This is a genomic window from Frateuria sp. sgz306004 (genome assembly GCF_057750885.1).
Genome location: NZ_JBYLFE010000007.1, coordinates 57,672 through 172,362, shown reverse-complemented (window position 1 = coordinate 172,362; position 114,691 = coordinate 57,672). Strand labels below are relative to the sequence as shown.

97 protein-coding genes, 2 pseudogenes and 1 riboswitch (2 of these 100 only partly in view) are annotated in these 114,691 nt (G+C 65.0%); of the genes and pseudogenes, 46 read left to right on the top strand and 53 right to left on the bottom strand.

Annotated features, from left to right (window positions below):
* Positions 1–1,763: the 3' portion of a diguanylate cyclase domain-containing protein gene (locus AC3G2C_RS15960; RefSeq protein WP_488385618.1), read on the top strand. It extends 439 nt beyond the left edge of the window; the window shows 1,763 of its 2,202 coding nt (coding positions 440–2,202); the start codon falls outside the window, past its left edge; it ends in the stop codon at positions 1,761–1,763.
* On the opposite strand, the gene AC3G2C_RS15955 is transcribed toward AC3G2C_RS15960, so the two are convergent.
* Positions 1,764–3,092 (bottom strand): MFS transporter, encoded by a 1,329-nt coding sequence (locus tag AC3G2C_RS15955; protein WP_488385617.1) that lies wholly within the window; start codon positions 3,090–3,092, stop codon positions 1,764–1,766.
* 153 nt (positions 3,093–3,245) lie between these two features.
* Here AC3G2C_RS15955 and cyoA point away from each other — a divergent pair, with 153 nt between their 5' ends.
* The 5 genes from cyoA (at position 3,246) to AC3G2C_RS15930 (ending at position 8,240) form a co-directional block, all read left to right on the top strand.
* On the top strand, positions 3,246–4,220 hold the full coding sequence (cyoA, locus tag AC3G2C_RS15950; protein ID WP_488385616.1) for a ubiquinol oxidase subunit II: 975 nt from the start codon (positions 3,246–3,248) through the stop codon (positions 4,218–4,220).
* 54 nt (positions 4,221–4,274) lie between these two features.
* On the top strand, positions 4,275–6,248 hold the full coding sequence (gene cyoB / locus AC3G2C_RS15945) for a cytochrome o ubiquinol oxidase subunit I (RefSeq protein WP_488385743.1): 1,974 nt from the start codon (positions 4,275–4,277) through the stop codon (positions 6,246–6,248).
* On the top strand, positions 6,241–6,879 hold the full coding sequence (cyoC, locus tag AC3G2C_RS15940) for a cytochrome o ubiquinol oxidase subunit III (protein WP_488385615.1): 639 nt from the start codon (positions 6,241–6,243) through the stop codon (positions 6,877–6,879). The genes cyoB and cyoC overlap by 8 nt, the downstream gene beginning before the upstream one ends.
* Positions 6,876–7,262 (top strand): cytochrome o ubiquinol oxidase subunit IV, encoded by a 387-nt coding sequence (gene cyoD, locus AC3G2C_RS15935; protein WP_488385614.1) that lies wholly within the window; start codon positions 6,876–6,878, stop codon positions 7,260–7,262. The genes cyoC and cyoD overlap by 4 nt, the downstream gene beginning before the upstream one ends.
* A gap of 210 nt (positions 7,263–7,472) precedes the next feature.
* Positions 7,473–8,240 carry an SURF1 family protein gene (locus AC3G2C_RS15930; RefSeq protein ID WP_488385613.1) on the top strand — a complete coding sequence of 256 codons (768 nt, stop codon included), beginning with the start codon at positions 7,473–7,475 and terminating at the stop codon, positions 8,238–8,240.
* A 17-nt stretch (positions 8,241–8,257) separates the two neighbouring features.
* Here the strand turns inward: AC3G2C_RS15930 and AC3G2C_RS15925 are convergent, their stop codons facing one another.
* The 6 genes from AC3G2C_RS15925 to zwf all read right to left on the bottom strand — a co-directional run bounded on the left by AC3G2C_RS15925 (position 8,258) and on the right by zwf (position 17,056).
* Positions 8,258–8,794: a DUF2501 domain-containing protein gene (locus tag AC3G2C_RS15925; RefSeq protein WP_488385612.1), complete on the bottom strand. Its 537-nt coding sequence runs from the start codon at positions 8,792–8,794 to the stop codon at positions 8,258–8,260.
* A 94-nt stretch (positions 8,795–8,888) separates the two neighbouring features.
* Complete coding sequence (locus AC3G2C_RS15920; RefSeq protein ID WP_488385611.1) at positions 8,889–11,849, bottom strand: TonB-dependent receptor; 2,961 nt, start codon at positions 11,847–11,849, stop codon at positions 8,889–8,891.
* 319 nt (positions 11,850–12,168) lie between these two features.
* Complete coding sequence (eda, locus tag AC3G2C_RS15915) at positions 12,169–12,813, bottom strand: bifunctional 4-hydroxy-2-oxoglutarate aldolase/2-dehydro-3-deoxy-phosphogluconate aldolase (protein ID WP_488385610.1); 645 nt, start codon at positions 12,811–12,813, stop codon at positions 12,169–12,171.
* Between the two features lie 40 nt (positions 12,814–12,853).
* Positions 12,854–14,671 (bottom strand): phosphogluconate dehydratase, encoded by a 1,818-nt coding sequence (gene edd, locus AC3G2C_RS15910; protein ID WP_488385609.1) that lies wholly within the window; start codon positions 14,669–14,671, stop codon positions 12,854–12,856.
* Between the two features lie 70 nt (positions 14,672–14,741).
* A complete protein-coding gene (pgl, locus tag AC3G2C_RS15905; RefSeq protein ID WP_488385608.1) occupies positions 14,742–15,455 on the bottom strand; it encodes a 6-phosphogluconolactonase in 714 nt (237 codons plus the stop codon).
* Between the two features lie 134 nt (positions 15,456–15,589).
* Positions 15,590–17,056 (bottom strand): glucose-6-phosphate dehydrogenase, encoded by a 1,467-nt coding sequence (gene zwf / locus AC3G2C_RS15900; RefSeq protein WP_488385607.1) that lies wholly within the window; start codon positions 17,054–17,056, stop codon positions 15,590–15,592.
* A 219-nt stretch (positions 17,057–17,275) separates the two neighbouring features.
* Between zwf and AC3G2C_RS15895 the strand changes: the two genes are divergently transcribed.
* A complete protein-coding gene (locus tag AC3G2C_RS15895; RefSeq protein WP_488385606.1) occupies positions 17,276–18,028 on the top strand; it encodes a GntR family transcriptional regulator in 753 nt (250 codons plus the stop codon).
* 57 nt (positions 18,029–18,085) lie between these two features.
* On the opposite strand, the gene AC3G2C_RS15890 is transcribed toward AC3G2C_RS15895, so the two are convergent.
* Positions 18,086–19,240 carry an alpha/beta fold hydrolase gene (locus AC3G2C_RS15890; RefSeq protein ID WP_488385605.1) on the bottom strand — a complete coding sequence of 385 codons (1,155 nt, stop codon included), beginning with the start codon at positions 19,238–19,240 and terminating at the stop codon, positions 18,086–18,088.
* Positions 19,241–19,556: 316 nt separating this feature from the next.
* On the opposite strand from AC3G2C_RS15890, the gene AC3G2C_RS15885 reads away from it, so the two are divergent.
* A complete protein-coding gene (locus AC3G2C_RS15885) occupies positions 19,557–20,690 on the top strand; it encodes a hypothetical protein (RefSeq protein WP_488385604.1) in 1,134 nt (377 codons plus the stop codon).
* A 162-nt stretch (positions 20,691–20,852) separates the two neighbouring features.
* On the opposite strand, the gene AC3G2C_RS15880 is transcribed toward AC3G2C_RS15885, so the two are convergent.
* On the bottom strand, positions 20,853–21,098 hold the full coding sequence (locus tag AC3G2C_RS15880; RefSeq protein WP_488385603.1) for a hypothetical protein: 246 nt from the start codon (positions 21,096–21,098) through the stop codon (positions 20,853–20,855).
* A 157-nt stretch (positions 21,099–21,255) separates the two neighbouring features.
* Positions 21,256–21,486, top strand: a riboswitch (cobalamin riboswitch).
* A 121-nt stretch (positions 21,487–21,607) separates the two neighbouring features.
* Between AC3G2C_RS15880 and btuB the strand changes: the two genes are divergently transcribed.
* The 4 genes from btuB (at position 21,608) to AC3G2C_RS15860 (ending at position 31,411) form a co-directional block, all read left to right on the top strand.
* Positions 21,608–23,506: a TonB-dependent vitamin B12 receptor gene (btuB, locus tag AC3G2C_RS15875; protein ID WP_488385602.1), complete on the top strand. Its 1,899-nt coding sequence runs from the start codon at positions 21,608–21,610 to the stop codon at positions 23,504–23,506.
* Between the two features lie 223 nt (positions 23,507–23,729).
* Positions 23,730–26,885: an efflux RND transporter permease subunit gene (locus AC3G2C_RS15870; protein ID WP_488385601.1), complete on the top strand. Its 3,156-nt coding sequence runs from the start codon at positions 23,730–23,732 to the stop codon at positions 26,883–26,885.
* A gap of 386 nt (positions 26,886–27,271) precedes the next feature.
* A complete protein-coding gene (locus tag AC3G2C_RS15865; RefSeq protein ID WP_488385742.1) occupies positions 27,272–28,015 on the top strand; it encodes an alpha/beta fold hydrolase in 744 nt (247 codons plus the stop codon).
* A gap of 240 nt (positions 28,016–28,255) precedes the next feature.
* Positions 28,256–31,411 carry an efflux RND transporter permease subunit gene (locus AC3G2C_RS15860; protein WP_488385600.1) on the top strand — a complete coding sequence of 1,052 codons (3,156 nt, stop codon included), beginning with the start codon at positions 28,256–28,258 and terminating at the stop codon, positions 31,409–31,411.
* A 267-nt stretch (positions 31,412–31,678) separates the two neighbouring features.
* Here the strand turns inward: AC3G2C_RS15860 and AC3G2C_RS15855 are convergent, their stop codons facing one another.
* From AC3G2C_RS15855 to AC3G2C_RS15845, 3 genes are all read right to left on the bottom strand, one after another.
* Entirely contained in the window at positions 31,679–32,212 is a 534-nt protein-coding gene (locus AC3G2C_RS15855) for a hypothetical protein (protein ID WP_488385599.1), read from the bottom strand.
* A gap of 4 nt (positions 32,213–32,216) precedes the next feature.
* A complete protein-coding gene (locus AC3G2C_RS15850; RefSeq protein ID WP_488385598.1) occupies positions 32,217–34,256 on the bottom strand; it encodes an alkaline phosphatase family protein in 2,040 nt (679 codons plus the stop codon).
* Between the two features lie 344 nt (positions 34,257–34,600).
* Positions 34,601–35,506 (bottom strand): AraC family transcriptional regulator, encoded by a 906-nt coding sequence (locus AC3G2C_RS15845; protein WP_488385748.1) that lies wholly within the window; start codon positions 35,504–35,506, stop codon positions 34,601–34,603.
* On the opposite strand from AC3G2C_RS15845, the gene AC3G2C_RS15840 reads away from it, so the two are divergent.
* Positions 35,390–37,006: a cytochrome P450 gene (locus AC3G2C_RS15840; RefSeq protein WP_488385597.1), complete on the top strand. Its 1,617-nt coding sequence runs from the start codon at positions 35,390–35,392 to the stop codon at positions 37,004–37,006. The two genes, AC3G2C_RS15845 and AC3G2C_RS15840, sit on opposite strands and share 117 nt — an antisense overlap.
* A gap of 60 nt (positions 37,007–37,066) precedes the next feature.
* Here AC3G2C_RS15840 and AC3G2C_RS15835 read toward each other — a convergent pair whose 3' ends face one another.
* The 3 genes from AC3G2C_RS15835 to AC3G2C_RS15825 all read right to left on the bottom strand — a co-directional run bounded on the left by AC3G2C_RS15835 (position 37,067) and on the right by AC3G2C_RS15825 (position 40,902).
* On the bottom strand, positions 37,067–38,704 hold the full coding sequence (locus tag AC3G2C_RS15835; RefSeq protein ID WP_488385596.1) for a multicopper oxidase family protein: 1,638 nt from the start codon (positions 38,702–38,704) through the stop codon (positions 37,067–37,069).
* Between the two features lie 104 nt (positions 38,705–38,808).
* A complete protein-coding gene (locus AC3G2C_RS15830; protein WP_488385595.1) occupies positions 38,809–40,272 on the bottom strand; it encodes an MATE family efflux transporter in 1,464 nt (487 codons plus the stop codon).
* Between the two features lie 33 nt (positions 40,273–40,305).
* The gene (locus AC3G2C_RS15825) at positions 40,306–40,902 is read right to left on the bottom strand and encodes a DUF2239 family protein (RefSeq protein WP_488385594.1); all 597 of its coding nucleotides are present in this window, start codon (positions 40,900–40,902) and stop codon (positions 40,306–40,308) included.
* A gap of 112 nt (positions 40,903–41,014) precedes the next feature.
* Between AC3G2C_RS15825 and AC3G2C_RS15820 the strand changes: the two genes are divergently transcribed.
* Positions 41,015–41,935: a bestrophin family protein gene (locus AC3G2C_RS15820; RefSeq protein WP_488385593.1), complete on the top strand. Its 921-nt coding sequence runs from the start codon at positions 41,015–41,017 to the stop codon at positions 41,933–41,935.
* Positions 41,936–42,196: 261 nt separating this feature from the next.
* The gene (locus AC3G2C_RS15815; RefSeq protein ID WP_488385592.1) at positions 42,197–42,712 is read left to right on the top strand and encodes a lipid A 3-O-deacylase; all 516 of its coding nucleotides are present in this window, start codon (positions 42,197–42,199) and stop codon (positions 42,710–42,712) included.
* 92 nt (positions 42,713–42,804) lie between these two features.
* Here the strand turns inward: AC3G2C_RS15815 and AC3G2C_RS15810 are convergent, their stop codons facing one another.
* The 5 genes from AC3G2C_RS15810 to AC3G2C_RS15790 all read right to left on the bottom strand — a co-directional run bounded on the left by AC3G2C_RS15810 (position 42,805) and on the right by AC3G2C_RS15790 (position 47,885).
* On the bottom strand, positions 42,805–44,325 hold the full coding sequence (locus AC3G2C_RS15810; protein WP_488385591.1) for a DHA2 family efflux MFS transporter permease subunit: 1,521 nt from the start codon (positions 44,323–44,325) through the stop codon (positions 42,805–42,807).
* 57 nt (positions 44,326–44,382) lie between these two features.
* The gene (locus AC3G2C_RS15805; protein WP_488385590.1) at positions 44,383–45,582 is read right to left on the bottom strand and encodes an EmrA/EmrK family multidrug efflux transporter periplasmic adaptor subunit; all 1,200 of its coding nucleotides are present in this window, start codon (positions 45,580–45,582) and stop codon (positions 44,383–44,385) included.
* A 12-nt stretch (positions 45,583–45,594) separates the two neighbouring features.
* Positions 45,595–47,064, bottom strand: a complete 1,470-nt coding sequence (locus AC3G2C_RS15800; protein WP_488385589.1) for an efflux transporter outer membrane subunit — start codon at positions 47,062–47,064, stop codon at positions 45,595–45,597.
* 29 nt (positions 47,065–47,093) lie between these two features.
* Complete coding sequence (locus AC3G2C_RS15795) at positions 47,094–47,465, bottom strand: MarR family winged helix-turn-helix transcriptional regulator (RefSeq protein WP_488385741.1); 372 nt, start codon at positions 47,463–47,465, stop codon at positions 47,094–47,096.
* A 174-nt stretch (positions 47,466–47,639) separates the two neighbouring features.
* Entirely contained in the window at positions 47,640–47,885 is a 246-nt protein-coding gene (locus AC3G2C_RS15790; protein ID WP_488385588.1) for a hypothetical protein, read from the bottom strand.
* A 211-nt stretch (positions 47,886–48,096) separates the two neighbouring features.
* On the opposite strand from AC3G2C_RS15790, the gene AC3G2C_RS15785 reads away from it, so the two are divergent.
* Positions 48,097–48,921 carry an AraC family transcriptional regulator gene (locus AC3G2C_RS15785; RefSeq protein ID WP_488385587.1) on the top strand — a complete coding sequence of 275 codons (825 nt, stop codon included), beginning with the start codon at positions 48,097–48,099 and terminating at the stop codon, positions 48,919–48,921.
* 63 nt (positions 48,922–48,984) lie between these two features.
* Here the strand turns inward: AC3G2C_RS15785 and AC3G2C_RS15780 are convergent, their stop codons facing one another.
* Complete coding sequence (locus tag AC3G2C_RS15780) at positions 48,985–51,420, bottom strand: S9 family peptidase (protein WP_488385586.1); 2,436 nt, start codon at positions 51,418–51,420, stop codon at positions 48,985–48,987.
* Positions 51,421–51,636: 216 nt separating this feature from the next.
* Here AC3G2C_RS15780 and AC3G2C_RS15775 point away from each other — a divergent pair, with 216 nt between their 5' ends.
* The 4 genes from AC3G2C_RS15775 to hemC all read left to right on the top strand — a co-directional run bounded on the left by AC3G2C_RS15775 (position 51,637) and on the right by hemC (position 55,110).
* Positions 51,637–52,302 carry an alpha/beta hydrolase gene (locus AC3G2C_RS15775; protein ID WP_488385585.1) on the top strand — a complete coding sequence of 222 codons (666 nt, stop codon included), beginning with the start codon at positions 51,637–51,639 and terminating at the stop codon, positions 52,300–52,302.
* 31 nt (positions 52,303–52,333) lie between these two features.
* Entirely contained in the window at positions 52,334–53,401 is a 1,068-nt protein-coding gene (locus tag AC3G2C_RS15770) for a sensor histidine kinase (RefSeq protein WP_488385584.1), read from the top strand.
* Positions 53,382–54,086 (top strand): LytR/AlgR family response regulator transcription factor, encoded by a 705-nt coding sequence (locus AC3G2C_RS15765; protein WP_488385583.1) that lies wholly within the window; start codon positions 53,382–53,384, stop codon positions 54,084–54,086. The genes AC3G2C_RS15770 and AC3G2C_RS15765 overlap by 20 nt, the downstream gene beginning before the upstream one ends.
* A 106-nt stretch (positions 54,087–54,192) precedes the next feature.
* Positions 54,193–55,110, top strand: coding sequence for a hydroxymethylbilane synthase (gene hemC, locus AC3G2C_RS15760; RefSeq protein WP_488385582.1), 918 nt, complete (start codon positions 54,193–54,195; stop codon positions 55,108–55,110).
* A gap of 69 nt (positions 55,111–55,179) precedes the next feature.
* Here hemC and AC3G2C_RS15755 read toward each other — a convergent pair whose 3' ends face one another.
* Complete coding sequence (locus AC3G2C_RS15755) at positions 55,180–56,001, bottom strand: DUF481 domain-containing protein (RefSeq protein ID WP_488385581.1); 822 nt, start codon at positions 55,999–56,001, stop codon at positions 55,180–55,182.
* Positions 56,002–56,115: 114 nt separating this feature from the next.
* On the bottom strand, positions 56,116–57,012 hold the full coding sequence (locus AC3G2C_RS15750) for a hypothetical protein (protein ID WP_488385580.1): 897 nt from the start codon (positions 57,010–57,012) through the stop codon (positions 56,116–56,118).
* A gap of 143 nt (positions 57,013–57,155) precedes the next feature.
* Between AC3G2C_RS15750 and AC3G2C_RS15745 the strand changes: the two genes are divergently transcribed.
* Together AC3G2C_RS15745 and AC3G2C_RS15740 are read left to right on the top strand one after the other, a co-directional pair.
* Positions 57,156–58,139, top strand: a complete 984-nt coding sequence (locus AC3G2C_RS15745; protein WP_488385579.1) for a helix-turn-helix transcriptional regulator — start codon at positions 57,156–57,158, stop codon at positions 58,137–58,139.
* 76 nt (positions 58,140–58,215) lie between these two features.
* A complete protein-coding gene (locus AC3G2C_RS15740) occupies positions 58,216–59,160 on the top strand; it encodes a patatin-like phospholipase family protein (RefSeq protein WP_488385578.1) in 945 nt (314 codons plus the stop codon).
* A gap of 16 nt (positions 59,161–59,176) precedes the next feature.
* Here the strand turns inward: AC3G2C_RS15740 and AC3G2C_RS15735 are convergent, their stop codons facing one another.
* The 10 genes from AC3G2C_RS15735 to AC3G2C_RS15690 form a co-directional block, all read right to left on the bottom strand.
* Positions 59,177–59,545 (bottom strand): DUF488 domain-containing protein, encoded by a 369-nt coding sequence (locus tag AC3G2C_RS15735; protein WP_488385577.1) that lies wholly within the window; start codon positions 59,543–59,545, stop codon positions 59,177–59,179.
* A gap of 88 nt (positions 59,546–59,633) precedes the next feature.
* Entirely contained in the window at positions 59,634–60,350 is a 717-nt protein-coding gene (locus AC3G2C_RS15730; RefSeq protein ID WP_488385576.1) for a glycosyltransferase, read from the bottom strand.
* Between the two features lie 187 nt (positions 60,351–60,537).
* The gene (locus tag AC3G2C_RS15725; protein WP_488385575.1) at positions 60,538–61,413 is read right to left on the bottom strand and encodes a ParB/RepB/Spo0J family partition protein; all 876 of its coding nucleotides are present in this window, start codon (positions 61,411–61,413) and stop codon (positions 60,538–60,540) included.
* A gap of 2 nt (positions 61,414–61,415) precedes the next feature.
* Entirely contained in the window at positions 61,416–62,297 is an 882-nt protein-coding gene (locus AC3G2C_RS15720; RefSeq protein WP_488385574.1) for a ParA family protein, read from the bottom strand.
* Between the two features lie 53 nt (positions 62,298–62,350).
* On the bottom strand, positions 62,351–62,986 hold the full coding sequence (rsmG, locus tag AC3G2C_RS15715) for a 16S rRNA (guanine(527)-N(7))-methyltransferase RsmG (protein WP_488385573.1): 636 nt from the start codon (positions 62,984–62,986) through the stop codon (positions 62,351–62,353).
* A 155-nt stretch (positions 62,987–63,141) separates the two neighbouring features.
* Complete coding sequence (locus tag AC3G2C_RS15710) at positions 63,142–63,600, bottom strand: SPFH domain-containing protein (RefSeq protein WP_488385572.1); 459 nt, start codon at positions 63,598–63,600, stop codon at positions 63,142–63,144.
* A 328-nt stretch (positions 63,601–63,928) separates the two neighbouring features.
* Positions 63,929–64,762 (bottom strand): pirin family protein, encoded by an 834-nt coding sequence (locus AC3G2C_RS15705; RefSeq protein ID WP_488385571.1) that lies wholly within the window; start codon positions 64,760–64,762, stop codon positions 63,929–63,931.
* Between the two features lie 118 nt (positions 64,763–64,880).
* The gene (locus tag AC3G2C_RS15700) at positions 64,881–65,555 is read right to left on the bottom strand and encodes a YecA/YgfB family protein (protein WP_488385570.1); all 675 of its coding nucleotides are present in this window, start codon (positions 65,553–65,555) and stop codon (positions 64,881–64,883) included.
* Positions 65,556–65,621: 66 nt separating this feature from the next.
* Positions 65,622–66,401 (bottom strand): exodeoxyribonuclease III, encoded by a 780-nt coding sequence (gene xth / locus AC3G2C_RS15695; RefSeq protein ID WP_488385569.1) that lies wholly within the window; start codon positions 66,399–66,401, stop codon positions 65,622–65,624.
* Between the two features lie 45 nt (positions 66,402–66,446).
* Positions 66,447–68,489, bottom strand: a complete 2,043-nt coding sequence (locus tag AC3G2C_RS15690; RefSeq protein WP_488385568.1) for a M3 family metallopeptidase — start codon at positions 68,487–68,489, stop codon at positions 66,447–66,449.
* A 127-nt stretch (positions 68,490–68,616) separates the two neighbouring features.
* Between AC3G2C_RS15690 and AC3G2C_RS15685 the strand changes: the two genes are divergently transcribed.
* Genes AC3G2C_RS15685 through AC3G2C_RS15675 form a run of 3 tightly spaced genes read left to right on the top strand, consistent with a single transcriptional unit; the run spans position 68,617 to position 71,156 of the window.
* Positions 68,617–70,347, top strand: a complete 1,731-nt coding sequence (locus AC3G2C_RS15685; RefSeq protein WP_488385567.1) for a patatin-like phospholipase family protein — start codon at positions 68,617–68,619, stop codon at positions 70,345–70,347.
* A gap of 9 nt (positions 70,348–70,356) precedes the next feature.
* Positions 70,357–70,893: a gamma carbonic anhydrase family protein gene (locus tag AC3G2C_RS15680; RefSeq protein WP_488385566.1), complete on the top strand. Its 537-nt coding sequence runs from the start codon at positions 70,357–70,359 to the stop codon at positions 70,891–70,893.
* Positions 70,890–71,156 carry a phosphotyrosine protein phosphatase gene (locus AC3G2C_RS15675; RefSeq protein WP_488385565.1) on the top strand — a complete coding sequence of 89 codons (267 nt, stop codon included), beginning with the start codon at positions 70,890–70,892 and terminating at the stop codon, positions 71,154–71,156. Before AC3G2C_RS15680 ends, AC3G2C_RS15675 begins: the two co-directional genes overlap by 4 nt.
* Positions 71,157–71,228: 72 nt before the next feature.
* Here the strand turns inward: AC3G2C_RS15675 and AC3G2C_RS15670 are convergent, their stop codons facing one another.
* The 5 genes from AC3G2C_RS15670 to aroE all read right to left on the bottom strand — a co-directional run bounded on the left by AC3G2C_RS15670 (position 71,229) and on the right by aroE (position 76,102).
* Positions 71,229–71,720: a hypothetical protein gene (locus AC3G2C_RS15670; protein ID WP_488385564.1), complete on the bottom strand. Its 492-nt coding sequence runs from the start codon at positions 71,718–71,720 to the stop codon at positions 71,229–71,231.
* A gap of 209 nt (positions 71,721–71,929) precedes the next feature.
* Positions 71,930–72,946 (bottom strand): energy transducer TonB, encoded by a 1,017-nt coding sequence (locus tag AC3G2C_RS15665; RefSeq protein WP_488385563.1) that lies wholly within the window; start codon positions 72,944–72,946, stop codon positions 71,930–71,932.
* 157 nt (positions 72,947–73,103) lie between these two features.
* A complete protein-coding gene (locus tag AC3G2C_RS15660) occupies positions 73,104–74,873 on the bottom strand; it encodes a peptide-N4-asparagine amidase (protein WP_488385562.1) in 1,770 nt (589 codons plus the stop codon).
* Between the two features lie 122 nt (positions 74,874–74,995).
* Positions 74,996–75,259 (bottom strand): YkgJ family cysteine cluster protein, encoded by a 264-nt coding sequence (locus AC3G2C_RS15655; RefSeq protein ID WP_488385561.1) that lies wholly within the window; start codon positions 75,257–75,259, stop codon positions 74,996–74,998.
* 12 nt (positions 75,260–75,271) lie between these two features.
* The gene (aroE, locus tag AC3G2C_RS15650; RefSeq protein ID WP_488385560.1) at positions 75,272–76,102 is read right to left on the bottom strand and encodes a shikimate dehydrogenase; all 831 of its coding nucleotides are present in this window, start codon (positions 76,100–76,102) and stop codon (positions 75,272–75,274) included.
* A 180-nt stretch (positions 76,103–76,282) separates the two neighbouring features.
* Between aroE and AC3G2C_RS15645 the strand changes: the two genes are divergently transcribed.
* Positions 76,283–76,534 carry a hypothetical protein gene (locus AC3G2C_RS15645; protein ID WP_488385559.1) on the top strand — a complete coding sequence of 84 codons (252 nt, stop codon included), beginning with the start codon at positions 76,283–76,285 and terminating at the stop codon, positions 76,532–76,534.
* A gap of 236 nt (positions 76,535–76,770) precedes the next feature.
* On the opposite strand, the gene AC3G2C_RS15640 is transcribed toward AC3G2C_RS15645, so the two are convergent.
* Entirely contained in the window at positions 76,771–78,255 is a 1,485-nt protein-coding gene (locus AC3G2C_RS15640; protein ID WP_488385558.1) for a RimK family ATP-grasp domain-containing protein, read from the bottom strand.
* Between the two features lie 209 nt (positions 78,256–78,464).
* Between AC3G2C_RS15640 and AC3G2C_RS15635 the strand changes: the two genes are divergently transcribed.
* Complete coding sequence (locus tag AC3G2C_RS15635) at positions 78,465–78,938, top strand: GNAT family N-acetyltransferase (RefSeq protein ID WP_488385557.1); 474 nt, start codon at positions 78,465–78,467, stop codon at positions 78,936–78,938.
* Positions 78,939–79,076: 138 nt separating this feature from the next.
* Here the strand turns inward: AC3G2C_RS15635 and AC3G2C_RS15630 are convergent, their stop codons facing one another.
* Complete coding sequence (locus tag AC3G2C_RS15630; protein WP_488385556.1) at positions 79,077–79,760, bottom strand: hypothetical protein; 684 nt, start codon at positions 79,758–79,760, stop codon at positions 79,077–79,079.
* A 154-nt stretch (positions 79,761–79,914) separates the two neighbouring features.
* Here AC3G2C_RS15630 and lptM point away from each other — a divergent pair, with 154 nt between their 5' ends.
* From lptM to xerC, 4 genes are all read left to right on the top strand, one after another.
* On the top strand, positions 79,915–80,304 hold the full coding sequence (gene lptM / locus AC3G2C_RS15625) for an LPS translocon maturation chaperone LptM (protein WP_488385555.1): 390 nt from the start codon (positions 79,915–79,917) through the stop codon (positions 80,302–80,304).
* Entirely contained in the window at positions 80,304–81,152 is an 849-nt protein-coding gene (gene dapF / locus AC3G2C_RS15620) for a diaminopimelate epimerase (RefSeq protein ID WP_488385554.1), read from the top strand. Before lptM ends, dapF begins: the two co-directional genes overlap by 1 nt.
* A 72-nt stretch (positions 81,153–81,224) precedes the next feature.
* Positions 81,225–81,908 carry a DUF484 family protein gene (locus AC3G2C_RS15615; protein WP_488385553.1) on the top strand — a complete coding sequence of 228 codons (684 nt, stop codon included), beginning with the start codon at positions 81,225–81,227 and terminating at the stop codon, positions 81,906–81,908.
* Between the two features lie 14 nt (positions 81,909–81,922).
* Positions 81,923–82,813, top strand: a complete 891-nt coding sequence (gene xerC, locus AC3G2C_RS15610; RefSeq protein WP_488385552.1) for a tyrosine recombinase XerC — start codon at positions 81,923–81,925, stop codon at positions 82,811–82,813.
* A 184-nt stretch (positions 82,814–82,997) separates the two neighbouring features.
* On the opposite strand, the gene AC3G2C_RS15605 is transcribed toward xerC, so the two are convergent.
* The gene (locus AC3G2C_RS15605) at positions 82,998–83,411 is read right to left on the bottom strand and encodes a hypothetical protein (RefSeq protein WP_488385551.1); all 414 of its coding nucleotides are present in this window, start codon (positions 83,409–83,411) and stop codon (positions 82,998–83,000) included.
* Positions 83,412–83,638: 227 nt separating this feature from the next.
* Here AC3G2C_RS15605 and hslV point away from each other — a divergent pair, with 227 nt between their 5' ends.
* The 3 genes from hslV (at position 83,639) to AC3G2C_RS15590 (ending at position 86,242) form a co-directional block, all read left to right on the top strand.
* A complete protein-coding gene (gene hslV / locus AC3G2C_RS15600) occupies positions 83,639–84,172 on the top strand; it encodes an ATP-dependent protease subunit HslV (protein WP_488385550.1) in 534 nt (177 codons plus the stop codon).
* A gap of 78 nt (positions 84,173–84,250) precedes the next feature.
* Positions 84,251–85,591, top strand: a complete 1,341-nt coding sequence (gene hslU, locus AC3G2C_RS15595; protein WP_488385549.1) for an ATP-dependent protease ATPase subunit HslU — start codon at positions 84,251–84,253, stop codon at positions 85,589–85,591.
* A gap of 36 nt (positions 85,592–85,627) precedes the next feature.
* Positions 85,628–86,242, top strand: a complete 615-nt coding sequence (locus tag AC3G2C_RS15590; protein ID WP_488385548.1) for a hypothetical protein — start codon at positions 85,628–85,630, stop codon at positions 86,240–86,242.
* A gap of 63 nt (positions 86,243–86,305) precedes the next feature.
* On the opposite strand, the gene AC3G2C_RS15585 is transcribed toward AC3G2C_RS15590, so the two are convergent.
* Positions 86,306–88,588, bottom strand: a complete 2,283-nt coding sequence (locus AC3G2C_RS15585; protein WP_488385547.1) for a S9 family peptidase — start codon at positions 88,586–88,588, stop codon at positions 86,306–86,308.
* A gap of 155 nt (positions 88,589–88,743) precedes the next feature.
* Positions 88,744–89,442, bottom strand: a complete 699-nt coding sequence (locus tag AC3G2C_RS15580; protein WP_488385546.1) for a glutathione S-transferase N-terminal domain-containing protein — start codon at positions 89,440–89,442, stop codon at positions 88,744–88,746.
* Between the two features lie 125 nt (positions 89,443–89,567).
* Here AC3G2C_RS15580 and AC3G2C_RS15575 point away from each other — a divergent pair, with 125 nt between their 5' ends.
* Both AC3G2C_RS15575 and rbsK read left to right on the top strand, forming a co-directional pair.
* Positions 89,568–90,008, top strand: coding sequence for a hypothetical protein (locus tag AC3G2C_RS15575; protein ID WP_488385545.1), 441 nt, complete (start codon positions 89,568–89,570; stop codon positions 90,006–90,008).
* Positions 90,009–90,106: 98 nt separating this feature from the next.
* A complete protein-coding gene (gene rbsK / locus AC3G2C_RS15570; protein ID WP_488385544.1) occupies positions 90,107–91,000 on the top strand; it encodes a ribokinase in 894 nt (297 codons plus the stop codon).
* A gap of 6 nt (positions 91,001–91,006) precedes the next feature.
* On the opposite strand, the pseudogene AC3G2C_RS15565 reads toward rbsK, so the two are convergent.
* The 6 genes and pseudogenes from AC3G2C_RS15565 to rpmH all read right to left on the bottom strand — a co-directional run.
* Positions 91,007–92,476, bottom strand: a pseudogene (locus AC3G2C_RS15565) (DNA translocase FtsK); the annotation flags it as partial.
* Between the two features lie 735 nt (positions 92,477–93,211).
* Positions 93,212–93,544 (bottom strand): annotated as a pseudogene (locus AC3G2C_RS15560) (DNA translocase FtsK 4TM domain-containing protein); the annotation flags it as partial.
* A gap of 200 nt (positions 93,545–93,744) precedes the next feature.
* Positions 93,745–95,085 (bottom strand): tRNA uridine-5-carboxymethylaminomethyl(34) synthesis GTPase MnmE, encoded by a 1,341-nt coding sequence (gene mnmE, locus AC3G2C_RS15555; protein ID WP_488385543.1) that lies wholly within the window; start codon positions 95,083–95,085, stop codon positions 93,745–93,747.
* Positions 95,086–95,212: 127 nt separating this feature from the next.
* Positions 95,213–96,913, bottom strand: coding sequence for a membrane protein insertase YidC (gene yidC, locus AC3G2C_RS15550; RefSeq protein WP_488385542.1), 1,701 nt, complete (start codon positions 96,911–96,913; stop codon positions 95,213–95,215).
* Positions 96,914–96,971: 58 nt separating this feature from the next.
* Positions 96,972–97,370, bottom strand: coding sequence for a ribonuclease P protein component (rnpA, locus tag AC3G2C_RS15545; protein ID WP_488385541.1), 399 nt, complete (start codon positions 97,368–97,370; stop codon positions 96,972–96,974).
* A 14-nt stretch (positions 97,371–97,384) separates the two neighbouring features.
* A complete protein-coding gene (gene rpmH / locus AC3G2C_RS15540) occupies positions 97,385–97,522 on the bottom strand; it encodes a 50S ribosomal protein L34 (protein WP_019464789.1) in 138 nt (45 codons plus the stop codon).
* Positions 97,523–97,735: 213 nt separating this feature from the next.
* Here rpmH and dnaA point away from each other — a divergent pair, with 213 nt between their 5' ends.
* From dnaA to AC3G2C_RS15495, 9 genes are all read left to right on the top strand, one after another.
* Positions 97,736–99,085 carry a chromosomal replication initiator protein DnaA gene (gene dnaA, locus AC3G2C_RS15535; RefSeq protein ID WP_488385540.1) on the top strand — a complete coding sequence of 450 codons (1,350 nt, stop codon included), beginning with the start codon at positions 97,736–97,738 and terminating at the stop codon, positions 99,083–99,085.
* Positions 99,086–99,331: 246 nt separating this feature from the next.
* Positions 99,332–100,432 (top strand): DNA polymerase III subunit beta, encoded by a 1,101-nt coding sequence (gene dnaN / locus AC3G2C_RS15530; RefSeq protein ID WP_488385539.1) that lies wholly within the window; start codon positions 99,332–99,334, stop codon positions 100,430–100,432.
* A 96-nt stretch (positions 100,433–100,528) separates the two neighbouring features.
* Entirely contained in the window at positions 100,529–101,608 is a 1,080-nt protein-coding gene (gene recF / locus AC3G2C_RS15525; protein WP_488385538.1) for a DNA replication/repair protein RecF, read from the top strand.
* 75 nt (positions 101,609–101,683) lie between these two features.
* Positions 101,684–104,098, top strand: a complete 2,415-nt coding sequence (gene gyrB, locus AC3G2C_RS15520) for a DNA topoisomerase (ATP-hydrolyzing) subunit B (RefSeq protein WP_488385537.1) — start codon at positions 101,684–101,686, stop codon at positions 104,096–104,098.
* Positions 104,099–104,413: 315 nt separating this feature from the next.
* Complete coding sequence (locus AC3G2C_RS15515; RefSeq protein WP_488385536.1) at positions 104,414–105,709, top strand: tetratricopeptide repeat protein; 1,296 nt, start codon at positions 104,414–104,416, stop codon at positions 105,707–105,709.
* Positions 105,710–105,911: 202 nt separating this feature from the next.
* Positions 105,912–106,571, top strand: coding sequence for an energy transducer TonB (locus AC3G2C_RS15510; RefSeq protein ID WP_488385535.1), 660 nt, complete (start codon positions 105,912–105,914; stop codon positions 106,569–106,571).
* Positions 106,572–106,620: 49 nt separating this feature from the next.
* The gene (locus AC3G2C_RS15505) at positions 106,621–107,367 is read left to right on the top strand and encodes a MotA/TolQ/ExbB proton channel family protein (protein ID WP_488385534.1); all 747 of its coding nucleotides are present in this window, start codon (positions 106,621–106,623) and stop codon (positions 107,365–107,367) included.
* Positions 107,368–107,378: 11 nt separating this feature from the next.
* Complete coding sequence (locus tag AC3G2C_RS15500) at positions 107,379–107,792, top strand: ExbD/TolR family protein (protein ID WP_488385533.1); 414 nt, start codon at positions 107,379–107,381, stop codon at positions 107,790–107,792.
* Between the two features lie 5 nt (positions 107,793–107,797).
* On the top strand, positions 107,798–108,214 hold the full coding sequence (locus tag AC3G2C_RS15495) for an ExbD/TolR family protein (protein ID WP_046972823.1): 417 nt from the start codon (positions 107,798–107,800) through the stop codon (positions 108,212–108,214).
* 188 nt (positions 108,215–108,402) lie between these two features.
* On the opposite strand, the gene AC3G2C_RS15490 is transcribed toward AC3G2C_RS15495, so the two are convergent.
* Both AC3G2C_RS15490 and AC3G2C_RS15485 read right to left on the bottom strand, forming a co-directional pair.
* Positions 108,403–109,146 (bottom strand): pyridoxine 5'-phosphate synthase, encoded by a 744-nt coding sequence (locus AC3G2C_RS15490; protein ID WP_488385532.1) that lies wholly within the window; start codon positions 109,144–109,146, stop codon positions 108,403–108,405.
* 73 nt (positions 109,147–109,219) lie between these two features.
* Positions 109,220–109,864 carry a 4'-phosphopantetheinyl transferase family protein gene (locus AC3G2C_RS15485; RefSeq protein ID WP_488385531.1) on the bottom strand — a complete coding sequence of 215 codons (645 nt, stop codon included), beginning with the start codon at positions 109,862–109,864 and terminating at the stop codon, positions 109,220–109,222.
* Between the two features lie 116 nt (positions 109,865–109,980).
* On the opposite strand from AC3G2C_RS15485, the gene AC3G2C_RS15480 reads away from it, so the two are divergent.
* The gene (locus tag AC3G2C_RS15480) at positions 109,981–113,448 is read left to right on the top strand and encodes a hybrid sensor histidine kinase/response regulator (protein ID WP_488385530.1); all 3,468 of its coding nucleotides are present in this window, start codon (positions 109,981–109,983) and stop codon (positions 113,446–113,448) included.
* A gap of 9 nt (positions 113,449–113,457) precedes the next feature.
* On the opposite strand, the gene AC3G2C_RS15475 is transcribed toward AC3G2C_RS15480, so the two are convergent.
* Positions 113,458–114,129, bottom strand: a complete 672-nt coding sequence (locus AC3G2C_RS15475) for a response regulator transcription factor (protein WP_488385529.1) — start codon at positions 114,127–114,129, stop codon at positions 113,458–113,460.
* 88 nt (positions 114,130–114,217) lie between these two features.
* Positions 114,218–114,691, bottom strand: the final stretch of a protein-coding gene (gene acs, locus AC3G2C_RS15470) for an acetate--CoA ligase (protein ID WP_488385528.1). Its footprint extends 1,467 nt past the window's final position; only the last 474 of its 1,941 coding nucleotides appear in the window; its start codon lies off the right edge, out of view; it ends in the stop codon at positions 114,218–114,220.

The window sequence follows — 114,691 nt, the reverse complement described above, 5'->3', positions numbered from 1 at the left end:
CCTTGCTCGGCGCAGCGGTGGACAACGCTGCAAACGGCCTGCCGTACTGGGGCGCGGTGGACACCTGGTTCCGCGGTCACCTGCTGGGCATGGTGGTGGTGGCGACGCTCACCCTGGTAGTGCTGCGGCAACGGCATCGCATGCTGGGTGACCCTGGTCGCCGCCTCCGCCTGTTGGTGGATGTGACCCTGCTCGCGCTGGTGACCGCCTGGGTATTTACTCAGTCGAACTATCCCCTGACATTCCTGGTCTTGCCGCCGTTGCTCTATGTGGTCTACCAGCACCGGTTTCCCGGACTGGTGATCGGCATCGGCCTAGTCACAACGCTGACCAACCTGGCGACCGCACGCGGCTGGGGACCTTTCAACCTGTTGGTAGGGCACGACACGCGCACCTGGGCCCTGATGGCCCAATTGTTTCTCGGCGCGCTGTGCCTCGTGGCGCTGCCGGTGGCGCTGGCCATGGCCGATCGCCGCCTGCTGCTGCAGCAACTGGAGGAGAGCGAAAACCGCTACCGCCTGCTGGCCGACTACGCCACCGACCTCATCATGCGCGTGGCCCGCGACGGTACGCGTCGCTACGTATCGCCCTCGGTAAAAGACATGCTGGGCTGGGACGTGTCCGAATACATCGCACAGGGCCGCGAGCTGATCCACCCGGACGACCGCGAACGCGTGACGCAAGCTGCCGAAGCCCTGTGGCAAAACGGAAAGCCCGCGCTCACCCAGTACCGGGTGCGACGCAGGGACGGCGAGTATGTATGGATAGAAGCCCTAGCGCGCGTGGCGCCCAGCCCTGACCACCCCGGCGAGTCGGAACTGATCTACACAGGCCGTGACATCACCGAGGCCATGCTCGCCGAGCAGGCGCTCGCCGAGAGCGAGCAGCGCCTGCGCACCATCACTGACAACGTGCCTGCGGTGATTGCGCAGGTGGACGCGCAGCAGCGTTACACCTTCATCAATGCCTACGCGAGCAACGTGGTGGGCGTGGATGCCGGTGCCATCCTTGGCCGCACGATCGAGGAGGTGCGCGGCCCCACGTTGTTCCCGCTGCTCCAACCACACGTAGAACGCGCTCTGGCGGGCGAAGCCGACACCTTCGAATACCAGACCGATACCAACGGCCGGCGACGCTATTTCCAGGCCACTTACCTGCCGGTGACTGGCGTGCGCGGTGAGCACGAAGGTTTCTACACACTCACCACGGACATCACCGAGATCAAGCAAGCCGAGCAACAGCTTGCCTTCTTGGCACACCACGACACACTTACCGGCATCGCCAACCGCCTATCGTTCCACGAAGGCATCAACGAGGCCGTGCGCCACGCCGGCGCCACGCACACCACGTTGCTAGCCATGATGATCGACGTGGATCACTTCAAGCAGATCAACGATACCTATGGCCACGCCTCCGGCGACACCGCATTGCGCGAAGTAGCCGCGCGACTCAAGGCCAGCGTGCGCAAGACCGACTTGCTGGCGCGACTGGGCGGTGACGAATTCGTCATTCTCTGCCACGACATTGAAGATGCCGATACCGCCGAAGCACTGGCCGACAAAATCGTCGACGCCATGCGCGTGCCCGTCATGCTCGGCACCGTCCCCTTACGGGTCACCCTGAGCATGGGCCTGGCGCTATGCCGCGACGTGTCCGACGCCGACACACTGCTGCAGCGTGCCGACGAAGCGCTCTACCAGGCCAAGGAAAACGGACGTGACGGCTACCGCCTGGTTACCCAGGGCATCGACGGCACGCGGTGACTACTCTCGCTCCGCCAGGGCGCGATTGACGCGCAAGGCCAGCAACGTGCACGCCACGCCGGACAACAGGTACACGCTGACCGCCACCAGCCCGAAGCGCACCGACAGACCAAGCGCCACCAGCGGCGCAAAAGCCGCGCCAATCAGCCAGGCGAAATCGGTGGTGAGCGCCGCACCGGCGTAGCGCAGGCGGATATCGAAATTGGACGTGACGCTGCCCGCCGCCTGTCCGTAGGACAGACCCAGGCCGCCGAAGCCCAGGATGATGAAGGCGTCCTGCCCCAGCTTGCCGCCGCCCAGCAGCCACGGCGTGATCAGCGCGAAGATGGCGATCAACGCCGCCATGGTACCCAGGGTGGTGCGACGACCGAAACGATCGGCCAGCAGACCCGACACGATCATGCCCAGGATGCAGGCCACCGCGCCGATCAGTTCCGCCACCAGCACCGCGCCCACCGACTGGGTGGAACCCAGCACGATCCATGACAGCGGGAAGATCGTCACCAGATGGAACAGCGCATAGCTGGCCAGCGCCGCGAACGCACCGATGAAGATGTTGTAGCCCTGTGTGCGCAGCAACTCGACGATGCCGATGGGCTCCAGCTCGCGCTCTTCCATCGCCACCGTGTATTCCTCGGTCACCACCAGGCGCAGGCGCGCAAATAGAGCCACCACGTTGATGGCAAAGGCGACGAAGAACGGATAGCGCCAACCCCAGTCGATGAAATCTTCCTCGCTGAGGCTGGTGTGCAGGAACAGAAACAGGGCACCGGCCACCATGAAGCCGATGGGTGCGCTGAGCTGGCCTAGCATGGCGTACCAGCCGCGCCGCGCGGGTGGCGTGTTGAGCGCCAGCAAGGAGGGCAGGCCATCCCATGAGCCGCCCAGGGCAATGCCCTGCAGGATGCGGAACAACACCAGCAAGGCGATCGACCAGGTGCCGATCACGCGGTAACTAGGCAGAAAGGCCATGCCTGCCGTCGCACTGCCGAGCAGGAACAGGGCAATGGTGAGCTTGATGCCACGACTCCAGCGCCGCTGGAAGCTCATGAACAACGCGGTGCCGAACGGTCGCGCGATGAAAGCCAGTGAAAAGATCGTGAAGGCATACAGCATGCCGTCCAGCCGACTGGCGTCGGGGAACAACAGCGATGGAAACACCAGCACGCAGGAAATGCCGAAGACGAAAAAGTCGAAGTGCTCGGACGTGCGGCCGATGATCACGCCAACCGCGATCTCGCCCGGCGCGACCTTGGCGTGCGCCTGCAGGCGCCCGATGTCCTCGACCGAAGTGCCTGCCGCGCCGTGCTCAGGGAACGTGCTTGACATAGTCGTTACTCGGAAAGAGGGAGGATGACCCGGCCAGTGATCGACATCGCCACGCCTACCGCGTGATGGGAATGCTACACCTGTTCCTGTTTCGCGCCGATTGGCGTACCGTTTTCCACCAACAGAACTTCGGTCGCGCCATCGGTTATGTCCATGAAGGCTTTCCGTGCACCGCTGTTATTGGCCACCCTGCCGCTGGCCGGCTGCCAGTCCGTGTTGATGTCGCCCTCGGGTGACCTCGCCGTACAGCAGCGCAACCTGATCCTGACGTCCACGGTGTTGATGCTTCTCATCATCGTTCCAGTGATCGTGTTGACGCTGTGGTTCGCCTGGCATTTCCGCGCCTCCAACAAGAAGGCCACCTACGATCCCGACTGGGATCACTCCACCATCCTTGAACTGCTGATCTGGTCCGCGCCGCTGTTGATCATCATTGCGCTGGGCGCGATCACCTGGGTCAGCACGCACAAGCTCGATCCTTATCGACCGCTGGAGCGCCTGGACGCCCAGCGTGCGCTTCCCGCCGATGCGCGTCCACTGGTGGTGAACGTGGTGGCGCTCGACTGGAAGTGGCTCTTCATATACCCCGAGCAAGGCATTGCCACCGTGAACGAACTGGCCGCGCCGGTGGATCGCCCGATCCAGTTCAAGATCACGGCGACCACGGTGATGAACTCGTTCTTCATCCCCGCGCTGGCCGGGCAGATCTACGCCATGCCCAACATGGAAACCACGCTGCAGGCGGTGATCAACCAGCCCGGCGAATACCAGGGCTTCTCCGCCAACTACAGTGGCGAGGGCTTCTCCGGCATGCACTTCGTGTTCCATGGCGTGAGCGAAGATGGCTTTGCGCGATGGGTGGCGCAAGCCAAAGCGAACGGCAGCGACCTCAGCCGCGAGGCGTACGCCAAGCTGGCCGAGCCCAGCGAAAACGTACCCATCACCTTCTATGCCTCGGTGGCGCCGGGCCTGTACCAGGCCATCCTTACCCATTGCGTCCAGCCCGAAAGCCCCTCGTGCATGAGCCGCATGGAGATGCACGCGCCCAAGGCCGAAGGCGAGGGCGCCAGCACCCTGGGGAGCGCCGGCATGCCCGACATGCACGCCCATCCCGCTCCCTCGAACTGACTCCAGCGACTGACGGTGTCCACGATGCTTGCCCATCCCGACCTCACCAAGCTGATCTTCGGTCGCCTCACCCTGGAGTCGCTGCCACTGCACGTGCCCATCGTGCTGGGCACCTTCGCCGTGGTCGCCCTCGGCGGCCTGGTGCTGGTGGGTGCGCTCACCTACTTCAAGCTGTGGGGCTACCTGTGGCGCGAGTGGTTCACCAGCATCGACCACAAGCGCATAGGCATCATGTACATGATCCTCGGCTTTGTGATGCTGCTGCGCGGCTTCGCCGACGCGATCATGATGCGCGCGCAACAGGCGATCGCCTTCGGCGACAACATGGGCTATCTGCCGCCGGAACACTACGACCAGATATTCACCGCGCATGGCGTGATCATGATCTTCTTCGTCGCCATGCCGATGGTGACGGGGTTGATGAACTTCGTGATGCCGCTGCAGATCGGCGCGCGCGACGTGGCGTTTCCCTTTCTCAACAACTTCAGCTTCTGGATGACCGTGGCCGGCGCGCTGCTGGTGATGGCCTCGCTGTTCATCGGCGAATTCGCCCGCACCGGCTGGCTGGCGTATCCGCCGCTGTCCGATATCGCCTCCAGTCCCGATGCGGGCGTGGACTACTACATATGGGCGTTGCAGATCGCCGGCGTGGGCACCTTGTTATCAGGCATCAATCTGCTGGTGACCATCGTGAAGATGCGCGCGCCCGGCATGACCCTGATGAAGATGCCGGTGTTCACCTGGACGGCGCTGTGCACCAACGTGCTGATCGTGGCGGCCTTCCCGGTGCTCACGGCGGTGCTCGCACTGCTGGCGCTGGATCGCTACGCGGGCACCAACTTCTTCACGACGGAGCTCGGCGGCAACGCCATGATGTACGTCAACCTGATCTGGATCTGGGGACATCCGGAGGTGTACATCCTGGTGCTGCCGGTGTTCGGCATCTTCTCCGAGGTCACCGCCACTTTCAGCCGCAAGCCGCTGTTTGGTTACACCTCGATGGTGTACGCGACGGTGGTGATCACGGTGCTGTCCTACCTGGTGTGGCTGCACCACTTTTTCACCATGGGCTCGGGTGCCAGCGTCAACTCGTTCTTCGGCATCACCACCATGATCATCTCCATTCCCACCGGGGCTAAGATCTTCAACTGGCTGTTCACCATGTATCGCGGCCGCGTGGAGTTCGAAGTGCCGATGATGTGGGTGATCGCCTTTATGGTCACCTTCGTCATCGGAGGCATGACCGGTGTGCTGCTGGCCGTGCCGCCGGCGGACTTCTCGCTGCACAACAGCCTGTTCCTGATCGCGCACTTCCATAACGTGATCATCGGCGGCGTGGTGTTCGGCCTGTTCGCCGGCATCACCTACTGGTTCCCCAAGGCTTTCGGCTTCAAGCTCGATCCGTTCTGGGGCAAATGCGCGTTCTGGTTCTGGGTGGTGGGCTTCTATTTCGCCTTCATGCCGCTGTACGTGCTGGGCCTGATGGGCGTGACGCGCCGCCTCAGCCACTTCACCGACCCCTCCCTGCAGGTGTGGTTCGTGCTGGCGGCCATCGGTGCGTTCCTGATCCTGCTCGGCATCGCCAGCATGATCATCCAATTCGTAGTGAGCTTCCGCCGCCGCGAGGCGCTGCGCGACGTCACCGGCGATCCGTGGAATGGTCGCACGCTGGAATGGTCCACCTCCTCGCCGCCGCCCAAGTACAACTTCGCCTTCACCCCGCTGGTGCACGATCACGATGCCTGGTGGATGATGAAGAAGTACGGCTACCGGCGCCCGCTCGATGGCTTCATCCCCATCCACATGCCGCTCAACACCGGCGCCGGCATTATCCTGGCCGGGCTCAGTTTCATCTTTGGCTTTGCCATGATCTGGTACATGTGGCTGCTGGCGGCCGTGTCCTTTGCGGCACTTCTGATCGTGGCGATCGCACACACCTTCAACTATCACCGCGACTACTACCTGACCGCGGACGATGTGCGCCGCGTCGAGGCAACCCGAACGGAGCTGCTGGCCCGCCATGTCTGAGCTAACCACGCCCTTCCCGGCCAGCGGCGCGCCCAAGCAACCGCTGCGCTTCTACGAGACCACCGAGAGCCACGTGCCCAACGGCACGCTGCTGGGCTTCTGGGTGTACCTGATGAGCGATTGCCTCATCTTCGCCTGCCTGTTCGCCACCTACGGCGTACTGGGGCGCGAATACGCCGGCGGCCCCAGCGCAGCGGAGGTACTGGAGCTGCCGGCAGTGGCGTTGAATACGGCACTGCTGCTGTTGTCCTCCATCACCTATGGCTTTGCCGTGCTGCAGATGCAACGCAACCGGCAGAGCAGCATGATGCTGTGGCTGGGCATCACGGGTTTGCTTGGCGCGGGCTTCATCACGCTGGAGCTGCGCGAGTTCGCGCACCTCATCGCCATCGGCGCGGGGCCGCAACGCAGTGCGTTCCTTTCCTCGTTCTTCACCCTGGTGGGCACGCACGGGCTGCACGTCACCTGCGGCATCCTGTGGCTGATCGTGCTGATGGTGCAGGTGGCGAAGAAGGGGCTGATCACCGCGAACAAGCGCCGCCTGCTGTGCCTGTCGATGTTCTGGCACTTCCTCGACGTAGTGTGGGTGGGCGTCTTCAGCTTCGTCTATCTGATGGGAGTGCTGCCATGAGCGCGCATGACGACACCTCGCACGGCGGCCACCACGAACACGATCACGACGACCTGGGCATCCACGCCACGTTTGGTGGCTACATGACCGGCTTCGTGCTGTCGGTGGTGCTTACGGTGATCCCGTTCTGGCTGGTGATGAACCATGTGATCGCCAAGTCCAGCACGGCGGCGGTGGTGATCCTGGCGCTGGCGGCGGTGCAGATCGTGGTGCACATGATCTACTTCCTCCACATGAATGCGAAATCCGAGGGCGGCTGGAACATGTTGGCCCTGGTGTTTACCATCGTGCTGGTCGTCATCACGCTGAGCGGTTCCATCTGGATCATGTACCACCTCAACAACAACATGATGCCGATGCTGAACCCCGCCAACCTGCCTTAGGGATGCTCTGATTTTGATCGTCATCCCAGCGAACCCCAAAAAGGGGGCAAGAGCTGGGATCCATAGCCTGTAAATGCTTGAAGATAGAGGCACTGGATTCCTGCTCTCGCCCCCTTTTTGGGGTTCGCAGGAATGACGAGCAAAATGTCGTTTAATCAGACCATCCTTTGCGCAGGCAGCGGACCGCTACTCCCACATCGCGAGTCGTCCATGAGTTCCACCGAAGAAGCAGGTCGCCAGCCGCGCGGCCCCGTTGCCTTGAGCCTCCTTGCCCTGTTGGGCCTGGTGCTGTTTGCCGGTTTCATCGCCCTGGGCACCTGGCAGGTGTATCGCCTGGCCTGGAAGCGCGACCTGATCGCCCGCGTGGAGGCTCGCGTGCACGCGCCGCCCTCCGCGGCGCCCGGTACAGCGCAATGGCCCGAGGTGAACGCGCAGACCGCCGAGTACCGCCATGTGCGCCTGCAAGGCCATTATCTGAGCGACCGACGCACCCTGATCTGGGCCGCCACCGAGTTCGGCAGCGGCTACTGGCTGATGCTGCCCTTGCAGCTGGACGACGGCAGCATCGTGCTGGTCAATCGCGGCTTCGTGCCCACCGACTGGTGCGGCCTGAAAAACGCCTGCCCCACCGCGCCGGTGGGCGAGGTCACCGTGACCGGGCTGCTGCGCCTGAGCGAGCCGCCGGTGATGTTCCGCAGCAACAACCCGGCTCGCGACAGCTGGTACACGCGTGACGTCGGCGCCATCGCGCAGACGCGAGGGCTGGCGAACGTCGCTCCGTACTTTGTCGACGAAGATGCCGCACCCGGCACGCTCGACGCGGGTAAGCCGGCGTGGCCGCAAGGCGGGCTCACCGTGATCAACTTTCCCAACAATCACCTGAGCTACCTGATCACTTGGTACCTGCTGGCCTTGATGGTGCTGGCGGCCGGCGTGTACGTGGTGCGCGACGAGCGCCGGCTGCGCGGCCGGCGCTGAGCCGCTGGGGCAGGTCGTTACAGGAACGACTTGCCCTGCTTGAGCACGGTGTCGCACACCTTCTTGGTGAGCTTGGACTTCATGTCGCTGGAACCGCCGCCGACGCTGTTGAGATCCACGCTCTGGCCGCTGTTGCCCTGCAGGATGCCCTTGACGCCGCTGAGGTAGCCCGGGTCATTGGTGCCACCGCTACTGGCCATGCTCGCCATGCTGTCGCTGCTGGATTTCTTCTTGCTGCCGGTGAGCTGGCCCAACATATCGCTGGCGCTGGAACCCGTGCTGGCGTTGCTGGTGGAGGCACTGGAGCCGCCACCGAGCTTGCCCATCAACTGGTCCTTGATGCCCGCCGCGCCGGAATCGCCGCCGAGGTAGTTGTTCTTTACGCAGAATTCGAGCAGGCCGGCGACATTACCCATGCTGCCCGAGGTCATCGAGCCGCCGCCCGGAATCACGCTGCCCAGTTTGCCCAGATCCTGCGCGCCACCGGTGCTACAGGCGAGGCTGAGCGCGATGGCTACGCAGGTGGTCGAGATATTGCCGATGCGCTTGTTCATGTGCGTCCCTCCATGTGGTCCGCGCATTCAACACTGCGCGCCGTTAGGGCGGCGTCAGCGCCGGGGTCGCCCTCGTGGACGCCCCGGCTGATTTTTACAACTTGTAGTTGATGCCGAACATCACCGTGCGGCCCCACGTGTCGTATTCCAGCGGACGCGACACCTGCACGTTGTTGGGCAGGCCGGAGATCTGGCGCGTCTTGGCCGGCGAATTGGTGAGGTTGTTCACCTGCAACAACACCGACAGGCCGTTCCAGCGGCCCTCGCTGAACGCGTAACCGGCCTGGAAGTCGGTCTGCTTGTCAGCCAGGATGGTGGTGTAGCCGAGTTGATCGAACAGCGCCACCGCCTCGCCGGTGAACGAGGAGCGATAGCGCTCGGCAATGCGCACCGACCAGCCGTACTTCTCGTAGTAGAACGCCAGGTTCGCCACCTTGCGCGAGAGGCCAGGCAGCGTGGCCGGCGCGCCCGGAATGGACGACACCGAACTCACCGGGATATCGCTATTGGTGAGCGAGAAGTTCGCCTGCATGCCAAAGCCATCCAGCACCGGCGTGAGCAGCGCGCCTTCGAACGCACCGGACAACTCCAGGCCCTGCATCTTGCCGCCCGTGCCGTTCTCCGGCCGGGTGAACGAGCCGATGTCGCTGGTGGGCACCAGCGTCGGCGTGTTGTTGATGTAACCGGCCTTGGTAAAGTTAAAGTCCAGCACGGTCTTGTTGTAGATGTAGTTGAGCAGGTTCTTGTTGAACACCGCGACAGCTACATAGCTGGCCTTGCCGAAATACTTCTCCCACGAGATATCGGTGCCCACCGCGATGTACGGCTTGAGCTGCGGGTTGCCGCCGCTGCCCGTCCACAGCACCTGACCGGCCGCCGGACCATCGGTGACGCGCGCCACGTAGGCGCTGGAGGCGACCTTCTCGTCGTCGATACGCCCGCGCGCCATGGTCTTGGCCAGGCCAAAGCGCAGGTATTGTCCGTCGGCGATCTGCGCCACCAGGTTCAGGCTGGGCAGCACGTTGTTGTACACGGCGCCACCGGTGAGGGTGCCCACCAGCGTGTTGCCGTTGGTCTGGAACGCGGTGGACGACTGGTCGGTGTGCACGAACTGCACGCCCATGTTGCCGCGCAGCGGCACGTCGCCCAGCATGGTGTCGATGTTGAACTTGACGTAGCCGACCGGCACCTTCTCCTCGATAGAGTAGTTGCGACTCCAGTCACCCTGGCCATTTTCGGGGGTGATGTAGAACTGGTTCGCCAGCGCACTGAGCACGTTGTAGTTCACGATGCCGGGAATGCCGCCGTAGCTCAGCGAGGTAGGGCCGTAGAGAAAGCCACCGCCGATCGGCGCGCTGAAACCCGGCAAATACGGGCTATCGGGCGTGCCGCTGCCATTGCCGTTGAGCCAGGCGAAGTACACGTCGGCCTGCTTGGTTTTCTTGCGCTCCGAATAATTCATGCCCACGTCGACCGTGGAGAAGATCCAGCCCACCGGATGGCTCACCTGCAAGCGCACCGCCTTGATGGTGTCCTTCTGGCTGTCCCACTCTTCTCGGCCGTTGTAGCCGTAGTTGTCCGGGTCGGTGAACACGACATTGGCCGGGTTGGACAGATCCACCGCCGGGCGGAAATCCGGGTAGCCGTCGCCCGTGGGCGTATTGAAATCCACGCTGGTGGTGGGGCCATTGGCGAGGCCGCTGAACAAGTAGGCGTCATGCAGGCGCTTACGTGCGGTGGAATAGGAGAGATCGGCCGTGGCCTGCCAGCCGTTGCCGAAATCCAGCTGGTTGTTCCAACCGGCGGAGAACAGCTTGTCCTTTTCCTTGGTGTACTCGTTCTGCAGGATGGGTGCGATGTTGGTCATCGAACTCGAAGTGACGATGGGATAGGGAAACGCCGGCGTGAGGCCCACATTGCTATAGGTAGGCACACCGTTGGTGTTGTACGGGCTGCTCGACCACTGCACACCGTTGGTGTACTTCTTTTCGTTGAAGGTCGAGTAGTACATGTCCAGCGTGGAGTGATAGACGTCGTTCGGCGCCCACTCGATCACCGCCATCAAGCCGTTGCGCAACTGGTTCTCCGACTGCGCGCGCAACTGCATGCCTTCCTGCGAAAGCACGTTGTCGGGCAGGCCAGGCGTATGTGGGCCACCCCAGTTCTGCTCGATGCCCGCCGAGCCGTTGTCCACGCTCCACCACCAAGCCTGGTACTGCTTTTCCTGGATGGGCGAATCGAGTTGGGCGAAACCCACCGCCACGCCCAGCGTATGGTCGAAGAACTGATCGATGTAGGAGAAGCTGGCGCGATGGCCCATGTCGCCCACGTCACCGCCTGCCTTGAGGTTGCCGTTGCTGGTGGTTTCGCCACGCAAGTTGGCGGCCAGCGCGCGGCCGGGCAGATCCAGCGGCTTGATCGTGTGCAAGTCCACCGTGCCGGAAAGACCTTGGCCGATCAGGCTGGCATCGGGCGTTTTGTACACCGCCGCGCCGCTGATCAATTCGGCGGGATACTGGTCGTACTCCACGCCACGGTTCTCGCCGATGGTGGCCTGCTCGCGGCCGTTGAGCGTGGTGCCGGCAAAGTCCGGCGACAGGCCGCGAATGGAGATCTGGTTGGCGCGACCATCCACGCGCTGCGTGGCCAGGCCTGAAAGCCGCGCCAGGCTCTCGGCGATGCTCGCATCGGGCAGCTTGCCGATGTCCTCGGCCGAAATCGCCTCGATGATGTTGTCCGAGTTCTGCTTGGCCTTCACCGAGTTCTGGATGCTGCCGGCGATGCCGGTGACCACGATGGCGTCGAGATTCTTGGCGCTGTTCTCGGACTTGGTCTCGGTCTTCGCCGCCGGCTTGGCCGGCGTGGCTGCCTTGTCTTTGGTCGGCGCCTGGGCTGGCTGATCCTGGGCGGTCGTCGCGGGCGCGGACTGCGCGTGGGACGGGCTAGCAGCCATCAGGGCGAACAAGGCGGCGGTGCAGGCAACGGTCAATGGGCGCTGCTGCCAGCGCTGGACGTGCACGGTGGACACCTGCGGCAAACGGCGGCGATAACTCATGCTTCTCCCCATATTGTTTTTGGATGGCGCGCCCCCTGCGCGCCGGGCGCAGGATCATCCGTGCATAGGCCGCACATGCTTGCGCCAGCCCAAACAGGGATACGTTCCTGCGTAGGCGCGGCAGCATGATCGAGAGAAATTACCGCGTCATCGTGCAACGCAGCATCCTGCGGACGCTCCGCGCAGCCGCGACGCACCGGGGGAACCAGAGCATGGCTGCCCAGACCGCGTACGGCCTGACTCACGTCAGTCCATTCAGCTCATTAAAGAAAACCTGACTGCGATGCGGCACATGCGCGCCGCATCGCTCGCACGACTATCAACCCTTGAGCAACGCCGCTTCGCGTGCCAACTGCTCGATACCGGCCCAGTCGCCACTACGCAGCTTGTCCGCCGGCGTCAGCCAGGAGCCACCCACGCACACGACGTTGGGCAGCGCGAGAAACTCCGGTGCGCTGGCCAGGGTGATGCCGCCGGTGGGGCAGAAGGTGATCTGCGGCAAGGGGCTGGCCCATGCGCCCAGCAACTTGTGTCCGCCGGCAGGCACCGCCGGGAAGAACTTGAGATGGCGATAGCCGCGCTCAAGCAAGGTCATGGCCTCGCCCGCCGTCGCCACGCCCGGCAACAGCGCAAGCTCGCTGTCGTCGGCCACGTCGAGCAAGCCGGGCGATACACCAGGCGACACGGCAAAGCGCGCACCGGCCTTATGCGCGGCGCGCAGGTCCTTGGCGCTGAGCACGGTGCCCACGCCAACCACGGCGCCTTCCACTTCCTCGGCGATGGCCTTGATCGCATCCAGCGCGGCGGGCGTGCGCAGTGTGACTTCGATGGCGGGAATGCCGCCTGCCACCAGGGCGCGCGCCATCGGTACCGCGGCGCGGGCGTCGTCGATGATCACCACCGGCACCACCGGCGCCAGGCGCAGGGTGGCGGCGATCTGCTGTTGCTTCTGTTCGATGCTCATGGCGTTCCGTGAAATCGTGTGAGGTGAGGGCGCGACGTGTTCAGAACACGCCAGCGCCGAGATCGGCGGCGACGGCGTTCTGGCGGAACAGCACGAACAACTCGCGACCCATGCCGAACTGGTGCGCGGACAGATCGGCCGTGGCCGGCACGCGCGCGGCAAACTCGGCAGCGTCGACCAGCACATCGAGCTTTCCGTGCTCGGCATCCAGGCGCACGATGTCGCCGTCGCGGATGCGCGCGATGGCACCGTTGGCCTGCGCTTCCGGGGTCACGTGGATCGCCGCCGGCACGCGGCCGGAGGCGCCGGACATGCGTCCGTCGGTGAGCAGCGCAATGCGATGGCCGCGATCCTGCAGCACCGACAAGGTCGGCGTGAGCTTGTGCAGCTCCGGCATACCGATGGCCTGCGGGCCCTGGAAACGCACCACCGCCACGAAGTCGCGGTTGAGTTCGCCGCGTTCGAAGGCCTTGCGCACATCGTCCTGGTCGTGGAACACGATGGCAGGCGCTTCGATCACCAGGCGGTCATCCGGCACGGAAGACACCTTGATCACCGCGCGGCCCAGGTTGCCGCTGAGCATGCGCAAGCCGCCATCGGCGCGGAACGGTTCGGACGCGGCGCGCAGCACACCGCGGTTGCCGCTTTCCTTGGATACCGGTTTCCACACCAGCTGGCCATGCGCATCCAACTCCGGCACCTGCGCGTAACCGTCCATGCCCGTGCCGAACACGGTGCGCACGTCGCCATGCAGCAGGCCCTGGCTGAGCAGCTGATCGATCAGGAAGCCCATGCCGCCCGCTTCGTGGAACTGGTTCACGTCGGCATAGCCATTGGGATACACGCGCGCCAGCAGCGGCACCACCGACGACAGCGCGTCGAAATCGTCCCAGCGCAGCTCGATGCCGGCCGCGCGCGCGATCGCCACCAGATGCAGCAGGTGATTGGTGGAGCCGCCCGTCGCATGCAGGCCAATGACGCCGTTGACGATGGCGCGCTCATCGATGATGTGGCCCACCGGCAGGTGCGCCGAACCCGGCGCGCTCAGCTCGGCCACGCGGTGCACCGCCTCGCGCGTCAGCGCGTCGCGCAGTGGCGTATCCGGCGCCACGAAGCTGGAGCCGGGCAAGTGCAGGCCCATGATCTCCATCAACATCTGGTTGGAGTTGGCGGTGCCGTAGAAGGTGCAGGTGCCCGGCGCGTGATACGAGGCCGCTTCGGCCTCCAGCAGTTCGAGCTTGGTGGCCTTGCCCTCGGCATACGCCTGGCGCACCTTGGACTTCTGCTCGTTGCTGATGCCGCTGGGCATCGGGCCGCTGGGCACGAAGATGCCCGGCAGGTGCCCAAAGCTCAGCGCGCCGATCAGCAGGCCCGGCACGATCTTGTCGCAGATGCCCAGGTACATCACGCCATCGAACATGTCGTGCGAAAGCGACACGGCCGTCGCCATCGCGATGAGGTCGCGCGAGAACAGCGACAACTCCATGCCCGCACGGCCCTGCGTGATGCCGTCGCACATGGCCGGCACGCCACCCGCCATCTGCGCGGTGATGCCGGCAGCGCGCGCCACCTCGCGGATCAGCTCCGGGTAACGCTCGTACGGCTGGTGCGCCGAGAGCATGTCGTTATAGGCGTTGATGATGGCCAGGTTGGGCGTGTGGCCTTCGCGCAGACGTTCTTTGTCGGTGGTGCCGCAAGCCGCGAAGCCGTGCGCGAGGTTGCCGCAGGAAAGGCGCTCGCGATGCATGCCGTTGCCTTGCGCCCCTTCGATGCGACGCAGGTACGCCGCGCGCGATTCGCGGCTGCGTTCGCGCAGACGCTCGGTGACTTCGGCAATGACGGGGTGAAGCACGTTCATGTTGAACTCCGGATCAGTCAGGCGGTGCGCCAGTCGGCGCACCATTCAAGCAGGGCAGGCGAGCGGCGCCTTACGGGCACCAAAACACAGCCAGCGGCACGCGCGGCTGGGTGAGCACGGCGCGCACGGGGAAATCGGCCGCCGCGCCGGTGCCGGCCTGGGCGTCGGCCAGCAGCTGGCGCTTGGCGTCGCCCTCGATATGCAGGAACAGCGCACGCGTCTCCAGCAGCGCCGACAGGGTGAAGGTGATGCGCGGCTCGCCCGCGCCGGCCGCGCGCATGGGCAGCACGCGCACCGGGTTGTTGAGGTCCAGCGCCTCGGGCAGGCGATCGCCGCCGGGGAAAAACGATGCGGTGTGGCCATCGTTGCCCATGCCCAGCACCACCGCGTCGAAGGGCAACTCCAGCGCGGCCATGCGCGCACGCACCGTGGCCAGCCCGGCCTCGGGCGTGGGCGCGTCGGTGTACAGCGGCACGAAGTGCGCCGCGGATGCCGCGTGCTGCAACAGCATGCCCTTCACCATCGCTGCGTTGGAACGCTCGTGGCTTTCCGGCACCCAGCGCTCGTCGACCAGGGTGACCTGCACCTTGGACCAATCCAGTGCTTCGCGCGACAGTCGCTCGAAGAAATGGCGCGGCGTGCTGCCGCCGGACACCGCCAGCAAGGCATGGCCTCGCGCGGCGATGCCTTCACGCAGGCTCGCGGCCACGCGTTCGGCCAAGCCGGCGGCCAGCGCCTGGTTGTCGGTAAAAGTGTGGGTGGTGACGTTCACGGTGTCGGGCATGGCAAGAAACACATCAGGCGGCGCGGTAAACACACGCGTGGCGGGGAAACGGAGAGGCCACGCACTTTAGGCAGGGTGCCGCGATGTACGGGTGAAGCTTCCGTGCATCGCGGCCAAACTGGTGGGCAGCGCGCTCAGTCGCTGTCCTCGTTCCAGGTGCGACCATCGCGTTCGATCAACGCCACGGCCGCGCTCGGCCCCCAGGTACCGGAGGTGTACGGACGCGGCGCCTCACCGCTATCCGCCCAGGCGGCCAGAATCGGATCGGCCCAGCGCCATGCAGCCTCCACTTCGTCGCGGCGCATGAACAGCGTGGGGTTGCCTCGCACCACGTCGAGGATCAGTCGCTCATACGCATCGGGCTGCTGCACGCCGAAGGCCTCGGCAAAGCTCATGTCCAGCGACACATGGCGCAGGCGCAAGCCACCCGGCCCCGGATGCTTGATGGTCACCCACAGCTTGATGTTTTCGTCCGGCTGCAAGCGCAGCACCAGGCGGTTCTGCGCGAGCGGGCCGGCGGCGGCGTCGAAGATGGAATGCGGCACCGGCTTGAACACCACCACGATCTCGGACACGCGCTCGGGCAAGCGCTTGCCGGTACGCAGGTAGAACGGCACGCCGGCCCAGCGCCAGTTGGCGATTTCCGCCTTCACCGCCACGAAGGTTTCGGTGTGCGACTTGTGATCTTTGAGTTCGTCCAGGTAACCCGGCACGCTCTGGCCTTCGGCGGCACCGGCCTTGTACTGGCCACGCACGGTGAGCTGCGCCGCGTTGCTTTCATCGATGGGCTTGAGCGAGCGCAGCACCTTGAGCTTCTCGTCGCGCACCGCGTCGGGCGTGAGCGAGGAGGGCGGCTCCATCGCCACCATGCACAGCAACTGCAGGATGTGGTTCTGCACCATGTCGCGCAGTGCGCCGGCATGGTCGTAATAAGCCACGCGCTGACCCACGCCCAGCGTTTCGGCCACGGTGATCTGCACGTGATCGATGTGTTCGGCATTCCACAGCGGCTCGAACAGCACGTTGCCGAAGCGCAACGCGAGCAGGTTCTGCACCGTTTCCTTGCCGAGGTAATGATCGATGCGATAGGTCTGCGATTCGCCGAACACGCGACCCACGTCGTCGTTGATCTGGTTGGCGCTGGCCAGGTCGCGGCCGATCGGCTTCTCCAGCACCACGCGTGCCTTGCCCTGGTTGAGGCCGTGGGCACCCAGGCGATTGCAGATGTCGACGAACAGGTCCGGCGAGGTGGAGAGATAGAACACGCGCACGTGCTCGGGCTCTTCGCCCATCAGCGCGGCGAACGCATCCCAGCCCTCGTCCTTGCGGGCGTCGAGCGCGCGATAACGCAGCAGCGCAAGGAAGGCGTCCACCTTGTCTTTGCTGCCGCCGTTTTCCAGCAGCGCCTTGCGCGCATGGGCGCGGTAGCCGTCATCGTCCAGCACCTCGCGGGCGATGCCGATGACGCGGCTGGTATCGGGAATCTGGCCATCGGCGTAGCGGTGGTACAGGGCAGGCAGCAGCTTGCGTACGGCGAGGTCGCCGGTTCCGCCGAAGATCACCAGGTCGAAGGGTTCGACCGGCTGGGGAGAAGCAGTCACTTCAGTCACCTCAAGGCGATGCGGGGGACGACACGTGGCATGCATACCACGTGCGGTGCCTGTCGATCGTACCAGTGACATACCAGACAAAACCAGTTCTCTCGATCCAACTTGGCGATCGAGTCAGGCCAAGGGTTAGCCCCCAAAATTGGTACCACCGGAAATTCCCGCCAAAACGGCGCATTGCCAGAGTGGTATGGTCATTGGTATCGTGACGGCATGGAAACCGCCCTCGTCAACGAATACCGCCGGCTCAGCCGGGACCCGGCCGCCAGCCAGCCATTGGCCTACCTGCGCCTGCGCCGGGCCATACGCAACGTGGTGGAACACCGCGACATCGAGCCGGGTCAGGCCCTGCCCAGCGAGCGCGACCTGTCGCGCCTGCTGCAGCTGTCGCGCGTGACGGTACGCAAGGCCATTGCCGGCCTGGTCGAAGAGGGTCTGCTGCACCAGCGCCACGGCGCGGGCACCTTCGTGGCCGAGCGCATCATCAAGCCGATGTCGCGCCTCACCAGCTTCACCGAGGATCTGCGCGCCCGTGGCCTGAACCCCCGCTCGGAGTTTTCCGAGCGCGTGGTGGGCGAGGTGACGCCGGAGGAGTCGATGGCGCTGAACCTGTCGCCGGGCGTGCTGGTGGCGCGCCTGCACCGCGTGCGTTATGCCAAGGAAGAGCCGCTGGCGATCGAGCGCAGCGTGGTGCCGGCCAGCATCCTGCCGGACCCCACCATCGTGCACGACTCGCTGTACCAGGTATTGGAAGCGCTAGGTGCTCGCCCGCGCCGCGCCCTGCAGCGCCTGCGCGCGGTATCGCTCGGCGCGCAGCAGGCGCGCTTGCTGCACGTGCCGGTGGGCAGCGCCGGCCTCAACATCGAACGTCGCAGTTTTCTCGATGACGGCCGCGTGGTGGAGTTCACCACCTCGTGGTATCGCGGCGACATCTACGATTTCGTCGCCGAGCTGCAGACCGACTGAACGCCAATGCCCCGGCCGTTACCGACCGGGGCATTTGATTCGCCTAGCCGTGCAGGCTCAGTGGTCGCGCACCACCTCCGCCGGGGCCACGTCGCCGGCCTTCTCGGCCAGCGGGCGCACATCGGTGAGCAGGTGTTGCAGGAAGCGACCGGGCTGCTCCTGCATGATCATGTGCGCCGAATCGGCGAAGCTCACCAGACGCTTTGAGGGCGCCTGCAGGTGACCGAACCACTCCTCGGTGAGGGTGTGCGAGGTGGTGTAGTCGTGCGCGCCGACGAACACGATCACCGGGCAGTTGAAATGCGTGGTGCGGTCGAAGTCGACGTCCAGCAGCGGCTGCATCAGGTGATTGAGCGAAAACAGGCTGCCCTTGTCGATCGCCTCCAGATCCGCGCGACTGTAATCGGGCGACAGCTCCTCGCCGTCCACGTCGAACTGGTAGTCCTTGTGGCCCCAGGCCAGGCCGCCGTAGTACATCTCCCACTTGCTGCGCATGCCCAGCCGGTCGAGGGTGAGCGGGCCCGGGCCCGGATAGGGCGCCATCGCCTCCAGCTCGCGGATCGCCGTGGCGTTGCCTTCGGCCTTGGCCTGGCGGAGCGCAAAGTTGAAGCCATCCTCTTCGTTGCGGCGACCGTTCACCACCTGGCCCACGGAGATGTACGCGTAGATCCACTCGGGATGCTTCTGCGCCAGCTCGACACCCAGAACGGTTCCCCACGAGTGGCCAAGCACGAAGATCTTCTGCTTGCTGTAGCGATCGCGCAGGTACTTGACCAGTTCGCTGGCGTCATCGGTCATGCCGGCCACGGTCATGCCGGGCGCCATGGCCTCCTCGGTGTTGGCGCGATAGGTCTTGCCGGCGCCACGTTGATCCCACTGCACGACGGTGAAGTAGTCCTCCCACGGCGTCTGGAAGATGTAGCCCTCTGGCATCATCGGCGCGGCCGGACCACCGTGCAGCACCAGCAGTATCGGGTTGCGGCGATCCTTGCCGCGCACCGAGATCCACTGGTCGATACCGTTGATGTGCACCTTGATCTTCTCGTTCACACCCTGCGTGGTGTCGATCATGCGGTTGTTGTCGAGGATGCTGGTGACACGCTCGCGCGACATCATCTTGCTCGACGCGTCGGCGGCATAGGCGGCAGGCTGGGCGGCGATGCCGGCGGCGAAGGTCAGCGCGAACAGCAGGGTGGTGCGGAAGGTGTTCAAAGCCATCTCCTTGGAATCTCGATAAGCGAAGCCATGCCGACGGAGCCCCTGCACCGTCGATGTCATGACAGATATGGCAAGCAGCGTGCCAAAGCGGAAACCCCTGTTTTTCTGGCACTTTCGCCAAGACAAGCGCCAATGACCGCAGTCCGCGGACAATCTCGCGGACGTCCGGGATTGGCTGCCGCGGACACTATGGCGTGTCCGGACACCTCGTTCATCCACCTGACCGTCAGCTATCCGAAGGCAGGGCCCTTTCACTTGCACCGCATGTCAAACCACGCACACTGAGCGACCGTCGTCTCCGGATTCAGTCGTGCCTGTGTTCACCAGCCCTCGCCTCCGTTCGTTCTTGCGATCCACGCGCGCCGTGCGTGCCGCGTTTCTCGCCAGCGGCGCCATGCTGATCGGGTACGCGCACGCACTGGAGCCAGGCACGCGCGGCAGCGTGCCGGCCAACAGCGACCAGCTCGCCATCCAGGTGAACAACGACCGCATGACGCTGGCCGTGGCGAAGGTGCCGCAGGTGTATCTGTATGGCCGCATCGACGCCGATGCGCCGCATCGGCTTGAGGCGTTGATCAAAGCCGGCAAGATTCCACCCGGTTCCGATATCTACTTGAACGCCAACGGCGGCGACATGGCCAGCGGCCTGGCACTGGGTCGACTGTTTCGCGATGGCGCGCTCGCCACGCACTTGGGCGTGCCACGCCGCACGGCACGCATGCCGGCCGGGCCACGCGCCGCGCAATGTCTGGATGCCTGCGCTTATGCCTATCTCGGTGGCCTCTATCGCTGGGCGCCCACCGGTAACGATCGCCTGGGCGTGCAGGCCGGCGTCACCGATAGTGTGTCGGCCGACGACAAGGCGGCGTATCTGAAAGACATGGGTATTCGTGCCGGCGTGTTCGCCGCACCCGCCAATACGCCGACAGGCGACGTGCATTGGTTCGATGCCGACCCGATGCTCGCCAGTGGCCTGGCCAACAACGGCCGCTTGCCGACCACCGCGAGCTATCACCCGATGATCGGCGCTACCTCGCTATCGCTGAGCCAGATAGCGCGCGATGGCGAGCATCGCATCACGCTGCTCTGCCGCCCCGATGGCATGACACTCACGGCGTACTACAGCGTGGGCGCCGAGCGCTCGCGCAAGATCGCCGCACGCGTCGCGCATTCGTACTTCGAGATCGACCAGCAACCCACGCCGCAGGGCGAACGTGACGGCGTCGCCGCGGTGAATCAATCGCTGGTGTTCAGTCACCCCGTGCCCGTAGCGCAACTCAATCAGCTGCTGGCGGCGCACTCGATGGGCGCATGGCTGGCCGATCGCGGTGGTGCCGTACGCTACGGCTTTGCGCTGGACCTGGATGCGGTGCGCAGCAACCTGCGCGACTACAGCACGAGCTGCCGACAGATCGCCCAGCAAGCGCCCAACAAGGCGGGCTAAAAGCCAATTCCATGTCTCCCCGCCGCCCACGGCGCCCTGCCGTGGCGGTCGCGTGAGGCGAACCTCGTGAAACCGCATGCGCCCACCGGCACGCGGCTTCCCTCCATGGACGAGGCACGCGCACGCGCTGGCGCAAGCCACGGGGAGACATGAAACGGGGGGTTACTTGATGAAGCGCTCGCGAGGCAGCGAGTCGACATAGCGGCGCGCCGGCGTAAACAGCCGGCGCTGGGTGATGCAGAAGCCCAAGTACAGCGAGGTGAGCGCCGCGCCGCGCCACACGCCGGCCTCCGCTCCCGCACCGATCATCAGCTTGTAGATGGACGCAGCGAACAGCAGTGCGCAGGTCAGCAACAGCACGTGTCGCCATGGCAAGTCGATGAGCGGGCGAGAGTTGGCGTTCTTCATGGCGCCATTCTGGGTCGCCACCCCATAAAGAAGCGATATGCGCGAACCCGCGCCCCATATAGATCGCGTAAAGAGTTTGCCGCCTTTGAAAACGCAAATTCCTGCATATCAGGCGCCAGCGAGAGCACAGGGCATTTGCCGCGCCATCGCCGCCTCGTTAACATTTCGCCCGTTCGGGTGTCCCGCCGCGTATCTCGGCGGGATGAAACGGGAAGCCGGTGCGCTGCCATGCAGCTAGTCCGGCGCTGCCCCCGCAACGGTAAGCGCGCGAATCCAGCCGCGGTCACGATGCCACTGTGCGTATGCATGGGAAGGCGACCACGACTGCATGCCCTCACCCGGCATGCCGCACGCAAGCCCGGAGACCGGCCCGACATGTGACGAAAGACTCGCGGTGGGCGAGGTCGAGTGTCGTGTCATGGCCGTTCGCCGGGCTACGCCCTCTCCACCGTGTTGCCATCGAAACCCCACCCAGGGTTGCGCGGATGTGCGCGCCCGAAGGAACACGCATGAAGAAGACCCCGCTGGCAGCCGCGCTGCTGTGCTGCTCGCTCGCCGCCCACGCGGCCGATACCACCCAGGCGACCTCGCTGTCGTCGGTGATCGTTACCGCCACACGCACCGCCATCACCACGGACGAGGCATTGTCTTCGGTCACCGTGATCACCCGCGCCGATATCGAACGCCTGCAGCCAGCATCGGTGCGTGACTTGCTGGTGGGCCTGCCGGGCGTATCGTTCGCGCAATCGGGCGGCCTTGGCCAGCAAAGCTCGCTGTTCCTGCGCGGCACCAACTCCACCCACACGCTGGTACTGGTCGATGGCGTGCGCATCGGCACCGTGGGCGCGGGCCTGCCGGCGTACGAGCAGATCCCGGTGGACCAGATCGAGCGCATCGAGCTCGTGCGCGGCCCTCGTTCGAGCTTGTACGGCGCCGATGCGGTGGGTGGCGTGATCCAGATCTTTACCCGCCACGGCAACCCGAATGGCAGGCTGAGCCCGTCGCTGAGCCTCAGCACCGGCAACCGCAGCTACATGGACGGACACGCTGGCCTTTCCGGTGGCGATTCGCATAGCTGGTTCAACGTGGGCCTGGGTGGTCAGTACACCAGCGGCATCCCGGCCTGCCGCCTGGGCGCGGCCGAGCAGGGCGCGGGCTGCTTCGTGGACGACCCGAACAACGATCCGTTCCGCAACTGGAACGGCATGGCCAACGGCGGCTATCGCTGGGACAACGGCACTGAACTGTCAGCCACCTGGCTGCGCAGCAAGAACGTAGTCGCTTACGCCGGCAGCCCCTACGGCGGCAATCAGGCGGTGAATCAGCAGATCGTCTCCGGCGCCAAGCTCAGTTTCACGCCGCTCGATGCCTGGAAGGTCACGCTCAACGCCGGCCAGAGCCGCGACGACTCCACCAACTACTACCAGGGCACCTACACCGACCCATACGCCGGCACCACCACGTACTACCCGTACGGCAAGGTCGGCTACGCGTACTCCCGCCGCAACCAGGCCTCCTGGCAGAACGACGTGACGCTGGCGACCAACCAATTGCTGACCGTGGGTGTGGACTACCAGCAGGAACACATCAACAGCGCCACCGGCTACCTCGCCAGCGACCGCCAGGACACCGGCGTGTACGCGCAATACATGGGCACGTTCGGCCGCAACGAAGTGCAGGCCTCGGTGCGCCACGACCACAACGACCAGTTCGGTAACCACGACACCGGCAGCGTGGCTTGGGGCTACGCGTTCGACCACGGCCTGCGCCTGTCGGCCAGCTATGGCACCGCCTTCCACGCGCCGACCTTCAACGACGTGTACTACCCCTACGGCTCGGGCAATCCCAACCTCAAGCCGGAGCGCTCGGGCAGCGGCGAGCTCGGCCTGAGCCAGACGCAGGACACCTGGAACTGGGGCGTGAACGTGTACCAGACGCGCATCACCGACCTGATCCAGCTCGACCAGAACTACGTGCCGCAGAACATCAGCAAGGCGCGCATTCGTGGCGTGGAAGGCCAGTTCGGGGTGAACCTCGATGGCTGGCAAGTGCAGAGCTACCTCACCCTGATGCAGCCCAAGAACGTGCAGGGCAGCGCCAGCGGCAACCTGCTGCCGCGCCGCCCTGAGCAGACTGCGCGCGTGGACGTGGACCGCCGCTTTGACGCCTTCGGCATCGGCGCAAGCTTCTTCGCCTCCGGCAAAGCCTACGACGACCTGGCCAACACACACCGCCTGGGCGGCTACAGCACCACCGACCTGCGCGCCAGCTACGACTTTGCGCCGCAGTGGCGCGTGGAAGCGCGTCTCGCCAACGTGTTCGATCGCAACTACGCAACGGCCTACTACTTCAACCAGCCCGGCCGCAGCTGGTTCCTCACCGTACGCTACAGCCCGGCCGCACGCTGAGACCAGCTCGAAGTACCCACCGAACGGCGCGGCTACCGCGCCGTTCGCGTCTCGACGCCACGCAGACAGGCTTGCGCCAACAAGACGAAGCGCATGCCACCGACTAACGGCACATTCGCCCGTGCGCGGTTGCAGGCATAAAGGCGAACGAGGTGACCCGTCGCGGTAGCGCCTTCGTCCGTAAGGCGCGCGGGGACGCGTCATCGCCAAGGGTTGGGAACCCGTGAACCTGTTTGCGCCATTGATCCGCCGACCGATCGGCACCTCGCTGCTGGCGCTGGGGCTGGCCCTGGCCGGCCTGTGGGCCTATTTGCTGCTGGGCGTAGCCGCGCTGCCCTCGATCGAATTCCCCGGCATGGTGGTGTACGTGGAGGTGCCCGGCGCCAACGCGCAGACCATGGCCTCCACCGTGGCCGCGCCGCTGGAGCGTCACCTGGGCCGCATCGCCGGCATCAAGGAGATGCACTCGGAGAGCAACGACGGCTCCACCTCGGTGCGCATGCTGTTCAACTTCGGCAACAACACCGACAAGCTGGCGCGCGACGTGCAGGCCGCCATCAACGCCGCGATGGTGGACCTCCCCACCAACATGCCCGCGCCACCGCGTTACTACAAGTTCAACACCGCCAACATCCCAGTGCTGTTGCTGTCGCTCACCTCGCACTCGCTGCCACCGGACAAGCTGTATGACCTGGCCGACACGCTGATCAACCCGGCCATCGCCCAGATTCCCGGCGTGGCCCAGGTGCGCGTCATCGGCGGACGCCCGCGCGCCGTGCGCGTGGAGCTCAACACCCAGGCGCTGGCCGCCAAGAGCCTCACCGCCAACGATGTGGCCAATGCGCTGCGGGCCGCCAACGTGACCTCGCCGCAGGGTGCCCTGAGCGATGGCCGCACGCAGATGACGGTGACCGCCAACGACGCGCTGCATTCACCGGACGACTTTGCCAGCCTGCTCATCGCGAGCCGCAATGGCGCACCGGTGCGCCTGTCCGACGTCGCCAAGGTCACCAGCGGCCAGCAGGACGAATACCAGGCCGCGTGGTTCAACCAGGATCGTGCCGTTGCGCTGCGCATTAGCAAGCGCCCGGAAGCCAATGCCGTGGCGACCGCCGACGCGGTACGCGCCAAGCTGCCGCAGATGCGTGCCTGGCTGCCGGCCGATATCCAGATCACCCCGATCTTCGACCTCACCCAGACCACCAAGTCGGCTCTGCACGAAGTGCAGGTGGCGCTGATGCTCAGCGTGTTGATGGTGGCACTGGTGATGCTGGTGTTCCTGCGTCGCGTCGGCCCCACGTTGATCGCCATGATCAGCGTGCCGCTGTCGCTGGCCGGTGCCTTCGTGGTGATGTGGTCGCTGGGTTATACGCTCAACACGCTGTCGCTGGTGGCGCTGGTGCTGTGCATCGGCTTCGTGGTCGACGACGCCATCGTGGTGATCGAGAACATCGTGCGCCATATGGAGCAAGGCACGCCACCGCTGGAGGCGGCGATGGTGGGCGTGAAGGAGATCGGCTTTACGGTGGTGTCCATCACGCTGTCGCTGATCGCGGTATTCGCGCCGCTGCTGTTCGGCAACAACCAGTTCACGCTGTTGCTGCGCGAGTTCTCCGTCACGCTGACCTCGGCGGTGGTGATCTCGGCGGTGATCTCGCTGACCCTCACACCCGCACTGTGCGGGCGCTTTCTACGCGTGGAGCACGACAACACCCGCCAGCCGAACCGGCTCGAACAGGCATTGGAACGCTTCGACCGCAGCCTGCACGACAAGTACGAGCGCGCGCTGGACTGGGCGCTGCACCATCGCCGGCTGATGCGCTGGCAGCCCTTGATCCTACTCAGCCTCACCGTGGCGCTGTCGATGCTGGTGGTGAACTTGTTCGGCTTCAATTTCATGCCGCAGGAAGACATCGGCATGATCCAGGGCGACGTCAAAGCCGACTCCAACATCTCTCCCACGCTGATGGCCGCGCGCGCGCAGCGAGCCGCCGCCGTCATGCTGGCAGACCCTGCGGTGCGCGATGTCACCACCTTCCTTGGCAGCGACCGCGCCGGTGGCTCGGTTGGCAACCAGGCCACCATGTTCGTGGATCTCAAGCCTCGCGGGCACGGCCCGGGCGAGCGACCCGAGCCGATCAAGGACATCATCGCGCGCCTCAACAAGGCGTATGCCAAGCTGCCGGAGCTGCGCGTCTCGATCAATTCCATCGGCTTCTTCAACGACAACAACGACAGCGACCGCGGCAGCCAGAGCTTCGAACTGGTGAGCAGCAGCACGGTGGACCTGCAACCGCTGGCACTGGAAGTGGCGCGACGCATGCGCCAACACAAGGAGTTCCGCGACGTCAGCACCGACTACGACGATGTGGACAAGCAGCAACTGCTCACCGTGGACCGCGCCACCGCCGGGCGCCTCCAGGTGAGCATGGGCCAGGTGGATTCGGCGCTGTACAACGCCTTTGGCCAACGGCAGGTGTCGATCATCTACTCCGACATCAACCAATACTGGGTGGTGCTCACCTCATCCGATGCACGCTCGTTGAACCCGAGCACGCTGCTCAACACCTATGTGCGCAGCGAAGCGGGCACCATGGTGCCGCTGTCGGCCGTCGCCAAGATCAGCCCGCAGGTGACGCCATCGTTCGTGATCCACACCAACCAGTTGGAAGCATCCAAGATCTACTACAACGTCGAGCCAAACCTGACGCAGGACAAAGCCAACGCCCTGATCGCGCAGATCGTGGCCGACGCCCGACTGCCGGCCGGCGTGCAGCTGGGCTACTCCGGCAGCGCGCAGAACCTGGAGGAAACGCGCTCGAACGCCAACGTGCTGCTGATCGGCTCGATCTTGGCGATGTATATCGTGCTGGGCATTCTCTACGAAAGCCTGGGCCACCCACTGACCATTCTCTCGACCTTGCCGGCCGCCGGCGCAGGCGCCTTCCTGGCCATGCTCGCCACGGGCACGCCGATGTCGTTGATGGCGATCATCGCCATCCTCATGCTCATCGGCATCGTGAAGAAAAACGCCATCCTGATGGTGGACTTCGCCCTGGTGGCACAGCGCGAGCGCGGGCTCTCGCCACCTGACGCCATCCGCGAGGCTGCACTGGTACGTTTCCGCCCCATCACCATGACCACCCTGGTCGCCATGGGCGCGGCGCTGCCGCTGGCCATCGGCTTTGGCGTGGGCTCGGAAATGCGCCAGCCGCTAGGCGTGGCGATCGTGGGCGGCCTGCTGGTGTCGCAGCTGCTGACCTTGTTGAGCACGCCGGCGATTTACTTGTGGAACCACGACCGCAAGCTGCGCAAGGCTGCGCGTCGTGCTAAGCGCGAGGCCAAGCGCAGTCTGAAAGCGCAGACGACGGCGGGTTGAGCCGAGCGAGAGCGAACTCGATGGCAACGCCTGAGTCGCTCGCGTTTGCGGGTCGTGCTTTGGACTACAAGAAGACATTCCAAAACCGGACCGCTGCATAGTTACGCGAACTTCCGCGCACCGGTACAGTTCTGGGCCCCGCTACGTGGCACGCCGTTCGGGAAGGTCGTAGAACCGACCGCTCTTTTCATAGCCAGAGCAAAGGAATAGACACAGTGCGTAGATGGTCGCTTGGCGCATACGTGGATTCTTTGCTAACTAAGCGCTCGGCTCGGCGCTCACCGGGGCACGACCATAACCCAACGCTGCTCACGCGCCAGATAGAGACCACAGCGGGTCCCGTTCGCCTGTACGACTCTGGCCCAGTGGAAAAGCCATGCGTGGTTATGGTTCCCGATGGCCCCAACGTCATCGAGCATTACGCGTATCTCATAGAGCGCCTGACCCCCTCATTGCGAGTGGTTTGCTTCGAGATGCCAGGCTTCGGGTTTTCGCTGCCCAAAGGTTCCTATCGTCATTCGTTGGTCGAGGGCTCACGCGTCGTCCTCGACGTGCTCGATCAGCTCAGAATTGACCAAGCAACACTCGCCTTCAGTTGCGTCAACGGTTTCTACGCCATGGAAGCCGCGCGACTCGCACCCCATCGCATTCAAGGCCTGGTGCTGTCCCAAACGCCGTCGCTGACATCCATGCACCGCTGGGTCGAGCGGATCATTCCCAGGGCGCTGCGCGTGCCAGTTCTCGGCCAGGCCATCGGCTGGCGCTTTCGCAAGCGCATCATCGCCCGTTGGTACCGCAAGGCGCTTCCCATGGGCATGGCCCCCGACGCCCTGAAGAGCACCGCACTGCATGCCATGGATCATGGCGCCTGTTTCTGCCTGGCCGGTGTGGTGCAAGGCATGACCAAAGAGGTCATGCCCGGCCTCACCGACCTGGATATACCCTGCACCGTGACCTGGGGAGCCCAGGACCGCTCGCACGCCGTCACCGACCCTCAGTCCCTGCGCCAGCACATGCCGCGGGCACGGGTGGTGGTATTCGAGGAATGCGGTCACTTTCCGGATATCGAGGCCGCAGGCCGGTTCAGTTCGCTTCTGTTGGAGCAAGCCTTGGGCCACACGTCTCGCTAGGAGACCCAGCCAAGCTCCATCTCGGTAGCCCGAAGGGCCCTGGGTCCGGCAAGTGGGCCAGAATGTAGCCCCTGCCTTTCGGCACGGACCGACTTCAGGCACATTCGCGTTCCCCGCCTTTCCAGGCATAAAGTGCGGCATGACTGCGCCTTTCGCCGGACTTGCGAGTGAACGAGCGCCCCTGTTGCGGGTCTGCCTGGGAGGCGGGCGCGCGCAGCCCTTATCGGTACGGAAACCTCAGTGAACATCTTCGCCCCTCTCATACGCCGCCCTGTGGGCACGTCGCTGTTGGCGCTGGGCCTGTTGCTCGCGGGTGTCTTTGCCTACCGCCTGCTGGGCGTGGCGGCACTGCCTTCGCTGGAGTTCCCGGGCGTGTACATCGTGGCGCAGATGCCCGGTGCCAGCGCCCAGACCATGGCTTCCACGGTGCTGGCCCCACTGGAACGGCACATCGGCCGCATTCCCGGCATTGACGACATGTACGGCAATGCCGCCGAAGGCACGGCCTCGATCCAGGTGCGCTTTACCTTCGACCGCACGGCCGACAAGGCTGCGCGCGACGTGCAGGCGGCGATCAACGCGGCCCAGGCCGACCTGCCGGTGATGCCGAGCCCGCCGCAGTACTTCAAGTTCGATACCTCGCAGATTCCCATTTTGCTGGTGTCGCTGACCTCCACCGGGTTGCCGCAGGACAAGCTCTACGACCTTACCGATACCCTGCTTAAGCCGGCCGTGGCGCAGATTCCCGGCGTGGCCCAGGTGCAGGTGTTCGGCGGCACGCCGCACGCGGTGCGTGTGGAGCTGGACATCAACGCGCTGGCCGCCAAGGGCCTCACCGCCAACGACGTCAGCAATGCGCTGATCGCCGCCAACGTAACCTCGCCGCAGGGCATCCTCACCGATGGCCGGACCCAGATGACGGTGACGGCCAACGACGGCCTGCGCGAGGCGAAGGATTTCGCCAACATTCTGGTGGCCACCCGCAACGGCGCGCCGGTACGCCTGGCGGACGTCGCCAAGGTCGTCAGTGGCCAGCAGGATATCTACCAGGGTGCCTGGTTCAACGACCAGAACACGGTCGCCATGCAGATCAGCAAGCGCCCGGAGGCGAACGCGGTGGAGACGGTGGAAGAGATCCGCCGCCGCCTGCCGGAGTTCAGCGCCTGGATGCCGGCGGACGTAAAGATCACCCCGATCTTCGACCTCACCCAGACCACCAAGTCGGCGCTGCACGAAGTGCAGGTGGCGCTGCTCATCAGTATCGTGATGGTGGTGCTGGTGATGCTGGTGTTCCTGCGTCGCATGCGCCCCACCTTGATTGCCTCGCTGAGCGTGCCGCTATCGCTGGCAGGCGCCTTTGTGGTGATGCTGGCACTGGGTTACACGCTCAATACGCTGTCGCTGGTGGCGCTGGTGCTGTGCATCGGCTTTGTGGTGGACGATGCCATCGTGGTGATCGAGAACATCGTACGCCACATGGAGAAGGGCGAGGCGCCATTGCAGGCCTCGCTGATCGGTGTGCGCGAAATCGGCTTTACCGTCATTTCCATCACGTTGTCGCTGGTGGCCGTGTTCGCACCGCTGCTGTTCGGCAACAACATGCTGATCATGCTGCTGCGCGAATTCTCGGTGACGCTGGCGGCGGCAGTGGTGATCTCGGCGTTGATCTCACTTACCCTCACGCCGGCCTTGTGTGGTTATTTCCTCAAGCACGAGGAGCCCGGCGAACACACGCCTGGCCGTATCGAGCGGACGCTGGAACGGTTCGACCGCTGGCTGCATCACATCTATGAGCGCTCCCTGGACTGGGCCATGCGCCATCGCCGCGTGATGCGCTGGCAGCCGCTGGTGCTGTTGATTGCCACTTTCGCGCTGGGCGCGGCGGTGGTGGCGACCGCGGGCGGCAACTTCATGCCGGAGGAAGACATCGGCATGATCCAGGGCGATATCCGTGCGGATGTGAACATCTCGCCCACACGCATGGCCGAACAGGCACAAAAGGCCGCCGAGATCATGCGCAAGGACCCGGCGGTGCTCGATGTGCTCACCACCCTGGGCGGCAATGATGGCACCGGTGCGGTCGGCAACTCCGGCAGCATGTTCGTGGACCTCAAGCCCAAGGGCAGCGGCCCCAACGATCGCCACGAAAGCGCCAAGGTGGTGATGGAGCGGCTCTCCAAGCAATACGACCAGCTCTCGGGCGTGCGCGTGACCCTGAGTCTGGTGCAGTTCCTTGGCGGTGGCGGCAGCGGCGACAAGGGCGGCCAGTACGAGTTTCAGCTGATCAGCAGCAGCGGCGAGAACCTGCAGCCGTGGACGCTGAAGATGGTGCAGCAGATGCGCAAGATGAAGGAGCTGCGCGATGTGGGCAGCAACTTCGATCTGGTCGGCAAGCAACAGATGCTCAAGGTGGACCGCGAGGCGGCCAGCCGCCTGCAGATCACCATGGGTCAGGTAGATACCGCGCTGTTCAACTCGTTCGGCCAGCGTCAGGTGTCGGTGATCTACTCGGACATCAACCAGTACTGGGTAGTGCTTACCTCCAGCGCGGCGACGTCGCTGAGCCCCGAGTCGTTGCTCAATGTGCGCGTGCGCAGCGGCGGCGGGCAGATGATTCCGCTATCGGCCATTGCGCATATCGAGCCGAACATGAGCCCGATGCGCGTGCGTCACCATAACCAGCTCGAAGCCTCCACCATCAACTACAACCTGGCCAAGGACGTGAGCCAGGATGTGGGCGTGAAGTTGGTGGAGAACGCCGCCATCGCGGTGGGTCTGCCGGCTGGCGTGCGGGTGGAGTTCACCGGCCAGAACCAGCGCCTGCAGCAGGCCAAGAGCAACGGCATGGTGCTGCTGGTCGGCGCCATCGTGGCGATGTACATCGTGCTGGGCATTCTCTACGAAAGCCTGGGCCACCCGCTGACCATTCTCTCCACCTTGCCGGCCGCCGGCGCAGGCGCCTTCCTGGCCATGCTGGTGACGCAGACTCAGCTCACGCTGATGGCGATCATCGCCATCCTCATGCTGATCGGCATCGTCAAGAAAAATGCCATCCTGATGGTGGACTTCGCCCTGGTCGCCCAGCGCGAACGCGGACTCTCACCGCCCGACGCCATTCGCGAGGCTGCCCTGGTGCGTTTTCGCCCGATCACCATGACCACCCTGGTCGCCATGGGCGCGGCGCTGCCGCTGGCCATTGGCTTTGGCGTGGGCTCGGAGATGCGCCAGCCGCTGGGTGTGGCGATCGTGGGCGGCCTGCTGGTGTCGCAGCTGCTGACCTTGTTGAGCACGCCGGCGATTTACTTGTGGAACCACGACCGCAAGCTGCGCAAGGCCGCGCGTCGTGCCAAGCGCGAAGCGAAGCGCGCGTTGAAGGCGCAGACCGCCGCCGGTTGATGCTTGAGTGCCCTTTCCCGCACAGGGAGAGGGCACCGGCCCGTGGGCATCGCTACCAATGCGTGCCCGACTGAGACGGGCGAGCGCTAAGGATGCTCTGATTTTAATCGTCATCCCAGCGAACCCTCAAAAGGGGGCAAGCGCAGGAATGACGAGCAAAATGTCGTTTAATCAGACCTTCCCTAAGCATGCGGTGACGCTTGGTCCTCCTCCCAGCGAAAGCAGGAATGACGAGCGCGCGTCGTTTGTTCAGACCTTCCCTAAAGGTCAGTCGTTGGCGCTGGTGCAGGCCGCGTAGCGGCGGCCTTCGGCCAGGGCCACGTCGTGGCCATCCAGGCTCACGCTGGCGGTGTAGTGCTCGGGCGAGTCGAAATCTACGCGGCCTTTGCCCACCGGGTTGGGCGAGCCGCCGCAGCGCAATGACCAGGCCAGCGCCGTGCTGCTGCGGTGGGCGTCGCCGCGCTCGCACGTAGTGGGCGCGGGCAGGGTGGCGAACTCTGCCCACGGGTCGGGGCTTTCATCCACGCAGTGCCACTGCACCACGGCAGCGCCGGGTTGCCCGTGCTCGACTTTGCGCACCACGATTTTCCACAGGCCAGGCATGGCCTGAAAATCGCCCGGGTCTGCGTGGCTGGGCTCGCCGATCACCGCCGCGGCCAGCAGCACCAGCACGGCAATGATGCGCGCCACCGCTTGGTTGCGGGGTGCTTCGGCGGCTTGGCGGAAGGCGTTCACGGGGTCGGGCTCCAACGGGTCGGGCAAGAACCCCGCCTGCGAGGGCAAGCGGGGTACGACCGGCATTGGATCAGTCTTGTGTTTCAGCTGTAGCGACGTTGGCGCGACGGTCGCGGTCGAAATCGAACATGTTCATCAGGTTGCCGATGGCCGGGGCGTTCATCGGCACGTACGGGTTGCCGGGCACCGAAACCGGGTTGGGCAGGTTGTCGCGGCTGCGGCGCGAGATGGTTTCGTGCAGGCCCCAGTTGGCCTCGACGAATTTGTCGAAGGACACGTGGTCGTAGTACGTGTGCACGACGCGGCCGCCCTCGGAGTAGCGCGAGATCACCAGCATGGGGATGCGCGTGCCGTCGCCGAAGAAGTCGATGGGCTGCACGTAGCCAGAGTCGTAGTAGCCGCCGCCTTCGTCAAAGGTCACCATGATCACGGTGTCGGCCCATACCTTGGGGTTGGCTTTGGCCATGTCCACGATCTTCTTTACGTAGCCTTCGAACAGATCCAGCTTGGACGAGGCGGGGTGACCATCCAGGATGCCATCGGGCTTGGCGATGGACACCGCCGGCAGCGTGTCGTTCTGGATGTCGTTGTACAGATCGTTGAGATCCTGATTGTTGGCGCGCAGGGTTGGGTTGGTCATGACCTGCGTGGAGTACAGGAACGGATCGCAGATGTTGCAGAAGGTGCCTGCTTCACCGTTCTCCTTGCCGCCGCCCCAGCCTTCGCCGTAATACTTCCAGCTTACGTGGTGACGCGAGAGCAACAGGGCCAGGTTGTCCTGGCGGCTGGGCGGAATGGTGAACTGGTTGGCGCCGAGCGGCGCAGGTGTACCGTCGCCGAGGTAACCCGGGTTGTAGTTGTTGACCAGGTAATAAGCGCCCTTGCGGCAATCCGTGCCGTGGAACGTGCGATAAGGCAGCGACTTCAAGTAGCTCTGCACGGCGGCCACGCCGGGCTGCGAGTCGTCTGCGCAGTTCACGTAGGAGCCGCCGCCGTAACCGTCCTGCACGTACCAGTTGTTGGTGCCCGGCTGCGCATCGGGGTTCTCGATCTGGCTGGACGGCGGCATGATCGGCTCGCCGTTGGCGTCGGCGTAATAGATCAGGTCGCCGTAGCCGAGCATGATGTGGTTGGCGCCGGTGCCGCCCATCACGGACTGGTGGAAGTTGTCGCTCAGCGTATACGTGCGCGCCAGTTCTTCGAAGTAGGGCGCGTCGCCCTGCGCCATATTGAGGAACTGCATGGCGGTGGAGCCTTCGTGCGTGCTCTGTTCGTTGAAGCCGGCCGGCAGCGCCTTGCCGTTGGCGCCCGCGCCGACGCTGGTTTCCACCCATGGGAACAGATCGTTGCGGCAACCGCTGGGGTTCTTGGCGGTGGCGGCTGCCGTGTCGCAATCGAGCTGTTGCCACATCTGGAAGAAGCGATGCACGGGGCTGTTGGCGTAGTCGTCGTAGCCCAGCGAGGCATGCATATCCACCGGCGCGTTGGGCAACGTGGCCGGGAAGCGCGTATCCAACACGTCGTTGGGCAGGCCGGTGCCGCCATTGGCCAATTCACTGTATGCGGCGGCGGGCAGCGCAGGCTCCACGGCTTGCGCCTGCGCGGCGGAAGCGAACGGTGCTTGTGTGGGTGCACCACCGGTGTTCATCGCCGGCAGTTGCGTATAGGCAACCGTATGCGTGGGCGCCAGGGCAAATTTGCCTGTGTTGCTGGCTTGCCACTGGCGCGCGACCGCCACGTTCGGGCCCGGCGTGCCATCGGCGTTGACGATGCCTTCGGAGAGCAGGTTGTGCACACTCTGGCCGTGCGGCGGCGTGTAGGTGGCGTACACGTGATCGAAGGTGCGGTTCTCGCCGATGAGCAAGATCACGTGCTTGATCGGCGTGAGCGTGCGATCGCTGCGATCGCGCGCATCGGCGGGGTTGTGTAGCACGTCGATACCACCGGGAAGGCCGCTGCGCGACTGCACTCCGGCATGGGCGGAATTCTTGCGGAAGTTCGCATCGTGGTCGCCCGCGCTGTTCTGCGCGGCGACCACGCCGGCTGCGGCGACGGCCAGCGTGCCGATCAGTAAAGGCAAATAGCGCTTGCGAAGCTGCGAGATAAGCATGTGTGCAATCTCCTGCGGCGACGCCGCAGGCGCCGCCATCGCGTGATCCCCCTGGTGACGGCCCGCGATGTATCGCAACGGCATGCGGGCTGGCGGCGAGTCTGGTCCGCCCGAATGACGCGACCTTGGCAGTGATGCGACAGCACACGTGCCCCACATGACAGCGATGCGACGACGCAAGAGCCTGCGTTGAGCGAAAGAGGGCACAAGGCGCGCGGCTGCGCCGAATGGTCGCGCACGATGTGCCGCGCCACCGCTTTATGGCCGCAGGAAATACCGTGGCATGCAGCAACTTTCGATACGCACGCAATGCGCTGTTACAAACAAAGCGCTATCGCCGCCATTCAGGATGTTGCCCACAGGCGATAGATCCAGAAGGCCTCGTCGCTTTGCATGCCAGCGTAAAGTGCTTTTGGCGCATAGCCGCTAATGCGGCGTATGACGCGGCAAAGGTGTGATTGATCCGCGTAGCCGACCTCGGCGGCCACCTCGGCCCAGTTCACCGACGCTCGCGTGGCGTCCGCTTCGAGCGCACCGAAGAACGCTTGTTCGGCGCGACTGAAGCCACGCAGCTCGCGCATGGGCAAGCCTGCCCATTGTTTGATGCGTCGCTCCCACTGCCGCAGGCTACGCCCCATCGTGGAGGTGGCCGCGCGCTGTGCCAGGTAGGCCACCCAATCAGCGTGTCTTTGCGCGCCTAACGGCAGAGTGGGGCGACAGGCCTGCCAGCGCGGTTCGAGAAAGGTTTCCAACAGCGTGAGTCGATGGGTGTCGTCGTTGGCCTGCTGCAATGCCTCGCACATGGCCATCCAATCCGGTGGGAGCACGCTGGCGGCATCGACAATGCAATCGGTGAGCGCGGCCGGCTCCAGTCCAGTCAGCAGATGCAATGCATCGGGCAGGAACAACACCATCATGCCGTGGACAGGGCCCGGCGACCACGTCGACGTAGGGCGTGTCTGCGGGCCGCTCAGCACCCAGCGCCCGGGCGCGGGTATTCGCGCGCCATCGGGCCACGGTATGGCGCCGGGCCGCTCGGGCACCAACAACTCGCCGCTGCCTTCGAACCACCAGCTCAGGCTGCACAACGGCGTGGCGGGAAACCGGCTGATGCGCTGCGCGTCGTCGAGCGAATGGCCGAGCGTGGAACGCGCCACCACGCTGCGCACGCAGGCCATCAACGATGGGCGTGGGAGCCAGAGTTGACCGGACGGCAGCAAGCCACTGGGTTCCGGGTAAGGAGGGGACATCAAGGTTGCCATCCGCGAAAGTGTAGACCACCAGGCGATGTCGCTTTCGTTCAATACCTCAAGCGGTGCCCTCGACACCATCGCGCGATGGATTTCCCGACATCACCCCTCAGCGGCCTACCTTCCCGCAGACTTCACGCCAGCCCACCGGGGCCACCACATCGATGGTGGGGCCTGCCGCTGATGTGGCGCATGCGCGCCGATTACCTTGGTTTTATGAGCGGTTTGCAGCGCCAGTACGGCGACCTTACCCGCATGCAATTACTCAACATCGATGGCTGGGATTTGATGTCGCCCCGCCTAGCACGCGAAGCGTTGGTGACCCATGCCGACAAGCTGGTGCGCTGGGAGCGTGGCATCGACGTATTCCGTCAGGTGTTTGGCGACAGTGTGCTGGTGAGCGAAGGCGATACCTGGCAGCGTCAGCGCCGCGTGTTGATGCCTGCCTTTACCCCCAAGCGCGTGGCCGGCTACGCCACCTTGATGACCGAAGCAGCTAGCGCGGCGCTGGACGCGGCGGTGCCTGCCGGGAGGGTGCAAGGCGAGGTGCGCATGGACGATCTTTGGACGGGCGCGACCATGGACGTGATCCTGCGCACGCTGTTCAGCGAATCGGCGCAAGATGACGCGCACGATGCGGCCGTCGCCACGCAGGTGCTCTCCGCCTGCGCCTTCCGCGAGATGTTTTTGCCCTTTACCCCACCCGACTGGCTGCCGCTGCCGGGCAAGGCCGCCAAACGACGGGCCCTGCGTACCATGCGCGGATTGATTCGGCGCCACATCGACAAGCGCGTCGCCAAAGGCGCGCGTGAGACCGAATGCAATGACCTGTTGCACAGGCTGCTGGCCTTGCGCGACGAGACCACGGGCGAGTCGCTGTCGACGAAGGAGATCTTCGACCAGTGCATGGTGAGCTTTCAGGCCGGTCACGAAACCTCCGCCACGGCCTTGCTCTGGTGGAGCCTGTTGATGGCCACGCATCCGGATGCAATGGGGCGCGCACAGGCCGAGGTGGATCAGGTGCTGGGGTCGTCCGTGCCCGGCGCGCACGACGTGGAACGCCTGCCATGGCTGGTCGCCACGCTGAAGGAAACGTTGCGACTGTATCCACCGGTGTCGGCGCTTATGAACCGTCGCGTCATGACACCATTCACGCTCGATGGCTACACGGTGCCTCGCGGGGCCGTATTACGCATAACGCCCTGGGTGATGCACCATGACGAGCGCTGGTTCCCCGACGCGTCGCGCTTTCAACCCGAGCGCTTCCTCGACGACGCGCCGTCGCCGCCCAAGGGTGCCTGGATGCCCTTTGGCACGGGGCCGCGCGTATGTATCGGGCAGCATTTCGCCATGCTGGAAATGACCTTGCTCGCGGCCATGCTGCTGCAGCGCTACACCCTGGATAGCACGGATACGCCGCCGGACGCTTATCAACCGCGCATGCATGTCACCTTGCGGCCGCAGCGGCCGGTAACGCTGACGTTGCGGCGGCGAACATAGAAGAGCGCACGGCGTACCCGATACGGGGTGCGCACCATGCCACTTGGATCCGAAAGACATCTACGCAGGCAGCAGCTCGAACGGCCGCATCATTTCGTTGTCTTCGTGCTCCAGCAGGTGGCAATGCCAAACATAGCGACCTGGCTCACCCTCGAAGCGGGCGATGATGCGTGTGACCATGCCAGGGTCGGCGCGCACGGTGTCTTTCCAGCCCATCTCCTCTGGCGGCGGCGGTAGTGCAGGGCCGGTGTACTTGAGCGTGCGACTGGCGTTCCATGCGAACAAGTCGAACGGGCGCCGGTCCAGCACTTGAAAGCGCACCAGATGCAGATGCACCGGATGCACATCGCCGGTGAGGTTCACGAAGCTCCAGATCTCCGTGCTTCCCTGGCGCGGACGTTCGGTGATGGGTGCGGACCAATGCGCACCGCCCAGCATCATCATCATGGGGCGGCCGCCGCTATCGTCCTGCTCGCCCAGGGTAAGCACGCGCTCGCGACCGGCGCGTGCTGGCGCGATACGTTCGATGGAGCGCAGCGTTGTCGGCACGCGGGAGTCATCGGCGTGGCCGCGGTCGCGCACACGAAATTCCAGGATCGCGTCACCCTGCTGGCGCAGGCGCACCTGCTGGCCATCCAGGCCCGAGAAGTCCGCCACCACATCGGCGCGCTCGGCCGGGTAAAGGTCCACCTGCGCACGTGGCAGCGGCGCGGCCAGCAAGCCCTGGTCGCTGGCGATCTGCATCAACGGTCGACCATTGGACAAGGACAGGTGGAAGAAGCGTGCATTGGCGGCATTGATCAGGCGCAATCGATAGCGACGTGGCTCCACCTCCAGGTACGGGTACAGCATGCCATTGCACAGGATGGCGTTGCCGCTGCACTCTGACACCCACGGCGCTTGCGGATCGTCAGACACGGGGTAGTACAGCGCACCGCTTTGGGCGATCAAGCGATCGCACAACACCAGCGGCAAGTCATACGTGCCCCTTGGCAGACCCAGCGCCGCTTCCTCGGCATCGCGCACGATGTAGGTGCCGTACAACCCAGCGTAGATGTTGAGTCGTGTGATACCCATGGCGTGATCGTGGTACCACAGCGTGGCGGCGTCTTGGTCGTTCGGGTAGTGGTAGAGCGCCGAGTGTCCGGGGGCGAACCAATCCTCCGGATAGCCGTCGCTGGCCGCCGGTGCGCGCGCACCGTGCACATGCGCCACCGTGCGCACATCGGGTTTGTCGCGTTCGGCGCCATGGATGCCGTGATCGATGGGCAGGAAGTGCCGTTCCGGCAGTGCGTTCACCCATTCGACCAGAAGCGGCTCGCCACGCGCGGCCACGAGCGTGGGGCCAGGCGAACAGCCCTCGTAGCCCCACTGCGTTGTCGGGGGAAGGTCGCGATGCACACGTGAGCTGAAGGCGCGCATGCTCATGCGGTAATACGGCAAGCGCCTGCCCGGATAGGCGAGGTGTGTGCGCTCGCCCGCTGGCCGCGCCACCGGCGGTATCGGCAACGCATCGACGAACCGCGCCAGGGAAACGGGATTGATCAGAGGCACCGAGGGCGCAGCGAGCTGTGGCATGGCCATGCGCGTCGCGTCGTGCGCGTTTGCACGCAGCGCCAGCGCCGCCAGCTCGGTGACGGCCAGCGTTGCCGAAGCATCGACCAACCCACGCAGAAACCGGCGGCGCGAGGGCTTCATGCGCACACACCGGTGCACTCACGGGAAACGGCAACGACGAGTCTGCGTGTCATCCGGCCACCCTAGGCAGGCCGGATGACAGTACGGTGGCAGCGGGCCTCGATTCAGTCGGCCGAGGCGGGCACACCTTGCCCGGTGGTCGGGGCTTGCTGGCTCGCGCCGGCAGCGTCGTCCGCCACCACCTCAATCGGCTTGGACAGCATGTGCGCGCGACGCCAGCCACCCCATTTGTAGTAGCCCATGGCCATCAGCATGGAAGCCAACGAACCCAGCGGAAAACTCCACCAGATGGAATCAGCACCCAGCGTGGGCGCCAACGCCAGCGCGAAGGGTGGGCGGAACAGCCACATCGAGATGAACAGGATCACCAGCGGCGGCAGCACCGCGCCGGTGGAGCGCACCACGCCGAACAGCACGAAGGTGACGCCGAAGAACATGAACGACCACACCGCGATGCCATTGAGGTGCTGCGCCAGCGCCAATGCTTCGCCGTCGTTGGGCAGGAACAGGTTGAGCGCACTGTGGTTGAACACGTAGATCAACGCGATCAGCGCGCCACTGAGCAGGAAGTTGTACAGCACGCCTACCTTGGTGATCGTGCTGACGCGATCCCACAGACGCGCGCCCACATTCTGAGCCGCCATGGAGGACACCGCCGCGCCGATCGCCATGGCCGGCATCTGCACGTAGGTCCACAACTGCGTGGCCGCGCCATAGGCGGCGGTGGTCTTGGAGCCGTAGCCGTTGACCATGTGGATCATGATCATCGCCGAGGTAGAGATCACGATCATCTGCAGGCCCATCGGCAGACCCTTGAATACCAGCGAGCGCAGAATCTCCTTATCAGGCTTGAGGAAGCCCCATTCGCTACGCGTCAGACGCAGGAAATGCTTGCGCGCGTACAGCGTGCACAGCAAGGCAACCAGCGCCACGCTTTGCGCGATCAGCGTGGAGGTGGCCGAGCCGGCGATGCCCATTTTGGGGAACGGGCCCACGCCGAAGATCAGCAGCGGATTGAGCGCGATGTCCATCACCACCGACAAGGCCATGAACACGAAGGGTGTGCGCGAATCGCCCGCGCCGCGCAGCGTCATCATCAGGAAGTTGTAGAAGTACATCGACGGCACGGCGATGAAGATGATGCGCAGGTACGGCACGGCGAATACTTGCGCGTCCACCGGCGTACCGAGCGCGCGCAGCATCCACGGCGTGGCGTAGTAGCCGCCGATGGCGACCAGCACGGCGACCGACACGAAGAAGGTGACGCCGGTGCCGACCACGCGCTTGGCTTCCTGCATGTTGCGCGCGCCCAGGCTCTGACCGATCAGGATGGTGCAGGCCATGCTCAGGCCGAACACGGCGCCCAGCAGCAGGAAGAGGATGAGGTTGGCGTTGCTGACCGCGGTGAGCGCGGCCTCACCCAGGTAGTGGCCGATCCACATGGCGTTGACCGAGCCGTTGAGCGATTGCAGCACGGTACTGCCGAGGATCGGCAGCGCGAACATGAGCAAGGTTCGCGCGATCGGGCCTTCGGTAAGCAAGGGTTGCCTGGAGGCAATGGAAGACATCGGAGCGATTCCGCAAAAGGAGAGAAGGGTGGTTCAGCCGGCCACTTCGTGTTCGCGCCAAACCTGATCGGCCAAGCGTTGGAGGTGCGCGCGTACATCAGCGGGCCAATGCTCGATCAACATACCGAAGCGGTCACGCTCCTGACGCCAGAACGCGCGAGCGGCTTCTTCGTAACCCGGCAGGTCGCCGGCCATGGTGAGCATGAAACGATCCAGCGCCTCGCCGGCCACACGGGCGCGGTCGCGGCCCAGGCTCTGTCGGCGCGCGTCTTCCACCAGCCGACGCAGCGTAGCCGACGCGCCGCCCGGCTGCGCCGCCAGCCATTCCCAATGGCGGGGCAGCAGCGTCACTTCGCGCGGCACGACGCCCAGCTTGGGGCGACCCGGGCCGCGTGCGGGGGTTTGCTCTGCCGGCGCAGGGCCAGCCAGCCGCGACAGGACCTGCTCGGGCGTACCGCGCAAATCCAGATCCAGCGTGCGGCCGCTGTTGTCGTCGAAGATCAGCAGCGGGCCAGAGGCCCCTTCCAACAGAGCTTGGCGGGCCGCCAACGCGACGTCGGCCAGGCTGCCGGTGGCAAGCTGGCGATGGCCGTCGAAGGCGGTGCAGGTCGGACGATCCTTGCGCTGCATGGTGTGGCCCGGCTATCGGTATCGCTACATATTGCCCGGGCAAAAATGCTGCCGTCAACGCCCCTGCCCCGACGCGGTAAAGTGATTCAACCCTCAGCTTCGCCGCGCAGCCATGGTCATCCATCCACCTCATCGTCCCTTGCGGCTGATGCTGTTCACCCTGCGCGGATCGATCGTGCCGGCGATCTGGAAGCGAGTGCTGGGGATGATGCTGTTGGCGGTGTTGGTGGTGTTGCTGGAAGAGCGCTTGCCGCACACCGGCGTGGAACTGGGCGCCGGGCCGCTGACCCTGATGGGGCTGACTCTCGCGATCTTTCTGGGTTTTCGCAACAGCGCTGCTTACGACCGTTGGTGGGAGGCACGCAAGCTCTGGGGCGAGTTGTTGATCGTGCTGCGCACGCTGGCGCGACAAACCTTGACCTTGCCCGAGGGCTTGCCCCGCGACGAACAACGCCTGCGCGTGCATCGGCTTATTGCCTACGCGCATGCGCTACGCCACCAGTTGCGCGGCTCGCTGGCACAGGAAGACCTGACACGCTGGCTGCCGCCGGAGGAGGCCGCGACACTCGTGCAGGCGCGCAACCCGGCTAACGCGCTGTTGGCGCGCATCGGCGAGGGTTATGCACAGTTGCGCCGCGACGGTCGCCTGGATGCCATCCTGCTGGTAAGCATCGAAGAGCAGCTCAGCCGACTTTCCTACGTGCTGGGTGGTTGCGAGCGCATCCAGGGCACGCCCATCCCGTTCGCGTACATCCTGCTGCTGCATCGCACGGTGTACATCTACTGCCTGCTGCTGCCGTTCTGCCTGGTCGGTAGCGTGGGGTGGGTGACGCCGCTGGTGGTGGGTGTGCTGTCCTATACGTTCTTCGGACTCGATGCGCTGGGCGACCAGATCGAGAACCCGTTCGACCGCTTGCCCAACGATCTGGCGCTGGACGCCATGTGCCGCACCATCGAGATCAACCTGGGCGAATTGCTGGGCGATACCGACCTGCCCGAGCCGCTGCAGCCCGAAGACGGCGTGCTGCTGTAAAAAAACCGCGCCACCACGACAAAGCGCTGCGCACCGCCGGCGCTGTTCGCCGTTTGCCCCGTTTTCCCGGCATTTGCGCATGCGCTTTACGCCTGCCGGTCTAAGCTGATGGCGCCAGGAAGGCTTGGGAGAGGGAATGCAATCACCGCCCGCGCAACACAGTGTTGCGTGCATTCGACCTATTTCTAGTACCGGTCGGTCCAATAACTTACTAAACTATGCGGTGCATAAAACCCCTCCCTCAAGAAAAACGAGCTCCCCATGCGCTCTCTTCTTCTTCGTAGTGCCCTGGCGACTGCCCTGCTAGGCGTGTCTGCCGTTGCCGCCGCCGATACCCGCATCGAGCTGGAAGGCGGCCGCAGCTATTCCGACGGTTACTGGACCAACACCGGCTTTGTGGAAGCGGTCTTCAACCCGCACGCCATCGGCAGCACCGGCATCAGCTGGGCGCCGGATGCTTCCGTGGGTTTCATCAACGGCCGCAACGTCACCCGCTACGGCCGCGCGGTTTCCGACGACGTGTGGTTATTGGCCGGTGGTGCGCGCTTTCGCTATGGCAATGACGGCGACTGGTACCACCACCTGTTCTGGACCGCCCAGGTGGCCGCGCAGGGCGGCCGCACGCTGGCCCTGAGTAGCGGCGGCGAATTTGTCAATTCGGTGGGTTGGCAGGGCGATCACTGGAGCTTCCAGGTACGCCACATCTCCAACGCCGGCATCAAGGGTTCCAACCGCGGCGAAACCATGGCCCTGGTGGGCCTGGCCTTCAACCTCTAAGCCGGTTGCACTCACCGAAATGACAACGGCCCCGTGAGGGGCCGTTGTCGTATGGAGCGCCAGACCAGGGCGAACCCTGGCCCCTTACGCGATCAGTGATCGGCTGAAGCACCCGCCTTGGCGGTGAAGGGTGGACGCGCCAGCCACACCACCACGATAAGGCTGAAGAACACCCAGCCCAGCATGTGGAACACCTCGTTGAACGAGATCTGATAACCCTGCTGGGTGATCATTTGCTCCAGCAGCGCATTGCCGGTCTGGCCACTGATGCCGGCTGCCTGCAAGGTGCTCTGCGCCGATGTGTCGTACGGCGTGATGTGCTCGGTCAGGTGCGCGTGGTGCACGATCGCACGGTGATCCCACAGGAACGTGGTGAGCGACGCGGAGAAGCTCGCGCCCAGCGTGCGCAGGAAGGTGGCCAGTCCACCGCCCGAGGCGATCTCATGCGGTTGCAGGTCCGACAGCAGAATCGTGGTCACCGGCATGAAGAACAGCGCCACGCCCAGACCCTGGAACAACTGCACGCCGGCCACGTTCCAGAAATCCACCTGCAGGAAAAAGTGCGAGCGCAGGAAGCAGGTGGCACCCATCACCAGGAACGCGCAGGAAGCCAGCAGACGCATGTCGGTGCGCCCGGCGTATTTGCCCACGATGAAGGTGAGCATCACCGGCAGGATGCCCAGCGGCGCCGCCGCAAAACCTGCCCAGGTCGAGGTGTAGCCCATGTTTCGCTGCAGCCACTGCGGCACCAGCAGGCCGATGGCGAAGAACGCGGCATAGGCCAGCACCAGCGCGATCGTGCCCACGCGGAAGTTGTGATGGCGCAGCAGGCGCAGGTTGACGATGGGTTCGTCGTCGGTGAGTTCCCAGATCAGGAACACCGCCAGCGCCACCGCCGACACGATGCTGGTGATCACGATGAAGGACGAATTGAACCAGTCCTCGTCGTTGCCCTTGTCCAGCACGATCTGCAGCGCACCCACGCCGACGATCAGCGTGATCAGGCCGACGTAATCCACCTTGGGTCGCGAGATGGTGTCCACGCGCAGCTTCATCTGGTTGCCGACCACCATGCTAGCGAAGATGCCGATGGGCACGTTGATGAAGAAGATCCACGGCCATGAATAGTTGTCGGTGATCCAGCCGCCCAGGATCGGGCCGGCGATCGGCGCCACCACCGTCACCATCGCCAACAGTGCCAACGCCATGCCGCGTTTGGCTGGTGGATAGATCGAGATCAGCAGGCTCTGCGTGACCGGATACATCGGTCCGGCCACCGCACCCTGGATGGCGCGGAACAGGATCAGCATCGGCATGCTCTGCGCGATGCCGCACAGGAACGACGCGATGGAGAACAACAGCGTCGACCAGATGAACAGCTTCACCTCGCCCACGCGGCGCGTGAGGAAGCCGGTGAGCGGCAGCGAAATGGCCATGCTCACCGCAAAGGAGGTAATCACCCAGGTGCTCTGGTTCACGCTCACGCCGAGGTTGCCGGCAATGGTCGGCAACGACACGTTGGCGATGGTCGTGTCCAGCACCTGCATGAAGGTCGCCAGCGAGAGGCCGACCGTAGTCAGCGCCAGGTTGGGCGGACGAAATTCAGTACTCATCGCACGGATAACCCTGGAGGGAAGGGCGCCGGCCGACGAAAGGCCGGCGCCGGAGGTTTACGGCTTGTTCTGGCCTTCGCCAGCGGTGTTGGCGTGGATGATCTCGGCGATCACGCCATCGGCCTTGGCCAACTGCTGCTGGTACACATCGGTGGTGAAGGCCGGCTGGGTCGGTGCCTGCTTGGCGAGCAGCGGGCCGCTCTGGTCATGCAGGCTCACTTCCACCTTGGTCGACAGGCCGATGCGCAGCGGGTGTTCTTCCAGCTGCTTGGGATCGGTGAAGAACACGCGCACCGGCACGCGCTGCACGATCTTGATCCAGTTGCCGGTGGCGTTCTGCGCCGGCAGCAGCGAGAACGCACTGCCCGTGCCCACGCCCAGGCTCTGCACCTTGCCCTTGTAGGTCACCGAGCCGCCGTACACGTCGGCGCGGATATCCACCGGCTGGCCGATGCGCATCTGGGTGAGCTGGGTTTCCTTGAAGTTGGCATCGATCCACACCTCATGCAGCGGCACCACGGCCATCAGCGGGGTGCCCGGCGCCACGCGCTGGCCCAGCTGCACCGAGCGCTTGGCGACGTAGCCATCCACCGGGGCGATGATCGAGGTGCGCACGTCGTCAAGGTAGGCGGCGCGCAACTTGGCCGCGGCCGTCTGGACGTCCGGATGCGAGGACACCACGGTGTCATCCACCAGCACCTTGTTGGTCTGGAACTGCTGCTGCGCGGCGGTCAAGGCGCTCTGCGCGGAGGTGAGCGCATCCTGGGCGTGCGACAGCTCTTCCGCCGAGATCGCGCCCGACTTGGCCAGGTCGCGACGACGGTTGTAGTCGGCCAGGGCCTTGTCCACGGCGACCTTGCGGGCGGCCACATCGGCCTGCGCGCCATTGACGGTGCTGTACAGGCCGCGCACCTTGCGCACGGTGCTGGCGAGGTTGGCCTTGGCCTGCTGCAGCGCGACGTCGGCATCGGCCGGGTCGAGCTTCACCAGCACGTCGCCGGCGTGCACCAGGTCGCCGTCGTCGGCGCCGATGGTAATCACCGAGCCCGGCACTTGGGGGGTGATCTGCACGACGTTGCCGTTGACGTAGGCATCGTCGGTCTCTTCGTACCAGCGACCATCGAGGAAGTACCACAGGCCCCAGCCGAGGCCGGCGAGCACGAGCACCACGACCAGCGCGCGCAACAGGAAGCCGCGGCGGTTCTTCGGGGGTTGGGCAACGGCCTTGTCGGCCGCGAGCGGGGTTTGGCTAGACATGGGGATAGCCTTTTAGAGCGAATGTTCGGAAGAGGGTTGGGCGGCCACATCGGCCGCGCCGGCCTGCGGGCGGAAACCGCCGCCCAGGGCCTGAATGAGTTGCACGGACAGGTCGACCTGCTGCGTCTTGAGCATGGCCATGCGCTGCTGCGCGGTGAGCAATTGCTGGCGCACGATCAACGCTTCGAGGTAGCTGCCCACGCCGGCCTTGTAGCGCTGCTCGGCGAGCTGCCAGGCCTGGCTGGCGGCATCGAGCGCGCGCTGCTGGGCGGCGACCTGTTCCTGCGCAGATTGCACGGCGTTGTAGCCGTCGGCCACCTGGTTCACCGCCGTCACCAGCGCCTGGTTGTACTGAGCCACGGCCTGGTCGTACTGGGCGTCCTTGGCGGAGAGGTTCGCGCGCAGGCGACCGCCGTCGAAGATCGGCAGGCTCAGCGACGGGCCAAAGGTGTAGAAGCGCGCCGGCAACTGCAGCGGATTGACGCTGCCGAAGGCGGCCACGCCGGCCATGGCGCTGATGCTCACGTTAGGCAGGAACTGGGTCTTGGCGACCTTGATCTCCTTGCCCGCCGCTTCCACCTGCCAGCGCGCCGCGACCAGGTCGGGGCGATGACCGAGCAGGTCCACCGACACGTTGGCCGGCACGGTGAGCGCAGCCGGTTCCAGCAACTGCGGACGGGTGATGTCCAGGCCACGATCCGGGCCCTTGCCCAGCAGTACCGACAGCGACGAACGCGCCGCGTCGATGGCGCGGTTGGCGGCGGCCACTTCCTGATCGGCGCTGGCCACTTCGGCATCGCTCTGCTTGAGCTGGAGCTGGTTGTCCAGGCCTGCGCTCACGCGCTGCTGGGTCAACTGGCGCGCGCTGCCGGCGCGCTCGCGCTCGGCCTTGGCCACGTCCTGCTCGGCATAAGCGTAGGCGAGCTGCACATAGGCGCGCGCCACGTTGGTGGACAGCTCCACACGCGCAGCCTGTGCTTCCACTTCGGTGGCACGCTGCTGGCCCAGGGCCGCTTCCCACGCGGCACGCTTGCCGCCCCACAGGTCAAGGCCCCAGCTGAAGTTGGCACGGGCGTCCTTGAACCAAGTGAAGTGACCACCGCCCAGTTCCGGCGGCGCAGCGGTCAACGGCAGGCGCTGGCCCACCACGTTGGCGCCGACGCCCACGCTGGGGCCACGATCGGCATCGGCCGCGCCAGACTCGGCTTGCGCCTGGCGGGCGCGTGCATCGGCCACGGCGAGGCTGGGGTTGTCTTTCAGCGCTTCGGCGATGAGTGCGCTCAACTGGGCATCGCCCAGGCCGGTCCACCAGTCCTGCTCCGGCCACGCGGCCGGGGAGACCTGTACGTTGGACAGGCTGCGATCGCTCTTGAGGGAGAGGGCATCGATCAGCGAACCGGAGGGGTGCAGCCCTCCGCTGCTGACGCAACCCGCCAGCGCGAGGGTGAGGCCGGTGGCTGCCGCAAGGAGTTGCAGACGCATGGGCTTGGCTTCCAAAAGATGAAACGGATTCAGGGCATGTCGCGGAGCGCGTGCAGCACGCGTTCCAGGTAGTCGCGCAGCTGTTCGCGCTGCTCCGGGTCGAGGGCCCGTTGCGCGGCGTCGAGCACGCGGTCATTACAGGTGGTCATCTGGCGCCACAGGGCGTCGCCGGCCTGGGTGAGCTCGATGCGCAGGGCGCGGCGATCCTGCTCGTGCGGCTGGCGCCGCAGCAGGCCACGGCCTTCCAGCTGGTCGAGCTGGCGGGTCATCGCGCCGCCATCCAGCTCCACCGAACGAGCCAGCTCGCTGGCCGACATCGGGCCCAGCAGGGCCAGTCGCTTGAGAATCAGGAACTGGGTAAAGCGCAAATCGACGCCGGATGCCTGGAGTTCGGCCTCCATACGGCGCACCAGCTCGCTGCGCACCAGGCCAATCAGCACGCCAATGCTGTCCTTGTAGGGGAGATCCGCGGGGGCTTGTGGGCTCATGGAACGTGCATTCTATTGCCGAACAAATATTTGTCAAGGCAAATATGTTGCTGGTTGTTTTTGTTTCGGCAAAGTTACCCGCCCATGTCAGCCCGGCATGGCCTCCAGTTCGTCCGCCAGCCAGGTACGCAGGGCCGGGTCGCGCAGCTCGAATAGCTCGAATACGCCCAGGGCCCGCAAGGCTGGCAGCAACGCCAACAAGCGAGGCTCCATGGCACGGCGCGCCGCCTCGGGGGTAGCGGGGTCCAACATCTGGTGAGCGCAAGCCACGAAAGCCTCCAGCGGATCGGGCGGGAACGCAGCGGTGGGGCGGACAACAGTCATCATCGACATGAGGCAACTCCCTTGGGCGCCCCGGGGTTGAGGCCTGCCCTGGCAGCAAGGACGCGCCAGCAACGCCGGCCGTGACCGCACGGGACGCGGTCCGATCGTGAGGCGCCGAGCACCGCGAGCGACGGCAGCGGTGGGGGAATGGGCCGCATGATTGGGCACGCGCGTGATTTACTGTTAGCGTTATTTGGTCATTCTTTATCGAGAACCGGCCATGGGCCACGCCAGCACCACGGACGAGGAGGCGCTGTTCCACGCCCTGATCGAGCAGGTCGACGGCCCAGCCGTGATCGCCTACTGGAGCGAGGGCGAGGTCAACGGCGAGTTCGACCAAGGCACCCGCGAGTACGGCTGGCACGCACACGCACGCGGCCAGTTCTATTGCGTGGAAAGCGGGCTGGTGCACGTGCGCACGGCACGCGGTTCCTGGCTGCTGCCGCCGCACCGCGCCGGCTGGATGCCGCCGGGCATCGAGCACACGGTGAGCCTGAGCGGACGCATGAGCGGCTGGGGTGCCTTCGTGCGCCCCAGCGACTGCAGCGCCTTGCCCAGCGAGCCCTGCGTGATCGGGGTGACCGAACTGATGCGCGCGCTGGTGCGCCGCGCCAGCTCATGGACCTGGCAGCGCGAGCTCGATGCCAGCCAGGAGCGCCTCACCGCCGTGCTGCTGGAAGAGATCGGCCGCGCCCGCCACGAACCCTTGCATCTGCCGATGCCGGTGGACCGGCGCGCGCTGCGCATCGCGTTCGCCCTGCTGGAGCGTCCCGAGGACAACCGCGCGCTCGACGAATGGGCCGCCTGGGCAGGGCTTTCCACGCGCAGCCTGAGTCGCTTGTTCCGCAGCGAAACCGCGCTGAGCTTTGCCCAGTGGCGACAGCTCGCCCGCCTCTCGCGCGGACTGGAGCGACTGGCCGATGGCGAGCCGGTATCGGCTGTGGCCGATGCCCTGGGCTATGCCAGCGTGAGTGCCTTCGTCGCCATGTTCCGCCGCAGCTTCGGCCAGCCGCCAGCAAAGTATTTCGCCGCGCAAGCGGCGTGAACGCGTACGAAAAAGGCCGCCCCTTGAGGGGCGGCCTTTTCGCATGACGCCGTGTCGGCGGCGTTACGGCTTGACCGGCTTCACGTAGGTGTTGAACAACTCGTCGATGCGACGGTACTCGTCGTACCAGGAGTCCGGATGGGTGAAGCCGTGGCGCTCCATCGGGTACAGCGACATCCAGAAGTTGTTCTTGTGCAGCTCGATGAAGCGCTGGTATAGGCGCACGGTGTCGCTGGCCAGCACATTGTCGTCAATCAGGCCGTGCTGCATGAGCAGCGGGTCCTGCAGCTTATCGGCGTACTCGATCGGCGAACTGGTGGCGTAAGCCTCCGGATCGAGCTGGGGATCGTTGAGGATGTTGGAGGTGTATTCGTGGTTGTAGCTGGTCCAGTCGGTGACCGGGCGCAACGCGGATCCGGCAGCGAACTCACCCGGCGCACGCAGCAAGGACATCAGCGTCATGAAACCGCCGTAGCTGCCGCCGTAGATGCCCACGCGCTTGGGGTCCACGCCGCGGTTCTTCACCAGCCAGGCCTTGCCATCGAGCAGGTCTTCCAGTTCGGGGTGACCCATCTGGCGATAGATCGCGGTGCGCCAGTCGCGGCCGTAGCCTTCGGAGGCGCGGTAATCCATGTCCAGCACCACGTAACCCTGCTGCACGAGCAGGTTGTGGAACATCTGCTCGCGGAAATAGTTGGAGTAGCTCAGGGTGACGTTCTGCAGGTAGCCCGCACCGTGCACGAAGATCACCGCCGGGCGCGAAGCCGCCGCGCCCGCGTCGGCCGGGCCGTAGTACTTGGCCCAGACGGTGCCGGCACCATGCGAGGAGGGCACGCCCACGATCTGCGGGGCCAGCCAGGTGCGCGCGGTGTACTCGGGCTTCATGGTGTTGGTGAGCTCGCGCGGCGCGCCGCCGGCCGCATCCTGCACGGCGAGCTGCGGCAACACGTAGGGCGAGGAATGCAGCACGCCGAGCTGGCGACCATCCGGCGAGAGCACGAAATCGTTCATGCCCTGGTACTGCGTGACACGGCTGAGTTCACCGCCGGCGCTGGGCACGCGATACACGTCGTAGCTGTACGGCGCTACCTGGTTGGTACGCAGGTAGAACCACTGGCCGTCTTCGCTCAGCACGGGGTGGCTCACCTCGAACTTGCCGCTGGTGAGCGCCTTGGCCTTGCCGCCCAGGCTCTTGCTGTAGAGCTGCGAGTAGCCGGTTTCCTCGCTGAGGTACCACAGCGTGCGGCCATCATGCAGCCAACCGAAATCGTTGAAGTTCCAGTTGATCCAGGCGTTGTCGGTGAGGCGATGCTGGTTCACCAGCGCGTGCTTGTCGAAATCGACGCTGGCGATCCAGCGATCCTTGTTGTCGATGGCGCGCATCTGCACGGCCACGTTCTGGCCGTCGTCGCTCCACACGATGCCGCCGCCACCGCCATCATCGGCACCGGACACGATGCGCACGGCGCGCACGTCCGGCGCCTTCAGCGCCTTGGCTTCGTCCGCCTTGCCGGCTTTTTCCAGCGCGGCGACGGTCTTGGCGCGGATGTCCTTGAGCGGATCGTCCTTCATGCCCGGCAGCGCGTCGGTCTTGAGCGGGTAGAAGGTGGCGGCCTTCAGGTCCACCAGCACCAGCGACTGCGGCACGGGATCGTTGCGGCCCACGTAGGTGCGCGTGTCCTGCTGCTCGGCATAGCCGGAGTCGGTCACGTAATGCGTCACCTGCGGCTGCTTGCCTTCCTTGGCGCCCTTGGGCTGGGTCACCACCAGCATCCAGCGGCCATCGGGCGACAGTTCGGTATCCACGGGCTCGCCGCCTTCGCCAAGGAAAATGGGCTTAGGCGCGCGACCTGGGTCAGCGGCGGCGAGGGCGTCGTCATTGGCGCGCTGGGCATCCTTGTCGGACTTGTTCTCGCGCAGCGCCTTGAAGAGCTCTTGTTGCTGACGCCCCAATGCATCGGGCTTCTTGGCCTGCGGATCGTCCACGTAGCGCAGCACCGCCGCCGGTGCGTTCACGCCGCTGGCAATGTCGTAGACGAACCAGTTGTTGCCCTGGCGGTACTGCAGGCTGCGTGCGTCGCTGGAGAAGCGCGGGGAAGATTCCGCCTCGCTGCTGCGCGTGACCTGCACGCGGCGGCCGCTGGACAGCTCCACCAGAAACACGTCGCCGTGGCGCACGAAGGCCGCGTAGCGGTGCGCGCGGTCGTACACGGCCGGGCCATCGGCCTGGGCCACGGCGGCCGGGTCGAGCTTCACGCTCTGGCCGCTGGCCAGGTCCACCTTGTACAGGTCGCGCACCTTGCTGCCGTCGCGCTTGAGCGCGTAGTACAGCCTGCGGCCGTCCACGCTCCAGTATGGGGATTCCACCGCGGCGCCGATCCAATCCGGATTGGCCATGACGGTGTCCAAGTCCAACGACCCGCCCTGGGCGGCCGGCGAGAGTGCCGCCGCGGGCAACGTGGCGAGGGCGGCAAGGCCGGCGAACAACATTCGGCGCATGGGTGGCTCCACAGTCAAAACACCGCAGCATAGCCAAGGCGCCACGCCAGGCAAGCGCCGAAGGTATCGGTTCAAAGGAAACGCCGCGACATTTACCCTGGTCGGGCAGGGGAGCGTTTCCTTGTCGTCCCGATGGGGTGTTCGCGCGTTTGGGGATTCTTTCGGGGCGCCCATGAGGCATCCTTTCCCAAGCCCCATATCCCCTCGCGAGACCCCATGATCCTGCCGACCGTCGAAACCGAAACTGCGCCCCATCCCACCCATAGCGTGATCTGGCTGCATGGCCTGGGCGCCGACGGCAACGACTTCGCCCCGATCGTGCCCGAGTTGGTAGCGCCCGAGTGGCCGGCGCTGCGCTTTGTGTTCCCTCATGCGCCGGTGCGGCCGGTCACCGTCAATGGCGGTATGCCCATGCGCGCGTGGTACGACATCGCCGGCGTCGATCTGGTCTCTCGCCAAGACGAAAGCGGCATGCGCGCCTCGGTCGCCAGCGTGGACGCATTGATCGCTCGCGAGAACGAGCGTGGCGTGCCCGCCGAGCGCATTCTGCTGGCGGGCTTCTCGCAGGGCGGCGCCATTGCGCTGTCCGCTGGCCTGCGCCACGCCCAGCGCCTGGCGGGTATCGTCGCGCTGTCCACCTATCTGCCACTGCAAGATTCCCTGTCGAGTGAACGCAGCGCGGCCAATGCCCATGCGCCGATCTTCTGGGGCCACGGCACCGGCGACCCCATCGTGCCGCTCACCCGTGGCGTCGCCTCGCGCGACCTGCTCAAGGGGCTGGGCTATCCAGTGGATTGGCACACCTACCCGATGCCGCATTCGGTTTGCGCCGAAGAAGTAGCCGACCTGCGGCAATGGATGGGCGTGCGCCTGGTCGCCTGAGAACGCCCAGGCATGCGGCATACTTCGCCGCATGACGGATACCGCCACCGATACCGCCACGCCTCGTCGGGCCGAACCCCCGCTGCTGCCGGATTTCTGCAGCGCGCCGGTAGTGTTCGCGCTGCTGGTGGTCGGCGCCATCACGGTGACGGTGATGTGGCTGGCCCCCAACAACGCCCATGGCTGGCGCGGCTACAGCATGGGCATGCTGTTCGCCTGTTGGCTGGCGCTGGTCGTAGGCGTGGCGCTTTGCAAGCTGCGCCCGCTGTTGCAGCGCCTGCCCTGGCAATTGCCCTATGCGGGCGTGTGGCTGGTGATGGTGTTGATCGTGGCGGCGGCAAGCGCCTTGGTGCACTGGCTGGACAATGCCTTGCAGATGGAGCTGCTAGGCGACACGGCGCGCACGTTCGTGGGCTACAACAGTGCCATCGCGGCCCTGCTGGGCGCGGCCATGCTGCGCTATTTCTACCTGCAGGCGCAGTGGCAGACACGCGTGGCCGCCGTAGCCACCGCGCAAGTGGCCGCGCTGCAGGCGCGCATCCGGCCCCACTTCCTGTTCAACAGCATGAACACCGTAGCCGCGCTGGTGCGAGTCGACCCCGCCGCCGCTGAGCGAACGGTGGAAGACCTGTCCGAGCTATTTCGCGCGGCGCTGGGGGAGCACGGCTCGCGCGACGGCACCCTGGGTGAAGAACTCACGTTGGTCGATCGTTACCTCGCCATCGAGCAACTGCGCCTGGGCGAGCGTCTGCGCGTGCGGCGCGAGCTGGATAGCCTGCCGGCCGACTTTCCGCTGCCTCGCCTGCTGCTTCAACCACTGGTGGAGAACGCAGTGCGCCATGGCATACAGCCCATGCGCGAAGGCGGCGAAGTGATCTTGCGTGGTCACCACGAACGCGGTGGCATCGTCATCGAAATCGACAACCCTTGCCCGGCCGAGCCCGGCCCCGGCGGCCATGGGCATGGCCTGGACAACGTGCGCCAGCGCGTGGCCTATCGTTATGGCACGCACGCGCGCATGTCCGCCGGGCCGGTGAAGGGTCGCTTTATCGTCCGCCTGCAGCTTCCGGAACCCGAGCATGCGCGTCCTGATCGTTGACGACGAACCCTTGGCCCGCGCCCGCCTGGCAGCGTTGCTGGGCGAATGCCCGAACGTGGAAATCGCCGGCAGCGTGGGCGATGCGGAGACCGCGCTGGGCATGCTCGACGAGACACAGCCGGACGTGCTGCTGCTGGACATCAACATGCCCGGCATGAGCGGCACCGCGCTGGCCCAGCGATTGGCCGCCCGCAAGCGCCCGCAGGTGGTGTTTTGCACCGCCTACGAGAACCATGCCCTGCATGCCTTCGAGCTGGGCGCGGTGGATTACCTGCTCAAGCCAGTGCGGCTGGAACGTCTGCAAGAAGCCTTGCAGCGCGCGGAGCAGCGCCTGCTGCAAACGCCGCGCGAGTCGGTGAACTACCTGCATGGCCGCCTCGGTGGCGAGCAGGTCCGCGTGGCGCTGGACGACGTGGTGTGCCTACTGGCCGAAGAAAAGTACGTGGTGGTGCAGCACCGCGGTGGTCAGCTTCTGCTGGAAGATTCGCTGCGCCAGTTGGAGGAAACCTATCCACAGGCGCTGACCCGCCTGCATCGCAATTGCCTCGTACCAACACAGCGACTGGTGGGCTTGAAGACCCTGGCTGACGGTCGCGTATTGGCGCGCCTGAGCGGCACCGAACTCACGCCCGAGGTGAGTCGCCGCAACCTGCCGGGTCTGCGCCGATTGTTGCGCATGGGGTGAGCGCCGTGCGACGTCATGGTGGCCTCGCACCCCCTGCGCCCGCTGCCGCAATTACGCGACAATAGCGGCCCACCGTCGCGACGGCGCGGCGCTCCATGAGATATCCATGATTCCATCGACCCTGCGCATCGCCACCCGCAAGAGCGCGCTCGCCCTGTGGCAGGCCGAACACGTCGCCGCCGAACTGCGCCTGGCGCATCCCGGGCTGCTGGTGGAACTGGTGCCGATGTCCACGCGCGGCGATGAGATCCTGGACAAGCCGCTGGCCACCATCGGCGGCAAGGGCCTGTTCCTCAAGGAACTGGAAGTGGCGATGCTGGAGGGGCGCGCGGACCTGGCTGTGCACTCGCTCAAGGACGTTCCGGCGGAGTTGGAGCCGGGCTTTGCCTTGCCGGCCATCCTGCCGCGTGCCGATGCCGCCGATGCCTTCGTGAGCAACGACTTCGCCGACCTTGCCGCACTGCCGCTGGGTGCGCGCGTGGGCACCTCGTCGCTGCGCCGCCAGGCGCAACTGCGTGCGGTGCGACCGGACCTGACCCTGCTCGACCTGCGGGGCAATGTGGGTACACGCCTGTCCAAGCTCGATGCAGGCCATTACGACGCCATCCTGCTCGCTTGCGCCGGGTTGGAGCGGCTGGGCTTGGCGAGCCGCATCCGCAGCCGCCTCAGTGCACCCGACTGGCTACCGGCACCGGGTCAGGCCGCCATTGCCATTGAAGCGCGCGCCGACCAAGCGGGCGTACTCGACCTGCTTGCCGCGCTGGACGATGCACAGACGCGCCTGGCGGTGACCGCCGAGCGCGCCATGAATCAGGCACTGGGCGGCAGTTGCACGGTGCCGGTGGGCGCATGGTGCACGGTGACCGAGCGCGGGCTGCATCTACGCGGCATGGTGGGTGATGTCGACAGCGGCCGCCTGCTGTTGGCGGAGTCCGAGGCCAATGGCGATCGCGCCACCGCGCTGGGCCTGGAGGTGGCGGAGGCGTTGTTTGCACAGGGTGCGAGGACGCTGCTCGGCCACTGAGGGCGGTGACTGTCCCCTAAAAAAAGCCCCGCCAATGGCGGGGCTTTTTGCATCAGGTCTAACGCCAACTCAGAAGTTGTAGACCAGATTCGTGGTGAGCAGCGTATCGGTGTGCTTGGTGTTGACCTGCACGTCGCTGTTGTAACGCATCTGGTAGCCCAGCTTGAGCGCCATCTTGCGCGTCATGCTGACCGACAGGCCGATGTCGTTCTGGTAGTACTTGTTCTTGGAGCCCGCTTCGATCAGCAGGGTGTCTTCCAGCGCGGTGTTGTCGGTGAGGCGGTACTTGTAGTTGATCAGGCCACGACCAACCACTTCGCTCTGCGAATCCTGGCGCACGGTGGTGTTCACACCGTTCACTTCCTCGGTGAGGTCAGCCGGGCGATAGCGCTTGTAACCGGGGCCGACTTCGAAAGACAGCTCGGTGCGCTCGGTCTTCAACGCGATGTAGCCGTAACCGACCGACACGATGCCCTGCCACAGGTTGGCGCCGAAATCGTCATGCTCGTAACGCGCGGCGGTCACGATGTAGCTACGCGGATCGAGCTTGTAGCCCACCGAGGCGCCGGTGTCGTAGCGGTTGGCCGTGGTGGTGAGGCGACCGATCTCGGCACCGGTGGACTGGTCCACCACCTGCACCTCGCCCTTGGAGCGCAGGCCGTTGAGGAAGAAGTTGTTCTTCCACAGGTCGTTTTCCTGGCTCAGGCCGAGCTTGGCGTTGATGTTCTCCGAACGGGAGTTGCCGTAGGAGGAGGCGAAACCGAACTCACCCGAACCCGTCCAACCACCGTTGTCGGCCGGGTTGGAAGCAGGAGCCGGGGCATCATCGGCCTGTGCGCCAAAACTCACCAGCGCAGCGAGCAAGGCGCCCGCCATCAGGGTCTTCTTCATGGGGGATTGTTCCTTTTTCGTTAAACAACAACAGGCCGCCACCTTAACGGGGCGATTTGAACTGCCTGTGAACAGGGGCCCGCGCCCCCCGACGCGACGCGTCAGGTGGGCCGGTCAGCGATCGTCCGGAAGGGCCGCCAGGGCCCCATCATACAAACTCAGCTCGATGCCCATGCCCCAAAGGCAACTCAGGGCGGCCACGGCAGCGGCCAACAGGCGGCCATCGTCGAAACTGGCCAGCAGCAGGGCGGCGCAGGGCACGGCGTATTCCAGGGCGGCGGCCAGGTAGCGGCGAGGCTGCAGCTCCAGGCGGCTCGGCGCGCCTGGCAGCCGCAGCAGGACCGCCTGCCAGCGCAGGTTTTCCACCAACCCGCGCAATAGCGCCAACATCAGCAGCACGATGATCCAGTTAAGCGTGGTGATGCCGTCACTGTCCTGACCCGCCAGGCAAAGCCATAGCCACAGGCCGCCAGCATAAGCGGCGGTGATGACGCGGCTGAGCGGCAATTGCGTGGCGAGGCGTAGGTCCATGGCGGGTACGCGTCGGCGAGCATCCCCGAAAGCGGTGACGATAAGGGTGGTCAGACTGCACACCGCCAGCGCAGCCGCGGCTAGTCGCGTGACCCAGAATGCGTTATCGCCACGCGCCAGGCCGGCCACCGCCAGCACCGGCAGAATGGTGGACAGCGCCACCAACGCATCGCGCGTGGGGCGCGAACCCGGGCCGATGTGCCATCCATGCCAGTTCGGCATCCATCGCGCTCTCACGCAGGCACAGAGCAAACCCACGCCAATGAGCACCGCGCCAAGCGCCAGCGGCACCAGTGCCTCGCCGCGACCGGCCGGATACACACCCACCGCCATGCACAATCCCAGCAGCATCCACACACCGAAGCCGCCAGAGGACGCCACGTGCAGCAAGGTGGTCGGCAAGGCGCGTGGTGGGATAGCCGAAGCGCGATGCAGGCCTTCGTGGGCGGCCTCGGTTTGGGCGTCGTTTCGTGGCTTCATAAGGGTTCTGTCGTCTGTGCGTGAAGAGCAGATCATCAGGGCATGACTGCCGCGTGATTCCGCGCGCTTCCACCGTAGGTTGTACTTGCGGAGGCTGCCCACGGTGCGCATGCTACGCGGAGGCTGCCGTCGAAAATCATTTCATGGATCGTTACGAGCGCATTTTGACCTTGCACCGACTGCTCAAGTCGGCGCATTACCCTGTGCCCCTCCCTCGCCTGATGGACGAGCTGGAGTGCTCCCGCGCGACGCTTTATCGCGACGTGGCGTTCCTGCGCGATGCGCTGGGCGCACCGATCGAGAGCGCGGGCGGCGAGCATGCCGCATTCCGCTATGCGGCGGGCGAGGGTGAACGCTTTGAACTGCCCGGCTTGTGGCTGACCTCCGACGAGTTGGCCGCGCTGCTGGCGCTCAACGAATTGATCGGTCGCAGTGGCCCGGGCGTGCTGGCCGGTGCGCTGGCGCCGTTCAAGGCGCGCATCGAGCACCTGCTGTCCGACCAAGGCAGCGGCAAGGCGCTGCCTATCGAGCGCATCCGTGTGATCGCCTGGGGCGAACGCAAGCTCGATCAGCAGGTATTCCGCGTGGTCGCCGGCGCCGTGCTCGAGCGCAAGCAACTGCGCTTCCGCTATCGCGCGCGCACCACCAACAGTGACAGCCATCGCCGCGTGTCGCCGCAACGCCTGACCCACTACCGCGACAACTGGTACCTGGACGTGTGGGACCACGACCGCGAAGCACTGCGCAGCTTTGCGGTAGACCGCATCGCCGAACCGCAGGCGCTGGATGACGCCGCCCGCGATGTGCCGGAGAACGAGCTGAACGACGCGCTCGCCTCCAGCTATGGCATCTTCGCCGGCAAGCCCAAGGCCTGGGCCACCATCCGTTTCTCTCAGCACGCCGCGCGCTGGGTGGCGGATGAGCACTGGCATTCGCAGCAGAAGGGCGAGTGGCTGCCCGACGGGCGCTTCGAATTGCAGGTGCCGTACTCCAACTCCAAGGAACTGCTGATGGACGTGCTCAAGTACGGTCCTGATGCGGAGGTGGTGGCGCCGCTGTCGCTGCGCGAAGAGATGAAGATCCAGCTGCAACTGGCGCTCACCGGCTACCAGCAGCCGCCACGCTGACGCTCGGCGGCTTGCCAAGGGACGCCGAGGGGGCGACGCTAGAGCGCGTCCCCGTGCTCCAGGCAAGCGTTCCTCCATGAGCCCTACCGACATCGCCGAATCCTCTGCCTTGCCTGCTGAAAGCGTCGCCACACGCAAACCGACCGTGGCGCTCGCGCTAGGTTCCGGCGGTGCCAAAGGCTTGGCCCACATTGGCGCCATCGAGGAGATCGAAGCGCAAGGCTACGAGATCGTCGCCATCGCCGGCACCTCGATGGGCGCGCTGATCGGTGGCATCTATGCAGCCGGCAAGCTGGAGGTGTATCGCGATTGGGTCTCCGCACTCGCCAAGATGGACGTGCTCAAGCTCGTCGACTGGACCCTCTCCGGCGGCGGTCTGATCAAGGGTGAGCGCATCATCGACACCTTGCGCGCACTGGTGGGCGACGCCTTGATCGAAGATCTGCCGCTCGCTTACACGGCCGTCGCCACCGACATGGAGCGCGAACGCGAGGTGTGGCTCACGCGTGGCTCGTTGTTCGATGCCATTCGCGCGTCCATCGCCATACCCACGGTGTTTCGCCCCCATACACTGGCCGATCGCACCTTGGTCGACGGTGGCTTGCTGAACCCGGTGCCGGTGACGCCGTTGATCCGCGAAACGGCGGACTACCTGTTCGCAGTGAGTCTGGACGGGCCGCCCGATCCCGGCACACCCGACGAGTTGACGGCCACCGAGAGCAGCGAGCCGGATAGCTACCGCGCACGCATCGGCGACTTCATCGGCAAGCTGATGCCACACGGTGCGGACAAGCCGCGCGAGCCGGGCATGATGGAGCTACTCACTCAATCGATGGACCTGATGCAGGCCAATCTCTCTCGCCTGCGCCTGGCCGCGTACGAGCCGGATCTTTTGATCCGCATGCCGCGCAACGTCGCCATGGTCTACGAGTTCTATCGCGCCCGCGAGCTGATCGAAACGGGGCGCGAGCAGGCGCGTCGCGCGCTGGCGCAGTGGCAGCCGATGCATCGCCAGCGCTGACGGTGAAGGCCCTCGCTCACGGCGGGCCGTGGTCCTTGAGCAAGGGCTCCAGGTAGCTCTTCAAGGCAACAGCGTTGTTGTGCTCTTCATCGCGGGCGCCGTAGAGCAGGGTGACCCGATGACGGGCGGCCTGCGTAAGCAGCGGGCGCCAATGCTCGGCGGCGGCATCCAGCTCGCCCGCGTAGCGATGGCGAAAGCCCTCCCATCGCGCCGGGTCATGACCGAACCATTTGCGAAGCGCGGCCGAAGGCGCCAGTTCCTTGCTCCAGGCGTCGAGCGCGGCGTCTTCCTTCGTGAGCCCGCGCGGCCACAGACGATCCACCAGCACGCGATAGCCATCGTTCCGACTGGGCGGATCGTAAACGCGCTTGACGGCGATACTCATGGGCGGGCGGCCTCCAGCAACGGAGGATCATCAGCATACGCCCATGAAGGACCCGTCATGAAACGGCCCGCCAAGCGGGCCGCGTCATTCAGATTTCTTCGACCTGGGTAACCTTGCCACGGCGCATCAGCCACGCCACGCCACGCAGGTCGGCCAAGCCCACCCACAGGCGATCGAGCATGCCGTACTTGGACGTACCCGCCGTGCGCGGGCGATGGCCCACCGGCACGCTGGTGCTCTGGAAGCCCGCGCGCTTCACCAGCGCCGGCAGATAGCGGTGCATGTGGTCGAAGTAGGGCAAGCGCAGGAACACGTCGCGATCGAACAGCTTGAGGCCGCAGCCGGTATCGGGCGTGCTGTCCTTGAGCATGCGCGAGCGCACCGCATTGGCGATCTTGGACGAAATGCGCTTGTTGAAGCTGTCACGACGCGTGGTGCGCCAGCCGGCGAACAGGCGCACATCCGGCGCCGCGCCATCGCGCGAGGCCAGCAACTTGGGAATATCGGCCGGATCGTTCTGGCCATCGCCGTCGAGCGTGGCGATCCACGGCGAGCGCGCCGCACGCACGCCGTTCCACACCGCGGTGCTCTGCCCGCTGCGGGTGAGGTGGCGCACGATGCGCAGCTCCGGGTACTTGGCCTTTTCGGCAGCCAGTACAGCCACGCTGTCGTCGCTGGAGTCGTCGTCCACGTAGATGATCTCGAAATCGATCTTGCCGCGCAGGGCGGTGGCGATTTCGGCGAGCAGCGGCGGAATGTTGTCGCGCTCGTTGAACACCGGCACGACGACGGACAGTAGGGGCATGGGGAAGGCCTTGTCTCTAAACAGGGGGGCGCGTGGCGCCAGGGCGCCATTCTAGTGGCTGAAAGGCCTGGCGTCAGGGTCGCGCACGCTTCGCCGCGGGCGCAGGAGCGGGAGCGGGCGATCACGCGGCCCAACCATGTGGGGGCGATGGGCGGGGTCGGGTATGCCGCAACCCCGCGGCCGAGCCTCAGCGGATCTTGCCGAGGATGCCTTCCAACTCGTCATTGCTGTGGTAATGGATCACCAGCTTGCCCTTGCCGCCACGGCCCTGCGCAAGCTCCACGCGAGTGGCGAAGCGTTCGGCCAGCTCGCGCTCCAACGCGTCCACGTTGGGATCGCGGCCATGTGTGCTTTTGGCTTTGCCCTTGGGCTCGGTCTGCGCGCGGCGGGCGGCTTCCTCCAGCTCACGCACGCTCCAGCCGTGGCGGGAGGCTTCCAGAGCCAGGCCTTCGGCCAGGCTTTCGGGCAGGGTGATCAGGCAGCGCGCGTGGCCCATCTCCAGCTTGCCCTCGTCGAGCAGGCGCTTGATGGACACCGGCAACTCGGTGAGGCGCAACAGGTTGGACACGGCCGCGCGCGAGCGGCCCACGGCGTCTGCCGCCTGCTGGTGGGTAAGGTCGAAATCGTCGATCAGGCGCTTGAGCGCGTCGGCTTCTTCCAGCGGGGTGAGGTCCTGGCGCTGGATGTTCTCGATCAGCGCCATGGCCGGCACGGCCACTTCCGGCACGTCCTTCACCAGCACCGGCAGCTCGTGCAGTTGCGCGCGCTGGGCGGCGCGCCAGCGGCGCTCACCGGCGATCAACTCATAGCTGTTCTTGCCGATGGCGCGTACCACCACCGGCTGGATCAGGCCCTGGGCGCGAATGGAGGCGGCCAGTTCATCCAGCGCTTCATCGTTCCAATGGCGGCGCGGCTGGTACTTGCCGGGCTGAATCTGCTGGATGGGCAGGGTGCGCAGCTCGCCTTCCTGCTCAAGTACCGAGGGCTTGCCCGGTTCGTCGGCACCACCACCCAGCAGCGCATCGAGCCCACGTCCCAGGCCCCGTTTTTTCGCAGCGGACATGCTTACTCCTGATGGATGTCGACGGTGTCGTCGAGCGTCTCGTCGTCGGCGTCATGCAGCTCCACGCCAGCCACGTCGCTCGTGTGGTCAGCCGCGTGGTCGCCAGCGGCGGGCAGATGCTGGCCGCGCTCGCGACGAATGATTTCACCGGCCAGGCCAATGTAGGCGATCGCGCCACGCGAGCTGCGATCGTACAGGTGGATCGGCTGCCCGTGACTGGGTGCCTCGGCCAAGCGCACGTTGCGCGGAATGATGGAGCGCAGCACCTTGTCGCCAAAATGCTGGGTGAGCTGGGCCGAGACTTCGTTGCCGAGGTTGTTGCGCACGTCGTACATGGTGCGCAGCAGGCCTTCGATCTCCAGCGCGGGATTCAGGCGCTGGCGCACGGCCTTGACGGTGTCGAGCAGGCTGGAGAGGCCTTCGAGCGCGAAGTATTCGCACTGCACCGGAATGAGCAGGCCATTGGCTGCCGCCAGCGCGTTGAGCGTGAGCAGGTGCAGCGAGGGCGGGCAGTCGATCAGCACGGTGTCGTAGCGGTCGGCTACGCGCGCGAGCGCATCCTTCAGGCGACTCTCGCGGGCGATCGCATCCATCAGCTTGATCTCGGCGGCGGTGAGGTCACCGTTGCCAGGCAGCAAGTCGTAATGGGCTTCGGTCTTCACCACCGCCTGTTCGATCGGTGCCTCATCGAGCAGCACTTCGCAGCCGTTGGGCTTGGCTACGCGCTTGTCCACACCCGACGCCATGGTCGCATTGCCCTGCGGGTCCAGATCCACCAGCAACACGCGGCGCTTTGCAGCAGCCAGCGCGGCGGCGAGGTTGACGGCGGTGGTGGTCTTGCCGACGCCGCCCTTCTGGTTGGCGACAGCGATGATGCGGGCCATGGTGTCGTCGATACCGTGAACAAAGGAAAAGGGGGGCTAGATTAACAGCCTGATCATCCGCCTGTACGGCCGATCACCACCAGGTGACGTTCGCCGCCGACCTCCGGCACCGCCAGCGTATGGATGGCACGCACCTCGAAACCTGCCGGCACGCCGGCCAGTTCCTCCTCGGGATGCCTGCCCTTCATGGCGAGCCAGGTGCCCTCCTTGGTCAAAAGATGACCACCCCAGGTCAGCATGTCAGCCAGGCTGGCAAAGGCGCGGGCGGTGATGCAGTCGAACTGGCCTTCCACCTCTTCCACGCGCGACTGCACGGCGCGCACGCCTTCGAGCTTGAGCGAGCGGATGGCTTCGCGCAGGAAACGCACCTTTTTACCGTTGGAATCGACCAGCAACACCTCGCGCCCCGGCGCGGCGATGGCCAGCGGGATGCCGGGCAGGCCGGGGCCGGTGCCCAGGTCCGCCAGGCTGCGGCCCTGCACGTAGGGGAGGATGGCCAACGAATCGACCAGGTGGCGGCTCACCATCTCCAGCGGATCGCGCACGGCGGTGAGGTTGTAGGTGGCGTTCCAGCGCGCCAGCAGCGCCTGGTAATCGAGCAGGCGCTCCACCGCTTCGGCCGGCAATTGCAGGCCCAGCGAGGCGATGCCGCGTTCCAGCCGGGTTTGCAGTTCGTGGCGCGAGGTCATGGGAAACACCTTGGAAAATCGAGGGCCGCAAGTATCCGGGCGTAGCGGTCCCGACGCCAGCGCAAAGAAAAACCCGCCGTAGCGGGTTTGTGCAATGCCCCTGTGGCGGGTGCTCTTGGGGCAGCCTTCGCCAGGGCCTGACCGTGCAACATCGGTCAGGCGAATTCAAGCTCCACGCGGGTCACCATCATGCCTTGCTCGCGCAGCGCACCGTTCATGCTCTGCTTGAGACGGGTGCCCAGGTCGCGGCAATCGGCGGCATAGGCCTCCGGCTCCTGGCGCAAGGCGGCCAGCGCGCCACCACGAATGAGCTGGTCGGCCTGTTCGATCACCTTTTCGGCGCGCTCGGGCTCCAGCACCTGCCAGTAGACCGTGCCGCGCACGTCGTGGGCATTGGGCAGCAGCTCCTCGAAGCGCAGCACTTGGCCATTCAAGGGCAGGCGGTGTTCCACGCGATCGATCAGCGGGAGGGTCATGTGCAGGCCCGGCTGCAGCAACCGGCTGGGCTTGCCCCTGCGGTAGAGGCTAAACACCTGGTCGGCCGGCACACGCTTGAGGGCGGTCGCGAAAGTCGCGATCAAGGCCAGGACAACGAGTGTAATCAGGGCATTCATGGCAGTAAAAACAACTACTTAGAGTATGAATCTTCGCAAGGAGCTGTAAATTGATGATACAGCTGGTTGCACCCCTTTGGATTAATCCGAATTTAACGACGGAATGACATCTTCTTACAAGCCGGTTTTGGGGCTACATCGTTGATTCTGTGAACCCGACGGCTGGCACGGATGACGTTGCATCGATCGCGCCAACCGTGCCGCCGCCACCGGATTCCCCCTACTGCAAAAGGGTTAACGGCGGTGGCGGGCGGAGATTGAGGCAGGGTCGAAAAAAGCGCGGGCCGGGAGCGATCTGCCGCCCATGGCCCGCGCTCCGGGCCACGGCTCAGAACTTGCCGGCGCGGAAGTCCGCAATCGCCTCGTGGATCTGCTCGGGCGTGTTCATCACGAACGGTCCATAGCGGGCGACGCTTTCGTTAAGCGGATGGCCAGCCACGAGCAGCACGCGGGCGGCACCGTCGAGGCCACGGATCTCCAGCGTGCCACTGCGGGTGAGCACGGCCAGTTCGCTGCGTGCAAGGGGCTCGCCAGCCACCTCGGCCTCCTTGCCTTCGAACACGTAGGCAAATCCGGCGTGGCCTTCAGGCAGGGGCACGCTGACCGACGCGCCCGGCTGCACCGCGATATCCAGGTAGATGGGCTGGGTGATGATTTCTTCCACCGGGCCCACTGCGCCACCGAAGGCACCGGCAATCACCTTCACCTCCACGCCCTCGGCCGGATGCACCACCGGAATGCGCTCGGGACCGATGTCCTGGTAGCGCGGCGCGATCATCTTGTCCTTCGCCGGCAGGTTCACCCACAACTGGAAGCCCCACATCAGGCCGTCTTCTTGCTCGGGCATTTCCGAATGCAGGATGCCGCGGCCGGCGGTCATCCACTGCACGCTGCCCGGGGTGAGGTCGCCGCTGTTGCCGTGGTTGTCACGGTGCTTCATGTGGCCGGCGAGCATGTAGGTCACGGTTTCGAAACCGCGATGTGGATGCTCGGGGAAGCCGGCGATGTAGTCGCCCGCCTGGTCGGAGCGGAACTCGTCCAGCAACAGGAACGGGTCGAGCATGTCCAGGCCGGGCTGGCCGATGACGCGCTTGAGCTTCACACCCGCGCCATCGGAGGTGTCGATGCCGCGGATGCGGCGAACAATGCGGCGGTCAGTCATGGCAGGTCTCCAGAAAGGTGGACTGCCACGCATGATGGCGCTGCGCGCGAGTCCGCCCAAGACCCGAACGGGGAACGGATTGTTCGCTCACAGCGCCAGTGGCGCGCGGCACCTGCGCTCAGTGCACCCAGTGACCGCTGCGCTGGCGCGGTGGCGCTTGGCTGTCGTCCTCCGCGGCGGGACGCACGGCCGCTTCGATCTCGGCCTCGGTCACCGGATGCTGCTGCCAGTAGTGATTCACCGCGCCGAGCACGCCGGGTACCTGCGCCAGGCATTCGTCGTATTCCTCGTCGGTGAGCTTTTCGAACTCCGCTTCGGCGTTGAGGATGCCCTCGTCCACCGCCAGCGCCATCACCGGGCCCAGCATTTCCATCAGCTGCGGATCGTCGGCCAGGCGCTTTTCCCACAGACCGGCGCGCAGGTCGATGCCACGGCTGAAGCCTTCGCACCAACCGGCGGCTGACAGCACCGGGCCGGTTTCGGTATCGATCTCGCCGAGGATCGGCTCGTACGCGTCCACATCCAGTTCGGCGCCGATGGAGTCGTTGAGCTTGGCCAGCAGGGCGAGCACGCGATTGCCTTCGCTCTCGTCGGCGAAAGGTTCGTGCAGCACCTCGGGCAACCATTCCTCCGGCAGCACGTGCGTCGGCCCCACCGCCAGCGCAGAGAGCAGGCCATGCACGCCGTCGAGCAGCAGGTCGCCCTCGCCCACGTGTGTGCGCAGGTATTGGTCCAGTTCGTCGAGTTCGTTGTCGTCCAGCGAACTGGGCCAGTCGGTCTTGGGTGTATTCATTCGTTGCCTTGTTGCGTGGCGTTCATGCCCGCCGTTCCGCCAATGAGCACGGTGAAGGGCTCGCCTTTAGATATCCAGATTCACCGTTACCGGCGTGTGATCGGACGGGCGCTCCCAGGTGCGCGGCGTGCGGTCAATAGTGGCCTCGGTGGCCTTGGATTTGAGCGCCTCGGCGATCAGGATCAGGTCGATTCGCAAGCCCATGTTGCGCCGGAACGCACCCTGGCGATAGTCCCACCAGCTGAAGTGCTCGCCGGCCGGTTCGAACAGGCGGAAGCTGTCGTGCAGGCCCAGATCGGTGATGCGCTTGAGCGCCTCGCGCTCGGGCGGCGAGCACAGGATGTCCTCGCCCCAGGTCGCCGCGTCGTACACGTCGCGGTCGTCCGGCGCGATGTTGAAATCGCCCAGCACCACCAGGTTGGGGTGACGTGCGATCTCGCCTTCGAGGAAGTCGCGCACCTTGGCCAGCCAGTCGAGTTTGTAGGCGTATTTTTCGTCGCCTACGGCCTTGCCGTTGACCACGTAGAGATCCACCACGCGCACGCCGCCGATGGTGGCGGCCAGGATGCGCCGCTGCGGATCGTCCAGGTGGGGAATATCGGTGACCACATCGGCGAATTCGCCATGCGCATCGGCGCGCGCGAGCAGGGCCACGCCGTTGTAGGTCTTCTGGCCGGAGAACACGGCGCGATAGCCGGCCGCGGCCAGCTCATCCACCGGGAACTTGGTGTCCTCCAGCTTGGTTTCCTGCAGCGCCACCACGTCGGGCTTGGCGTCGGCGAGCCATTGGGTAAGGTGCGGCATGCGCACCTTGAGCGAATTGACGTTCCAGGAAGCGATTTTCATGCGGCCATTGTACCCGTCGCTCCCGCAGGAGCGACGGGCGATGCCTCACAGCAGGCCGTGGCTCTTGAGCAGCGCCTCCGGCTGCGGCGCACGACCGCGGAAGGCGATGAAGCTTTCCAGCGCCGGGCGACTCGCGCCCACCGCCAGCACCTCGCGACGGAAACGCTCGCCGGTGGCGCGGTCGATCACGCCGTGTTCCTCGAATTCGCCGAAGGCGTCCGCGCTGAGCAGTTCAGCCCACAGGTAGCTGTAGTAACCGGCGGCATAGCCGCCCGCGAAGATGTGCGAGAACGCGTGCGGAAAGCGCTGCCACGCCGGCGGGTGCAATACGGCCACGTCGTGGCGTACTTCTTCCAGCACGGCCATGGTGCGGGCGCCCTGGCTGGGGTCGTACTCCAGGTGCAGGCGGAAATCGAACATGGCGAATTCGAGCTGGCGCACCAGGAACAGGCCGGCGTGGAAATGCCGCGCGGCCAGCATGCGCTGGAACAAAGCCTCGGGCAGGGGTTCGCCGGTTTCGTAATGACGCGCGAATAGATCCAGCGCCTCGCGGTTCCAGCCGAAGTTCTCCATGAACTGGCTGGGCAGTTCCACCGCGTCCCATTCCACGCCATCGATGCCGCCGATGGAGGGCAGGGCGATGTCGGTGAGCAAGTGATGCAGGCCGTGGCCGAACTCGTGAAACAGCGTAAGCACGTCGTCGTGGGTGAGCAGCGCGGGGCGACCTTCGGTGGGCGGCGCGAAGTTGCAGGTGAGGAAAGCCACCGGCAGCTGCTCGTGCTCGCCGTCGCGGAAGCGGGCGCGGCACACGTCCATCCACGCGCCGCCACGCTTGCCGTTGCGCGCGTAGAGGTCGACATAGGCGCCGGCGAATACGCGACCATCGGCGTCGCGCATGTCGTAATAGCGTACGTCCGGATGCCACACGTCCACGCCGTCGCGCGCACTGAGGGTGATGCCGTACAGGCGCTGGGTGAGGCCAAACAGGCCATCGATTACCGCCGGCAACGGGAAGTAGGGTTTGAGCTGCTCTTCGTCCAGGTCGTACTGCTGCTGGCGCAGCTTCTCCGAAGCGTAGGCCACGTCCCAGGATTCGAGGTTGTCGAGCTTGAGTTCCTTGGTAGCGAAATCGCGCAGCGTGCTCAGCTCAGTGCGCGCCACCGGCTTGGCGCGCACGGCCAGGTCGTGCAGGAACTCCATCACCTTGGTGGGCGAGTCGGCCATCTTGGTCGCCAGCGATTCCTCGGCGGCGTTGGCAAAGCCCAGCAGTTGGGCGGCTTCGTGGCGCAGGGCCATGATGCGTTCAATGCGCGCGCTGTTGTCGTATTTGCCGGCCTGCGGCCCTTGGTCGGAGGCGCGCGTCTGGTAGGCCCAGTACACACGTTCGCGCAGGCCACGGTTGTCGGCATAGGTGAGCACAGCCTGCACGCTGGGCTGCTTGAGGGTGACGAGGTAGCCCTCAAGGTCCTGTTCCTTGGCGTACTGACGCAGCACAGCGAGGCTGGATTCGGGCACGCCGGCCAGGTCGCGCTCGTCGGTGATGTGCTCGTGCCAGGCATCCGTGGCGTCCAGCACGGCGTTGGAGAACTCGGTGGACAGGCGGCTCAGTTCCACGCCGATGTCGCGGTAGCGCGAACGCGCCGGCTCCTCCAGCGCTACACCGGACAAACGGAAGTCGCGCAAGGCGTGTTCCACCAGCGCACGCTCCGGGCGCGGCAAGCTGGCGAAGTCCGGTGCGTCGGCCAACGCCTGCACGGCCTGGTAGAGCGCGCGGTTCTGGCCTACTTCGATGGCGTGCTCGGTGAGCTTTTCCTCGGCCGGGCCATACACCTCGCGCAGCGCTTCGCTGTCGGCCACCGAATGCAGGTGACCCACCGGCGCCCAGGCGCGCGCCAGGCGCTGCTCCAGGCGTTCCTGCGGCAGCATCACGCTGGCGAAATCATGCGCTGCGCCAGGGGCGGTGAGCGCCTCGATACCGGCCCGGTAATCGGCCAGCAAGGTATCGATGGCGGGTGTCACCTGCTCGGGGCGGATCTGCGAGAACGCCGGCAGTGCATCGTCGGCCAGCAGCGGATTGGGGTGTTCCATGAAATCTCCTTGGGTACCTGCGCCTATCAGGTCGGCCGCCAGCGTGGCGAGCGACCCCGCCGAAATCAAGCCACGCAGCGCCGCCAACGCTCACGAACTGTCATGAGGCGCGCCGTACCATCGCGCCATGTCGACCCCTGATTTCTCCGCCCTGCTGCGTCGAAGCGACGTGTTCAGGCACCTGGGCGAGGATGTGCTCGCCGCGCTGCTCCCTCAATTGCAATGGTTTTCCCTACCTGGCGGGCGCAGCCTGTTCCATCAGGGCGACCCGGCCGATGCGCTGTACCTGGTGGTCAGCGGCAGCCTGGGCGTGTTTGCCGGGCCGGGCCGGCGCGTGCGCCTGGTGGCCGCTGGCGACAGCCTGGGCGAGATCGGCCTGATCACCGGCGAAGGCCGCCAGCATACGGCGCGCGCCCTGCGTGACACCGAACTGCTGCGGCTGGACCTGGATGCCTACGAAGACCTGGCGCGACGTTATCCACAGGCCATGCTCGGCGTGGCGCGGGTGGCGATCGCGCGGCTGCAGGAGCGCATGCGCGGCGACGAGAACCCGGGCACCGCGCGCACGTTCGCCTTGTTGCCGGTGAGCGCGGACGTACCGGCACGCTCGCTCGCCATGCAACTGGCGATGGAGCTGGAGCACGTGGGCACCTGCGCGGTGATCGACGCCGAGCACGGCGCCAATCGCGGCAGTGATTGGTTCGCCGAACGCGAGGCGCAGGCGCGCTTCGTGATCTACCTGGACTGCACCGGCGACCCGCTATGGCGCCAGCGCTGCCTGCGCCAGGCCGACGTGTTGCTGCTGCCGGCGATGGCCGCGCAAGCCGCCCGGGCCTGGCCGGAAGCCGCGCCCATGCAGCCTGAGCGCGCCGGTTACCGACCGCGCCACCTGATTTTGCTGCACCCCGGACGCCAGCCCAGCCTGGGTGCCGCGCAGCGCTGGCGCGCGCAGTTCGACGGCGACCTGCAGCACCACCACGTGGGCGGCCGTGACGACATGGCGCGCCTGGCGCGGCAGGTGAGCGGGCACGCGCGCGGCCTGGTGCTGGCCGGTGGCGGTGCGCGCGGCGTATCGCATCTGGGCGCGCTGCGCGCCCTGCTGGAGGCCGGCTACAGCTTTGACGCCGTGGGCGGCACCAGCATCGGCGCGATCATCGGCGCGGGTGTAGCGGCTGGCTGGGAGCTGGACGCCATGGTGGAATCGTTCCGCCGCGATTTCGTGGAAGGGCGCCCGCTGTCGGATTGGACGGTGCCGGTGGTGGCGCTGACGCGGGGTCGACGCGCGGCCGTGATGCTGCGACGCACCTTTGGCGCGCTGGCCATCGAGGATCTCTCGCTGCCGTTCTTTTGCATCTCCACCAGCCTCTCCGGCGAGGGCATGGTGGTGCATCGCCATGGTCCGCTGTGGCTGTGGTTGCGCGCCTCCAGCGCCATCCCGGGCGTGCTGCCGCCGGTGCTGCACCAGGGTGGCGTGTACGTGGATGGCGCGCTGGTGAACAACCTGCCCACCGATGTGATGGCCGAGGATGGCGTGATGCACCTCACCGCGCTCGATATCCGCGCGGAGATTTCCCTGCTTACCACCGCCGAAGAATTCGCCACGCCGCCGTGGTGGCGCCTGCTGCTGGGTGGGCGGGCCATCCAGCGGCCAGGGCTGATGTCCACCCTGGTGCGCGCGGCCATGGTGAACAGCGAAGGCCCCAGCGAGCATCGCCGCGAGCGTGCCGATCTATTGATCACGCCGCCGCTGGAGCACATCGGCATGCTGGACTGGAAGGACTGGCAACGCGCCATCGACACCGGCTATCGCCACACCCAGAAAGTGCTGGAAGCACAGGCACAAGGGTATCGGCGCTAAACTTGCGCGATGGAACCGATCCGCAAATACAAGGGCATCTGGCCCACCCTGCATCAGCGCGTCTACGTCGACCCCGCCGCCACGGTGATCGGGGCGGTGGAGCTGGCCGATGACGTCTCCATCTGGCCCGGCGCCGTGCTGCGTGGTGATGTGCACTACATCCGCGTGGGCGCGCGCAGCAACGTGCAGGACGGTGCGGTGATCCACGTGACGCACGACGGCCCGTATTCGCCGGGCGGCTTTCCCACCGTCATCGGCGAAGGCGTCACGGTCGGCCACGGTGCGGTGATCCATGCGTGCACCATCGAGGACTATTGCCTGATCGGCATGCACGCCACCGTGCTCGATGGCGCGGTGGTGAAGAAGCATGGCTTTGTCGGGGCGGGCAGCCTGATTCCGCCGGGCAAGGTGGTGGGCGAGGGCGAACTGTGGCTGGGCAACCCCGCCAAGCGGGTGCGCGTGCTCAGCGACAAGCAGATCGAGCAGCTGCACTACTCGGCCGATCACTACGTGCGCCTGAAAGACGAGTACCTCGCCGCACTGTGAGCACACGTCGCGTCCTGTTCCTGTGCAGCCGCCATCGGTTGCGCAGCCCCACCGCCGCCGCGGTGTTCGGCGCGTGGCCGCAGCTGGAGGTCGATTCGGCCGGCCTTGCCGCTGACGCGGAAACACCGCTCGGTGTCGAGCAGGTTGCATGGGCGCAGCTCATCGTGGTGATGGAGCCGGCGCACAAGCGTCGCCTGCAGGCCCGCTTTGGCGCGCACATGCGCGGCAAGCGGGTGCTGTGCCTGGATATTCCCGACCGCTAGGACTACATGCAGCCCGAACTGGTCGAGCTATTGCTCAAGAAGGCCGGACCACTGCTGCGCTAACCTGCCTGCTCAGAGCATTGAGCCGGTATTGGCCGAACGCTGCTGCGCCTGTATGGCGGCCGCGCGTGCTTCGTCCTTGCGAATCTGGATCTGTCGCTGCGCATCCAGCTTGCCGCCGAGCAGGGAGAGAATGTAGTTGGTGCTGTCGAACTCGCGCAGCAACGCAAGCTCGCGCTGCGCCTCGTCGAGATTGTTGTCGTTGATCGCGCGCTCCACCTCGGCGGAGGCGTTGGGGAAAGCATCGTGCAGTTGTTCCTGCGCGGTGGCGTTGCTGGGATCGAGCTGCAACACGCTGAGGTAGAACTCATAGGCATTGCTGCCGGCCGGCGCCACCAGGCGGTGTTCGTTCACCGCGGTCTTGGCCAGGTCGAGCAGGATGCTCACGCCGCTATCGTCTTTCGCAGCGCCCGCTTGGGCACCCGCGCCCGCTGCCGCACTGCTGCCGTGCGCGCCAAACGCCCACCAGCCTCCCAGCGCCGCCACCACCAAAACCGCTACCACGGACACAGCCAAAAGCGCCCGCTTGCGCGGCGCGATAGACGCTAGAGGAGACATGACACCCTGTCGAATGGACCCCGCGCGCAGGAGCGTCTGAATCCAGTCGTCCCGGCGGAACTGTCACGCTATCGACATTTCATGTCAGGGATATGACTTCAAACAGCCGTCCAAACCATGGCTCACTGAAGAGCGCGATGGTCATCACGCCCGATTCAGAGTCGGAACTCGATGCGCTGACGCACCTGCGCGGCCACCGGCTTGCCTTCCTGCGTGCTGGGCGCGAACTGCCAGCGCGATACCGCCGCCAGCGCCGCGCGATCGAACACATACTTTGGATCGGCGTCGGCCACGCTGGCGCCGCTGACGCTGCCATCCGGCTGCACGGTAAACACCACATCCACCCAGCCTTGGCGCCTCGCACGGCGGGCTTCGGCAGGGTAGGCCGGCTCCACGCGATGCGTGAGCACCGGTGACGCACCCGCCGTGGCGTCGACCGGCGCCGGGGTCGTCGCGCGCGGCTTGGCCGCCGGGCGCGGTGCTGCCTCCACCGGCGTGGATTCCACATGCAGCTTGGACAGCGGCGACTCGTTGGGTTGCGCTGCCGCCAGCTTGGCAGGTGCCTGCACGGCAGCGGGCACGGGCGCGGCGACCGCCGGCGACGCAGCCACCACCGCGCTCGGTGCCGGCGTAGCCGGCGCCTGCTCACGACGAGCGGGTGTCGGCGTGGGCGTACGCTGAGCCAGCGCCTGTGCATCCTGCTGGGCCTGCAACTTGGCGCGCAACAAGGTCAAGGTGTAGTTCTGTGGATCGGCACGGGTGAGCAACTCGATCTCACGTTGCGCCTCCTCTGCGTTGCCGGCATCGATGGCCTGCTCGGTGGCCTGCGCGGCGAACGGGAACGTTTCGCGCAAAGCATCTTGCGCCACCCGATTCTGCGGCTCGCGCTTGAGCACGGCCAGGTAGAACTCGAAGGCGTTGCTGCCGGCGGGTGCGACGAGTCGACGTGCGGCGATGGCGTCGCGCGCATGCTGCAGCAATTCGTCGGTGGCCGCACCCTCTCGCACCACCGGCCCACTGCTCACGACCACCGGCGCTAGCGGGGCATCGGCATCGGCCAGGCTGCGCAAGCGCCAGTAGAGGAACCCAGCCGCCGCCACCATCAACAACAACACAATCAGAAACGTATAGCGGGCAATGCCTTGGGTATGACGCGAAGCAACGATGGACATGGGCGACGCAACGAATGAGAGGAGGGGCCGGCGCAACCGTGCGCCCGCGGGGCGCGCCAGCTTAGTGAACAGATATGTCCGAGATGTTGCCCATGCCGTCAAACGTGATGTACATCACAGTCGACGCGGCACCGCCGCGTCGACTGCCAAACCGGGATCAGTGCCCCGGCAGCACGCTGCTGTCCGGCGACCCATCCGGATGCGCAAACCAGGACACGCGGTTCTGCTGGTCGGTGCAGCCCTTGCCCGTGCGGTAGCTGGCCAGGGCGCCGCTTTGCGTGGTGAGTTCGGTGCGGTAGCAGCTGCCGCGCGTATCGCGGAACGCAAAGTTCTGCGAACTCTGCTGTCCGCTGTGGCTGGTCAAGGCGCCGCTGGCGTCGAAGACCAGGGTATCGGCGCTATCGACATGGTTATGCACGTCGTAGCCATAGGCCGGCAGGCCGAACAGCCGCTGCTCGCCGCGTTGTGCATAACCTTGGTGGATGGTGCTGGCCGCCGTCGTGCTGCCGTCGCTACCCACCACCTGGTTGTAGTCGAGCGAGAACGGATACTCGTAGCGCTGGTGGCGCTCGATGGCCGGGAAGCCGCCGATACGCGTGCTGCTGACGCTGTCCACCCAGGTGCGCTGGGCGGTCTGCTGGCGATACGTGCTGGCGTTGATGGTGAAGGTCTGGCTGTCATCGAAGCCGACGTTCTGCGTGACCGTGCTGGTCACGCGCCCGTGCGAGGTCTGCACGTAGCCCTCGATGACGAAGCGACGATCCAGCTTGGTGGTGATCGCTCCGGTGACGTTGCCGCTGGCATCGGTCGCCAACGTGCTGCCGATCACCGGCGTGGGTGCCTGCCCCACCAGGGTGTTGCGGGTGATCTTGCCAGTGACCTGTTTGGCGTGGGCATCGCGATACACCAGCAGTGCCGCCGTGGCCGAGAACGAATTGTTCGCGCCGGCCACCTGCAAGGACACCTGATGCGGCGTGCCGTCGCTCAACTGGCCGGCGAACGGCGTGAGGTCCACGCGGTAAGGCATGAAATTCAAGGTCTGCACACCGGGCGTCGGCCGCCACAGATACGGATCGATGCCGCCCGTGTAGACCCAGGGATACACCGGCGCCACGCCGGCCGGCTGGCCGTCGATGCTGATTTCCGCCTCGCGGAAATTGCCGCCGCCGCATTCCTGCACTTGCGCGGCATAGGTATTGGGCACGCAGGTATACCAGAACTCATCGCCGCCCTGGCTCTGCGTGAACACGTCCAGGTAGACGCGCTCCACGTTGAGCGGCAGGGTGAGGGTGCGCGAAAGCGTATCGGTCGGTGTGTTGAGGCTGACCGTGCTGCCCACCGGGTCGCTGCCCAGCGGGTACACCGCATCGGGCACGTCGGCCGCGCGGGCGCGCGCCGATGCGGGGTAGAACAGCAAGCGCGCGCTGCCATGGATCACACCGGTATAGGTGCTGTTGACCAGGTTGCCGATGATGGCCTGGCCTTGCCCGGCACCTTGAAACAGGCTGCTGTAATCGGTGAGGTCGCGCTCCACGTGCCAGGCCGGCGAGACGGTGGCGGAGGGCTCCTGGGTGGTGCCGAAGTAGAGGTTCACGCCGTTGAGCCACAGCGTGGCGGTGCGATCGTATTGGCGGCCTGCCGTGACCGAGAAATCGGCCTCCAGCACCACCTTTGCCCATGGCCCACCGCAGGATGCCGGCGGCGTGTAGCTGAAGGGACGCGTGCCGAAATCATCGAAGCTGTCGTTGGTGAACAAGGTCACCACGCACGGCTGACCCGGCGGACGCGGCACGCCCGGATCGGCCACGACCACGCCGGTCGCGCCAATCACCGGATCAGCCTTCAACGGCGCGGCCACGCTACCCAACGACAGGCACAACAGTACGGCAACCGCCAAGCGTTGGCGGACGATCCCCACAGGCAACATAACGCTCACTCCCCGCAATGTGCCCCCTGCGCCGCGCACGCTAGCACGAGTGAAGAAGCTCGTGGACATTCGGCCGTATGGAATGCCGATTGCGTACGCCCAAGCGTGCGTGTTCGTCAGCCCTAACGCGTTGCCTGCTCCAGCGCCGCAAGATACGCAAGCGCACGCTCGCGCGTGACGCCGCACATACTTGCTTCCGGACGCAGGCCGCCGCACACGGCCGGCCGCTCAGGCTGGCCGAACAGCTTGCAGCGAAGGTCGTCTGTCAGTTGCACGCAAGGCACACCTGCCGGCTTGCCGTTCGGCATGCCAGGGATCGGCGAGGAGATCGACGGCGCGATGCAGCAGGCGCCGCAACCGGCGCGGCAGGACAGCGGTGTGCTCATCGCGCCATCGCGTCAGCCGTATTGCTGACGCAGCTGTGCGTACACGGGGTCGGTGTCAGGACGCTGGCCGTGCCACAGCTCGAACGCATCGGCGGCGGTTTCCACCAGCATGCCCAGGCCATCGAAGGCGTAGCGTGCGCCGGCCGTGCGGGCCCAGGCGAGGAAATCCAGGGCGGCCTTGCCGTAGGAGAGGTCGTAGCACAACGCGCGGTTGCCCACGATGGCGAACGGCAGGTCCAGCGACTTGCCCAGCACGCCGGCGGAGGTGGCGTTGACGATCAGGTCGAACGCGCCGAGGTCCGCGAGATCCTCCCAATAGCGCGTATGGGCGCGCGCGGGTTCGCCGATGGCATCGGCCAGCGCATCGGCCGCTTCGGGCGTGCGATTGACGATGGTGAGCGTTTCCACGCCCGCATCCAGCAACGACCAGGCCACGCCGTGCGCAGCGCCACCGGCGCCAAGCAGCAGGGCGGTGTGGCCGCGCAGGTCCACGCTGTGACGCTCGGTGATGTCGCGCACCATGCCCGCACCGTCGGTGTTGTGGGCAGCGAGGCGACCGCCGGGCAGGGCGGTGAGCACGTTGGCGCTGCCAGCGCGGCGCGCGGCTTCGGTGCTTTCGTCGGCCAGTGCAAAAGCAGCCGCCTTGTGCGGCAAGGTTACGTTGGCGCCACGCGCGCCCGCAGCGAAGAACTCGCGCACCGCCGCCTCGAACGCGGCCGGTGCGGCGTCAATGGTGCGGTATTCCAGCTCCAGCCCGAACTGGCGGGCGAAAGCCTGGTGAATATGCGGCGACAACGAATGGCTGATGGGGTGGCCAAACACCGCGAACTGTCCTGCACTCATGCGCACTCCTTGGTGATTTCGATGCCCGGGCGACTGGCGTCCAGGCCTATCCGACCGCCCATTTTACCCGGCCCTCGCGCGCCCTGCCGACACCCGGCAAACCGCGCCGTTGTGCCCATCGCAGGTTTTGAGACCGACGCGCGGCAGGCTGTGCCCAACGCCACTCACCGGACCTTCGCCATGCGCCGTACCGATGCCACCCATCACGAACGCCTGCTCGGCGGCGCCTTGCTGTGGCTGCTGGCCGGTGGATTGTTGTTGCTCACCACCCTGGTGCCTGCGCACACCCGCACACTGGGCTGGACGCCGGCCTTCTGGCTGGTGGGCGCGCCGCTGGTGGTGCTGCTGGTGCTGGAGCCGGCCTTGCCGCGCCAGTTGCTGGCGCTGTGCCGGCCGCGCCGTCGTCGTGCGGCGAGCATGATCTGGAACTGACGCGCGCACGCGCACGAATTCACTTGGCAGTGGATGCCGCGGCCGGAGCGCCGTGGCGTGGGGCTTCGCGACGGCCTTGGATGGCTGGGCACTTTGCGAAGGCGGCGCGAAGGAACGCGCTGGCGTGACGGCAGTCCACGGATGGCCTGCCGGAATCACCCCACCCATCGGGTTCGCCTAACGCCTTGCAGCAGACTCGCAACACGATGAGGCGCGGTTTGCCGTGCGTGTGGCCGTCAATCCACCACGCCCAGGCGCTTGCGCTCCATGCGGCGCAGAAATTCCTTCATGATGCGGCGATACAGCTCTTCGCCCAGGTACTCGTCTTCCACACCGGCGTCGATCGATGGGTTGTCGTTTACCTCGATCACCACCGGCTTGTCGCCCACGCGTTTGATGTCCACGCCGTAGAGGCTGTTGCCGACGGCCTGGGTGGCCTTGAGTGCAAGCTTGACCACATCCGACGGCGCCTTCTCGATGGGAATGGTCTCCGAATCCCCTGTCTTGGATGCGCCCTTGGCGCCGTGGTTATAGATCTGCCAATGACCGCGGGACATGAAATATTTGCACGCGTATAGCGCCTCGCCATTGAGCACGCCGATGCGCCAGTCGTACTCGGTGTAGACGAACTCCTGCGCCAGTAACAGCGCACTGTGCTGGAACAGCTCGGCGGTGGCTTGGCCCAGCGCCTGCTCGTTCTCCACCTTGACCACACCGCGTGAGAAAGACCCGTCGGGGATCTTAAGCACCAGTGGATAGCCCAGCCGCTTGGCGACCTCTTTCAAGCCCTTGGCATCGTCGCGATAGAGAATCTCGGTACGCGGCACCGCGAGCTTGTGCGACACCATCAAGTCATTGAGGAAGATCTTGTTGGTGCAGCGGAGGATGGAGGTGGGATCGTCGATCACCACCATGCCTTCGCGCTCGGCGCGATGCGCAAAGCGGTAAGTGTGGTTGTCGCTGGCGGTCGTTTCGCGAATGAACAGGCCGTCGTACTCAGCGAGCCGCTGGTAATCGTTCTTGCCGATGGGATCGACCTCGATACCCAGCTCCTTGCCGGCGGCAATGAACAGCTTCTGCGCCTTCTTGTTGGAGGGCGGCATGAGTTCGGCCGGGTCCACCAGCATCGCCACGTCGTAGCGAAATTGCTTTCGCGCCTTGGGCTTGCGCCACAGTTTCTTGCTGAAGCGGTCAAGCTCTTCGGCGAAGGCATCTTCTTGCTGATCCACCAGCGTATGCAGGCCCACCGGTTTGATCGCGCTCACCTGCCACACGCGGTCGCGCTCGAATTCGATGCGCAGCAGCGGGCAGGGAAACATTTCGAACACCTGGCGGGCCAGGTCCTGCAGGTCGGGGTAGGCGGTCTGGCCGAAGTAGACCAGGATGCCGAAGTCGGTAGTGTCGCGACCGCCGGCGGGCAGGAAGTGGGTGAGCTTGGTGCTGAGGTCTTCGATATCCAGGCCATACAGCGAGCGGCGGCGCAGGTCGTTCACCGTGCGCACCGACGGCATCACGCGGTGGCCGCGCGCCTCGGCGAGCAGCGACACGTAATAGCCCGTGCCCAGGTACTTGTAGCTGCGGCACAGGTTGATGACGTGTGTGCGCTCATCGTCCACGCCCACCGGCTCGCGCAGGTAGTCCATGGCGGTTACGACGTCGACGGACGGGTAGTAGGAGCTCCAGTCGGAGGCCTTCTCCACGACAATGACGAGACGGGTCATGACACCTCGATGGAAGCAAACCCTTTGAGTGTCGTCACGTGGGGAAACGGGGCGGCACCGCACAAGGGCCGCAGTGTGGCACAGCCAGCGCACGGCACAAGACACCGCACTGAAGCAAGATTAAATGCCCCAAAGGTCGCGATTGCTCCCCGGAGGTGACGGGACTAGAGTGCGCGCCTTGTCCGCTTGCCCGCCGGGATCCTCCGTTGATGACGCCCCTGCCCGCGACCGCCGCCGTACGCGTGCGCCGCGCCGAACTTTCCGATCTCGATGACCTGGTATCGCTGGAGGAGCGCAGCTTTGCGACGGATCGCCTGAGCCGCGCGCAATACCGCCGCCACCTGGACAGCGAAACCGCGCAAGTGCTGGTCGCCAGTGCCAATCACCGGAAGTTCCTGGGCACGGCCGTGGTGTTCTTTCGCAAAGGCTCGCAGGTGGCTCGCCTGTACTCCATCGCCACCCACGCCGAGGCACGAGGCAAGGGCGTAGGGTCAGCCTTGCTCGATGCCGCCGAGCAGGCCGCGCGACGCCGACGCTGCACATCGCTGCGGCTGGAAGTGCGCACGGACAACGACACCGCCATCCGCCTCTACGAACGCCTGGGCTATCACCGCATCGGCCACTACGCGCGCTACTACGGCGACGGTGCCGATGCTTGGCGCTACGAGAAGACCCTGGACTGAAACCACGCGAAAGCCGGTGCTTTCGTGATTGGCGCCCGCTTGCCGGTGCTTTTGCATACCTCACCACCTACGGTGAGGAAGCAGATGATGGACGCGCGGCCGAGCGAAGGGCGCGCCGGGCGCGGCCTGCGCTAAGCCTCAGAAGGGTTGGGCGATGCGTTGCGCGGTGGCGTCATCAGGGCGCGCCACGAGGGCGCCGGTGCGCATCAGGCCGACCGAGTAGTGCCCCTGATCGACCAGGGGCAGATACACGCCACTGCCGAACAACGCATCCACCGCCGGCACCCACGTCGGATATTGCTTGTGCAGGTCGAGCAGGTCGAAGTCGCCAGCTTCTTTGAAGTCCACCACGGTACGCGGGGCCTGGGCTTCCTGCGCTGCGTCGTCGTAGCGACCGGAGAGGCGATCGATCCGATACAGCGGCGGCAAACCGGCGAGCAGGGCGCCGCTCTTCCATTTCAACACTACCGCCTCCAGGCGCCAGGCATCGCCTGCCACCTGCACCTCGCGGCTGGCGCCATCGGGCCAGTGCAGAGTGAGCGCCCAGCGCTGGGGCGAGAGAATGCGCGCATTGATCTCCACCACCGGAGCCTCTTCCGACCAGAGCCGGTAACCGCGCAAGGCCAAGCCCATGCCGGCCAGCATCACGGTCAACGCAAAGGTCACCAGTACGAGCGCCGCACGGGCAGCCGCGGCCAGCGACTGTCCGCTGTGCAATCGCTCGCGCAGCGCCACCAATTGCACCAGTGTGAAGAACAGGGTGATCACTGCCAGGATCAGCAGGATCGTCGTCGGCAGGCGCAGCAGCGCGGTCCAATCCATCTTTGTGCTTTTACTTCCGTACCGCACCGGGGCGGCGACGGCCGCATGATAGCGGTTGCCCCGCCTGCTGCGTGGGGTTCCCGCATCGGCGCATCGCTCGCAGGCTGTAGGTGGCTTGCCTATACTCCACCGGTCCCTGCCGGAAACCATGTCCATGCGCCGAACCCTGCTACTGCTCCCGCTGTGCTCCGCCGCTGCCTTGCTGGCCGGTTGCGGCAACAAGGGCCCGCTGTACCTGCCCAAGCCGACGCCGGCGCCCGCCGCCGCGCCAGTAAAGCCGGCTGCGCCCGCCGCTACGGCCGCAGCGGCAACACCGGCCGCCACCGCAGCGCCCACGGTGGTGCATGGCTTCGTGACCGACGTGACGGCGTTCAATGCCTTCATCGACACGCATCCCACGCCCGAACAGTTCCGCGCCACCTACCCCGATGTGCTGCTGGTGACGCCGGGCATGCCGAGCACCCGAGAGCTGCGCAACAACAACAGCCGCTATTTCGCCGAATTGGATGCGCAAGGCCGCATCGTCGGCGGCAAGTTCATGTAATGCGCCTGCACTTCACCAAGATGCACGGCATCGGCAATGACTTTGTCATGCTCGATTGCCGCCACCAGCCGTTCGCGCTCGACGCGGCGCAGATTCGCGCCATCGCCGATCGCCACACCGGCGTGGGTTTCGACCAGCTGATCAGCATCGAGCCGCGGCGCGATCCCACCTGCGCGTTCTACTACGGCATCTGGAATGCCGATGGCACGCCGTCGGGCCAGTGCGGCAACGGCGTGCGTTGCGTGGCTGCGTGGCTGCATCGCGCCGGCGAACTGGCCCTTGGCGATACCGTGCGATTGGAAAGCCCTTCGGGTCCGGTAACGGTGCGCCTGAGCGGGCCCAACGAAGTCACCGTGGACATGGGCGTACCGCAGTTCGAACCTGCGCGTATTCCTTTCGAGGCCACGGACGACGCCGAGCAACACACCTTGATGGTGGAAGGGCAGGCGCTGGAGATCGGCGTGGTGTCCATGGGCAATCCCCATGCCGTGGTCGTGGTGACGGATCTTGCGGCGCCCGCGCTGGAGCAACTCGGGCCGGCCATCACCAGCCACCCGCGTTTTCCACAACTTGCCAACACCGGCTTTGCACAGGTGGTGAACCGCGAGCAGTTGCGCCTGCGCGTGCACGAGCGCGGCGCCGGCTGGACCCAGGCCTGCGGCACTGGGGCCTGTGCAGCCATGGCGGTGCTGCATCGGCGCGGCGTCGTCGGCGAGCGCGTGCGCGTAGCCTTGCCTGGCGGCGAACTCACCATCGACTGGGCCGGCCTCGGCCATACGCTGTGGATGACCGGACCGGCAGCCTTCGTGTTCGAGGGCGAATGGCTCGATTCATCCACGGTACGTTGAAAGCGGGCCCACGAACCTCGACACTCGGCCCTACAAGGCACCGTTCCAACCCACCGGTTTGAGGTAACGCGCATGTCCGACACCGCCTTCGCCGACACCCTGAGCGCCAGCGATGTGGCCGCGTATCTGCGCCGCCACCCCGAATTTCTTAGCGATTACCCTGACCTGGCCGCGCAGCTCACCCTGCCGCGCGAGCAGGGGCCGGTGGCATCGCTGGCGGTTTACCAGTTGCAGAGCCTGCGCGAAAAGAACACCGAGCTGGAGCGCCAGCTCGCCAACCTGATGGGCATCGCCGCCGAGAACGAGCGGCTGATGCAGCGCGTACACGACCTCAACGTAGCCGTGCTGCGCGCCACCACACCTGCCGTAGCGGCCCGCAGCGTGGTGGCGCGACTGGCGGAGGATTTCCAGACCGACCAAGTGCGCCTGCTGCTGTTTGGTGCCATCAGCCTGCCGCCAGCCGACTGGCTCGTGCACGTACCCGGTGGCCGCGCCTCGCTACCGGAGTTCAGCGACTTTCTCGCCAACCATGAACCGGTGTCCGGTCGTTTGTCCGCCGAGCGCCTGTACCGTCTATTCGGCGAACACGCACCGGAGATCCATTCCTCGGCGATCATGCCGCTGGGCGAGTTCGGCATCCTGGCGATCGGCAGCAGCGATGCGGATCATTTCCAGCCCGGCATGGGTACGCTGTTCCTGAAGATGATCGCCGCCACTGTCACCGCCGCGCTGCGCCGTTCGCACGAAGGCGTGTAAACGAAGGCTGCCGCATGACCCCGCAGGAACAGGTCGACGCCTGGCTCGCCCGTCTGGCGGGCGAGCGCCATGCATCGGTGCACACCGTGGATGGCTACCGCCGCGATCTAGGCAAGCTGCTGCGCTGGATGAAGCACCAGGGCGTGGATCGCTTCGATGCTCTCGACGCGCACCGCATGCGCGGCTTCGTCGCTAGCGAGCATCGCGGCGGCCTGTCGCCCAAGAGCCTGCAGCGACTGCTCTCCTCCTGCCGTAGCTTGTTCCGCCACCTCACCCGCGAAGGCACGCTCGCACACGATCCGCTAGCCGGCGTGCGCGGCCCCAAAGTGCATCGCAAGCTGCCGCAAGTATTGGACGTGGATGAAGCCGCGCAATTGGTGGAAGGCCCCGGCGAAGGTAGCCTGAACCTACGCGACCGCGCCATGCTGGAGTTGTTCTATTCCTCCGGCCTGCGCCTGTCCGAACTCACTGGCCTGCGCTGGCTGGATCTGGATCTGCACACCGGCGAGGTACGCGTGCTGGGCAAGGGCGCGAAAACCCGCATCGTGCCAGTGGGCCGCCATGCCATCGCTGCACTGCAGGCGCTGGGCCAAGCTGAAGGCATGCAGCCGGAGTTGCCGGTGTTCAAGGGCCGCGGCGGTGCGCCGATCAGCCAGCGCGCCGTGCAATTGCGCCTAAAAACCATCGCGCTGCAACTGGGCATGCCCAAGCGCGTGCACCCGCACTTGCTGCGCCACACGTTCGCCAGCCACATGCTCGAATCCTCTGGCGACCTGCGCGCCGTGCAGGAGCTGCTCGGCCACGCCGACATCGCCACCACCCAGATCTACACGCACCTGGATTTCCAGCATCTGGCCAGGGTCTATGACGCGGCGCATCCCAGGGCCAAGTCAAAACACAAGTAGCTTCGCTCCAAACCTCAAGAAGCCACCCGCTGACACTTGAGAGTTGCGCATCGACTGCCGTCGATGCGCAATAGACTCTGCTTCTTGGTCAGATGCCCCAAATGACAGTGACGAGCACGTTCCTCAACGTGTCTGCAATAGATAGTTTCTAGCGAGTCTCGGGCAAATCAGGTTGATGATGCCCTCAGAACTGGCGAGTGACATGCCCCCAAACCACTTGCGTAGGTACACCAAAATTGTTGAACCACGCACCCAACGTGGCCCATGTCGGATCACCTTTGGGGAGCGTCTGGTCATTGTCTATTTCTAGATACTGGAAAACTGCAGCACCACTGCCGTTCACTTCGAAGTTGTACTCGAATGTCGCGTAACCACCAGGAAACTGTTTCGTACCGACGACATAGATGGCGGCGCCTGGGCATAGATTGGCGGTCGTTATGGCTTGCTGAGCGGCGTTCAATACAAATGCATCCGGCCCTGACCTTGTGGTGCAATAGCCCGCAGGGCATTTCACATAGCCGTTGTTGTCGACGTTACAAGCAGCACGCGCGTTATCTGCGATCAGAATCGAAATCAGGATTGCGAGTAGTGCCTTCATGACATGCTCCATTGCAATGAGACTTCTCGTACTTCCCTCGTAGTGCCGCACCTGGAAGTGCGGCTCCTTCAACGTAGAACGGGTCAAGTCGTTAGCAATTGAGTTTTTGCCTCAATAATTTGTAGGTATTAACGTAATTATGTGTAGGTGCAGGGATATCCCTCGACCTTGAATCGCTGGTAGATCACCCCAACTAGGGCGGTTCTGGGCACTCACGGAGTCATCGTATGGAATCCTTTCACGCCACCACCATCGTCTCGTTGCGCCGTCACGGCCGCGTCGTGATCGGCGGCGACGGCCAGGTCACCCTCGGCAATACGGTGATGAAGGCCAACGCGCGCAAGATCCGCCGCCTTGGCAAGGGCGACGTGCTGGCGGGCTTTGCCGGCGCCACCGCCGATGCGTTCACGCTGTTCGAGTTGTTCGAGCAGAAGTTGGACAAGCACGGCGGCAACCTCACCCGTTCGGCGGTGGAGCTGGCCAAGGAGTGGCGCACCGATCGCCGCCTGGGCCGCCTGGAAGCCATGCTCGCCGTGGCCGACAAGGAAGCGTCACTGCTGATCTCCGGCAACGGCGACGTGCTGGAGCCCGAGCACGGCCTGATCGCGATCGGTTCCGGTGGCCCATATGCGCAATCGGCAGCACTGGCGCTGATGGAGAACACCGACCTGGACGCTCGCGCCATTGTGGAGCGCGCGCTCAAGATCGCCGGTGATATCTGCATCTACACCAACCACAACACCACCATCGAAGAGCTGTAAGCGCTCAGCGCGACGGCGACGACGTCGTGGTCCCGGCGAATGCCGGAATGACGACAAACCCCACTTTCCGGTGAACCTATGTCCGAACTCACTCCCCGCGAGATCGTCAACGAACTCGACCGCTTCATCATCGGCCAGCACGACGCCAAGCGCGCCGTAGCGATCGCGCTGCGCAACCGCTGGCGCCGCATGCAGCTGGAGCCGGCGCTGCGCGATGAAGTGACGCCCAAGAACATCCTGATGATCGGCCCCACTGGCGTGGGCAAGACCGAGATCGCCCGTCGCTTGGCCACGCTGGCCAACGCGCCGTTCGTGAAGGTGGAAGCCACCAAGTTCACCGAAGTGGGCTACGTGGGCAAGGATGTCGAATCGATCGTGCGCGACCTCGCCGACGTGGCCTACAAGCTCACGCGCGAGCAGGCCATGAAGCGCGTGCGCACGCAGGCGGAAGACCGCGCCGAGGATCGCATCCTCGATGCGCTGCTGCCGCGCCGCCAGCAGCCCACCGATTGGACCCACGATGCCGCGCCTGCCAGCGACGCGCAGAGCGACACGCGCCAGAAGCTGCGCAAGCAGCTGCGCGAGGGTGCGCTGGACGATCGCGAGATCGAACTGGATTTCTCCGCCAATGTCGGCGTGGAAATCATGTCGCCGCCGGGCATGGAGGAGATGGGCCAGCAGCTGCGCCAGATGTTCCAGAACCTGGGCGGCGCCAAGACCCAGCAGCGCAAGCTGGCCATCAAGGTGGCCCGCCCGCTGCTGATCGACGAGGAAGCAGCCAAGCTGCTCAACGACGAGGAAGTGCGCAGCCAGGCCATGCACGCCGCCGAGCAGAATGGCATCGTGTTCATCGATGAAATCGACAAGATCGCCCAGCGCTCCGAATGGGGCGGTGCCGGCGTGAGCCGCGAAGGCGTGCAGCGCGATCTGCTGCCGCTGGTGGAAGGCTCCACCGTGTCCACCAAGTACGGCCCGATCAAGACCGATCACATGCTGTTCATCGCCTCGGGTGCGTTCTCGCTGGCCAAGCCCTCAGACCTGATCCCGGAGCTGCAGGGCCGTCTGCCGATTCGCGTGGAGCTGTCCGCGCTGTCGGTGGACGACTTCAAGCGCATCCTGCGCGAGCCGCACAACGCGCTGACCAAGCAGTACGTGGCCTTGCTGGGCACCGAGGGCGTAACCATGGAGTTCACCGAGTCGGGCATCGACCGCCTGGCCGAGGTGGCGTTCCAGGTGAACGAGCGCACCGAGAACATCGGGGCCCGCCGCCTGCACACCGTCATGGAGCGCCTGCTGGAGAAGATCTCCTACGAAGCTGCTGACAAATCCGGCGAAAACTACCAGATTGACGCCGAATATGTCGATAAAAACCTGGGAACCCTGGTCAAGGACGAAGATCTCAGCCGTTACATCCTGTAAACAAGGGGAAAGGCCCCAGCTGGTAAAATTCTACCCATGGGAAATGTGATCGAACTCAAGACCACCGGCCAGCGGGCGCAGTTGCGCGAGGCACAGCAGCAGCACCAGCTGGTTCGGTTGTGGCGCGGCGAACTCGAACACGGCAGCTTCTGCGGCTATGTGGGCGGTGTAGGCCGTGAATTCTTCCTGCTGTGGGTAGTCGGCGACGGCATCACCTATGACGGCATGTATGTGATGCGCCATCGCGACGTCTCCGAGCTGGAGGCGCCGGACAAGCACGCGCCATTCATGGAGAAAGCGCTGGCCCTCAAGCACCTGATGCCACGCACGCCGCGCGGCTTCCCGCTGGACGATATCCGCAGCGTGATCCAGGCCGCCGCTACGCAGGCTCCGGTGATCGGTGTGCATGTGGACAGCGAGGATGAGTCGGAGGTGTGTTACATCGGCCGTCTGATCAGCGTGGAAGAAGAAGGCTTCAACATGCAGGAGATCTCGCCCGACGCCGAGTGGCTGCGTGAGGCGTCGTTCTTCACGTGGGACGAGGTATCCACCGTGAGCATCGAGGACGGCTATGCCATGGCCTTGCTGGCCGTGGCCGGTACACCGCCGCCGCTGGAGCAGGGCGATTCGGGCGTGGAACACGCGCAGTAAGTTCTGACGCAAGAAACGAAAAGGCCGGCTGCAAAGCCGGCCTTTTTTGTTGGGCTGACACCCTCAACGCGTGGTGGCGGGCGCCGGGGCCGGCCCTGGCGCGGGTGCCTTGGCCTCACGCGCGGGCGGCGCCGGTGCCTTCACCTGTTGCTGAAAGAAATTCTCGATCAGGTGATACACGTGACTGCGCTGGCCCGGTAAATTCAGGCCATGCTTGGCGCCCGGGTAGGCCATGAATTGGAACTGGGTACCGCGCTTTTGCAGCTCGCCCATCAGCTCGGTGGAGTTGAGGAACAGCACATTGTCATCGGCCATGCCGTGCACCAAGTACAACTTGGAAGTGAGGCCGTCGAGCCAGGCCAACGGTGAGCTGCGCGTGTAGCCGGCATCGTTGTCCTGCGGGCGACCCAGATAACGCTCGGTGTAGAACGTGTCGTACAGGCGCCAATTGGTCACCGGGGCCACAGCCACGCCGCCAGCCAACTGATCCGATGCTTTGGCCAGCATCATGGTGGTCATGTAGCCACCATAGCTCCAGCCAAACACGCCGATGTGGCGGCCATCCACCCAGGGCTGGGATTTGAGCCACTGGATGCCGACCAGCTGGTCGTCCACCTCGGCCGCGCCCAGCTGCTGGTAGATCGGCTTTTCGAACGCGTGACCGCGGCGCGCCATGCCGCGATTGTCCAAGGTGAACACCACAAAGCCCTGGTTGGCCATGTACTGATTGAAGTAATCACCCCACGCATTCACCACCAGCTGCGCGTGCGGGCCACCGTAGTACATGTCGAACACCGGGTACTTCTTGTTCGGGTCGAAGCCGGCGGGCTTGTACAGGCGGTAGTACAGGGTTTGGCCATCGGCAGCCTTGAGCGTGCCGAATTCCGGCTTGATCAGGCTGTCGCGGTAGTTCCAGAACGGATGCTTCTCATCGAGCTTGTTCGGCTCGATCCAGGTGACAAAGCTCCCGTCGGGTTTGTGCACGCTCACCTGCGGCGGGGTATCCACGCTGGAGAAGTTGTCCAGGTAGAAACTGCCGTCGGGGGCGAACTCGGCCATGTGCGTGCCGGCACCCTGACTGATGCGCTGGGGCGCCTTGGCGGTGCTGCCGTCCAGCTTGAGTGCATAGACCTGGCGCTCGGGCACGGCGTCCTTGTTGGAGCTCACGTAGACCACGCCGGCATGCTCGTTCACCGCCAGCACGCCGTCGATCGGCCACTCGCCTTCGCTCACGGCGTGCTTGAGCTTGCCGTCGATGCCGTACAGGTAGAGATGGTGGTAACCGCTGCGCTCGCTGCCCCACAGGAAGCTCTGGCTGTCCTGCAGGAAATGCAGGTCGTCGTTGAGATTGATCCAGGTGTCGCTGGTTTCGCTGAGCAAGGTGCGCTGAGCCAGCGTCTTGGCATCCACCAGGCGCAAATCCAGACGTTGCTGGCTGCGCGGCATGCGCTGGTAGGTGAGGTGCTTGGCATCCGGCAGCCAGTTCACGCGGGTAAGGTAGATGTCGCTGCCCTTGCCCAGGTCCACCCAGCGCACCGCGCCGCCAGCCGGCGCCACCAGGCCCAGCTTGACCGCCACGTTGGGCTGGCCGGCACCGGGGTAGCGCTGTTCCACCACTTCGGTATGGTCGGCATAAAGCTCGGTGCGCTTGGTCACCGGCACCTTGGCCTCGTCGTAGCGTTCGAAGGCGATGGCCGAATCGTCGGGCGCCCACCAGTAGCCGGCGCTGCGATCCATTTCCTCCTGCGCGACGAACTCGGCCTCGCCGTTGTGCACGGTGCCGCCGCCGTCGCGGGTGAGCTGGCGGGTTTCGTTGGTGGTGAGGTCGATCACCCACAGGTTCTGATCGCGCACGAAGGATACGTAGCGACCCTTGGGCGAGATCTTGGGATCGATCACGTTGTCGCCCGCATCCAGCGGCTTGGGGGCCGCGTCGGGCGTGGCCAGCGCATACACGTAGAGCTTGCCGTTGATCGGAATGAGCAGCTGCTTGCCGTCCGGCGACCATTGGTAGCTCACGATGCCGCGCAGGCCGGCGGTGCGTTCGCGCTCGCGGCGCGCCTTTTCCGCATCGGAAAGCTGCTCGCCATTGGGTTCGAGCTTTTTCGAATCCACCAGCAGGCGCGTCTTGTTGCCCTTGAGCTGGTACTCCCAAAGATCCAGTTGGAACTGGTCGTCCGGGCGTGCTCGCAGAAACGTCACGCGACTGCCATCGGGCGAAATCTTCAGCCCACGCGGCGCTGCGCCAGCGAGGCTACCGCCATCGAAAATGCGTTCAATGGTGAGTTTTTCGGCCATGGTCGGCAGGGCCACCAACGTGAGGGCGGCAAACAAGAGGGCGCGCATGAAACTTCCTTGGGCGACGCGACGTACGCAACTACATGCGGCGATTAGAACGCGTCATGCCACGGGAAGCCAGTGTTTTCCGCAGGTATTCCACACACTCGGCGAGCCTTCGATAGACCCGCCGCCATGGCGATCATGCGCAAAAGCCCTGTTTTTCAGGGTTTGGCGCCCTGGCCGAACAGCACTTTGCGCGCGGCTTCATCGGTAGCCAGGTCGAACTTGCCCTTGATCTCTTCGCCCAGTGCATAGGCACGCTGCGTGGCGGGGCGAGCGCGAATCGCCTCGAACCACTGCTTGAGATGGGGGAAATCGTCCAACTGCATGCCCTGGTTTTCGTAGGGCACGATCCATGGATACGCGGCCATGTCGGCGATGGTGTAGTCCTTGCCGGCGATGAAGGCACGCCCGTCCAACCGCTTGTTCAGTACGCCATACAGGCGCCGCGTTTCGTTGACGTAGCGGTCGATGGCGTAGGGAATCTTTTCCGGCGCATAGCGGTTGAAGTGGTGGTTCTGTCCCAGCATCGGCCCCAACCCGCCCACCTGCCAGTAGAGCCACTCCAGCACGGTGTAGCGACCACGTACGTCGCTAGGAAGGAAGCGACCGCTCTTTTCGGCGAGGTACTGCAGGATGGCGCCCGATTCGAACACGCTGACCGCATCGCCGCCGTCCGCTGGCCGGGTATCGACGATGGCCGGCATGCGGTTGTTGGGCGAAATGGCCAGGAAAGCTGGGGCAAACTGCTCGCCCTTGCCAATATTCACCGGCTTGATGGTGTAGGGCAGGCCCGATTCCTCCAGGAACAGGGTGATCTTGTGGCCATTGGGCGTGGGCCAGTAGTAGAGCTCGATCATGGCAATACTTCCTTGGGCGGTATCGCCTTGAAGTTCGGGCCGAGCCAGGGGGATTCAAGCCAGCGCCGTCAACGCGGAGACGTAACCCTGCGTTCCACGGCGAGAGTTTCCACCGGAGTGCCGCCATGAACCGTCTCTACCGCGTTGCAACCCTGATGCTCGGCCTGGCGCTGGCCGGCGGAGTGTGGGCCCAGCAAAGCGCTGCTCCCGAGGCCGCCACCACCGAGAAGGGCCATGACCAACACATGCATGGCCCCAATGCGCAGCAACAGCTGCAACGCATGACCAAGCAACTGCAGCTCAGCAGCGACCAGCAAACAAAGCTCGCACCCATCCTGCAGCAGCGTGACCAGCAGGTGCAGGCACTGCGCGCGGACACCAGCCTCAAGCCCGCCGACCGTCGCGCCAAGCTGATGGCGCTGACCCAGAGCACCACCACGCAGATCGACGCAGTGCTCACGCCGGCACAACGTGACCAGCTCAAGGCCATGCGCGAAAAGGCCATGGAGCGTGCGGAAGAGCGTCGCAGCCAGAAGGCCCCCGCCTCCTCGCGCAGCGGCGGCTGAGCACGCACTCTTCGCCCACCACGGTAGCCGACATACCGCCGGCTGCCGCGTTCCCGTATGCTCCTTCGTTTCTTCGGCAGTGCAAGAACGGAGCAGGTATGACGCGCGTCGTCGTAGTCGGCAGCATCAACATGGACCTGGTGACGTTGGCGTCGCGCTTCGCGGGCCCGGGCGAAACGATCCTCGGCGATCGCTTTCTCACCGTGCACGGTGGCAAGGGCGCCAACCAGGCCGTTGCCGCCGCCCGACTCGGTGCACAAGTGGCCCTGATCGGCGCGGTGGGTGACGATGCCTTCGGCACGCAGCTGCGCGAAGGCCTTGCCCGCGAGGGCGTATCGCTGGAGCACGTCGCCACCATCGCCGGCTGCGGCAGCGGCACCGCCTCCATCACCGTGGCCGAAGGCGACAACCACATCATCGTGGTGCCGGGGGCCAACGCGCATGTGACACCGGCGCAGGTGGAAGCCGCGCAGGCCGTATTCGCGCAGGCGGACGCGATCCTGGTGCAGATGGAGATTCCGCTGGCATCCGTCGAAGCCACGCTGCGCCTGGGTCACCGCCTGGGCAAACCGGTGATCCTCAACCCCGCACCCGCCCAGCCGCTGCCCGCCGAATGGCTGACACTTGCGCGCTACCTCACGCCCAACCAGCACGAGCTGGCGATTCTGCTGGGCGCCAATGAACAGGATGACTTCCGCGCCCTGATGCAGCGCTCCCCCGCGCCAGTGGTGCTTACCCGCGGCGCCGAAGGCGCGTGGTACCGCGACGGCGGTGAATCGACGCACCAGCCCGGCTTCGCCGTGCAGGCCGTGGACACCACCGGCGCGGGCGACACCTTCAATGCCGCGCTTGCTGTGTTCCTGCACGAAGGCTTGCCCGGCGCCGTACGCAAGGCCTGCGCCGCCGCCGCACTCTCGGTCACTCGCCTGGGCGCGCAGGGCGGCATGCCGACGCGTGCGGAGCTGGATGCGTTTCTAAGCCAGGCTGGCTGAGTGCGCTCACTCCGCCGGCGCTGGCGCAAGAACGTCGCGCTGGCCATTAATGCCCATGGGTGATACCAGGCCGGCCGCTTCCATGGCTTCGACCAGTCGCGCGGCGCGGTTGTAGCCGATGCGGAACTGGCGTTGCACGAAGGAGATGGATGCGCGGCGCGTGCGCAGCACGAATGCGGCAGCTTCATCGTACAGGGGGTCGAGTTCGGCGTCGCCGCCTTCTTCGCCGAACAGTTCGCCAGAGCCTTCGCTGGGTGGGCCGGCGAGGATCTCGTCCTTGTAGTCGGGCTCGCCGTAAAGCTTGAGGTGTGCCACGACGCGATGCACTTCTTCATCGGCAACGAAGGCACCGTGGATACGTTGTGGATAACCCGTGCCCGGCGGCAGGAACAGCATGTCGCCCTGGCCAAGCAGGCTTTCCGCGCCCATCTGGTCGAGGATGGTGCGCGAGTCGATCTTGCTCGATACCTGAAAGGCCACGCGGGTGGGGATGTTCGCCTTGATCAGGCCGGTGATGACATCCACCGATGGGCGCTGCGTGGCGAGGATGAGATGAATGCCGGCTGCGCGCGCCTTCTGTGCGAGGCGTGCGATGAGTTCTTCGATCTTCTTGCCGGCCACCATCATCAGGTCGGCCAGCTCGTCGATCACCACGACGATCATCGGCAACGTGTCGAGCGTTTCCGGCACTTCCGGATGCGTCGGGAACGGGTTCATCAATGGACGTCCAGACGCCCGTGCCTCGCGCACCTTCTGGTTGAAGCCGGCAAGGTTGCGCACGCGCAGGTCCGACATCAGGCGATAGCGGTTCTCCATCTCGCCCACGCACCAGGCCAATGCGTTGGCGGCGAGCTTCATGTCGGTGACGACCGGCGCGAGCAGGTGCGGGATACCTTCATAGACTGAAAGCTCCAGCATCTTCGGGTCGATCATGATCATGCGCACGTCGTCGGGCGTGGCCTTGTAGAGCATCGACAGGATCATGGCGTTCACCGCCACCGACTTGCCCGAGCCGGTAGTGCCGGCGACCAGCATATGCGGCGCCTTGGCCAGGTCCGCCACCATCGGCTCGCCGGTGATGCCCTTGCCCATGGCCAGCGTGAGCAGTGAATCGGAATCGCGGTAGGCCGGGGCGCTGAGGATTTCCGACAACGCGATCATCTGGCGCTGTTCGTTGGGCAGCTCCAGGCCCATGCAGGTCTTGCCCGGAATGGTCTCCACCACGCGAATGGAGCTGCGCCCCAGGCCGCGGGCCAGATCCTTCATCAAGGCCACGATCTGGTTGCCGCGCACACCCACGGCCGGCTCCACCTCGAAACGCGTGATCACCGGACCGGCCGACGCGCCGACCACCGTGACTGGCACTTTGAACTCGCTCAGGCGTTGTTCGATCAAGGTGCCCGTGTCGGCCAGCTGTTGCTCGTCGATGGCGGCCACTTCGCCACGCGGCGCTGCCAGCAGATTGAGCGGCGGCAACGCGGCCGTGGGTCGCTGGCGAAGCGGGGCCGCATGCAGGGCCGATACCGTGGCGCCTGAAGATGTTCCCAGCATGTCGTCGTTCGCGGCGTAGCGTCGCGCGGATGCCACTTCGGTAGCCGCTGCAACCGGCACGACGACGATGTCATCCAGCGGATCATGCGCCTGCGCGTCGATCGATGGCGCGGGCACGTCGATCGGGGAGGGTGGCAGGGGTGCCGCTTCCACACGCTCTTCCAAGAGCTCGGGCCATGCAGGCGGCGGCGCCGGCGCAGGTGCCGGCGCGGGTTCGACCAACGGAGACGACGCGGCAACAGCCGCCGCCGTGACCGATGGCGTGCTGGCGGCGGGGCGCGCGGCCAGTCGCGCGGGTGCGGCCGGGCGACCGTGCTTGGGGGTAAGCCAGGGTTCGCGTATCACCTTCTCGTGGCGCGCCGCGTGCCTCACCGGCGCCATCGGTGCAGGTGCGGGTGCCGGCGCGGACACAGGCAGCGACACTGCCGCGCGTTCGGTGGTGCTGGCTGCGCGTGCGGGCGCTGCGGTCGCACTGGTTCGGCGCACCGCATTGCCACGCTGGCGTTTCGGCGCGCGGGCAGGGCGTTCCACGCGACGCACCGCACCTTGCTGACGGCGCGCACCACGCGCGCTGGCGCGTCCGGAGGCCACCCGCTCGACCAGGCGTTGCAACAGGGCGGCAAACTTATCCACAAGTTGCACTACGCCCCTGAATATCGCTGGCCAGCGCATGCCCAGGTACCACGGCAAGGCCAACGCCAGCACGGCAAGCATCAGCAGGCTGCTCAGCAAACCACCCAGTACGCCGGAAAAACCGTGCGACAAGGCACGGCAAACCACGCCGCCCGCTTGCGCATCGTCGGTGTACTGATCGATCACCAGACCTTCCAGCGTGGCGCTGGCCAGCAACACCAGCAATGCGCCTAGCCAGCTGCGAATGGCGCCGCTGCCAGCGATGGGCTGGCGTTTGACCAGCCGGGCGGCGAGCTGCCAGATCAGGGGGATCAACCAAAGCGTGGACAGCCCGAAGCCGCCGAAGAGAAAAGTGAGCATGCCTGGGGTTGGGAACGCCTACGCTAGCAAGCTCAACATGTTAACGCTGACTGGTCATGCGCGTCAGCAGATGGCTCCGTAATGGCCTGTCAGCCATGGTGGAAATGATTTATCCAAGGAGTTATCCACAGGCAGCGCGGCGCTCCGTAGGACAACCTCAGGGCACGCCGGCGCAGGATCTCGCCACGCGATGACCCGGGCTATTTACCAATGCAAAACGAGCTGAAGATGGCGCCCAGCAGATCGTCGCTGGTGTAGGTGCCGGTGATTTCGCCCAGTGCGTGCTGGGCTTGGCGCAGTTCTTCGGCGGCGAGTTCGCCGGCGCGGGTGGCGATTAGCACCTCGCGGGCGCGGTGCAGGTGATCGCCGGCCAATTCCAGCGCCAGAACATGGCGCCGACGTGCACTGAAAGCGCCTTCACCACTGCTGGCGCCGGCCAGTTGCTTGAGGTGTTCGCGCAAGGCATCGAGACCGTCGCCGGTTTTGGCGGAAGCCCATAGCCAGATGGCCGCTTCGCGGTTTTCGATACGCGCGCTGTCCTCGGCGAGGTCGATCTTGTTGATAAGTACCAGCCGCTCCACGCTGGCCGGCAGGTCGGCCAGCAGGGCGAGATCATGCTCGGCGTGCTCGGCATCGGTGACCAGCAGGGCGACGTCGGCGCGGGCAAGTTCGCCATGAGCGCGTCGCACGCCTTCGCGTTCCACCGGATCGTCCGTATCGCGCAAACCGGCCGTGTCGGCTAGCTCCAGCGAGACGCCGTCGAGGTTGAGTTGCTCGCGCAGGACATCGCGCGTGGTGCCGGCGATGTCCGTGACGATGGCCCGATCCGTACCGGCGAGGGCGTTCAACAGGCTGGACTTGCCGGCGTTTGGACGTCCAATGATGGCCACGCGCAAACCGTCGTTGAGGCGCACGCCGCGCTGGGCTTCGCGCAACAGCTCGGCGTGCTGCGCGAGCAGCGCGTCAAGCTGGTGGAGAATCACCGGGTCGGCGAGAAAGTCGATTTCCTCCTCGGGAAAATCGATGGCTGCCTCGATATGCACGCGCACGGCAATCAAGGCCTGTAGCACCTCTTGCACCTTGTGCGAGAACACGCCTTCCATCGAACGTAGCGCGGCGCGCGCGGCCGATTGCGAACGCGCGGCGATCAGGTCGGCTACCGCTTCGGCCTGGGCTAGATCCAGTTTGCCGTTGAGAAAGGCCCGCTCGGTGAATTCGCCCGGACGCGCCAGGCGGGCACCCATCGCGCACACGCGGCGCAACAAGGCATCCAGCAGCACGGGGCTGCCGTGGCCCTGCAGTTCGAGCACGTGTTCGCCGGTGTAAGAGGCGGGGGCGGGGAAGTAGAGCAGCAGGCCGCGATCGATCAGTTCGCCATCGCGTTCGCGGAACGCGGTGAAATGCGCTTGTCGCGCGCTCGGGTCGCGACCCATCAACTCACAGGCGATGGCTGGCACCGCCGGCCCCGAGACACGCAACACACCCACGCCGGCGGCGCCGGGTGCGCTGGCGATGGCGGCGATGGTGTCGGTATGCGTCATGACGGTGATTATGCGGCAGCAAGGGCGGGGAAGAAGGCCGCCGCCAGCGCGCGCGAACCTGTGGATAAAACCAGTGGATAAGAAAAAGGCCGCGTCAGCGGCCTTTTTCCTTGATGCCTCGGCTCGCTCAGGCGGCCTTGGCGCTTTCCTCTGCGCGCTCGACGCTGCGCGTGATCAGCCACTGCTGGGCCAGGCTGGTCAGACCGTTCACCACCCAGTAGAGCACCAGGCCAGCCGGGAAGAACAGGAACATGAAGCCGAACACCACCGGCATCACCTTCATCATCTTCTGCTGGGCCGGGTCCATGCCCGCGGCGGACGGCGACAACCACTGCGTGGCCATCATCACCAGGATGTAGATCACCGGCAGCACGAACAACGGATCGGGCGCGGACAAGTCGTGGATCCAGCCAAAGAACGGCGAGTGACGCAGCTCCACGCTTTCCATCAGCACGCGGTACAGGCCGAAGAACACCGGCATGGTGATCAGTACCGGCAGGCAGCCCGACATCGGGTTGACCTTCTCCTTCTTGTACAGCTCCATCATGGCCTGCTGCATCTTCATCTTGTCCTCGCCGTAACGCTCCTTGAGAGCGGTCACGCGAGGCTGCAGCTTGCGCATCTTGGCGCCGGAGCGGAACTGCGCGGCGGTGAGCTTCCACAGTGCAGCCTTGAGCAGCAGCACCAGCAGGATGATCGCCACACCCCAGTTGCCGCTGATCGCGTGCAGCTTGGAGAGCAGCCAGTGCAGCGGCTGCGCCACCACGGTCAGCATGCCGTAGTTGGTGGTGAGGTCGAGGCCCGGCGCCACCTGGTCCAGCGTGCCTTGCAGCTTGGGACCGATGTAGAGGCGTGAAGCCGTGGTAAGGCTCTGGCCCGGCGCGACGCTCAGTGCCGGACCCACCGCGCGGATCAGGTAGATCGGCTGGGCCGTGTCCGGGTTGATCACGCTGGTGGAGTAGGTGTTCGCTTCCTGCGCCTGCGGAATCCAGGCCACGAAGAAATAGTGCTGCAGCATCGACGCCCAGCCGCCCGTAATGGCGTGGTTGAGCGGCTTCTTGGCGAAATCGGCGAAAGGCAGGGTGGCCAGCTTGTCTTCCGGGCTGTACCAAGCCGCGCCATAGAAGCTATGCGAGGAGGGGTCGGAGAAGTTCTGCCACCAGCTCTTCTGCTGGGCCGGGGCCACGCGCTGCAACTGCTCGTACGCATTGCCCTGCCAGGCGCTGGCGCCGCCGTTGTCGATCTTCTGATCCACGCCGACCACGAAACTGCCGCGCTTGAGCACGTAGGTCTTGGTGACCTTGAGGCCAGCGTCGTTCTGCCAGCTCAGGTCGACCTTGAGTTCATCCTGGCCCTGGGCCAGCGCATAGCTGGTCTGGGCGGCCTGGAACACCGCGCGGTGATCGGGCGCGCTGCCTTCGTTGCTGACCAGGCCGCTCTGCGCCACGAAGTACTGGGCGCGCTCGTCGTCGAGCAGGCGCACCGGTTCGGGCTGCGGGTCCTTCTTGGTGGCCGGCACCGACGGATAGGTCAGCAGCTCCGAACGCACCACGCTGCCGCCGCGGGTATCCACAGTTAGGCGCAGTACGTCGGTGCTCAAGGTGATGAGCTGTGCGGAAGCCTCGGTCGCGGTGCCCGGCACGTTGGCCGCGGCGCTGGCGTTGGTGGCTCCCGGCACACTGCCGTCGCTGGCGGGCGGCACGGCGGCACTGGACGACGATGCCACGGCGGCCGGCGGCTGCGGGCCGTAATCCTTCTCCCAGGCCATGAACAACAGGTAGCCCACGGCCAGCAGGGCGAAGATAAGGAACGTACGCGTTTGATTCATCGCGGAGCAGATCCGGTGGTTGTCGCGACGCCGGGCCGCGAAACGGGATGGAAGAAGGTCAACGCACGATTGTGCCGGCCGTGTCGCCCGGCTTCAATGTGGCCTCTGGCCTCACGGCACGCAGCTTCCTCCAGAGGAAGTCGAGTTCCGCCAGCAAATCTGGGCCGGGCAGGCCGGCGGCCTGCTCGCGTGCCATCACCATGAGGTCGACAGCGGGAAGCTCAAGTCGGATGCGCCGGAAAGATTCGCGCACCAGTCGCTTGATGCGGTTGCGATCCACCGCGCGCTTGGACACGCGTTTGGAAATAGCCAAGCCGAGGCGCGGCTGACCAAGTTCGTTGGCTCGATAGCGCACAGAAAAACAGCGGCCGCCGAAGCGGCCGCTGGCATGACGCAGAGCAGCGAAATCACCGGCGCGGCGGAGCCGCGCGTCGCGCGGCAGGCCGGCGGCACGCATCGTGAGCGTGCCGCTTACGGGATCAGACGCTTGCGGCCCTTGGCGCGACGGGCGTTCAGAATCTTGCGGCCATCGGCAGTCGCCATGCGGGCACGGAAACCGTGGGTACGGGCGCGCTTGAGCTTGCTGGGTTGGAAGGTGCGCTTCGACATGGCTTTGTCCGAAGTTAAGGTAATAAAAAGGTTGGAAATTATGGCTGCTGTCAAGGCCCGATGTCAAATGGGGTGTTGCGGGGGTTGACAAAGCCCTGTTTACTTCCTGTGGATATCCGTGTGGATATCCATGCCAACTGGAGGGGTTCGTGCTGCTAGACTTGCCGGTCCACCCCGCGCGTAAGCGCTCCTTCCAGTGGTTGAAGATTTCCCATGAGTGACCTGTGGCGGCGCTGTCTCGAGCGTCTCGAGGGCGAATTGAACGCCGAAGACCTGCATACGTGGCTGATGCCCCTGCAGGCACGCGACGACACCCATGGCCTGCAGCTGTTCGCACCCAATCCGTACACGCTCGATACGGTTCGCGAGCGCTATCTGGCGCGCATCGAAACGGTGATCAGCCAGCTGACCGGCCATGACCTGACGGTAAAGCTGGAGGTGGGCTCCAGTTCGCCGCGACCGGCTCCGGCCAGTAAAACGGCGGCTCCGGCAGCGGCGCCCAAGACCGTGCCCGTGGTGGCGGAGGCTCAAGCCCCAGCTTTTACCCACAACCTGGACCCGCACTACACCTTCGAGACCTTCGTCGAGGGCAAGTCGAACCAGCTGGGCAAGGCAGCGGCCATGCAAGTGGCCATGAATCCCGGCCGGGCCTACAACCCGCTCCTGCTGTACGGCGGCACCGGCCTGGGCAAGACGCATTTGATGCACGCCACCGGCAACCTGATGCGCGAGCGCAATCCGGACTTCAAGGTGCTGTACCTGCGCTCGGAGCAGTTCGTCGGTTCGATGATCGAGGCGCTGCGCACCAAGAGCATGGACGAGTTCAAGCGCCGCTTCCGCTCGGTGGACGCGCTGCTGATCGACGATATCCAGTTCTTTGCGGGCAAGGACACCACGCAGGAGGAGTTTTTCCACACCTTCAACGCGTTGTTCGAGTCCAAGCAGCAGATCATCCTCACCTGCGACCGCTATCCGAAGGAAGTGGACAAGCTTGAGCCGCGCCTGAAGTCCCGCCTGGGTTGGGGCTTGTCGGTGGCGATCGAGCCGCCGGACTTCGAGACCCGCGCGGCGATCCTGCTGTCCAAGGCCCACGACAAGGGCGTAGCGGTGGGGGAGAACGTGGCGATGCTGCTGGCCAAGCGCATCCGCTCCAACGTTCGCGACTTGGAAGGCGCGCTCAACACGTTGGCCGCGCGTGCCAACTTCTACGGCAAGCCCATCACCATCGATTTCGCGGAGGAAACCTTGCGCGACCTGCTGGCGACCCATGCCCAGGCCGTGACGGTGCCCAACATCCAGAAGACGGTGGCCGACTACTACCAGGTGCGCCTGCAGGATCTGCTGTCCAAGCGCCGGGTGCGTTCCTTGGCACGACCGCGCCAGATCGCCATGGCACTGTCCAAGGAGCTCACGGAGCACAGCCTGCCTGAAATCGGCGAGGCTTTCGGCGGCCGTGACCATACGACGGTGCTGCACGCCTGCCGCACCATCAAGAAATTCTGCGAAACCGACACACGGATGCGTCAGGATTGGGAACAGTTGATCCGGATTCTCACCGGCTAACCGGGCGGCTGTGTACTGTTCGCTTGAAAAGTACTCGGGCAAGCTGTGGATAATAGGTGGACGAAATAGACGGCAAAGTTATCCACAATTGACACACAGTGGTCCGGCCTTTTAGGACACAACGTGGAAATTGTGTAAGTTATTGATTCCATGTGGAAATTTTCGTTTTTTGAGTTATCCACGCCGCCTACCACCACCACATAACATCTTTAAAAAACAGAAAAGCAGGATTGGGGAAGCGCCTATATGCAATTCAGCATTCAACGAGAAGCTCTGCTCAAACCGTTGCAGCAGGTCGTAGGCGTGGTCGAACGCCGCCAAACCCTGCCGGTGCTGGCCAACCTGCTAGTGAAAGTCGCGGATGGCAAAGTGTCGATGACCGGCACCGATCTAGAAGTCGAAATGATCGCTGCCACTCCCGCTGACAAACTGGTGGACGGTGAAACCACCATTCCCGCCCGCAAGCTGTATGACATCGTGCGAGCCTTGCCCGATGGCGCCTTGATCGAGTTGAAACTCAACGGCGACCGCGTGGCCATGAACGCGGGGCGCAGCCGCTTCACGCTCGCGACGTTGCCGGCGACCGAGTTTCCAACCATCGATGAAATAGAGCTGGTTGAGCGGGTAACGCTGCCGGAAGAAGTGCTGCGCGATTTGATGGAGCGCACTGCCTTCGCCATGGCCAATCAAGACGTGCGCTACTACTTGAATGGCATGCTGCTGGATCTTCAGGAGCACACGCTCCGCTGCGTCGCCACCGACGGCCATCGTCTGGCATTGAAGGAAACCAAGCTGGACAGCAAGGTTTCCGGACGTCGTCAGATCATCATTCCTCGCAAGGGTGTGAATGAGTTGATCGGTTTGTTCGAAACCGGCGAAGGGCAGGTTGAGCTGGAGTTCGGGCGCAATCACCTGCGCGTGCGTCGCGGCGACGTCACCTTCACCTCCAAGTTGATCGATGGTCGTTTTCCGGACTACGAAGCTGTCATTCCGCTCGGCGCGGACAAGCAAGCGACGCTGGATCGCGAAGTGCTACGCGGCGCATTGCAGCGTGCAGCGATTCTTTCCAATGAGAAGTATCGCGGCGTGAAGCTGGAACTGTCGCCGGGCAAGCTGCGCATCGTTGCGCACAACCCGGAGCAGGAAGAGGCCGTGGAAGAGCTTGAAGCGGAAACCGTCGTTTCCGATCTAGCTGTGGGCTTCAACGTGGGCTATCTGCTTGATGCGCTGGGTGCTTTACGTGGCGAGCGTGCACGTTTGAACTTGCGCGACGCCCAGTCCAGCTGTCTGGTGCAGGAAGACGACAGCGATCAGGCTCGCCACGTGATCATGCCGTTGCGCCTCTGATGTCGAGGCCACGTTTGCCCCTAACGGGCAAGCTCGCTCGGAACGCCGGAGCCGTCGCAAGACGCTCCGGCGTTCTTACTTGCGGGGCTTGCTGAAATGCGTCTGGAACGATTGCGCATCCAGGGTTTGCGCTGTCTGGCGGATGTTTCCATAGCGTTGGAAGAGGGCGTTACCGTGTTTTCCGGCGACAATGGGGCGGGAAAAACCAGTGTTTTGGAGGCCGCGTTCCTGTTGTCGCACGGTCGCTCCTTCCGTGCCGGCGCCAAAGATGCCTTGTTGCAACGCGGCGCGAGTGCTTTGGCGGTTTTTGCCGAGTTGCGTCACGCTGATGGTCGGTTGCGGCGGGTGGGTTTAGGGCGCCAGGGCGCTCGATGGGAAGCTCGCATGGATAGCGAGGTCGTGACTCTTAGTGAATTGGTGGAAGAGTGCGCGGTGGTGTGTTTCGAACCCGGCTCCCACGCTTTGATCGCTGGTGGCGCTGAAGAACGTCGCCGCTACCTGGATTGGGGTGTGTTCCACGTGGAACACGCGTTCATGCAGGCCTGGCGGCGCTATCAACGCGCCTTGAAACAGCGAAATTCGCTGCTAAGGGCCTCTGGCCCGCTCCAAGAAGCCTTATTCTTGCCCTGGGAGGCAGAACTAACTGCTGCCGCCACGCAGATCGACCGGCAGCGAGAGCTTTACCTCGAAGCGCTTCGCCCTCATTTGATAGAGAGCGCAGGTGCGCTACTGCCCGAACTAGGCGTGATAGAGCTGCGCTACCGGCGTGGTTGGCCCGAAGGAAGCGATCTAGGCGAGCTGCTGGCCCTGCAACGAGGCCGGGACCTGGCTCGCGGCCATACCACGCAGGGTTCCCATCGTGCGGATTGGTCGATTGTGTTCGAACACGCACCTTTGCGGGAACACCTCTCACGCGGGCAGGAAAAGCTGACGGCACTGGCCTGCGTCCTCGCACAAGCCTCCCTCTATGCCGAGCGGCGAGGGGAATGGCCGGTGGTTTGTCTGGACGACTTGGCTTCGGAGCTGGACAAGGCGCACCAAGCCGCTCTAGTCGACAGATTGCGGGCCGTTGGCGCCCAGGTGATGGTAACCGGCACCGAGGTTCCAGACGCTTTACAGGGGCCGCAGACCCATGTGTTCCACGTGGAACAAGGTCTACTCAACCCCCTGCTATAATCAACAAATTATCCCCAGCCCGGCCTTGTATGGCGCCGATCCGGGCGGGAAAGGCGCCCAGGAATCGGTCACCGAATGAACGCATCCTACGATTCGAGCAACATCAAGGTTCTAAAAGGTCTGGAAGCGGTGCGCAAGCGCCCTGGCATGTACATCGGCGATACCGATGACGGCACTGGCCTGCACCACATGGTGTTCGAAGTCGTCGACAACTCGATCGACGAAGCGCTGGCGGGTTATTGCGACCACGTCACCGTGACCATCCTCGAAGACGGCTCCGTCAGCGTCAGCGACAACGGCCGTGGCATCCCGGTCGACATGCACCCGGAAGAGGGCCGATCCACCGCCGAGGTCGTGATGACCGTGCTCCATGCCGGCGGCAAGTTCGACGACAACTCCTACAAAGTGTCCGGCGGCCTGCATGGCGTGGGCGTATCTGTGGTGAACGCCCTGAGCTCGCACTTGTGGCTCACCATTTACCGCGAAGGCAAGGAATACCAGCAGGAATATGCGCTGGGCGAGCCGCAGTACGCGGTGAAGGAGGTGGGTTCCTCCACTAAGCGCGGCACCACCGTGCGTTTCCTGCCCAGCACCGAAACCTTCTCCAACGTCGAATTCCACTACGACATCCTGGCCAAGCGCCTGCGCGAGCTGGCCTTCCTCAATTCGGGCGTCACCATCGACCTGAAGGATGAGCGCGGGGAAGGGCGCAGCGACCGCTTCGCCTACGAAGGCGGCATCAAGTCGTTTGTGCAGCACCTGGCGCAGCTCAAAACCGCCTTGCACCCCAACGTGATCAGCCTGAGCGCCCAGCAGGACGGCATTTCGGTGGAACTGGCGATGCAGTGGACCGACGCCTACCAGGAAACGATGTACTGCTTCACCAACAACATCCCGCAGCGCGATGGCGGCACCCACCTCACGGGTTTCCGCGCGGCGCTGACGCGTTCGTTGCAGGGCTACATCGAGAAGGAAGGCCTGGCCAAGAACGCCAAGGTCACGCTTTCGGGCGACGACATGCGCGAAGGCCTGATCGCCGTGCTCTCGGTCAAGGTGCCCGACCCCAAGTTCTCCTCGCAGACCAAGGACAAGCTGGTGTCCTCCGAGGTGAAGACCGCGGTGGAGCAGGCCGTCAACGAAAAGCTGGGTGAGTTCCTCCTCGAACATCCCAACGAAGCCAAGGCCATCGCCTCCAAGGTGGTAGACGCCGCCCGTGCCCGCGAAGCCGCCCGCAAGGCGCGCGAAATGACCCGCCGCAAGGGCGCCCTGGACATCGCCGGCCTGCCGGGCAAGCTGGCCGACTGCCAGGAGAAGGATCCGGCGCTGTGCGAACTGTTCCTGGTCGAGGGTGACTCCGCAGGTGGCTCCGCCAAGCAGGGCCGCAACCGCAAGACCCAGGCCGTGCTGCCACTCAAGGGCAAGATCCTCAACGTGGAGAAGGCCCGCTTCGACAAGATGCTGTCCTCAGCGGAAGTCGGCACGCTGATCACCGCGCTGGGCACCGGCATCGGCAAGGAGGAGTACAACCCGGACAAGCTGCGCTACCACCGCATCGTCATCATGACCGACGCGGACGTGGACGGCTCGCACATCCGCACGCTGCTCCTCACGTTCTTCTACCGCCAGATGCCCGAATTGATCGAGCGCGGCCATGTCTATATCGGCCTGCCGCCGCTGTACAAGATCAAGCAGGGCAAGAACGAGATGTACCTGAAGGACGATGCGGCGCTCAACGCCTACCTCGTCTCCACCGCCGTGGATGGTGCGGAGCTGCAGTACACGGTCGACGCCCCGGCGATCACTGGTGAGGCGTTGGAAAAGCTGCTGCGTGACTATCAGGCGGCGCTCGACCAGATTGAACGCCTCGGCCACCGCTTCGACGCCACCGTACTCTCCGCCCTGCTCGAACACGCGCCGATGGAAGCGGCCCTATGGAGCGACGCCGCGGCGATGCAGACGTGGCTTACCGGTGTGGAGCAGCGCCTGGCCGCCAGTGGTCTTGGCAAGCCGCGATATCGCCTCGCGATGCGTCCGGCGCTGGAAGAGCAGCCAGCTGCCATCGAGGTGGTGCGCGATCAGCACGGCCTCAGCCACACGTGGCTGCTGCCGCAGCCGTTCTTCGGCAGCGCGGAGTTCCGCCCGATCCTGCAGGTGAGCCAACAGCTTGCCGGTCTGGTCCACGCAGATGCCGTGGTTCGTCGCGGCAACGGTTCGCGCGGCATCACCAGCTTCGCCGAAGCGCGCCACTGGCTGCTTGAGGAAGGCAAGAAGGGCCGCACCATTCAGCGCTTCAAGGGCCTGGGTGAAATGAATCCGGAACAGCTGTGGGAAACCACGGTGAACCCGGAAACGCGCCGCATGCTGCAGGTGGGCATCGAGGATGCGTTCGCGGCCGATCAGATGTTCTCCATGCTGATGGGCGAGGCCGTGGAACCGCGTCGTGACTTCATCGAGGCAAACGCGCTCAAGGTCGCCAACCTGGACATCTGATGCCCTGAGACGGTGTTGGCGGTCATTTTGCGATGGCCGTCACACCGTCTTTCGTTTTCCCTGACGTACTAGCGTATTAGTACATTAATACGCAACGCAGTGGGGACGGAAAACACATTTTCCAGGGCGTAAAGTCATGATCTGCAGGGTTTGCCTGATCGCCAATTAGGGCAAGTCGCCGGCGTATGGTTCAACTGATTGATTCTTAACAATCTTTCTTGTGGCAGTGCGACTTGTTATCTGACGCACAGTCAGGTTACGCTCAGCGATCCCCCACGCCTCGTGCGTGAGAAATCCCAACACCTGAGGACTGCCATGAAGCGTGTTCCCCTGATCAAGATGCTTGCCGGTTCGGCGCTGGCCCTGGCCGTGGTGAGCACCCCGGTCATCGCGGGCAATAGCTCTTCCAAGGACAAGAAGGAAGCGCTGTATCCGAACGCCACGCGTTCGGAACCCAAGCTCGACCTGACCAGCGAGAAGGATCAGAAGGCAGTCAACGCCGGTCTCGACGCGGTCAACGATCAGGACAAGGACAAGGCGACCCAGCTGCTGCAGCCGATCGCCGATGGCACCGGCACCAAGAGCAAGTACGCCCAGGCGCTCGCTCTGCAGGGTCTGGCCAACGTGCACTACAACGACGGCGACGTGAAGGGCGCCATCGATCTGCTAAAGCGCGCGCTGGACAACGGCGTGCTGCCCAACGACACCTACTTCCAGCTCGAGTACGAACTGGCTCAGTTCTACGTGGCCGACGAGCAGTACCAGCCCGCCCTGGACACCATCGCCAAGTGGCGCGCCGAGGGCCGCAAGGAAACGGCTGATTCCTATGCGCTCGAAGGCAATGCCTATTACCGCCTCGAGAAGTACCCGCAAGCCATCGCCGCCATCAAGAAGGCCCAGTCGCTCACCGACAAGCCGAACGACAGCTGGAACCAGATCCTGATGGCCAGTTACTCCGAGTCCGGCCAGGGCGACCAGGCCGCGCAACTCGCGCAGCAGCAGCTGGCTGCCAATCCGAACGACACCACCGCGCTGAACAACGCCGTCTCCGTGCTGATGCAGGCGCAGAAGTATCCGGAAGCCATCGCGCTGATGGAGAAGGCCAAGGCCGCCGGTTCGTTCAAGGAAGAGAAGGACTATGTGAACCTGGCCAAGCTCTACCTGATCACCGGTCAGGACAGCAACGACCAGAAGGGCCCCGCCGCCAAGGCCATGGGCACCCTCGACGAAGGTCTCAGCAAGGGTGTAGTGAAGCCCAGCGCCGATAACTACATGTTGCTCGGTACGGCCTCCTATATGGCCGACAACACCAGCAAAGCGCTGGACTCGTACAAGAAGGCTATCCCGCTGTCGAAGGACGGAGAGCCGGCCATCCGCGCCGGTCAGCTGCTGATCGCCGAGAACCAGTACAGCGAGGCCAAGGGCCTCATCCAACAGGGCATCGACAAGGGCGTGCAGCACAAGGGCACCGCCTATATGTTGCTAGCCGAAGCGTGCCGTGGTCTGAAGGACAAGCCGGGCACGATCGCAGCCATGGAAAAGGCCGCACAGGACCCCGAAACCTCCGCAAAAGCAAAGGCTTGGCTGAAGGCTCAGGGAGCAGGCAAGTAAGGCAGAACGTGTAACACAAATGAGGCAGATAGACGTCTATTTGTCGTCCTCACGAGTGCTATACAAATGCCATGTGCTGTTGTACCGTTGAAACCTTTCCGTGCTCTCGTCCAGTGGCAAATGTCATCCTCTGCTCGGATCGATATTGCCACCAGGCGCCGTGACCACGGCTCACCGATTGATTAGCTCCAGATAGTGACAGATGGCCTCAAGTAACGAAGCAACCGGCCAAGGGCCGTTTAATTGGAGGCGTACCTGGGCGCTGGCAGTTGCCATCGCGCTGCATGCGTTCGCGTTCCTGTTGCTGGTGGCGCCTATGGCACCGCCGAAGCAGGTCCAGAAGGAGAAGGAGCGCACCGTCCAGGTGAACTTCATCGAGCCTCCGCCGCCGCCCCCGCCGCCGCCGCCGCCGCCGCCGGAGCCGCCGAAGCAGCCGCCGCCGAAGATCATTCAGCAGGTCAAGCCGCCGCCGACACCGCCGCCGCCGGCTCCGCCGCCGGCCGTCGAGGAAGCGTCCACCAACGCTATCCCGGCACCGCCGCCGGCACCGCCTGCTCCTCCGGCTGCGCCTGCGGACATCACGGCCAGTCAGGACATCAGCTACAACAGCCGTATTCAGCCCAAGTATCCGCCGCAGGCTATTCGCCAGCGTCACGAGGGCACGGTTACGCTGATGATTCTGGTGGGTGTCGATGGCGCTCCGAAGGACATCAAGGTGGAGCAGTCCAGCGGTTTCCGCGAGCTGGATCAGGCCGCGATTGAAACGGCACGCAAGTGGCGCTTCAATCCGAATGTCCGGAACGGGGTGAAGACCGAAGGCTACGTCCGCGTTCCGATCAACTTCAATCTCAATCAGCTGTAACTTCGGTTACGGTCAATTAGTTCACGCTTGACTTTCCAAGGGTAGCGTTATGTTCCTGCAAACTTCTCCGGCCCCCGCGGGCGGTACCACCAACGCCGAAGCCATGAAGTCGATGGGCTTTGACCACCTCATCCACAACTTCGATGCCCTCGGTTGGATCGTGTTCGTGGTGCTGGTGGTGATGTCCTTCTCCTCCTGGTACTTCATCATCGCCAACGCGATCCGCAACGCCATGGTTCGCGGCCGCGCCGACAAGGTCATCAACGGCTTCTGGAACAACGGTTCCACCCAGGACGCCATCCGCGAACTGGAAGCCCAGCCCAAGGGCGAACCGTTCTCGAAGATCGCCCTGGACGCCGCCTCGGCCGTCGCTCACCACCAGCAGGCTTCGTCGGGCGGTGGTCGCCTGGCCGAGTCGCTGAGCCGTTCGGAGTTCATCGATCGCGCCCTGCGCCAGGCCGTGGCTCGTGAGAGCCTGCGTCTGGAAGGCGGCCTGACCCTGCTCGCCACGGTCGGTTCGTCGGCTCCATTCATCGGTCTGCTTGGTACCGTGTGGGGCATCTACCACGCGCTGATCAAGATCTCCGCGTCGGGCAACGCTTCGATGGAAGCGGTGGCCGGTCCGGTGGGTGAAGCTCTGATCATGACCGCCTTCGGTCTGTTCACCGCTATCCCGGCCGTGCTTGCCTACAACTTCTTCAACCGCTCCAACCGCCTGACCTACGCTCAGTTCGACGAGTTCGCGCACGACCTGCACGACTTCTTCGCCACCGGCGCTCGCGTCGAAGGCAAGTGAGGATCTGACCCATGGCAATGAGCACCGGAGGCAATTCCGGCGGTCCGATGTCGGAGATCAACGTCACGCCGCTGGTCGACGTGATGCTGGTGCTGCTGATCATCTTCATGATCACGGCACCGCTGATGTCCCATCGAATCACGGTGGATCTGCCGACTGCCAATCCGAAAGTTTCGGATTCGGAGCCGGTGGAGCCGATGGACTTGGCCGTGAAGCCGGATGGCACGCTCTACCTCAATGACATCGAAGTCACCGAGGCCGAGCTGAAGGCGCAGTTTGCGGTTGCGGCGGCGAAAGCCCCGCAGCCGGAGCTGCAGATCCGTGCGGACAAGACCACGGAGTACAAGGTCGTGAAGAAGATTCTGGCCGACGCCAAGGAACAAGGCATGGTCCATGTCGGTTTCATCACGACCGGCAAGGAGTAACAGTCATGGCATTCAGTTCTGGAAGTGGCAAGGGGCCGATGGCTGACATCAACGTCACGCCGCTGGTCGACGTGATGTTGGTGCTGCTGATCATCTTCATGATCACGGCGCCGATGCTCACCCACAAAGTGAAGATCGATCTTCCGCAGCCGAACCCGAACATCGTGCAGCCGGAGAATCCGCCGGAGCCGGTCCGTCTCAAGATTGACCAGTCTGGCGCGCTCTACTGGAACGATACCCCGGTGGATGAGTTGGGCCTCAAGGCACAGCTCGCGGTGATCGGTGGTCTGGGCGATCCGGCCAAGCAGCCGGAAGTGCAGATCAACGCCGATGACGGCGTGGCTTACGAGCATGTGGCCCGTGTGCTGGCCGATGCCAAGAGCTACGGCCTGACCAAGATCGGTTTCACCGAAGGTCAGTAATACCGCAAGGCATTACCGCAACACTACCCTTAGAACCCCCGCTCACGCGGGGGTTCTTTTTTGTACGTCGATGATCGTTTGCATCGGCGATGTTCTGGACCTTTAGCCGTCCAAACCAAACCAAGGCCGGCACGGTTGCCCGCATCGAATGATGGGCGGTGACGAGGCGCTTGGCGCCCCGCTTAGCATCAGCGCAGAATTTGCAGGTAGCGACGCACCGTGGTCGAGAGGCCATCGTAAAGCGCTTCGCCGATGAGGGCATGCCCGATCGATACTTCGGCCAGGCCGGGAATGGCCGCCTTGAACGTGCCGAGGTTCGCCTGGCTAAGGTCGTGACCGGCATTCACCGCGAGCCCCGCCTGCTGCGCGCGGCGAGCGGTGTCGGCGCAGCGTTCCAGTTCGTCCTTCACTTCGCCCTCGGCGAAGGCATGGGCGTAGGGGCCGGTGTAGATCTCCACGCGCTGCACGCCTATGGCAAGGGCTGCTTCGAAACCATTGGCACCGGAATCCACGAACAGGCTTACGCGTGCACCGATCTCGCGCAGTTCGGCCACCAGTGGTCGCAGCGTGTCGATGTCGCGCTCCAGATCGAAGCCGTGATCGGAGGTGATCTGCCCATCGCTGTCCGGCACCAGGGTCACCTGCGTGGGGCGTACCTCGCGAGCCAATGCAATCAGGCCCGGATACGCGCCCCGGGCGGGCGCGAAGGGATTGCCCTCGATGTTGTACTCCACACGACCGCGCAGCATCGCGGCGAGTGCACGCACATCGTCGGGACGCACGTGGCGTTGGTCGGGGCGCGGATGCACGGTGATGCCACCGCAGCCAGCTTCAATGCAGGTTTGCGCGGCGCGAAGGATGTCCGGTTCGGTGCCGCCACGCGAGTTGCGCAGTACGGCGATCTTGTTGAGGTTGACGCTGAGCAGGGTCATGGGACTGGGGATACTCCCTGGCGAGACTGAATCCCGCGCCCGTCCAGGCAGCGGGCTGCACACAGTGCGCCGATCAGTCGATGTGTTCAAGTGTCCACTGGCGCACCCGGCGCGGCGCGCCGTGCCATGCCAGCGTGCCCACGTGGCCAGCATCCAGCGTTAGACGATGCAACTGCCACTGCTCGGCTGGATGGCCTTCCAGGTAATCCAGGCGTGGTTGTTCCGCACTGCCGCCAATGCTCAGCCGGTGCAGGCCAAAGGCGATGCCGCGTCCCATGGCCTTGAGCACTGCCTCCTTGGCCGTCCAGAACTCCAGGAAAGCCCGATCGCGCGCTTCAGTGGGTAATGCGGCCAGCGCCTGGGTTTCTGGTGCGCTGAAATAACGTTCGGCAATGGCCAGCGCCCGTGGATGCGGCCGCAGCCTTTCCAGGTCCACGCCTGGCGATATCCCACGAGCGATGGCGATCAAGGCCTGGTCGTGGCTGTGCGACCAGTTGAAGGACAGGGCCTGGCCATGCTCGGGCGCCAGCGTCGGGCGCCCGTGCGCGGCCTCCTCAAGGCGAACCGCCTCCGCCGGCAGGCTCAGGTAGGCACCCAGCATGGCGTACAGCGGTGCGCGCCCTTGGTGGTGGTCGTAGCGCAGCCGCCAAACGTGTACCTCGTCATTGCCTAGCCGCTCTGCTACTTTCGTTGGCGTCTGGCCGTCGGTCGTCCTCATCCACGCATGGTGCCGGGTGGGCGATGCACGTGACAAGCGTGACGGTCGCCACCGGGTGCGGATCGCCACCCGGCGCTTATTCCTTGCTGGGACGCACGCATGGCGGAGTATCGCGCTTGATCGCCGGTTGGTTGTTGTTGCTGGTTTCCCTGCTCTACGTGGGCCTGTTGTTCGTGGTGGCCTACGCGGGTGACCGTCGTCCCCTGTATCCGCGTCAGCCGCGTCTGCGGCCGTTGGTGTATAGCCTCGCGCTGGCTGTGTACTGCTCCTCCTGGACCTTTTATGGCGCCGTGGGTACCGCTGCGCGCGATGGTCTGGGCTATCTGCCGATCTACCTGGGCCCAATCCTGCTTTTCGTGTTCGGTTATGGGCTGCTGCGCCGCCTGGTGCTGGTGGCGCGTCACCGCAACATCACCTCCATTGCCGATTTCATTGGTGCGCGCTTTGGCAAATCGCACGGCTTGGCGGCGTTGGTGGCGATCATCGCGGTGATTGCCGTGGTGCCGTACCTGGCGCTGCAGTTCAAGGCGGTGGCGATGTCCTACGCCGTGCTTGGCGGCTTTGGCGTGCCGGGCGCCGCGCAGCTGGGCGACAGCGCGTTGTGGTGCGCGATCCTGCTGGCGACCTTTGCGATCCTGTTCGGTACGCGCACCATCGACGCCACCGAGCACCATCACGGCATGATGCTGGCGATTGCGGTGGAGTCGCTGATCAAGTTGCTGGTGTTCATCGTGCTGGCGGGCTACGCGCTGTGGCGCGGGCCTGGCCTGGCGGAAACCGTGCACCTCCCGGTGCAGCAGCTGTCCCACGGCGTGTCGCCGGGCTTCCTCGCGCAGACTCTGTTGGCCTTCTGCGCCATGTTCTGCCTGCCGCGCCAGTTCCAGATCGGCGTGGTGGAATGCGAAGACCCACGCGATCTCCGCCGAGCGCGTTGGCTGTTTCCCATCTACATGGCGATCGTGAGCCTCGCGGTATTGCCCATTGTGGCCGCCGGCTTGGGCTTGCCCCAGGTGCAGCTAGGCAACAAGGACGCATGGGTGCTCAACCTGCCCATGGCGCATGGCGATCGCGGCATCGCGCTGCTCGCCTTTATCGGTGGCTTCTCCGCCGCCACCGGCATGGTGATCGTGTCGTCGGTGGCCTTGTCCACCATGATCAGCAACGACCTGGTCATGCCGATGCTGCTGCGCGTGCGTCGCTTCAAGCTGGAGCAGCGCGCGGACCTCTCGCAGCTGGTGCTGCTGGTGCGTCGCATCGCCATCATCGCGCTGGCCGCGATGGCGTATGTGTATCACCGCGTGGTCGCCGATACTGCCAACCTTGCGGCCACCGGTTTGCTGGCCTTTGCCGCCGTGGCGCAATTCGCGCCAGCCATCGTCGCCGCGCTGTATTGGCGCAGCGCCAGTCGCAAGGGCGTGGCGGTGGGTCTGGCTGCGGGCTTCATGGTTTGGGCCTATACCTTGTTGTTCCCGGCCATGGATCGCACGGCGCCGTGGCTGGTCACCGGTCCGCTCGGCCTCAGCTGGTTGCAGCCGCAAGCGCTGTTTCACCTGAGCGGCTGGGATCCGGTGATGCACGGCACGTTCTGGTCGCTGCTGGCCAACGTGGCGTGTCTCATTTTCGTTTCCCTGCGCTTTCGTCCCAGCCTGGAAGAGCGCCTGCATGCGGCCATGTTCATCGATCCGTATGCGATCGACAGTCGTGGTGCCGGTGACTGGCGTGGACGTGTGGCCGTGGCCGATCTACTCACCATCGCCGAACGCATCGTCGGCGAGCGCACGAGCCAGCGCGCGTTCGACGACTACGCCGAGCGTCGCGGACGTCCTTTGCAGCCAGGAGCTGCGGCGGATCGCGCGCTGATCCAATACACCGAACGCTTGCTCGCCTCAGCCGTGGGCGCGGCCAGCGCGCGGCGCATCCTGATGGGCGCGCTATCGGGTTCAGGCCTGGATATCGCCGAGGCGATGGCGTTGATGGATGAAGCCTCGCAAGAGCTTCGCTTCAATCGCGAGTTGCTTTCCACCACGCTGGAGAATGTGTCGCAGGGCATCAGCGTGGTCGATGCCAATATGCGTCTGGTAGCGTGGAATCGTCGCTACCTGGAGCTGTTCGATTATCCCGACGGCATGGTTTACGTGGGCGTGCCGGTCGCCGACCTGATCCGCTGGAACGCCGACCACGGTGAATGTGGCCCGGGCGAAGTGGAATCGCACGTGGGCAAGCGCATCGGTCACATGCGCGCCGGCTCGCCGCACCTGTTCCAGCGCATCCGCCCCGACGGCACGGTGATCGAGATGCGCGGCCGCGCGTTGCCGGGCGGCGGCTACGTGACCACGTATACCGATGTCACCGCGTACAAGCACGCCGAACAAGCCTTGATCGAGGCCAACGAAAACCTTGAACAGCGCGTGGATCAACGCACCGCCGAACTCAGCGAGGCGCTCACCGCGACGGCGCATGCGCGGCGCGAGGCGGAGATGGCCAATGCCTCCAAGTCGCGTTTTCTGGCGGCGGCGTCGCACGATCTGTTGCAGCCACTCAATGCCGCGCGCCTGTTCACCTCCGCGTTGCGTCAACATCCGGGCCTCGACGCGGAAGCGAGTCTGCTGGCCGAACGCATCGATGCCTCGTTCCGTGCGGCGGAAGACTTGCTCGATGCACTGCTCGATACCTCGCGTCTGGACACGGGCAGCTATCGCGCGGAAATCGGCAGCTTTGCCTTGGCTGATCTATTCGACTCGCTGATCGCGCAGTTCGCCGTTATCGCCGAGCGACGTGGGCTACGTTTGCGCGTGGTGCCGACCAAGCTGGCGGTGCGCAGCGATCCGCAGTTGTTGCGTCGCGTGTTGCAGAACTTCATCTCCAATGCGCTGCGCTATACCCGAGAGGGCGGCATCCTGCTGGGCGCGCGGCGCGTAGGCGACGAAGTTCGCATCGAAGTGTGGGACACCGGTCCCGGTATCGCCGAAGCACAGCGTGCACGCATCTTCGGTGAGTTCCAGCGTCTCGATCGGCCTTCGCCCTGGGGCGAAAAGGGCTTGGGGCTGGGTTTGTCTATCTGCGAACGCATCGCCGGCATGCTGCAGCATCGGCTGGAGTTGGCGTCGCGCGAAGGCAAGGGCAGTCGATTCGCCATCTGCGTGCCACGCGTGGCCGCCGCGGTGCCACGCCGCCGGCAGCCGGCGCAACCGGTGTCAAACGAGCAGTTGCCGCTCACCGTGCTGTGCCTGGACAACGACGCGGCGATTCTCGATGGCATGCGCGCGCTCTTGCAGCGCTGGGGCGTGGATTGCCGCACCGCGCTGGATGTGGCGCAGGCCGAGCAGGAGTTGCGCCGCGAACGCATCGACCTGATCCTGGCGGACTATCACCTCACCGAGAACTTCGATGGCCTGCAGGCGCTGGAGCAGTTGCGCGATGCGCTGGGCGAGCTGCCGCCGGTGGCGATGATTACCGCCGACGGCAGCAGCGAGTTGAAGCAGCGTGCGCGTGCACTGGGTTATCCATTGCTGCACAAACCAGTGCGACCGGCCGCGCTGCGTGCCTTGCTGAGTGCGTTGGTACGGCGACAGACGCCCGCCTGAGGCGGCGCGTTACTCGTCGTCGTCCGGCATCGAAGGCATGGCATCCTGGTCGATCGCCAGATGGCTGGCGGCCAGCGCGACCTGGGTGCGGTTGTTCACGCCGAGCTTGCGCATGATGGCGGTCATGTGTGCTTTCACCGTGGCCTCGGAAACACCCAGGTCATAGGCGATCTGCTTGTTGAGCAGACCTTCGGCGATCATCGTGAGCACGCGGAACTGCTGCGGCGTGAGCTTGGCCACGCGGTCGGCCACCGCCGCCTCGTCGGGCTTAAGCTCCACGCCGCCGCCAACCAGCTGGTGCGGCAACCACACATCGCCATCGAGCACCTTGCGTATGGCGGTGATGATCTCCTCGCCGGGCGTGGATTTGGGGATATACGCCGACGCGCCATGCGCCAGCGCGCGCCGCGCCACCTGCACGTCCTCATGGCCGGACACCACGATGGTGGGCAGGCCCGGATACTGGCCGCGGATGTGCGCCAATGCCGAGTAGCCGCGCGCACCGGGCATGTGCAGATCCAACAGCAGCAATTCGGCATCGGGATACTGCTCGATCAGGCTGAGCAAGCTGAAGACGCTGTCGGCGCAATGCACGTGCGCCTCGGGTACGGCCGCGAGCACGGCGCGTTGCAGTGCATCGCGGAACAGCGGGTGATCGTCGGCGATCAGTACGTCGGGCATAAGAAACGAAATCGTCCAGGGGAAAGGGGGAATAGAGGAACCGCGAAGAAGCGTGGCTGTTCTCCTATCCCCGATTCGCGCGTGCCTGCTATTTGATCAGGCGTTCGTCCACCAGGTTCTTGACGACGCTGGGGTCGGCGAGGGTGGAAATGTCGCCCAGCTGTTCGGGCTGGTTCTCGCCGATCTTGCGCAGGATACGGCGCATGATCTTGCCCGAGCGCGTCTTGGGCAAACCCGGCGCCCATTGCAGGTAATCGGGCGTGGCGATTGGGCCGATTTCCTTGCGCACCCAGGCCACCAGTTCCTTGCGCAGCTCGTCGCTGCCGGTTTCGCCGGCGATCAGCGTGACATAGGCGTAGATGCCCTGGCCCTTGATCTCGTGCGGGCACCCCACCACGGCAGCCTCGGCCACCTTGGGATGCGCCACCAGCGCGCTTTCCACTTCGGCGGTGCCGATGCGGTGGCCGCTTACGTTGATCACGTCGTCCACGCGGCCGGTGATCCAGTAGTAACCGTCCTCGTCGCGGCGCACGCCGTCGCCGGTGAAGTAGTTACCCGGATA

Excerpts from the sequence above, each read along its gene's own strand:
- AC3G2C_RS15955 (WP_488385617.1), bottom strand. The coding sequence starts at position 3,092 with ATGTCAAGCACGTTCCCTGAGCACGGCGCGGCAGGCACTTCGGTCGAG.
- cyoA (WP_488385616.1), top strand. The coding sequence starts at position 3,246 with ATGAAGGCTTTCCGTGCACCGCTGTTATTGGCCACCCTGCCGCTGGCC.
- cyoC (WP_488385615.1), top strand. The coding sequence starts at position 6,241 with ATGTCTGAGCTAACCACGCCCTTCCCGGCCAGCGGCGCGCCCAAGCAA.
- cyoD (WP_488385614.1), top strand. The coding sequence starts at position 6,876 with ATGAGCGCGCATGACGACACCTCGCACGGCGGCCACCACGAACACGAT.
- AC3G2C_RS15930 (WP_488385613.1), top strand. The coding sequence starts at position 7,473 with ATGAGTTCCACCGAAGAAGCAGGTCGCCAGCCGCGCGGCCCCGTTGCC.
- AC3G2C_RS15925 (WP_488385612.1), bottom strand. The coding sequence starts at position 8,794 with ATGAACAAGCGCATCGGCAATATCTCGACCACCTGCGTAGCCATCGCG.
- AC3G2C_RS15920 (WP_488385611.1), bottom strand. The coding sequence starts at position 11,849 with ATGAGTTATCGCCGCCGTTTGCCGCAGGTGTCCACCGTGCACGTCCAG.
- eda (WP_488385610.1), bottom strand. The coding sequence starts at position 12,813 with ATGAGCATCGAACAGAAGCAACAGCAGATCGCCGCCACCCTGCGCCTG.
- edd (WP_488385609.1), bottom strand. The coding sequence starts at position 14,671 with ATGAACGTGCTTCACCCCGTCATTGCCGAAGTCACCGAGCGTCTGCGC.
- pgl (WP_488385608.1), bottom strand. The coding sequence starts at position 15,455 with ATGCCCGACACCGTGAACGTCACCACCCACACTTTTACCGACAACCAG.
- AC3G2C_RS15895 (WP_488385606.1), top strand. The coding sequence starts at position 17,276 with ATGGAAACCGCCCTCGTCAACGAATACCGCCGGCTCAGCCGGGACCCG.
- AC3G2C_RS15880 (WP_488385603.1), bottom strand. The coding sequence starts at position 21,098 with ATGAAGAACGCCAACTCTCGCCCGCTCATCGACTTGCCATGGCGACAC.
- btuB (WP_488385602.1), top strand. The coding sequence starts at position 21,608 with ATGAAGAAGACCCCGCTGGCAGCCGCGCTGCTGTGCTGCTCGCTCGCC.
- AC3G2C_RS15865 (WP_488385742.1), top strand. The coding sequence starts at position 27,272 with ATGGTTCCCGATGGCCCCAACGTCATCGAGCATTACGCGTATCTCATA.
- AC3G2C_RS15855 (WP_488385599.1), bottom strand. The coding sequence starts at position 32,212 with ATGCCGGTCGTACCCCGCTTGCCCTCGCAGGCGGGGTTCTTGCCCGAC.
- AC3G2C_RS15850 (WP_488385598.1), bottom strand. The coding sequence starts at position 34,256 with ATGCTTATCTCGCAGCTTCGCAAGCGCTATTTGCCTTTACTGATCGGC.
- AC3G2C_RS15840 (WP_488385597.1), top strand. The coding sequence starts at position 35,390 with ATGGCCGAGCGTGGAACGCGCCACCACGCTGCGCACGCAGGCCATCAA.
- AC3G2C_RS15845 (WP_488385748.1), bottom strand. The coding sequence starts at position 35,506 with ATGTCCCCTCCTTACCCGGAACCCAGTGGCTTGCTGCCGTCCGGTCAA.
- AC3G2C_RS15835 (WP_488385596.1), bottom strand. The coding sequence starts at position 38,704 with ATGAAGCCCTCGCGCCGCCGGTTTCTGCGTGGGTTGGTCGATGCTTCG.
- AC3G2C_RS15830 (WP_488385595.1), bottom strand. The coding sequence starts at position 40,272 with ATGTCTTCCATTGCCTCCAGGCAACCCTTGCTTACCGAAGGCCCGATC.
- AC3G2C_RS15825 (WP_488385594.1), bottom strand. The coding sequence starts at position 40,902 with ATGCAGCGCAAGGATCGTCCGACCTGCACCGCCTTCGACGGCCATCGC.
- AC3G2C_RS15820 (WP_488385593.1), top strand. The coding sequence starts at position 41,015 with ATGGTCATCCATCCACCTCATCGTCCCTTGCGGCTGATGCTGTTCACC.
- AC3G2C_RS15815 (WP_488385592.1), top strand. The coding sequence starts at position 42,197 with ATGCGCTCTCTTCTTCTTCGTAGTGCCCTGGCGACTGCCCTGCTAGGC.
- AC3G2C_RS15810 (WP_488385591.1), bottom strand. The coding sequence starts at position 44,325 with ATGAGTACTGAATTTCGTCCGCCCAACCTGGCGCTGACTACGGTCGGC.
- AC3G2C_RS15805 (WP_488385590.1), bottom strand. The coding sequence starts at position 45,582 with ATGTCTAGCCAAACCCCGCTCGCGGCCGACAAGGCCGTTGCCCAACCC.
- AC3G2C_RS15800 (WP_488385589.1), bottom strand. The coding sequence starts at position 47,064 with ATGCGTCTGCAACTCCTTGCGGCAGCCACCGGCCTCACCCTCGCGCTG.
- AC3G2C_RS15795 (WP_488385741.1), bottom strand. The coding sequence starts at position 47,465 with ATGGAGGCCGAACTCCAGGCATCCGGCGTCGATTTGCGCTTTACCCAG.
- AC3G2C_RS15790 (WP_488385588.1), bottom strand. The coding sequence starts at position 47,885 with ATGTCGATGATGACTGTTGTCCGCCCCACCGCTGCGTTCCCGCCCGAT.
- AC3G2C_RS15785 (WP_488385587.1), top strand. The coding sequence starts at position 48,097 with ATGGGCCACGCCAGCACCACGGACGAGGAGGCGCTGTTCCACGCCCTG.
- AC3G2C_RS15780 (WP_488385586.1), bottom strand. The coding sequence starts at position 51,420 with ATGCGCCGAATGTTGTTCGCCGGCCTTGCCGCCCTCGCCACGTTGCCC.
- AC3G2C_RS15775 (WP_488385585.1), top strand. The coding sequence starts at position 51,637 with ATGATCCTGCCGACCGTCGAAACCGAAACTGCGCCCCATCCCACCCAT.
- AC3G2C_RS15770 (WP_488385584.1), top strand. The coding sequence starts at position 52,334 with ATGACGGATACCGCCACCGATACCGCCACGCCTCGTCGGGCCGAACCC.
- AC3G2C_RS15765 (WP_488385583.1), top strand. The coding sequence starts at position 53,382 with ATGCGCGTCCTGATCGTTGACGACGAACCCTTGGCCCGCGCCCGCCTG.
- hemC (WP_488385582.1), top strand. The coding sequence starts at position 54,193 with ATGATTCCATCGACCCTGCGCATCGCCACCCGCAAGAGCGCGCTCGCC.
- AC3G2C_RS15755 (WP_488385581.1), bottom strand. The coding sequence starts at position 56,001 with ATGAAGAAGACCCTGATGGCGGGCGCCTTGCTCGCTGCGCTGGTGAGT.
- AC3G2C_RS15750 (WP_488385580.1), bottom strand. The coding sequence starts at position 57,012 with ATGAAGCCACGAAACGACGCCCAAACCGAGGCCGCCCACGAAGGCCTG.
- AC3G2C_RS15745 (WP_488385579.1), top strand. The coding sequence starts at position 57,156 with ATGGATCGTTACGAGCGCATTTTGACCTTGCACCGACTGCTCAAGTCG.
- AC3G2C_RS15740 (WP_488385578.1), top strand. The coding sequence starts at position 58,216 with ATGAGCCCTACCGACATCGCCGAATCCTCTGCCTTGCCTGCTGAAAGC.
- AC3G2C_RS15735 (WP_488385577.1), bottom strand. The coding sequence starts at position 59,545 with ATGAGTATCGCCGTCAAGCGCGTTTACGATCCGCCCAGTCGGAACGAT.
- AC3G2C_RS15730 (WP_488385576.1), bottom strand. The coding sequence starts at position 60,350 with ATGCCCCTACTGTCCGTCGTCGTGCCGGTGTTCAACGAGCGCGACAAC.
- AC3G2C_RS15725 (WP_488385575.1), bottom strand. The coding sequence starts at position 61,413 with ATGTCCGCTGCGAAAAAACGGGGCCTGGGACGTGGGCTCGATGCGCTG.
- AC3G2C_RS15720 (WP_488385574.1), bottom strand. The coding sequence starts at position 62,297 with ATGGCCCGCATCATCGCTGTCGCCAACCAGAAGGGCGGCGTCGGCAAG.
- rsmG (WP_488385573.1), bottom strand. The coding sequence starts at position 62,986 with ATGACCTCGCGCCACGAACTGCAAACCCGGCTGGAACGCGGCATCGCC.
- AC3G2C_RS15710 (WP_488385572.1), bottom strand. The coding sequence starts at position 63,600 with ATGAATGCCCTGATTACACTCGTTGTCCTGGCCTTGATCGCGACTTTC.
- AC3G2C_RS15705 (WP_488385571.1), bottom strand. The coding sequence starts at position 64,762 with ATGACTGACCGCCGCATTGTTCGCCGCATCCGCGGCATCGACACCTCC.
- AC3G2C_RS15700 (WP_488385570.1), bottom strand. The coding sequence starts at position 65,555 with ATGAATACACCCAAGACCGACTGGCCCAGTTCGCTGGACGACAACGAA.
- xth (WP_488385569.1), bottom strand. The coding sequence starts at position 66,401 with ATGAAAATCGCTTCCTGGAACGTCAATTCGCTCAAGGTGCGCATGCCG.
- AC3G2C_RS15690 (WP_488385568.1), bottom strand. The coding sequence starts at position 68,489 with ATGGAACACCCCAATCCGCTGCTGGCCGACGATGCACTGCCGGCGTTC.
- AC3G2C_RS15685 (WP_488385567.1), top strand. The coding sequence starts at position 68,617 with ATGTCGACCCCTGATTTCTCCGCCCTGCTGCGTCGAAGCGACGTGTTC.
- AC3G2C_RS15680 (WP_488385566.1), top strand. The coding sequence starts at position 70,357 with ATGGAACCGATCCGCAAATACAAGGGCATCTGGCCCACCCTGCATCAG.
- AC3G2C_RS15665 (WP_488385563.1), bottom strand. The coding sequence starts at position 72,946 with ATGTCCATCGTTGCTTCGCGTCATACCCAAGGCATTGCCCGCTATACG.
- AC3G2C_RS15660 (WP_488385562.1), bottom strand. The coding sequence starts at position 74,873 with ATGTTGCCTGTGGGGATCGTCCGCCAACGCTTGGCGGTTGCCGTACTG.
- AC3G2C_RS15655 (WP_488385561.1), bottom strand. The coding sequence starts at position 75,259 with ATGAGCACACCGCTGTCCTGCCGCGCCGGTTGCGGCGCCTGCTGCATC.
- aroE (WP_488385560.1), bottom strand. The coding sequence starts at position 76,102 with ATGAGTGCAGGACAGTTCGCGGTGTTTGGCCACCCCATCAGCCATTCG.
- AC3G2C_RS15645 (WP_488385559.1), top strand. The coding sequence starts at position 76,283 with ATGCGCCGTACCGATGCCACCCATCACGAACGCCTGCTCGGCGGCGCC.
- AC3G2C_RS15640 (WP_488385558.1), bottom strand. The coding sequence starts at position 78,255 with ATGACCCGTCTCGTCATTGTCGTGGAGAAGGCCTCCGACTGGAGCTCC.
- AC3G2C_RS15635 (WP_488385557.1), top strand. The coding sequence starts at position 78,465 with ATGACGCCCCTGCCCGCGACCGCCGCCGTACGCGTGCGCCGCGCCGAA.
- AC3G2C_RS15630 (WP_488385556.1), bottom strand. The coding sequence starts at position 79,760 with ATGGATTGGACCGCGCTGCTGCGCCTGCCGACGACGATCCTGCTGATC.
- lptM (WP_488385555.1), top strand. The coding sequence starts at position 79,915 with ATGCGCCGAACCCTGCTACTGCTCCCGCTGTGCTCCGCCGCTGCCTTG.
- dapF (WP_488385554.1), top strand. The coding sequence starts at position 80,304 with ATGCGCCTGCACTTCACCAAGATGCACGGCATCGGCAATGACTTTGTC.
- AC3G2C_RS15615 (WP_488385553.1), top strand. The coding sequence starts at position 81,225 with ATGTCCGACACCGCCTTCGCCGACACCCTGAGCGCCAGCGATGTGGCC.
- xerC (WP_488385552.1), top strand. The coding sequence starts at position 81,923 with ATGACCCCGCAGGAACAGGTCGACGCCTGGCTCGCCCGTCTGGCGGGC.
- AC3G2C_RS15605 (WP_488385551.1), bottom strand. The coding sequence starts at position 83,411 with ATGAAGGCACTACTCGCAATCCTGATTTCGATTCTGATCGCAGATAAC.
- hslV (WP_488385550.1), top strand. The coding sequence starts at position 83,639 with ATGGAATCCTTTCACGCCACCACCATCGTCTCGTTGCGCCGTCACGGC.
- hslU (WP_488385549.1), top strand. The coding sequence starts at position 84,251 with ATGTCCGAACTCACTCCCCGCGAGATCGTCAACGAACTCGACCGCTTC.
- AC3G2C_RS15590 (WP_488385548.1), top strand. The coding sequence starts at position 85,628 with ATGGGAAATGTGATCGAACTCAAGACCACCGGCCAGCGGGCGCAGTTG.
- AC3G2C_RS15585 (WP_488385547.1), bottom strand. The coding sequence starts at position 88,588 with ATGCGCGCCCTCTTGTTTGCCGCCCTCACGTTGGTGGCCCTGCCGACC.
- AC3G2C_RS15580 (WP_488385546.1), bottom strand. The coding sequence starts at position 89,442 with ATGATCGAGCTCTACTACTGGCCCACGCCCAATGGCCACAAGATCACC.
- AC3G2C_RS15575 (WP_488385545.1), top strand. The coding sequence starts at position 89,568 with ATGAACCGTCTCTACCGCGTTGCAACCCTGATGCTCGGCCTGGCGCTG.
- rbsK (WP_488385544.1), top strand. The coding sequence starts at position 90,107 with ATGACGCGCGTCGTCGTAGTCGGCAGCATCAACATGGACCTGGTGACG.
- mnmE (WP_488385543.1), bottom strand. The coding sequence starts at position 95,085 with ATGACGCATACCGACACCATCGCCGCCATCGCCAGCGCACCCGGCGCC.
- yidC (WP_488385542.1), bottom strand. The coding sequence starts at position 96,913 with ATGAATCAAACGCGTACGTTCCTTATCTTCGCCCTGCTGGCCGTGGGC.
- rnpA (WP_488385541.1), bottom strand. The coding sequence starts at position 97,370 with ATGCGTGCCGCCGGCCTGCCGCGCGACGCGCGGCTCCGCCGCGCCGGT.
- rpmH (WP_019464789.1), bottom strand. The coding sequence starts at position 97,522 with ATGTCGAAGCGCACCTTCCAACCCAGCAAGCTCAAGCGCGCCCGTACC.
- dnaA (WP_488385540.1), top strand. The coding sequence starts at position 97,736 with ATGAGTGACCTGTGGCGGCGCTGTCTCGAGCGTCTCGAGGGCGAATTG.
- dnaN (WP_488385539.1), top strand. The coding sequence starts at position 99,332 with ATGCAATTCAGCATTCAACGAGAAGCTCTGCTCAAACCGTTGCAGCAG.
- recF (WP_488385538.1), top strand. The coding sequence starts at position 100,529 with ATGCGTCTGGAACGATTGCGCATCCAGGGTTTGCGCTGTCTGGCGGAT.
- gyrB (WP_488385537.1), top strand. The coding sequence starts at position 101,684 with ATGAACGCATCCTACGATTCGAGCAACATCAAGGTTCTAAAAGGTCTG.
- AC3G2C_RS15515 (WP_488385536.1), top strand. The coding sequence starts at position 104,414 with ATGAAGCGTGTTCCCCTGATCAAGATGCTTGCCGGTTCGGCGCTGGCC.
- AC3G2C_RS15510 (WP_488385535.1), top strand. The coding sequence starts at position 105,912 with ATGGCCTCAAGTAACGAAGCAACCGGCCAAGGGCCGTTTAATTGGAGG.
- AC3G2C_RS15505 (WP_488385534.1), top strand. The coding sequence starts at position 106,621 with ATGTTCCTGCAAACTTCTCCGGCCCCCGCGGGCGGTACCACCAACGCC.
- AC3G2C_RS15500 (WP_488385533.1), top strand. The coding sequence starts at position 107,379 with ATGGCAATGAGCACCGGAGGCAATTCCGGCGGTCCGATGTCGGAGATC.
- AC3G2C_RS15495 (WP_046972823.1), top strand. The coding sequence starts at position 107,798 with ATGGCATTCAGTTCTGGAAGTGGCAAGGGGCCGATGGCTGACATCAAC.
- AC3G2C_RS15490 (WP_488385532.1), bottom strand. The coding sequence starts at position 109,146 with ATGACCCTGCTCAGCGTCAACCTCAACAAGATCGCCGTACTGCGCAAC.
- AC3G2C_RS15485 (WP_488385531.1), bottom strand. The coding sequence starts at position 109,864 with ATGAGGACGACCGACGGCCAGACGCCAACGAAAGTAGCAGAGCGGCTA.
- AC3G2C_RS15475 (WP_488385529.1), bottom strand. The coding sequence starts at position 114,129 with ATGCCCGACGTACTGATCGCCGACGATCACCCGCTGTTCCGCGATGCA.